The following is a 110,505-nucleotide window of genomic DNA, read 5'->3' as shown; positions in this document are numbered from 1 at the left end:
CCCGCGGAACCCACGCGCCCCTCTCGACCGACGGTGACGGCCTGGTGTTCCTGCGCAGGGACGGGGACGACGCGGTCGTGGTGGCGGTGAACCGGGGAAACGCGCCTCTCTCCCTGCGGATCCCGGTCCCCGCCGGCTGGGAGGGGCGGGACCTGGAGGACGCCCTGGAGGGCGGTGCGATATCGGTCGGCGACGGCAGGATGGCCCTGGAGCTCCCGGGTCGCGCGGCCCGGGTGGTGGTGGCGAAGCCCGCACCCGGCGCGGCGATTCGTCGCTAACTCCGCATAAATGGGGGTTTGCGTACATTGGCCGCATTGTCCGCAGGCCCCATCTGGCTGACCCTCACGCGGAGCGCGGCGGTCTAGACATGGGCGCCCATCGGACGGGCCTGGGCCGAGGCGGCCGAGAGGTGGGGCATGGCGGGGGTCGTCCTCAGGAATCTCGCGAAGCGGTTCGGCGAGACGCGGGTCATCGAGGGGCTCGATCTCGAGATCCACGACGGCGAGTTCATGGTGCTCGTCGGCCCGTCCGGCTGCGGCAAGTCCACCGCGCTCCGGATGATCGCGGGGCTGGAGGAGGTCTCCGGGGGCGAGATCCTCATCGGCGGCCGGGTGGTGAACGACGTCCCGCCCAAGGACCGCGACATCGCGATGGTCTTCCAGAGCTACGCGCTCTACCCGCACATGACCGTGCGGGAGAACCTCGAGTTCGGCCTGCGCATCCGCAAGACGCCGCAGGCCGAGGTGGACCGGCTGGTCACCGAGGCGGCGCAGGTGCTCGGCATCGACGCGCTGCTCCACCGCAAGCCCAAGGAGCTCTCCGGGGGGCAGCGGCAGCGCGTCGCGCTGGGCCGCGCCATCGTGCGCAAGCCCTCGGTGTTCCTGTTCGACGAGCCGCTCTCGAACCTCGACGCGAAGCTGCGCGTGCAGATGCGCGCGGAGATCAAGAAGCTCCAGGCGCGCCTCGGCGTCACCACGATCTACGTCACGCACGACCAGATCGAGGCGATGACCATGGGCAACCGCATCGCGGTGCTCAACGCCGGCAAGCTCCAGCAGGTGGGCGCGCCGCTCGAGCTGTACGAGCGCCCCGCCAACCTGTTCGTGGCCGCCTTCATCGGCAGCCCGCCCATGAACTTCTTCAAGGCGCGGCTGGAGCGCGGCGGCATCGCGGCGGCGGGCTTCTCCCTGCCGGTGCCGGCCGCCCTGCGCGCCGCGGCCGCGGCGCGCGGCGGCGCCGCGGTGACGGTGGGCATCCGCCCCGAGAACGTCGTCGAGCTGGGCCGGACGCCGCGCGGGGAGTCGGCGCGGATCCCGGTCACGGTGGACATCGCCGAGCCGCTCGGGGACGAGGTGATCGTGCACGCCCGCGCGGGCGAGGACCCGGTGGTGTTCCGCCAGGCGCCGCACGCCATCCCCGGCATCGGGGACCGGCTCGAGGTCCAGGTCGAGCTGGACCACCTGCACCTGTTCGACGCCGAGACCCAGCGCCGCCTGTGAGGGCGGCGCGAGGAGGAGAACCATGCGGAACCGCTCGCTGCTCGCCCTGCTCGCCGCCCTGCTGCTCCCCGGCGTCGCCTCCGCGGCGGAGGTGGTGGTGTGGCACGCCTACCGCGGCGCCGAGAAGGCCGCCTTCGAGAAGGTCGCCGCCGCGTACAACGCGCGCCCCGGCAACCCGAACAAGGTGACCACGCTCGCCGTCCCCTACGACGCGTTCGCCGACAAGATCTCCGCGGCGGTGCCGCGCGGCAAGGGGCCGGACGTCTTCATCTTCGCGCAGGACCGGCTGGGCGGGTGGATCGAGGCGGGCAACACCGTCGAGTCGATCGACTTCTTCATGGACGACGCGCTGAAGGCGCGCTTCATCCCCTCCACGCTCGAGGCGATGACCTACCGCGGCGGCGTGTGGGGGCTCCCGCTCAACTACAAGTGCATCGCGCTCGTCTACAACAAGAAGCTGGTGAAGGCGCCGCCGAGGACCAGCGCCGAGCTGGAGGCGCTCGCGAAGAAGCTCACCGCGCGCGGCGCGGGCCGGTTCGGCCTCGCGTACTCCTACTCCGACTACTACTACCACGCGGCCCTCCAGAACGCGTTCGGCGGCCGGGTGTTCGACGCCGGGAAGCCGGTGCTGGACGCCCCCGAGAACGTGAAGGCCGCGCAGCTCCTGCAGGCCTGGATCAAGGCCGGCTTCATGCCGACGGAGCCGTCCACCGCGCTCATCACCTCGCTGTTCAACGAGGGCAAGGCCGCGATGGTGTTCTCCGGCAACTGGTTCCTGGGCGAGATCGCCCCGGGCATCGACTGGGCCGTCACCACGCTGCCGTCGCTCACCGAGGCCGGCGGCAAGCCCATGCGCCCGTGGACCACGGTGGAGGGCGTCTACGTGGCCGCGCCCTCGAAGAACAAGGACGCCGCCTTCGACTTCGTGAAGTTCGCCACCGACGTGGACGCCGCGCGGATCATGGCGCTCGAGGGCCGGCAGAGCCCCGCCAACGCGAAGGTCTACGCGGACGCGAAGGTGGCCTCCGATCCGGTGCTGGCCGCGTTCAAGAAGCAGGTGGACGTGGCGGTGCCTATGCCGAACCTGCCCGAGATGACGATGGTCTGGTCCCCCGCCACCACCGCCATGGGCGCCATCACCCGCGGCGGCGACGCGAAGGCCGCGCTCGCCAAGGCGCAGGCCAAGGTCACCGAGGACGTCGCGAAGCTGCGCAAGAGCAAGTGACCCGGCCCGCCTCCCACTGGCCCCGCGCGCTCGCGGCCCTCGCCGCCGGCCTCGCCGTCGCGGTCGCGCTCTCCTGGGCGTGGCTCCGCGCGGCGTCGGCCGGCGGGTACGAGGAGCGGGCCAGGGCGGAGGCGGTGGGGGCGGTCACGCGGCTCGCGAAGGCGGTCGAGCAGGCCGGGGGCGAGGGCGACGGGGCCCGCGCCGCGCTCGCCGCCTGGCAGGCGGACCAGCCGGCCGGGACGGTGGCGCGCCTGGTGATCGTCTCCGGCGCGCGCCTGGAGGGCTCGACCGATCCGCGCGACGTGGGCGAGCGCGCGGCGCCGCGCCGGCTCCAGCGCGACGAGAAGTGGGCGTACGACCAGGCCCAGCGCCTCCGCGGCGTCGTGATGGAGAACGCGGAGCAGGGCTTCGCGCGCGCCGAGGTCGAGGTGGAGCGGCTGGAGGGCCGGTACGCGCTCGGGGCGCCGGTGCGGAAGGACGGCGCGGTGGTGGGCGCGGTGGAGGTGGACCGGCCCGCGAAGCCCCCGCCGGCCGCGCCCGGCGTGCCGGCCGCGCTCGCCGCGGTGGCGCTGCCGCTGCTCGCGCTCCTGCCGCTCCGGCGCGCCGCGGCCCGCCGCGGACCGGCGCTCGCGGCGGCGCTCGGGCTCTACGCGGCCGGCGTGGGCGGGTTCGCGGCCTGGGCGCTGCGGCTCGCGGGCGGGGGGGGCGAGGGCGTCCGGGCGCTCGGGCTGGCGGCGGCGGTCGGGCTCGCGCTGCTGCTGTTCGTGGCGCTCGGCGCGGCGAGCCGCACGGGGGCGGCGCTCCGCCGGCACCGGGTGGCCTACGCCTACGCCGTGCCGGCGATGATCGGGATGCTGGTGCTGGTGTTCTTCCCGTTCCTGTACGGGGTGGTGCTCTCGTTCACCGGGCAGACCATCTACAACACCAGCGCGCCGCTCACCGAGCTCTGGGTGGGCCTGCAGAACTACGTGGACATCCTGCGGACCTTCGCGTTCCGGATGCCCGACGGCAGCCCGTCCTTCTACTGGACGCTCGCGTTCAACGTCATCTGGACGGTCACGAACGTCGCCATCGGCGTCTCGCTGGGCCTGGTGCTGGCGCTCATCCTCAACACCCGGGGGCTCGCGTTCCGGCCGATCTACCGCGTGCTGCTCATCCTGCCCTGGGCCATGCCGAACTACATCACCGCGCTCATCTGGCGCGGCATGTTCCACCGGCAGTTCGGGGTCGTGAACTACGCGCGGATGCTGTTCGGGCTCGACCCGATCTCCTGGTTCGATCACCCGTTCACGTCCTACCTCACCGCGCTCGCCACGAACGGCTGGCTCTCCTTCCCGTTCATGATGGTGGTCTCGCTCGGCGCCCTGCAGTCGATCCCGGCCGATCTCTACGAGGCCGCGCGGGTGGACGGCGCCACGCGCTGGCAGCAGTTCAAGGCCATCACGCTCCCGTCGCTGAAGCCCGCGCTGGTCCCCGCCGTGATCCTCTCGGTGGTGTGGACCTTCAACATGTTCAACATCATCTTCCTCGTCACGGGCGGCGAGCCGAACGGCACCACCGAGATCCTCATCACCCAAGCGTACAAGTACGCGTTCCAGCAGTACCGCTACGGCTACGCCGCCGCGTACTCGACCGTCATCTTCCTCATCCTGCTCGCCTACGGCGTGTTCCAGAACCGGGTCACGCGCGCCACGGAGGGGATCTGATGGCGTCGCGCCGCGAGGAGCGGATCCCGCACTGGGTCCTGCACGCCGTGCTGGTGGGAATGGTGCTCGTCACCGTCTACCCGCTGCTCTGGGTGATCAGCATCGCGCTCTCCGGCGGGCAGAGCCTGGCGCTCGCGTCGCTGCCGGCGGAGCCCGGGAAGCTCGACCTGCTCCGCGCGGTGATGCCGTGGCCGGAGCGCTTCAGCGCGGCGAACTTCACCGCGGTGTTCCGCGACCAGCCGTTCGGGCGCTGGATGCTGAACAGCGTGATCGTGTCGGCGGCGACCACCGTGCTGGGCGTGTTCCTCGCGTCCACCGCCGCCTACGCGTTCTCGCGCTTCCGCTTCCCCGGGCGGCGCACCGGGATGATGTCGTTCCTCGTGTCGCAGATGTTCCCCGGCACGCTGATGCTCATCCCGCTCTACATCATCATCGTGAAGTGGCTGGGGCTCGGCTCGACGCGCATCGGGCTGGTGCTCACCTACGCCACCACCGCCATCCCGTTCTGCGTGTGGATGCTGAAGGGCTACTTCGACACCATCCCGCGCGAGCTGGAGGAGGCGGCCATCATCGAGGGCGCCGGCCCGGCGCGGGTCTTCTGGACGGTGGTGGTGCCGCTCGCGAAGCCGGCCATCGCCATCACCGCGCTGTTCTCGTTCATGACCGCGTGGAACGAGTTCATCCTCGCCGCCACGTTCATGGACAAGGAGGAGATGTACACGGCCCCCGTCGGCCTGCGCTTCTTCGTCGGCGGGTTCTCGCAGCAGTGGGGGTACTTCGCGGCCGGCTCGATCATCGTGTCGATCCCGGTCGTGGTGCTGTTCCTGTACCTCCAGAAGTACCTCGTGTCCGGCCTCACCGCCGGCAGCGTGAAGGGCTGAACCACGCCGCGTCCCGCGGCACTCGGAGGAGTCGAACCATGTTCCACCGTCTCGTGCTGGCAGCGCTCGCCGCCCTCGCGGCCACCACCGCCGCGGCGCAGGAGGTCGTGTTCAAGGATCCGGTCGGCGACGACAACGGGCCCGGCAAGTACGTCTACCCGACCGACCCCGTCTACAAGGCGGGCTCGTTCGACCTCACGCAGCTCAAGGTCACGGAGAAGGGCGACAAGGTCACCTTCGAGATCACGGTGAACTCCGACCTCGAGGATCCGTGGGGGATGCCGGCGCCGGCGAACTTCTCGGTGCAGATGGCCTTCATCCACGTCCAGACCGGCAAGGGCCCGAGCTTCACCAAGGGGCTGCCCGGCACCAACGTCGAGTTCGCCAAGGACTCCGCCTGGAACAAGGTGGTGATCCTCTCGCCGCAGCCGGCGGGCCGCGTGCGCTCGGAGGCGAAGCAGAAGGCGGCCGACCTGCTCGCCGCCATCGTGGTGCCCGACGAGACCGTCGGGAAGGGCCGCACCATCACCGGCACGGTGAGCAAGAAGGACCTGGGCGAGGGCTCCATCGCGAAGTGGGGCTACCAGGTCCTGATGCAGTCGAACGAGGGCTTCCCGGACAAGACCGACCTGCTCACCCGCAAGGTGAACGAGTACGAGGGCCAGCACCGCTTCGGCGGCGGCACCGACACCGACTGCGATCCGCACGTGATCGACGTGCTCGCGGGCAAGGCGGTGGGGGACAAGTCGGAGATCGCGGCGCAGCACGAGATGCTCGCCTACGAGTGCAACGCGGACGGCACGGTGAAGAAGCCGGCCACGCTGAAGCTGGTCCGCAAGTAGCGGGGGAGGGAAGGCGGCAGCGAGTGGGAGGAGGGCGGGGCCGGCACGGCCCGCTGGAGCAGCACGGGAGCATCACCAGGGAGATCACATGAACGCCAGAAAGACGTTGGTCGGCATCCTCGCGGCGGCGATCGCCTTCACGGCGGTCCCGGCGCAGGCGGTCGAGCTTCACGGGTACCTGCGCAGCGGCATCGGCGGGAACGACAAGAGCGGCAACCAGGTCTGCTTCGCGACTGCGCCGCTCAGCTACAAGTTCCGCCTCGGCAACGAGTGCGAGACCTACGGCGAGCTCGAGTTCTCGCAGGTGCTGTACAAGGATCGCAGCGGTGTGCAGTTCAGCTACGTCGGCATGCTCGCCTACAAGACCGGCGGCATGCGGGACGCCGAGTACCTGAACGGCGTCGACAAGTGGATCCCGGACAATGACGGCAACTGGTTCCCGGCGGCGCGCCGGATTTCCGGCACCGACTTCCTCCTCCGCCAGAACTATGTCGAGGCGAAGGGCATCCCGTTCCTGGGCGGCGCGAGCGTCTGGGCCGGCAGCCGGTACTACCACCGCAATGACGTGCACATCCTCGACTTCTACTACTGGGATCCCTCCGGCCCCGGCGTCGGCGTCGACGAGATCGACCTCGGCGGCTTCGGCAAGCTGGCCGTCGCCGTGTTCCAGAGCAAAGGCGGGTGGGGCACCGGCTACACCGGCAGCGACAAGCTCTCGGTGTGGCGCCCGGACATCCGCGTGTACGGCATCCCGTTCTTTGGTGGCGGCAGCCTCGAGGTCGGCGTCGATCTCAACATCCTGAGCGGCAAGAACAGCGCCGTCGGCACGGACACGAAGTCGCAGCAGGTCAGTCCGATGTTCACCGTGCAGCACGTGCAGTCCGGTCTGCTGGGCGGCTTCAACAAGCTCGCGTTCCAGTGGGGCCAGGGCACCATCGCGCCGCTGTCGCGCATGCCGGAGCCGCAGCTCACCGACTCTGCGAAGCACTGGCGCATCGTGGAGCAGCTCGTGGCGCAGCCGAACGACCGGTTCTCGGGCATGCTCGCCGTGGTCTACGAGGACTCGAGCCAGCAGTTCGGTGACAACAACACCGGCATCTACGAGAGCTTCCGATCGCTCTCCGCGGGCGTCCGTCCCGTCTGGAACGTGATGGACTACTTCAAGCTTCAGGCCGAGATCGGCTACCAGGGCTTCAAGCCGAAGAACGTGGACACGGGACGCGGCATCCCGAACAAGGATCGCGGCGACCTGTGGAAGTTCACCATCGCCCCGACCATCGCTCCGCTCCCCAGCCCCGGCGGTTCCTTCTTCACCCGCCCCGAGCTGCGCCTGTTCGCGACCTACGCCATGTGGAACAAGGCCGAGGCGAACTATCTGCAGAACTACAACAGCGTCGTGTTCTTCGCGGGCCCGAATGGCAACGGGCCGGCGTCGGTCTACGGCGACCAGCGGCACGGCCTCACCTTCGGCGCCCAGGTGGAAACCTGGTTCTAGCCGAGGCGCATCACCGGCGGGGCCGGGGGGCAGGTTCCCCCGGCCTCACCGGCATCGCGGATTACAGTGAGTGCAGGAGGGAACCGTCATGAAGCGTATCTTCGAGGTGCTCGCGGCCGGCCTGATCGCCGCCGTGATGGGGTTCGCGGGGCCGGCGGCGGCCGAGGAGAAGGCGGCGGCCGCGGGTGACAACGTCACGCTCCACTACCACCGCGCCGACGGCAGCTACGACGGCTGGGCGCTCCACAGCTGGGAGAGCTTCCAGGCCAAGTCCGAGGCGTCGGACGAGTGGGCGGCGAAGCAGATGTCCGACCGCCCGCTGAAGGGTGTGACCTGGTTCAAGCCCATGCAGCCGGCCGGCAAGGACGACTTCGGCGTCTTCTGGACCATCCCGGCGGCCGAGTTCGAGAACGGCCGGGTGAACTACATCATCCACAAGGGCGACAAGAAGGATCAGTGCAACAAGGACATGTTCTGGATGATCAAGGACTCCAAGGAGGCCTGGGTCGTCTCCGGCGACTGCAAGGTCTACCTGTCGAAGGCGGACGCCGAGAAGGCGATGAAGAAGTAGCCGCGCGACGGATCGACGCAGGGGAACGGCCGGGGCGACCCGGCCGTTTCTCTTTGGGTGTTCTCACGCTGCGTACGTTCGCACTATCATCGCCTTCGATGCGGGCACGCCCCGCCCTGAAAGGTGCCCACGATGCGCGCGCTCCCGGTCCTCGCTGTCGCCCTGCTCGCGGTCCTCCCGCCCGTCCTCTCCGGCTGCGGTGGCCAGGCCGCCTGCGAGGTCCCCGCCGGCTGCCTCCGCGCCGAGCGCACCGGCGGCTCTTGCGGCTGTGCCGAGTGGGAGGTCGTCGACACGCAGTCGGTGGCCGTACCGTACGTGGTCACCGACGTCCAGTACCAGCCGTTCGGGGCCGGCAGCACCTTCTACATCGGCCGCGCCTGGATCCCCGCGCTCGGGCGTTACTCCGACACCGCTCCCGGCGTGAACGTCCGCGCGGCGATCCGGACGTCGGACGGTGGCGAACGAGTGGCGCGCGTGGGCAGCGTGGACCCGCTGTACATGGAGCGCGTCACCGGCACGGTGCTGCGGACGCCCCCCACGGCCTCCGGCGCCTTCGAGCTCGACCCCGTGGACATCTCGGACCCGGCAACGGACGTCATCCAGCTCTGGGTGAACGCCGCCGTGACGATCGACACGACTGCCGCGGGTGAGAAGATCGTGCACTGGACCTCCAGGCCGGGGCCCGATCCGGCGCGGCCCGACGACGCGTACCAGGGACTCTCGGTTCCGGTGCGCACGCTGCAAGGAGGCACCACCGGTCTCGACTGGATCGACGCCTACTTCGCGGGCCTCGGGCCGGAGGGCCGGGCCGAGATCGTGGCCTTCGACGAGCGCGTGGCGGGGCCGCCGATGTCCGAGCGGTACCTGTGGCTCGAATCCTGGGTCCTGGGGGACCGCGAGCAGACCGCCACGCTGTACCAGTGGACCCCGTGCACGGATCCAGAGGCGTTCGAGGTGCTGGCCGAGACCGCGGTCCCGCTCCCGGGCGGAGAGACGTTCGTGCTGCAGTACGGCGTCCAGGCCGATGCGAGCTGCACGCCGCAGTCCCCCGGCATGTACCTCGAGATGACGCCTGGCTGCGAGACGGGGTACCAGATGTTCGTGGACCGGCTGTCCGGCAAGCTGATGATGCTCGCCGCGCCCTACGGCACGTGCACCGGGCGCTAGCCTCGCCAGCGCTCAGCGCCGCCGCGGCGCGAGCAGGAAGAAGGGGATCCCCGCCAGCACCAGCACCACCGCCAGCTCGCCCCATCCCACGCGGCGCGTGAGCAGCAACAGCCCCACCAGCACCCCCGCGGCGACGATGCCGATCCGCCCGCGCTTCCAGGCGCCAGTGCGCAGGAACCACGCCACGCCGACGACGGCGAGCGCGAGCAGGACGACGAGGAACAGCTCGGTGCGACCCATGCCACCCATGGCGCGCGCATGACAGCACGCGCGCCCGCGGGTGTCCACCCGGGCGGGCGGGCGCCTCAGGCCGAGCCACCGCAGCGTCTCCCCGCGTACGCGTCCATGAGCTGGTCACCGAACACGCGCCGCGCCTCCTCGAGGTTGTGGCCCCTGCAGCGGATGCGGAGGTTCTCGACCGTGGAGGCGCCGCCGCACGCCCGCGGCACGACGTGGTCGAGCTCGAGCTGGTGCGTGGAGCCACACGGCTCGCCGGAGGGAAGGAGGAAGGTGCACCGCCCGCCGTCCCGCTCCCAGACCTCGCGGCGGACGTGGGCCGGGACGTGGTCCGGATCGCGAGAGGGCCGGGCCGTAGCCAGCGGCCGGTCCGAGTGCCCGCTCTTGCGCTTCTCCGCCCTGGCGAGGAGGAGGTCCACCGCCGCCTCGAGGAGCGCGTCGTCCGAGAGGTCCGGACGGAGATCGCGGAGCCGCTCCAGCTTGCGCGCGAAACGTTCACTTACCGTGACGTGAAGCCGCTGAAGCGTCGCCGTGAGCGGCGTGAGCTCCGCGATCCGAGACGGGGGCGCCACAGGGACCGGTTCAACAGTTGAACCAGATGTCCCCCGCGGGAGCACGAGTTCAACAGTCGAACCAGGCGTCACAGCAGGGATGGTCAGTTCAACAGTTGAACCAGGCGGCGGCCGGGGGATGGCCGTGAGCACCGTCCGCACCGGCGGCGCCGGATGCGGCTGCAGCGCCGCGACCACCTCCGCCGCCTCATGGCGGGACAGCCCGTAGAACCTCGGCAGCACCTCCTGCCAGTTCACGGGGTTCACCACCCGCGCCACCTCGATGATCGTGGTGAAGCAGAGCCGCCCGTCCCGCAGCGGCTCGACCACGGCCGGCACCGCCTGGATGAGCTCCGCCGCCACCTTGCGGTACTGCGCGGAGCCCTTCGAGAGCCGAAGCTCCCGGTGCAGGTAGTGGAAGAGCGAGGCATACCCCAGCTCCGCCCAGGCTCGCCGCGCGTCGAAGTCTGCGAGCGCGACGAGGAACTCCGCGAGCGCACCGTGCTCGCGGCGGAGGAGGGTGGCGAGGCGGTCGGAGAGTTCACGCGCAGTGTCCATGCGGATACTCTCTCACGCGTTCTCGAGCCCTCTCCGATCGCACGCATTCGGCGTCGGACGCGAGAAGCACGGGCCACCGTCGCGAACGCGCCACCGACCTCCGCGTCCTCGCCACGCCGCCGCAGCTGCTCCAGGATGGTCTTCCCGAGCGACCGGCGCCGCGCCGGTCGCCTCACGGTGAAACGTCGTCAACGACGAACAGCGTTCCCGTTGGGTCGCAAGCAGGCAGTCACTCACCGTGACGAAGCCCGAGCGTTCTGCTCATGGCTCGACAGGGCTCACCATGAGCGGAGAAGCGCGGGCCGCGGCGAGCGGAAGCCAGCCACGCCTCCCCCTCAGGCCTCTCGCAAGCCGATCCGCGCGTCGCCGGTCCCGGTCAGCCGGGCCCGCCCCACGAGCCCCTGCCCGACCTCTAGCTCCTCTCGCCGCCCCCCCCTACTGCTCGTGGTTCGACGAGCTCACCACGAGCGACGCCAATGCACCTCCCGCTCGTGGTTCGACCAGCTCACCACGAGCGGTGCAAAGGCACCGCGGCCGCATCTCGGCAACGTCACAGGAGAGGGATCGCCAGCCCCCCTACCTCACCCTCCAAACCCCGCTCGCCCGCGCCGGCAGCGTCACCCGCCACCCGCCCGGCTCGCGCACCAGCGCCGCCCCAGGATCCACGAACACCGCCTCCGCAACCGCACCGGGCGCCTCCAGCCCCCCGACCTCGAGCGGCGCCGCCCCCATGTTGTGCACCACCAGCACGGTCTCCCCCTCGGCGCGCCGCAGGTACGCGAGCGCGGAACCCGGCGTGGACAGCGGCACCGCGTCCCCGCGCGCGAGCGCCGCCGACCCCTTCCGCGCCCGCACGAGCGCCCGGTACCTCGACAGCAGCGACGCCGGATCGCCCGACTCGACCGCCACGTTCGCGCTCTCGTGCCCCGGCCCGAGCGGCATCCACGGGTCACCCATCGTGAACCCGCCCTGCTCCGAGCGGTCCCAGGGCATGGGCGTCCGCTTCCACTCGTCCTCGCGGCCTGGGCCGTTCTGCATCCCCAGCTCCTCGCCGTAGTAGACGAACGGCGCGCCCGGGAGCGTGAGCAGGATCGCCGCCGCGAGCCGCAGCTTCCCGGCGTCGTTCGCGAGCTGCGTCGCCACCCGGAACTGGTCGTGGTTGGTGAGGAACGGCGCGTCCACCGCGCCGGGCGGGTACGCCGCGGCGACCTCGCGGAGCACGTGCGCGGTGAAGCCGCCGTCGCCCGCGTCCACGCCCTCCACGATCGCCTTCGCGAGCGGGAAGTCGAACAGGAGCTGCAGCTCGTCCTTCCCGTCCCCGTAGTACCGCGCGATGTCGTCGGTCTCCGACCAGACCTCGCCCACCAGCACCGCGTCCGGCTTCGCGGCCCGCACCGCCGCCGCGAGCTCGCGGAGGAAGACGTGGTTCTCCGGCGAGCCCGACTGGCCCGCGCCCGGCCCGGTCTCGATGAGGTGGCGGATGGCGTCGAGGCGGAACCCGTCCACGCCCTTCCCCAGCCAGTGCGCCGCGATCCGCTTCGCCTCCTCGCGCACGGCCGGGTTCCGGTAGTTCAGGTCCGGCATCCCGCTCCAGAAGATCGCGTAGTACCACTCGCCGCCGCGGCGGTACCAGGCGGCCTGCGATGGGTTCCACGGCTGCGTCCAGCCGGGATCGTCCGCGCGCCACACGTACCAGTCGCGGCGCGGCGAGGTGCGCGAGGAGGCCGACTCGCGGAACCACGGGTGCTGGTCGGAGGTGTGGTTGAGGACGAGGTCGAGGACCACCCGGACGCCGCGCCGGTGCGCCTCCGCGATGAACCGGTCGAGGTCGGCCTCGGTGCCGTAGTCGGGGTTGACCTTCAGGTAATCGGTGACGTCGTAGCCGTGGTAGCTGGGCGAGGCGAACACCGGCATGAGCCAGATCGCGTCCACGCCGAGGTCGGTGGCGGTGGCCGGATCGCCGTCGTTCAGGTAGTCGAGCCTCGCGGTGAGGCCGCGGAGATCGCCCTTCCCGTCGCCGTCGGAGTCCGCGAAGCTGCGCACGAACACCTCGTAGAAGACCGCGCCCTTCCACCACGGCGCGGCCGGGGCAGTGGTGGCCCGGGCCGGGCCGGCGCCGGAAGATCCGGCGGGCGCGTGCGCGCAGGCGAGCGCGGCGAGGGCGGCGGCGAGGAGCGCGGCGGGGCGGCGGGACGGGGTCATGCGGCCTCCGGGGGCGCGCCAGGGCGCCGGAGCCGAGACTCTAGCGCGCCGCGCGGCGATCACCTGCGGTCGAAATGGGCGCAGGCGTGCGGGCGCGACGGCGACGCCCCGCGCCCGGGGGATCGATCCCGGCGCACGCCCCAGGCGGCGGGCGGTGGCGCGCGAGGACGGCGCTATCCTGCGCGGCGCAAGGAGGCCGCATGGGCGCGAAGCTCACGCCGAAGATCATCCTCGAGGGCACCCGCCTCACGCACAAGACCGACCTCGCGTTCGCGCTGAACGAGCATCCGCGCATCGTGGGCCCGCGCAAGTACCGCTACCACTCGCCGCTCGTGTCGGCGGAGTGGTGCGCGTTCACCGACGTGCCCTGGGGGCGCGGGCCCATCAACTACGCGCCGGAGGAGGAGGCTCAGGCGATGGAGACGTATGCCACCTGGGCCCGGCTGTTCGAGCTGAACCGGTACTACTCGTGGATCGTGGACCGCTTCCACGTCTCCACCCGCGCGTACCAGCTCCAGGCCGGCCGCCGCGACCCGGACTTCTCCTGGCTCGATCCGCGCCTGCGGGTGCTCGGCTTCCGCCACGTGCTGTGCGTGCGCCGGCCGGACACCTTCGCGGCGGCGCGCGCCGAGCGGCTGAAGATCTCCGGCAAGCCCTCGCAGTACGACGACCTCGACGCGTTCGTGCGCGAGCAGGACCTGTTCCGCCGGCTGGTGCGCGAGTCGTCGCTGCCCTGGCTCGAGCTGGACGTCACCGACGGCGACGTGGCGGGCGCGGCCGACCGGGTGGCGGACTGGCTGGAGGCGACCGGCGGGCTCTCGGCGCCGTGGGGCGTCACCTGACGCGACGGTCCCTCTCGCGCCCACCGGCCGCCGTCAGGCGGCGCGCGGGGGCGGCGGCCGCGGGCCGGAGGACGGCGCCAGCGTGCGCCGCAGCGTGACGGCCCGCTCCAGCGGCCGCGAGGTGACCCCCTCCACCTCCCACGCGCCGCGCACCTTCCGCAGCCGCAGCACGTTCACGCCGCGCGTCGGCGCGGGAGCGTCCGGCTCGTGCGCCTCGAACGCGCTCAGCGCCACCGCGACGTCGCCGAGGAGGTGCAGCGTGCGCTCCACCTCGCGGAGCCACACCTCGCGCCCCTCCAGCCGCGCCAGCGCCACGTACCGGTCCACCGGCAGGCCCGGGTCGGACGGCCCGCCGCGCCCGGTCTCCACGAGCGCCCCGGGGGCGAACAGCGCGGTGAACCGGCCCCAGCGCTTCTCGGCGGGCGCGCCCGAGGCCGCCTCGTAGAACGTGCGCATCAGCCGCTCCAGGGCGATGAGGTCGGCCGGCGAGACCCGCCCCGCCGGTCCCGGCTCGTCGAGCAGCTCGTCGTCCGGCCCCGCCTCGAGCGCCGTGCGCGCCTCGGCCCGGCGCTCGCGGAGCTCGCCGGCGCGGCGCCGCTGCCCGTAGGCCCAGGCGCCCACCAGCGCCGCCAGCGGCAGCGGCGCGGTGGCGAGCGCCTGCGAGAGCGCGGTCGCGCCGGACGCGCCCAGGCTGGCCGCGCCCACCACGCCCGCGACGGCGAGCGCCACCGCCGCGGCCGCACCGAGCGCCGCGCGGGTGAGGAGCCTGCGCTCCTCCAGATCGAGCAGCTCGAGCCTGCGCTCGAGCCGCAGCTCCGTGAACATGTGCACCTCCTGTCCGGTCGGGGTCGGCGGGGGCGATCGGCTCAGCTCCAGAACACCGCGGCGATGGGGGAGTCGCTGGGCATGCGGCTCGGGTGCACCTCGACCACGTCGCCGCCGCGCAGCAGCGTGAGGTCGCAGAGCGCGTCGATGACGTCGGCCCCGGCGCGGGGCTCGCGACCGGGCGCGAGCGCGCAGGCGCCGCTGCGCGGGTCCACCCGGCCCGGCACGTGGGCGCCCTCGCGGTGGAGCAGCAGCCCCACCCGGCCGTCGGCGGCGGCCGCGGCGATCTCGTCGAGCCGGTCGCTCGCCTCGCCCCGGAGCGACGCGCTCACGAACTGCGAGGCGGCGAGCTGCTCCACCTCCTCGTGGTGCGCGCGCACCAGGCCCCACGCGCGCGCGTGCAGCGCCTCGAGGTCCGCCACCTCCTCCTCGATCCCGTCGTCGAGCAGGTGCGGGTAGGCGCTCACCGCGCGGAACGGCGCGTGGTGCTCCGCCACGCCGGCCAGCACCAGCGGCGTGCCGCGGTCGTCGAGGAACGCGCAGAGCGCGTCGTCGAGCGCGCGGAACCGCCGCCGCAGGCGCGCCTCCCCCTCGCGCCCGGCCACCAGCCGGAGCGGCCGCACGGCCACCTCGTCCTCGCGCACCTCGCCCGCGAGCGCGGCGCGCAGCGCGCGAGGCGTGCGGGAGGGCTCCACCTCGGCGAGCGCCTCCGGCGTGCCCTCCAGCAGCTCGGCCGTCCCGCCGCCGAGGAGCCGCAGCACGAAGAAGCGGCTGCGGTCCGCGTCGCGCAGGAGCGGCTTGGTGTGGAACGCGTCCGCCACGATCGCGAGCGCCGGCACCTCGAACGGCAGCTCGAACGCGAGGTTGACCTCGTGCGAGCGCAGCAGCGCCAGGGCGCGGGCGCGCGGGGGCCAGCCGCGCTCGAGCCCGCGGACCATCGGCTTCAGCAGCGCGTTCACCTCGTCGCGCGGGTGCGACGCCGACAGGCGCCGCGCCGCCTCCTCGAGCAGCGCGTTCAGGCGGCGGCAGTCCTCCGGCCCGCCCGGCCACTCGGCGTCGAGCGTGAGGTACACCGAGAGGCAAGGGGGCTCCTGCGGCCCGATGAGCCAGTGCAGATCCCGGATGGTCACGCGCTTCATGACGTGGAGCTCCTCTCTCCGGGCGGCGCGCGTGCGCGCGCGCCCCCGGCGCGGGTGGACGCTGGGGTGGTGCGGGGCCTGACGTGCGAGGCTGCGTCCCGGCGGCGCTACGCGCGCTGCGCCAGGACGCGGGAACCAAGACAGGCCGGCGCCGGGGCGCACGCGGTCGCCGCCGGCCGGAGGGCCGGTGACGCCGCGAGGCGGGCGGAGGAGCGCTGGGCGAGGGTTCCGATCACGAGGATCCCGTTGTCGGCCACGCGCGCGGGGAAGTCAACCGCACGCGGCGGGGCCGGTCGCCGCAGGCGCCGCGTTCGCCCGGCCCCACCGGCCGCGCCGGTCAGGCGGGGAGCGCCGCCACCTCCGCCGGTGCCGCGGCCGCGCGCCGCTCCTCGAGCGTGCGCGGCGGCGCGTGCGGGTCGTGGACCACGAGGGCCCGGCCCAGCAGCGCGTCCACCCGCGCCAGGTGCTCGCGCCAGTCGAGGTCCTCCACGAAGTGGAGCCCGCGGCGGCGGCCGAGCTGCGCCCAGCCCGCCGCCACGCCGGCGGCCACCGGGAGCTGGGTCGCGCTGGTGGCGAGGCGCCCGGCGGCGACCGCGTCCACGTCGTAGCCGAGCCAGAGCTCTCCGAACCGGAGGCTGCACAGGAGCACGCCCACGCGATCGCGGCCCCGGAGCGCGGTGCGGTGCGGCGGGTACATGCGGTGGAGCGGCCAGGCGGCAGGGCGAACCCGGTGCGGCGCCGCCGCGAGCGCCGCGCGGGCGGCGGGCGGGAGCCGGTACACGAACGCCAGCTCCTGCCCCGGCAGGCGCTCCGCCAGCGTGAGCACCTCCTCGTGCGGGACCACGAACCCCTCCACCACCCGGTCCCCGCAGCGGGCGCGGTACCACGCGTCGCAGGGCCGGTGGCCGAGGCGGACGAGCTCCCCGCGCCGCACGGCGATCGCGTCGTCGAGGAGCAGCTCCTCCAGGCAGTGCAGCGGGCTCCAGGTCATGGGGAACGCCCCCGCAGGCGGCCCGCCCATCGTCTCGACCGTGGTGTCCTCCTCGGTGAACAGCACCGCGTGCAGCCGCAGCGCCTCGGGCGTGGGCGCGACGCCGGCCCGGCGCGCGAACGCCTCGATCCCCGCGAACACGAGCGCGTTCACCACCCCCGGGTTCATGCCGCTGCCCACCAGGAAGCTCCCGCGCCGGAGCGCCGGGCGCGCCGGCGGCAGCGCGCGAAGCACGAGCGACTCCCAGGCGCGGGGCGCCTGCCCGGGCCAGTGCTCGAGGCTGGTGTCGAGGTAGCTCGCGCCCGCCGCGTCGCAGGCGCGGATCGCGTCGAGCGTGTCGAGCGAGGACAGGTCCACCACCTGGTCCACGCCGTGGTCGCGCACCAGGCGCGCCAGGTCGTCGGCGTGCCGGATCGCCGCGGGCGGGAGCGGCCGCGCGACCGGCGGCAGCGGGCCGGGCGGGAGCGGCCGGGCGTCCACGAGCAGCAGCGCGTCGAGGCGCGCGGCGAGCGCGCGCCCCAGCGGCGTAGACGCGAGCACCGAGAGCAGGGCGCGGGCGACGCCGCCGGCGGCGCCGACGAGCAGCGCGGTGCCGCGGGGACCGAGGGGACGGTTCAAGGGAGCACCTCCTTCCACGTGAGGAACGGACGACGGCGCGCGGCCGCGCTCGTCGGCACGCGGCCGCGGGCGCGGCCGGGCCGCGGGGACGGAGCTGGGATGGGGGAGCGCGCCGCGAGCCGCCCGCTAGCGCGCGGAGCGGGCCGCGGCGCGATGCGCCGGGCAGGCCGTGTCGGGCGCGCCGGGCGCGCGGTGGACGATCGGACGGATCACGGTCCCGCCACTCTATCGATCGTGGCGAGGGAAGCAACCGCCCGGGCCGTGCGCGCCCGTCCGGCCTATCGCGCCGCGCCGTTCGCCGCGCCGCCCAGCCGCGCGTCGGGCTCGGCCAGCCAGCGGCCGATGACCGAGAGGAGCCGCTGCGGGTCCACCGGCTTCGCCACGTAGTCGGTGGCGCCGGCGGCGAGCGCGTCGTCGCGGTCGCCCTTCATGGCCTTGGCGGTGAGCGAGACGATGGGGAGCGCCCGGTACCGCGCCTGCGCGCGGATGGCGCGGATGGCGGTGAGGCCGTCCATCTCCGGCATCATGGTGTCCATCAGCACCAGGTCCACCTGCGGGGACGCCTCCAGCACCTCCAGCGCCTCGCGGCCGTTCTGCGCGTGGATCACCTTCACGTGCGCGGTCTCGAGCACGCTGTGGATCGCGAACAGGTTGCGCATGTCGTCGTCGGCGAGCAGCACGGTGCGGCCGGAGAAGTCCACGCCGGCGGGCAGCTCCGGGTAGTCCTCCGGCCGCTCCGCCGCGAGCGCCATGGCCGGATCCCGGCCGGTCTCCGCCCCGGCCCAGCGCGCCGGCAGCACCAGCGTGAACACGCTGCCGCGCCCCGGCGCGCTCTTCACCTCGATCGACCCGCCCAGCAGCCGCGCGATCTCGCGGGAGATGGTGAGCCCGAGGCCGGTGCCGCCGTACTTGCGGCTGGTGGTCCCGTCCGCCTGCTGGAACGCCTCGAAGATGAGCTTCTGCTTGTCCGCCGGGATGCCGATGCCGGTGTCGCGCACCGCGAACGCGAGCGCGCCGCCGGCGGCCGGGCCGACGTCGAGCACGACCTCGCCGCGCTCGGTGAACTTGAACGCGTTCGAGATGAGGTTCTTCAGGATCTGCAGGAGGCGCGTGGGGTCGGTGTGGATCCGCTCCGGGAGGTCCGGCCCCATGCGCACCTGGAAGCCCAGCCCCTTGTGCTCCGCGACGTGGCGGAACGTCTGCTCCAGGTCGTCGCGCACCGACTCGAGGCGCGTGTCGCGCGGCTCGATGGGCATCTTGCCGGCCTCGATCTTGGAGAGGTCGAGGATCTCGTTGATGAGCCCGAGCAGCTCGTGGCCGGAGGTGTAGACGGTGCTCGCGAACTTCACCTGCTCCGGGGTGAGGTTCCCGTCGCGGTTCTCGGCCAGCATCTTCGAGAGGATGAGCAGGCTGTTCAGCGGCGTGCGCAGCTCGTGCGACATGTTGGCGAGGAACTCGGACTTGTAGCGCGAGATGAGCTGGAGCTGCTCCGCCTTCTCCTCCAGGCTGCGGCTCGCCAGCTCGACCTCGGAGTTCTTCTGCTCGAGCAGGCGCGCCTTCTCGTTCAGCTCGGCGGCCTGCGCCTCCAGCTCGGCGTTGGAGCGCTTCAGCTCGAGCAGCAGCCCCTCCATGCGCATGTTGGAGGAGATCATGTTCAGCACGAACCCGACCTTCTCCATGAGCTGGTCGAGGAAGGCGAGGTGGTTCGGGCTGAACTCGCGGAACGAGGCGAGCTCGATGACCGCCTTGATCTCGCCCTCGAACAGGACCGGCAGCACCAGCAGGTTGCGCGGCGGCGCCTCGCCCATGCCGCTCGCGATGTAGAGGAAGCCCTCCGGCACGTCGCTCACGATGATGCGCTTCTTCTCGAAGGCGCACTGGCCGATGAGCGTCTCCTTCATGCGGTAGGTGCTGGAGAGGCTACGCCGGCCGCCGAAGCCGTAGCTGCCGATGAGGCGCAGCACCGGCTCGTCCGGCACGCCGTCCTCCGGCTGCTCCAGCATGAAGAACGCGCCGTGCTGCGCGTCCACCAGCGGCGTCAGCTCGGAGATGATGGCCTGCGCCACCGAGACGATGTTCCGCTGGCCCTGCATCATGTTGGAGAAGTTGGCCAGGTTCGTCTTGAGCCAGTCCTGCGCGGTGTTCTTGTCGGTGGTGTCGCGCAGCGCCTCGATCATCTGGTTGATGTTGTCCTTCAGCGCGGCCACCTCGCCCTGCGCCTCCACCGCCACCTTGCGGGTGAGGTCGCCCTTCGTCACCGCGGTGGACACCTCGGCGATGGCGCGCACCTGCGCCGAGAGCGAGCCGGCGAGCTGGTTCACGTTGTCGGTGAGGTTCTTCCAGATGCCGGAGACGCCGGGCACCTTCGCCTGCCCGCCCAGCTTGCCCTCGATGCCCACCTCGCGGGCCACGCTCGACACCTCGTCGGCGAAGATGCCGAGCGTGCCGGTCAGGCCGTTGATGGTCTCGGCCAGCGCGGCCACCTCGCCCTTCGCCTCCAGGATGAACTTCTGGGAGAGGTCGCCGTTCGCGATGGCGGTCACGACCTTGACGATGCCGCGCACCTGCTTCGTCAGGTTCGCGGCCATGAAGTTCACGTTGTCGGTGAGGTCCTTCCAGATCCCCGACGCGCCCGGCACGTGCGCCTGCGCGCCCAGCTTGCCCTCGATGCCCACCTCGCGGGCCACGCTCGACACCTGGTCGCCGAACGTGCGCAGGGTGTCGGTCATGCCGTTGATGGTCTCGGCCAGCGCGGCCACCTCGCCCTTCGCCTCCAGCACGAACTTCTGCGACAGGTCGCCGTTCGCGATGGCGGTCACCACCCGGACGATGCCGCGCACCTGGGTGGTGAGGTTGGTCGCCATCAGGTTCACGCTGTCGGTGAGGTCCTTCCACACGCCCGACACGCCGCGGACGTCGGCCTGGCCGCCCAGCTTGCCGTCGGTGCCGACCTCCTTCGCGACGCGGGTCACCTCGGCCGCGAACGAGTTCAGCTGGTCCACCATCACGTTGATGGTGTCCTTCAGCTCGAGGATCTCGCCCTTCGCGTCCACGGTGATCTTCTGCGACAGGTCGCCGTTCGCGACCGCGGTGGTGACGAGCGCGATGTTGCGCACCTGGTTGGTCAGGTTCGCGGCGAGCGCGTTCACGTTGTCGGTGAGGTCCTTCCAGGTGCCGGACACGCCCTTCACCTCGGCCTGGCCGCCCAGCTTGCCGTCGGTGCCGACCTCCTTCGCGACGCGGGTCACCTCGGCGGCGAACGAGTTCAGCTGATCGACCATCACGTTGATGGTGTTCTTCAGCTCGAGGATCTCGCCGCGCGCCTCGACCGTGATCTTCTGCGTCAGGTCCCCGTGCGCGACCGCGGTGGTCACCTTGGCGATGTTGCGCACCTGGTTGGTGAGGTTCGCCGCGAGGCCGTTCACGTTCTCGGTGAGGTCCTTCCAGGTGCCGGAGACGCCCTTCACGTAGGCCTGGCCGCCCAGCTTGCCCTCGGTGCCGACCTCCTTCGCGACGCGGGTCACCTCGGCGGCGAAGGAGCGGAGCTGATCGACCATCACGTTGATGGTGTTCTTCAGCTCGTAGATCTCGCCCCGGGCCTCGACGGTGATCTTCTGCGAGAGGTCGCCGTTCGCGACCGCGGTGGTGACGAGCGCGATGTTGCGCACCTGGTTGGTGAGGTTGGCCGCGAGGCCGTTCACGTTCTCGGTGAGGTCCTTCCAGGTGCCGGAGACGCCCTTCACGTAGGCCTGGCCGCCCAGCTTGCCCTCGGTGCCGACCTCCTTCGCGACGCGCGTCACCTCGGCGGCGAAGGAGCGGAGCTGATCGACCATCACGTTGATGGTGTTCTTCAGCTCGAAGATCTCGCCGCGGGCCTCGACGGTGATCTTCTGCGACAGGTCGCCGTTCGCGACCGCGGTGGTGACGAGCGCGATGTTGCGCACCTGGTTCGTCAGGTTCGCGGCGAGGCCGTTCACGTTGTCGGTGAGGTCCTTCCAGGTGCCGGACACGCCGCGGACGTTGGCCTGCCCGCCCAGCTTGCCCTCCGTGCCCACCTCGCGCGCGACGCGCGTCACCTCGGCGGCGAAGGAGTTGAGCTGGTCCACCATCTTGTTGGTGGCGTCCTTGATCTGGGCGATCTCGCCCTTCACGTCCACGGTGATCTTCTGCGTCAGGTCGCCGTTCGCGATGGCGGTCGAGACCTTCGACACGTCGCGCAGCTGCACCGTCAGGTTGGAGGCCATGGCGTTGACGTTGTCGGTGAGGTCCTTCCAGGTCCCCGACACGCCGCGCACGTTGGCCTGGCCGCCCAGCTTGCCCTCGGTGCCGACCTCCTTCGCGACGCGGGTCACCTCGGCCGCGAAGGAGTTGAGCTGGTCCACCATCCGGTTGATGACGTCCTTGATCTGGAGGATCTCGCCGCGGACGTCGACGGTGATCTTCTGCGTCAGGTCGCCGTGCGCGATGGCGGTCGCGACCTTCGACACGTCGCGGAGCTGCACCGTCAGGTTCGCGGCGAGCCCGTTCACGTTGTCGGTGAGGTCCTTCCACGTGCCGGCGACGCCCTTCACGTCGGCCTGGCCGCCCAGCTTGCCCTCGGTGCCGACCTCCTTCGCGACGCGGGTCACCTCGGCCGCGAAGGACCGGAGCGTGTCCACCATCGTGTTGATGGTGTTCTTCAGCTCGTTGATCTCGCCCTTCGCGTCCACCGTGATCTTCTGCGACAGGTCGCCGTTCGCGACCGCGGTCGTGACCTTGGCGATGTTGCGGACCTGCGCGGTGAGGTTCGCGGCGAGCCCGTTCACGTTGTCGGTGAGGTCCTTCCACGTGCCGGAGACGCCGCGCACGTCGGCCTGGCCGCCCAGCTTCCCCTCGTTGCCGACCTCCTTCGCGACGCGCGTCACCTCGGCGGCGAACGAGGAGAGCTGGTCCACCATGGTGTTGATGGTGTCGCGCAGCTCGAGGATCTCGCCGCGCGCGTCCACCGTGATCTTCTGGGAGAGGTCGCCCTTCGCGACCGCGGTCGTGACCTTGGCGATGTTGCGGAGCTGCGCGGTGAGGTTGGAGGAGAGGCCGTTCACGTCGTCGGTGAGGTCCTTCCACGTGCCGGTCAGCCCCTTCAGCGCGGCCTGGCCGCCCAGCTTGCCCTCGCTGCCGACCTCGCGCACCACGCGCCGGACCTCGGCGGACACCGCGCTCAGCTGGTCCACGAGCGCGTTCACGCTGGTCGCGATCCGCAGGAACTCCCCGCGCACCGGCCGGCCGCCCAGGTCGAGCGCGACCTTCTGCGAGAGGTCGCCGGTGGCCACGGCGGTGAGGACGCGCGCCACCTCGTTCGTCGGCGCGACCAGGTCCGAGATGAGCTGGTTCACCGCGCCGACCCCCGCCGCCCAGCCGCCGCGCGCCGGGCCCACCGAGGCGCGCTCGGTCGAGCGCCCCTCCTGCCCCACCACCCGGCCCACGCGCACCAGCTCGTCGGTGGCGTGCTCGTTCAGCGCGAGCAGGTCGTTCAGCAGCTCGCCGGCCTGGCTCAGCAGGCCGTCGCGCCGGTACGGCAGCCGGACCGAGAAGTCGCCGGCCTTCGCCGCCTTCAGCACCTCGACCAGCTGCGCGAGCTCCTCGCGGTCCTCGGCGTCGAGGGCCTGCAGGCGCGCGTGCGCGGCCGGCGGGGGCGTCGCGGTGCGTCCGTCCACCCCCTCGGCGCCGTTGCCACGCCCCGGTCGGCCCGACGCGCGCGCGGCGCGAGCCGCCAGCGCGGGCGGGGGAGGGGGAGCACCAACGTGGGGCTTCACGCGCGCGCGGCTCGTCATGGGGGTTCCTCGGAGAGTAGGACGGGAAGAGGGGATCCATTTCTCCATCTGGAGCGCGTTTCTCCATTCCCCGCCGGGGGGCTCCATTGACTGTCAGTACGAACAGACCCTGGCGGGAAGGGGCCGCACCGGGGGCGTTACGCATGCGGGGGGTCGAACGGATCATGGACGCATTTCGGCGGAGCCTCCGGAGCGTTCATGGACGGTGTCGAGCCCGTGAAGATCTTGCTGGTCGACGACCGGCCGGCGAACCTGCTGGCGCTCGAATCGGCGCTCTCCGGGGCGGGGTACGAGCTGGTGAAGGCCGGATCCGGCGCGGAGGCGCTGCGGTTCCTGCTGCGCGACGAGTGCGCGCTCATCCTGCTCGACGTGAACATGCCGGAGCTGGACGGGTACGAGACCGCGCGCCTGGTCCGGCAGAACCCGCGCACCCGCAACATCCCCATCGTCTTCATCACCGCGTACGGCGCCGACGAGCGCCGCGTGCTGAGCGGCTACGAGGCGGGCGCGGTCGACTACCTGTTCAAGCCGGTGACCCCCGAGCTGCTGCGCTCCAAGGTGGCGGCGTTCGTGGCGCTCCACCGCGCGCAGCGGCAGATCCTGGCGCAGGCGGAGCAGCTCCGGGCGCACGAGCGGCGCGAGCACGCCCTGGCGCTGGCGCAGCTCGAGCTGCAGAGCCTGCGCCGGCAGGAGGCGGCGCAGAAGCGCTACCGCACGCTCGTCGAGGGGATCACCCACGCGCTGGTGTGGGTGATCGATCCCGACACGCTGGTGTGCCGCTTCGTGAGCCCGAGCGCCGAGGCGATCCTCGGCCACCCGACGGACCGCTGGACCGCGGACCCTGGCCTGTTCGCGGCGGCGCTGCACCCGGCCGACCGAGACCAGGTGCTGGCGTCGCTCCGCGCGATCACGGCCGGCAGCCACGGCGCCACGCTGCAGCACCGCTTCGTGCGCGCCGACGGGTCCGAGGCGTGGTTCGAGACGGCGGCGCGGCTCCTGCCCGGCGAGGACGGCGCCGGCCTCGAGCTGCGCGGCTTCTCGGTCGAGGTGACGGAGGTGGTGGAGGGGCGCGCCGCGCTGGAGCTCCTGGCGCGGGCGACCGCCGAGCTGTCCGGCTCGCTCGACTGCGAGGACACGGTCGCGCGGGCCGCGGCGGTGGCGGTGCCGGCGCTCGGCGAGGGCTGCGCGGTCGAGGTGGTGATCGATCCGCGGGCCCCGCCGGTGCGCGCGGTCGCCCACGTCCGCCCGGAGGCGCGCGAGGCGCTCGAGCGCGTGGCCCGTCACCCGGCGCTCGGCCGCGGGCCGGAGCGAGGCACGGAGGTCATCCAGGATCCCGCCGGCCTCCTGGACGCGGACGGCGAGGGGCTGGCGCGCGATCTCGACGCGCTCGCCGCCGCGGAGATCGTGCAGGTCGCGCTCACCGCGCACGACCAGCGCCTCGGCACCATGCGCCTCTTCACCTCGCGCCCGGCGCGCGCGCGCGACCTCGAGCTCGCCGCCGAGCTGGGCCGGCGCGTCGCGCAGGCGGTGGAGAACGCGCTCCTGTACCACCGCGCGAAGGAGGCGGTGGAGCTGCGCGAGCGCTTCCTCTCCATCGCCTCGCACGAGCTGCGCACGCCGCTGGCGGCGCTGCTGCTGCAGGCGCGCGTGCTGAACCAGCTCCTCGACACCGGGCGCATCCCGGTGCCGCCCGGCTCGCGCGAGGAGCTGCAGCGGCGCGTGCGCGGCGCGGTGAAGCAGGTGGAGCGGCTCGGCGGGCTCGTGAACAGCCTGTTCGACCTGGCCCGGATCCGGACCGGGCGCCTGGCACTGGAGCGCGCCCCCTGCGACCTCGTCGAGATCGCGCGCGACGTGGCCGGGCGCTTCGAGGACGTGCTCGCGCTGCAGGGGCGCGCGTTCACGGTGGAGACGCCGGAGGCGCTGCGCGGCGTGTGGGATCGCGGGCGCGTGGACCAGGTCATCACCAACCTGCTATCGAACGCGGTGAAGCACGGCGCGTCCGGGCCGGTGGCGCTGCGGGTCTCGCGGCGCGGGGCCGCGGTCGAGGTGGCGGTGAAGGACGCCGGGCGCGGCATCTCCGAGGCGGACCGGGCGCGCATCTTCGAGCTGTTCGAGCAGGGCGAGCGCAGCGCCGGGACGGGGGGGCTCGGCCTCGGGCTCTACATCACCCGCAGCATCGCCGAGGCGCACGGCGGCCGCGTGTCGGTGGAGGCGCCGGAGGGCGGCGGGGCGGTGTTCCGGCTGGAGCTGCCGGTCGGCGTGGAGGGGGCCGAGCGCGAGGCCGCGTCGCCACCGGCGCGGGAGCTCGACGACGGGCGCGCCCTCGCCGGCGGGTAGCTGTCGGGGCTCAGCGCCCGCCGACGCAGCGCGCCAGCGCGTCCGCGCGCTCGCGCAGGTCGGACGACCACGCCAGCGGGCGGAATGGGTCGGTCGCGAGCGCGAACCAGTAGTAGCCGGTGGCCGGCCCCGCGTCTCCCGCCTCCAGCCCGGTCAGCAGGGCGTCCGGGTCCCGCACGTCGATGCCGGAGGTCTTCCACAGCTCGCGCAGATAGGCCGCGCGCTCGGCGCGGCACGGCGGCCCAGGGCGCGGACCGGTCGGGAGGACGGCGGGCGCGGCCGGCGCCGCGGCGGGCGCGGCGTCGGAGGCCGTGCCTCGCCCGGCGCCGTCGCCCGCGGCCATCGCCAGCATCGCCACCGGCTGGAACGACTCCGCCGGGACCACGCTGAAGGAGCCCACCCGCGCGTCCTCGGTGCCCTTCTCCTCCACGATCAGGTAGCCCTCGGGGAGCTCGATGCGCTCGCCCACCCGGACCGGGCGGCCCAGGATCTCCACCTGCGCGGCGCCGGCTTCGAGCCGACCCTCCACCGGTGGCTCGGGGTCTTCGGCGCGGGCCTGCAGCGCGAGGGCGGCCGCGAGCGGGATCACGAGGGCGTGGCGGAGCATCCGTGGAACCTCCGCACCGGAAGCTTGGCGGCAGCGGCGGCGGGGGCAAGCCTCGCCGGTCGCATCCGGTGGGGCGGCGCCGCGGGGGGCCAGCGCCGCGCGGCGGGAGCCTCCGCCGCCGTCCGGCGCAGGTGAGGATCGCATCACCTGTCGAGGATCTCGACGCAGGGCCGAACCGCAGTGAAGGCGCGAGGTTCGCGCCGGTCGCACCCATCGTGTGGTGAGCTTCTCGACGCGGCAGCTTGCCGCGGAGGGACGCAGGGGCGCGAAACCGCTGGGGTCCGCGGATGGCCTGCCCCTTGCGATGAGTCCTCCCGGCGGAGCGGCTCCGCAGGCTCGGGGGACCCTTCCCGCCGGAAAGGCGGCAGCGGAGATGACGACCTTGATGGAGATCCTGGAAGCCGCCGGCTCGCTCCTGGTCGGCATGGGTGGGCGCCTCGCGCTCAGCATCGCGGGCGGGCTCGCGCTCGCGATCCCGGCGGTGCTCCTCGGCGTCGGGATCCACGCGCTGCGGCAGCGGCGCGCACGCGCGGTGCCCATGGAGGACGGGCTCGCCTGGCGGCCGGGGGCGTACTTCGCCCCCAACCACACCTGGCTCGCGCCGGGGCGCCGCACCGGCGAGTTCACGGTCGGTGTCGACGACCTGGCGCGCCACATCCTGCCGTCGGTGACCTCGGTCGAGCTGCCGCGGCCCGGCATGGACGTCCACCGCGGCGACCCCATCGTCGTGCTCCGCGCCGGCGGCCGGACCGTCCGCATGGGCGCGCCGGTGGACGGCAAGGTGATGCGGGTGAACCCGGCCGTGCGCCGGGACCCGGGGCTGGTGCACCGCGAGCCGTACGGCGGCGGCTGGCTGTTCACGCTCGCGCCCGCGGACGCGGCCTACATGCGCCTGCCGCAGGACCGCGAGGCGGGCGGCTGGCTCTCGGCCGAGCGCACGCGGCTGTCGCGCTTCGTCGAGTCCGAGCTGGGCCTCGCCGCGGCCGACGGCGGCGCGCTGGTCGAGCCGCTCCCCGCCGCGCTCGGCGAGGAGGGCTGGCGCAAGGTCGTGTTCGCCTTCCTGCACGCCGCGTAGCCCGGCGCGGCCGCGGGTCCCCTCGCCCGCGAACCGACGGCCCGCGCGCTCCACCGTCCCCGGGGAGCGCGCGGGCGCTTCGTTCCTGCGGCTACAGGTTGTCCCAGCCGTACCGGCCGGTCTCGAGCGCGTGCGCCGCGACGGCCTGGAGCGCGCCGTCCTCGTTCTGCTCGAGGCCGGCGAGCCCCGCCTCCACGCGCCGGCGGGCCTGGCGCGCGAACACCGTCAGGATGCGCCGCTCCTCCACCGCGGCCGCCTCGCCGTGGTCCTCGAGCCGCGTGGACACGCGCGCCAGCATGCAGGCGAGCGTGAACAGGTCGATCATCGCGTCGGCGAGCCGCTTGGTGAGGAGCTGCGCGCCCACGATCTTCTTGCCGTACCTGCGCAGCAGCTTGTCGGCGGCGATGGCGAGGTCGGTGGCGGCGGCCTCGAACACCGCCGCGTCCTCGGCCAGCGCCGGGTGGAGCATGGTCCACTTGCCCTTCTTGCGGCGCAGCCCGGTGGCGAGCGCGGCGCGGCGCTTCGCGTAGTCGGACATGACGCCGAAGCCCTTGATGGGATCGGCGAGCACGCCCTTCATCGACTCCGCCACGTCCGCCAGCTCCTGGCCCAGGTCGTTCACCGCGGTGAGCGCGATGAACAGCCGGAGGATCTCGTTCGTGCCCTCGAAGATGCGGTTGATGCGGGTGTCGCGGAGCGCCATCTCGTACGGCATCTCGCGCATGTACCCCGAGCCCGCCGCGATCTGCAGGGCCTCGTCGGCGGTGCGCCACACGCTCTCCGAGGCGAGCACCTTCGAGATGGCGGCCTCGACCTGCGTCTCCTCGAACCCGCGGTCCACCAGCCCCGCCACCATGTTCACGACGCTCTCGGCCGCGTAGCAGTCGATCACCATCTGGCCGATCTTCTGCTGGACCAGCCCGAAGCTCGCGATGGGCTGGCCGAACTGCTTGCGCTCCTTCGCCTGCGCCACCGACAGCTCGATGAGCCGCTTCATCCCGCCCACCGAGCCTCCGCCCAGGCCGGTGCGGCCGGCGTTCAGGATCTTCATCGCGACCTTGAAGCCCTTGCCCTCCTCGCCGAGCACGTTCGCCGCGGGCACGCGCACGTCCTCGAGCACCACCGTGGTGGTGGACGAGGCGCGGATGCCCATCTTGTCCTCGTGCGGGCCGGTGGTGACGCCCTTCATGTCGCGCGTGACGATGAAGGCGGTGATGTGGCCGCGACCCTCCAGCGAGGTCTTCGCGAAGACCGTGAAGAAGTCGGCGATGCCGCCGTTCGTGATCCAGAGCTTCTCGCCGTTCAGGATCCAGTCGTCGCCGTCGCGGACCGCGGTGGTCTTGATGCTGGCGGCGTCGGAGCCGGCGCCCGGCTCGGTGAGGCAGAACGCGGCGATGAGCTCGCCGGTGGCGAGCCGCGGCAGGTAGCGCGCCTTCTGCTCCTCGGTGCCGAACAGGAGCAGGCCGCGCATGCCGATGGAGCTGTGCGCGCCGACGGTGACCGCGACCGAGGCGTCGTAGCGCCCCAGCTCCTGGATGACGCGCGCGTACGCGGTGGCGCCGAGCCCCATGCCGCCGTGGTGCTCCGGCACCACCAGGCTGAACAGCCCGGCGTCCTTCAGCTCCTGCACGAAGCCGGGCGGCATCTCGCCGGCGCGGTCCCAGGCGCGGAAGTCGGCGCCGCGGCCGCCCAGCATCGACTTGAGGGTCTGCTGGATCGCCTCCAGGGTCTCCTTCTCGGCGCGGCGCGGCTCCGGGTAGGGGAGGAGGATCTCCTCCTCGATGTCACCCAGGGCGAGCGAGCGCATGAAGCTCGCGGTCTTCTTGTCCACCATGGCGGTCTCCGGGCTGGCGCCGGGGGGGGATGGCGCCGTCGCTGATTCCAGAATCATAACGCGTCGCAGCACGACCGGAGCGCAGTCCCCCGGACGGGGTGCAGAGCGTCCCACCAAACGACTCTGGGTCGGGAGGAAACGACTCCGGGTCGGGGGGTCGGCGGGGACGAGGCGCCCCCGCCGGGATCCCTCACCGCGCCGTGTACAGATCGATCACCCGGCCGATCGAGCGCTGGCAGACCGAGCAGAACGGCACCGGGTCACGGGTGAACATGACGCAGTCCATCTGCGGCCGGAAGTAGCCGGTTGCCTCGTAGTTCGCGCCCTCGAACGCGCCCACCGCCTTCGAGAACCGCGCCTGGCCGAGCAGCGCGGTCTCCTCCTTCTGCTGCGCCAGGAACAGCGCGTCCATCTCGGCCTCGGGCCGGTTCTGCGCGCGGATGCGCTTGCGGCGCTCCTGGAACTCGTTCGCGCGCTTCGTGAACACGTCCTTCGGCCACGGCGTGGGGAGCGGCGTGCCCGCCGCGACGAGGTCGGCCCACTTCGCGGCCTTCGGGTCGGCGGTGACGTTCGGCTCCCACGGCTCGGGCCGGCCCTCGGGCGAGAGGTAGGCGGTGTCCGAGGTGAAGTACTCGTCGGCGAGCGCGGCCAGGTGGTGCCCCAGCTCGTGCACGAAGATGTAGCCGGCCCAGCGGTTGTCGGCGGCGACGGTGGCGTAGAGGTTGAAGATGCCGCCGCCGCCGTAGGTCTCGCCGTTCGCCAGGATGGCGAGCGCGTCGTACGGCGCGAACGACGCCACGTCGCGCATGGAGCGGTTCTCGAACGTGAGCAGGTAGCGCTCCGAGCCGAACGCGTCGTAGGTGGCCCCGACGCGGGTGCGGCGGTGCACGCCGGTGAGCGGGCGGGAGACGCCCTTCTCCTCGGCGGGCGGGCAGATCCCCCACACGTTGAAGTCGGCCTTCCGCGAGCGGAACGGCTCGTGCTCGAACAGCTCCGCCACCAGCCGCCGCGCGTCCTTCTCGAACTTGCCGCGCTCGGCCTCGGTGTACCCGTCGCCGAGCAGCAGCAGGTCGAGCTTGTGGGCGGGGTCGCCGCTCTTCAGGATCTCGATCAGCGGGCCGGGCGAGGGCGGCCGCGACGGGTCCACGAAGCGGTCCTTCGGATCGACCACCGTGGACCAGACCTCCTGGAACGCGTTGCCGGCGCCGCGCTTCTTCACCACCACCTGCACGGGCGCGTCGGGCGCGGGGAAGCGGAGCGACTCGGAGAAGGTGCGGCCCACCTTGCGCGCGTCCTCGGTGGTCTCCCACTCTCCGTAGATGGAGGCGTAGCCGCGGGAGTAGACGACGCGGTTGGTGGCGAGGTCCCGGACCTCGAAGAAGTACTTGCCGAGGTTGGTGTCATCGACCGGGCGCGCCGGGTTGCCCGGGAACGGCAGCGGCTCGAGCACCACCCGGTCCACCGCGAAGCGCTCCTCGGTGGCGGTGCCGGTGTGGAACAGGTCGAGGCGGAGGGTCCGGGGCTGGGAGGGGGCCGCCGACACGGCGATCGCGACGAGCAGGGGGATCATGGGCCGGACAGTGTAGCCGCCCCGGCGGAGGTGGCGGGCCGGAGCTTCCCCACCCACCCGGGGGATCCCCTGAACGCCCGCTCGTCATCCCGAGCTAGGGGTTGCATCTCGCGAGAATCGCGGTCTACTTACGGGGCATGATGTGGCCGTGGGAAGACGAGAGCGGGGGGCGCCGTCCCGTGCAGCCCCGGGATCTGCTCGAGTTCCGGCCCTGGATGCTCGCGCTGGCCGTGTTCCTGGCCTGCGCCATCGGCATCGCCATCATGGAGCAGGCCCGCACGCCGCGGTCGATGTGGGCGCAGGCCGACGCCGCCGCCGACGTCACGCAGCAGCAGGGGCGCTGAGCACGCGTGGGCACCGCCGCCGTGCGCACCGGGAGGCGTTCTCTGATGGGGCGGCCTCGACAGGCGACGCCTGCCGGGCTGGTCCGCGTCAGGGTGCGCGCTTAGCCTTGGCGCGAGGTCCAACCATGGCGCCCATCCGGATCCTGGTGGTGGACGACAACCACCTCATCCGAAAGCTGATCGGCCTCATCCTCGAGGGGGCGGGCTACACGCCCATCGACGCCGACTCGGGCGAGGCGGCGCTGGCGCTCGTGCACGCCGATCCGCCGGACCTCGTGATCGTGGACGAGGTGATGCCGGGCATGCTCGGCTCCGAGCTGGTGCGCCTGCTGCGTCGCTCGCGCGAGCGCCGGCTGCGCAGCCTGGCGGTGGTGGGGATCTCCGGGCACGACGGCGCGGCCCGCGCGCTCCTGCAGGCCGGCGCCGACGCGTTCGTGGCGAAGCCGGTGGAGGAGCACCCGCTCCTCGACGCGATCGCGCGTGCGCTGGGGCGCCCGCTCCGGCCCGACGACCCGCACGGCCTGCCCGCCGCCTGAGGGGCGCGGCGCCCGCCGTCACGAGAACGACACGATCCCGCCACCGCGGCGCCACGCCGCAGGCGCTACCTTCGCCGCGGCGCCACCGGTCCGTCACCGGACCGTGCGCCCTCCGAACCGAGGATCGCATGAACGCCCACCGGGAGTCGTTCTACCGCTGCACCATCGCGTCGCCCGAGGGGAGGCGCGTGGCGCACGTCCGCGCCTGGGACGCGCGGGAGGCGGAGGAGCTGTTCCGCGCCGAGCTCCGCGCCGATGGCCTCGACGCCGCGGGGCCGGTCGAGGTCGCCGCGCTGGGCGACGCGCCCGGGCCACTCGCGCTCGCGAGCTGAACCGCTCGATCAGTCGAGGGGCCGCGAGGGATCGTCGCGCAGCGCGCAGGCGCGCTCGACGCCGCGGGCGCAGGCGCCGGCGAACAGCGCCCCGGCGCGCGCCTCGTCGCGCGGGACGCCGGCGCCGAACCGGTAGAGCACGCCCAGGTCCGAGCAGGCTCCGGCGCGGCCCGCCTCGCAGGCGCGGCGGTACAGCTCGGCGGCGCGCGGGCCGTCGGCCGGCACGCGCCGGCCCTCCTGCACCATCCGCCCCAGCCACGCGCAGGCGTCCGGGACCTTCCGCCGGCAGGCGAGGTCGAGCAGCGCCGGGTCCGATCCCTCGTCGATCACCGCCTGCGGGCCCTTCAGCCAGGCCTCGGCCGAGTCCAGGCACTCCTCGGCGCCGAGCGCCGGGCACCCCTCCACCAGCAGCCGCGCGCCGCGCGCCGCCTCGCCGCGCCGCCCCTCCGCGAGCAGCACCAGCCCAAGCCGCGCGCACGCCTCGGCGCCCCCCAGCTCGCAGCCGCGCTCGAGCCGCAGCCGCGCCGCGACCGGATCCTCCCGCCCCGCGTCGCCGCGGGCGAGCCCCGCCCCGGCGGCCGCGCAGCCGTCGGCCGAGCCGAGCCAGCAGGCGCGATCCCGCAGCGCCTGCGCGCGGGCGGGCGGCGCGCCGGCGACGATCGCGAGGCAGCCCTCCGCCTCGCCGAGATCGCAGGCGCGCTCGCGGAGCCGCGCCCCGCGCGCCAGATCCGGCTCCGCCGCGGCGCGCTCCAGGCAGGCGGCCCCGGAGCCGAGCGCGCAGCCCTCCTCCAGCGCCTCGGTGACCGCACGCGCCGGCTGCCCCGCCTCGCGGAGGTGCTGCGCGAGGCGCGCGCAGGCGGCCCCCACGCCGGCGTCGCAGGCGCGGCGGTGGAGCGCGGCGGCGCCGGCCGGATCCGCGGGCCCGGCGGTGCCCGCCTCGAGCACGCGCCCCAGCTCGGCGCAGGCGAGCCGCCGCCCCGCGTCGCACGCCTCGCGGAGCGCCGCGGCGCAGCCCGGCTCCCCGCCCGGCGGGCGGGGACCGTTCGGGAACAGGCTGGCGAGCCGCTCGCAGGCCATGGGCGGGCCCGAGGCGACGGCGGTGGCGAGCAGGGCGGCGGCGAGCGCGAGCACGGCCGGACGATAGCAGGGGTCCGGCGCGGCGACGACGATCGCGCGGGGCGATCAGCGGCGGCGCGGCATCGCCCGCTCGCACGCCTGCACCGCCCCGGCGAGCGCGCGGCCCGGCTCGCGGGCGGCCTGCGCCCGCACCGCGCCGCAGCCCTGGGCCGGCGCGCGCGCCGCGAGCGCCTCCGCCGCGGCGCGGCGCAGGCGTGGGTCGCGGTCGGAGAGGAGCGGGACGAGCGCCTCGCCGAGGCCGGCGGGCGCGAGGAGCGCGCCGAGCCCGCGGACCGCACCGGCGCGCACGATGCGCGGCGCGGCCGGGTCGGCGGCGAGCCGGCGGTGGAGCGCCTCGGCCCGCGCGCCCCCGCGGGCCGCGAGCCCCTCGAGCGCGCGGGCGCGGCGGCTCGGGAGCTCGGCGCCGCTCGCGGCCGCGGCCTCGAGCAGCGGCCCGGCCTCGGGGCCGAGCGCGCGCCACGCCTCCGCCGGGATGGGCCGGTCGATGGTGCCGAGCAGGGCCCGCACCTCGTCGGCGGTGGAGGGCGCGGCGGCCGCGGGCGCGGCGGCGAGGGCGAGGGCGAGGGCGGCGGCGAGGCGCGCGAGCACGGGAGGCTCCCTCAGCGGACCGCCGGGTTGAGCCGGACCACCTCACCCTGCTGCGGGGTGAGCGTGCCGCGCGCGACCGACGGATCGATCTGCCAGAACATCAGGTTGTCGCCGCCGCCGCAGCCCGAGCTGCCGGCGCACTGCGGGGCCGAGAGGAGGGCGCTGCCGCAGGGCAGCGGCGAGGACGCCGGGCGGCAGCTGCCGCAGGGACAGCCGGGCGTGTCGGCGAGCGGGTCGAGCGCGGTGCCGGTGGCCTCGGTGGTGTGGTAGAGGCCGAGCCAGTGGCCCGCCTCGTGCGCCGCGATGTACGAGACCACGTCGGTGCCGCAGGCCGCGACCGAGAACGGGCTCGCCGGCGAGCACGCGCCCGGCGCCGCCTCGGCGCCGAGGTCCGCGAGCACCACCGCGGCCCCGCTGTTCACGCCACCGGGCACGCCGGAGGGCCCCGGGATCGAGCCGTCGAGCCCCACCACCGTGCCGCCGCTGCCGCTCGCGGACGTGGTGAGCTCGTCCACCAGGAACAGGTGCACCGCGTTGCGGGGCACCGCCAGCCGGAACAGGCGCGCGAGCTCGCTGCACGGCCCGGAGTCGTCGATGCTCGGCGTGCTCAGCTCGGTGCGCGCCCAGTCCGGCACGTCGTGGAAGGTGACGGTGCCGAGGCACACGCCCGCGCGCGCGAACAGCGACTGGAGGCCGTCCACCAGCCGGCGGAACTGCGCCGCGGTCGCGTTGGTGGACGGGTCGGCGGCGGCGTTCGCGGCGGTGTACTCGGGGTGCGCTGGGTCCGAGGAGACGAGGTAGATCTCGAGGTCGAGCGTGCCGGTGGACAGGAGCGGTCCGGCGCGGGTGACCACCTTCACGTCGTAGCGCCCCGCGGTGCTCCCGCCGGTGCAGCCGGCGGTGGTGGTGCAGGCGGCCGCCAGGTCGTTCAGCGTGAAGCGCCACGCGCCGGGCGCGAGCTGGCCGTCGGAGCGGATGCGGTCGAGCGCGGTGGTGGTGTTCGGGATCGTGACGGCGCCGGCCGCGGGGATCACCCCCGCGTAGAACAGCAGCCACTGGCTGTAGTCGCGGCTGCCGTCCACGATCGGCGGCGAGGCGGCGTCGTCGTAGAAGCGCGCGCCGCCGGCGTCCAGCACGAGCTGCGGGAAGGGCGCGTTCGCGGCCGGGCCGGCGCCGGGCCAGTCCACCGCCTCGGGCGCCGTGCCGTCCACCTCCTGGAGGTAGAGCGTGAAGCCGGTGGTGCCCGGCGGCACGTCGAACGAGACCTCGTCGCCGGGCGCGTGCGTGCCGCGCTCCTGCACCGGCCCGATCACCGCGGTGTTCACCGGCAGCGCACAGGGTGGGTCGGGCACGTCGGCCGGCCGCTCCGCCGGGCCGGCCACCGCGCCGAGCGCGATCGCCGGCCGGCGACCCGACGGGCTGCACGCGCCGGCCGGGATCGACGCGGCGCACACGCGCGAGAGGCACAGGCCGGAGCGGCAGTCGGAGGCCCGCGTGCACGCCTCTCCCACGCCGCGCCCGCCCTGGTCGATGCGCCGGTCGAAGCTCGGGTTGCCGCAACCGCCCGCGAGCCCCGCGGCGGCGAGCGCGACGAGCAGGGCGGCGGGCGTGCGGCTCACGCCGGGATGGTAAGCCCGCCCATCCCCGCGCGCGACGGGCCCCCCCGACGCGGGTGCCGCCCGCCATCACCCCCGCGCGGCGAAGGCCCGATCGAGGAGATCCGCCAGGATGCGGGCCGTCAGCCCCCACACCACCCGCGCCTCGTCCGCGTGGAACGACCACACCCGCCAGTGTCCCGTCCCCGGGTCCACGTCCTCGAACGGCACCGCCGCGCGCGCCACCACCGCCGCGAGCCGCTCCGGGAGGCCGGCCGGATCCCACAGCGAGGCGCGCCGCAGCGCCGGATCGAGGAGCTGCGCCAGCGGCAGCTCGAAGTGCTCGTCCACCTCGCCGGCGGAGGCGGTGAACGCGGCCGGCGGCGCGCGCACCGAGGCGGCGACCGGCGTCACCACGTACCCGGCCACGCTGGGCAGGTCGTCGAGGAGGCCGAGCACCTCGGACGCGGCCGGCGCCAGGCCCACCTCCTCGTGCGCCTCGCGCAGCGCGGCGGCCCGGGCGTCCTCGCCCGGCTCGAGCCGCCCGCCGGGGAAGGAGATCTCCCCGCGGTGGTGCTCGAGCGCCTGTGAACGGCGGGTGAACAGGATCGAGGGGCCGCCGGCGCGGTCGAGCAGCGCGACCAGCACCGCCGCCGGCCGGAAGCCGGGCACCGCGAGCGCCCGGCGCGGCCGCGCGGCGAGCGCCCTCCGCACGCGCTCGGTCGCCTCGTCGAAGCCGGGGGCACGCATCGTCCTCCATCTAACGCGGCGCGCGCCGGCGCGCCGGGCAGCGAGGGGGACGCCCGTCCGTCCGCCGCGACGGCGCGCGCCGCGGCCGATTGCATTCCACGCGTGTTTCCGCGAAAACGGTGGGATGCGCAGCGACCGGATCAAGAAGGGCTTCGAGCGTGCGCCCCACCGCAGCCTCCTCCGCGCGACGGGCCTCAACGACGGCGACTTCGAGAAGCCGTTCATCGGCATCGCCAACAGCCACATCGACATCATCCCGGGCCACTACTACCTGCAGGAGTACGGCCGGATCGCGAAGGACGAGATCCGCAAGGCGGGCGGGGTGCCGTTCGAGTTCAACACCATCGGCGTGGACGACGGCATCGCCATGGGCCACGAGGGCATGAAGTACAGCCTGCCCTCGCGCGAGCTCATCGCCGACTCCATCGAGACGGTGATGAACGCGCACCAGCTCGACGCGCTCGTCTGCATCCCGAACTGCGACAAGATCGTCCCCGGCATGCTCATGGGCGCGCTCCGCGTGAACGTGCCGACGGTGTTCGTGTCCGGCGGGCCCATGAAGGCCGGCCACCTCCACGACGGCACCCCCATCGACCTCAACACCGCGTTCGAGGCGGTGGGCAAGCGCGCGCAGGGGCAGCTGACCGACGCCGAGCTGTACGAGATCGAGTGCCAGGCCTGCCCGTCCGGTGGGTCGTGCTCGGGCATGTTCACCGCGAACTCGATGAACGTGCTGTGCGAGGCCATGGGCGTGGCGCTGCCCGGGAACGGCACCGTGCTCGCGCTCACCCCCGAGCGCGAGGCGCTGGTGCGCCGCGCCGCGCGGCGGGCGGTGGAGATCGCCGCCGACGAGCGCTTCAAGCTGCGGAACATCGCGAACCGCGACGCCATCCACAACGCCATGGTGGTGGACATGGCCATGGGCGGCTCGTCCAACACCGTGCTGCACATGCTCGCCATCTCGCGCGAGGCCGGCGCGCCGCTGTCGCTGCGCGACATCGAGGAGATCGCCGGCAAGGTCGCGCACATCGCGAAGATCGCCCCTTCGCTCGCGACCGTGCACATGGAGGACATCCACCGCGCCGGCGGCGTCCCGGCGGTGCTGCGCGAGGCGGCCCGCCGCGGCGGCAGCGTCCGCGAGGGCGCGCTGACCGTGACCGGCGAGACGGTGGGCGAGCGGATCCGCGACGCGCGGACCGCCGACCCGGAGCTCATCCGGCCGCTGGAGAACGCCTACTCGCCGGTGGGCGGCCTGGCGGTGCTGTTCGGGAACCTCGCCGCCGAGGGCGCGGTGGTGAAGACCGCCGGCATCCAGCCCTCCATGCGCAGGTTCACCGGCGCGGCGATCTGCTTCGACTCGCAGGACGAGGCCATCGCCGGGATCATGGGCGGCAAGGTGAAGCCCGGGCACTTCGTGGTGATCCGCTACGAGGGGCCGAAGGGCGGGCCCGGCATGCAGGAGATGCTCTCCCCCACCTCGCTCATCATGGGCATGGGCCTCGGCGAGAGCGTGGCGCTCGTCACCGACGGCCGCTTCTCCGGCGCCACCCGCGGCGCCTGCGTCGGCCACGTCTCCCCCGAGGCCGCCGAGGGCGGCGTCATCGGCCTGGTGCAGGACGGCGACCGGATCACCATCGACGTGGAGGCGCGCGCGCTGACCGTGGACGTCCCCGACGCCGAGCTGGCGCGGCGCCGCGAGGGGTTCCGGCCGAAGCGCCGCGACCCCGGCTCGTCCTGGCTCCGCCGCTACGCGCACCTCGTCACGAACGCCGCGAACGGCGCGGTGCTGCGGAGCACGGACCTGTAGCCGCGGTGTAGCGGTCCATCAGCGCGTCCCCGAAGACCTGCCGTGCCGCGAGGAGGTTGTGCGGCCGGCAGACGAGCCGGACGTTGTCGATCGTCGAGGCGCCGCCCAGCGCGACGGGCCGGAGGTGGTCGTACTCGAGCCGGCGCCGGCAGCCACAGCGTTCGCCGGACCCGAGCGTCCACTCGCACCGCCCGCCCGCGCGCCGCCACACCTCCCGCTTCACCTCCGCCGGGATCGCATCGGGGCGGGACGGACCGCGGGTCCGCCGCGGCTTCTCGACCAGGCCGTGGCGCCTCGCCCGCTGGGCGAGGACGAGGTCCAGCCCGCGCTCGAGGATCTCCGCCGCGCTCCCGCCCGGGCACGCGTGCCCGAGCGCGTCGGTCGCGGCCTCGAGCTTCTCGAGGAATTTCCGCGAGACGGTGAGGTGCAAGCGCGCGACCTCCGCGTCGAGCGGCTTCACGGTCTCGCGCCGTGGCGGTGGCGCCGCCGGCAGCGTGGGCGACCCACCCGTGGTCACCAGGGAAGGCGGTTCACCCGGGTGAACCACGGGCCGCGGTGGTTCATCCGGATGAACCGAATCTCCGCGCGGCGCCGAGGGCGGCGAGGATGGCGCGACCAGGGCGAGCGCCCGCGGCGCGGGCCCGGTTGCGCGGACGACGGTGACGACCTCGCGCTCCGGCACCACCGCCGACGGCCGGAGCGCCGCCGCGACCGCCTCCGCGTCGCGACGTGAGAGCCCGAAGAACCGCGGCAGCACCTCGGCGCGGTTCTCAGGGGTGAGCACCTTGGCCAGCTCGTTCACCGTGGACAGGCACAGCTCACCGGAGCGAAGCGCCGACTCGACCTCCGGGAACGCCTGGATGAGCTCGGCCGCCGTCTTCCGGTTCTGGGCGGCGCCCTTCGAGAGCTTCAGCTCCCGGTGGAGGAAGTAGAACAGCGAGGTGTGGCCTAGCTCACGCCAGCGCTGCCGCGCGTCGAAGCGGGCGAGGGCGAGGAGGAAGTCGGCCATGGCGCCGTGCTCGTGGCGGAGCAGCCGGGCGAGGTCTTCGGCGAGTTGACGTGCGGTGTCCATGCCAGAAGCATCGCACGCGAATTTCGCGGTTCGTGAAACGCGCCAGGACCGCCCAGGGCGCACGATCGCCGTCGAGGTGTCGCGAACCCTCGCGACACGCGGCCGCATCGCCGTGGGGCGCTGGCAGCGCGCGAAGGCCTCTCTCTCGGACGCTCTCGAGCGCGCGGCGCCCGCCGCGCCCTGGATGCGTCAAGTGTTCACTCAGGGAAAAACGGGTGCCGCCGGTGCGCAACGCCGGGGCCCGCCTCCGACCTCGCACGCGGCCACCGCGTCCACGGTCCGTCCACTCGCCCCTCGTGAGCCGATCTCGCCCCCAGCGGTTCCGGTCACCCCGTACCGCCCCCGAACCCCGCTGCCCCCCTCTTGCCGTGCCCGCAGACCGCGCATCGCGTTGCATGCACATGCAAGGACTTGACGGCCTTGCCCGGCGTAACTACATGCATGCGCAAGCAATGAGGCTCGACGCGCCGCCCGGCGCCTTCCCGGACCGAACCGACCAGGAGAACCACCCATGAGCTGGATCCATCTCGGCATCGCCGTGATCTTCGAGATCGCGGTGGCCATCTCCGCAGGCAATGCACGAGGCTTCACCCGGCCGTGGTGGACCGCCGCCACGCTCGTCAGCGGGGCGATCGGCACCTTCTTCCTGAGCCTCGCGCTGCTCACGTTCGACGTCGGGGTGGGCTACGCGATCTGGACGTCGGTCGCGGGCGTCGGGGTCGTGATCTTGGGCGCCCTGTTCTTCGGGCAGCGCCTCGGCTGGCAGAAGCTCCTCGGCATCGCGCTGGTCATCGGCGGCGTCGTGGGCCTGCGGCTCAGCGGCGCCGCCTGACCGCAGGCGCCGTCATCCCTTCATCTTCCTGATCATCGACGAGGAGCGAGACGTGACGACGACGAACGAGACGAACAAGGGGAGTGGGCGCGCCTGGATCATGCTGCTGCTCGCGGGGGCCTTCGAGATCGGCTACGCCCTCAGCGTGGCCGGCAGCAGGGCGTTCACCGTGCCCGGCTGGTCCATCTCCGCCGGGGTGTTCTTCCTGCTGACGCTGTACGCGCTGAGCGTCGCCCTGCGCACCATCGACGTCGGGATCGGCTACGCGGTGTGGGCCGGCATCGGCTCGGTGGGCGCGGCGATCCTCGGCAGCGTCCTGCTCGACCAGTCCCTGACGCCGGTCCAGGCGTTCTGGCTGGCGGTCATCATCGCCGGCGTCGTCTGGCTGAAGCTGGCCGACGGCGCGAGGGCCCCGGGGGACGAGCGCCGCGTGCGGGCGTGATCCGGGCGGGCGCCTCCGCGCCCGCAGTTGCTTGCATGGGCATGCACGTGAGAGCATGCGCGCATGCCGTCCGAGAGGAGCGCGCGCCGGTGACGTCGAGGCGAGGCGATGCGTGGCTCGAGCTGGTCCAGCTCGTCGCCGAGGTCGAGGCCGAGCTGGGCAAGGTGCTGCAGGCCCGGCACGGGCTCGGGCTGACGGAGTTCCGCGCGCTGGAGCTGCTGGCGCGGGCTCCGGACTCCGAGCTGCGCATGCAGGAGCTGGCCGGCCAGCTGCGCCTGAACCAGAGCTCGGTCTCGCGCATGGTCGAGCGGCTGGAGCGCGGCGGCCTCACCGTCCGCGACCTGTGCCCGGACGACAAGCGCGGCGTGTACACGGTGCTGACCGAGCGAGGGCGCGCGCGCCTCGCGGGCGCGCGGCCCGACTACGCGCGGGCGCTGGACGTGGCGCTCGAGGCCCACGGGGGCGCGAAGCTGCTGGCGGCGCGCGCGGCGAAGGCCAGGTAGCGCGCCCGGCTATCCCCGCCGCACCCACGCCGCCGCGAAGAACGCGTCGGTGCCGTCGCGGTGCGGCCAGGTCCGCAGGAAGCCGTCCTTCGTGAGCGTGCTCGCCGGCGCGTCCGGGGCGACGCGCACGAACTCCGGGTGCGCCGTCTCGAACGCCTCGGCGACGTCCTCGTCCTCGGCGCGGCGGAACGTGCAGGTCGCGTAGACCAGCCGGCCGCCGGGACGCACGTGCGCCGCGGCGCGCTCGAGGATCCGCGCCTGAAGCGCGGGCAGCCCCTCGAACGCGGCGGGCTCGAGCCGCCAGCGCAGGTCCGGCCCGCGGCGGAGCGCGCCGAGCTCGGAGCAGGGCGCGTCCACCAGGGCGCGGTCCACCCGGAGCTCGGCCGGCGCGGCGGCGCCGTGCACCGCCACGATGCGGGCCGCGCCCGCGGCGATCGCGCGGGTCCGCAGGCGCACCAGCCGCTCCGCGTCGGGATCGACGGCGTGCACGCGGCCAGAAGGCCCCACCGCCGCGGCGAGCAGGAGCGTCTTCCCGCCGGCCCCGGCGCAGGCGTCGAGCACCGCCTCGCCGGCGCGCGCGCCCAGCGCCTCGCCGAGCAGCTGGCTCCCCTCGTCCTGCACCTCGAGCAGCCCCTCCTGCCAGGCGCGCAGCCCGTACACGTTCGGCCGCGGGCCCTCCACCACGAGGCACGCGCGCGCGAGCGCGCCGGGCCGGGTGCGCACGCCCTCGGCCCCGAGGCGCGCCGCGAGCGCCGCCGGCTCGATGCGGAGCCGGTTCGCCCGGAGCGCGACCGGGCCGGGCAGGCACAGTGCGGCGGCGAGCGCGTCCGCCTCCGGGCCGGCCGCCGCGTCGAGCTCGGCGTCGAGCCAGCCGGGCAGGGAGAACCGGTCGGCGGGCGCGGCCGGGGGCGGGCGCGGCGGCGGGAGCGCGCCCGCGGGGACGCCGGCGAGCGCCTCGGCGACGGCCGCCTCGCGCCCACCCAGGTCCCGCAGCAGCGCCGCGAGCAGCAGCGCCGGCGGCGCCAGCGGATCGCCGAGCTGCGCGCGCAGCCGGCGCCGCCAGAGCCCCACCCCGAAGATCGCCTCCGCCACCGCGACGCGCCCCGGGGCGTCGAGCGCCGGCCGGGCGCGCAGCGCGCGGGTCACGACCCGCTCCGCGGCGCCGCCGGCGAGCACCTCCGCGAGCTCGGGCTCGAGGCCCGGACCCGTGCCGTCGAGCGCCTCCCACGCGACGCTCGCCACCCGGCGCTCCGCGTCGGTCGTCGCGGACGGTGGGGGTGGGACGCGAACGGGCATGGGGTCGGCGGCGCCCGGGCCGGGGGCGCGGTCCGCGGCAGGATACCCCGCCGGGGCCCGATGGAGGGGGCCCTGGGTTCACGCGGGAATGCGTGACGCCGCGGGTTACACGTGACGCAGGCGGCGGGGCCGGTCCGTCGAAAACCGACGGGATTTCCGATTGATCAGGCTGCGGTCCGGCCGCCGCCGGGTGGCACGCGCGCTGCTTAAGGAGCTGCCCCGTATGAGACGACTCCGTCCCGCAATCCTGCTCCTCGTCGCCGCCGCGCCGGCCCTCTCCGCCGCGGAGGGGCGCGTCCCGCTCGCCGACGATCCGGCGCTCGCCCGGCTCGTCTCCGAGACGCTGGAGGCGCGGCCCGAGCTCCGCTCCGCGCACGCCATGGCCCGCGCCGAGCACGAGCGCGTCCCGCAGGCCGGCGCGCTGCCGGATCCGGTGCTGTCGCTGGGCCTGCAGAACGACGGCTTCGGCGGGATCCAGGTCGGCAAGATGGAGACGAGCTACTACTCCATCGGCCTCGCGCAGACGTTCCCGTTCCCGGGCAAGCGCGCGCTGCGCGCCGAGGCGGCGGCGGCCGGCGCGAGCGCGGCGATCGCGTCGCTGGATCGCGCGCGGCTCGGCGCCGAGGCGGACATGCGCCGCGCCTACGTGGACCTCGTGCTGGTCCGCGACCGGCTGGCGCTCCTCGGACGCCTGGAGGCGCTCTGGGCGCGGTCGGAGGGCACCGCCCGCTCCCGCTACGAGTCCGGCGTGGGCGCCCAGACCGACCTGCTCCGCGCGCAGCTCGAGCGGACGCGCCTGCGGCAGCGGCGCGTCGCGCTCGAGGCGGAGGAGCGCGCCCGCCGGGCGGTGGTGAACCGCCTGCGCGGCCAGCCCGCCGGCGAGCCCGTCGAGACCATCGCCAGCCTGGAGGCGCTCGCCGACCCCGCGCTGCCGGAGCGCGACGCGGCGCTCGCCGACGCGGAGGCGCGCAGCCCGGAGCTGGCCTCGGCGCGGGCGGCGGCGCAGCAGGCGGATCGCGAGGCGGCGCTGGCGCGCCGCGAGCGCTTCCCGGACGTCACCCTGAGCGCGGGCCTGATGCCGCGCGGCGCGCTCGAGCCGATGTGGCAGGTGGGCCTGTCGGTCCCGCTGCCGGTCTTCTCGGGCCGCAAGCAGTCGCGCGCGGTGGCCATGAGCGCGGCCCGGGCCGAGAACGGCGTCGCCGCCGCGGACGCGTTCGCGCAGGTGGTGCGCCTCCGGGCGCTGCAGCGCGAGGAGTCGCTGGCGGCGGCGCTCGAGACGCTCGCGCTCTACCGCGGCGGGCTCCTGGTGCAGTCGCGCGCGACCGCGGAGAGCGCGCTCGCGCAGTACGTCACCGGCCGGGTGCCGTTCGCGTCGGTGCTCGAGGCGCTGGCCGGCACGGTCTCCGACGAGGAGGGGTTCCTCGGCGTGGCGGCCGAGGCGCAGCGGCTGTGGGTCGCCTCGCGCGAGGTCAGCCTCGACGAGGCGCTCCCGGGCGGCGCCGCGGGCGGCGGCGGGGGCATGCCCGGCGCGGGCGGTGCGGCCTCCGCCGCCGCCCCGGCCCGTGCGGCGGGCGGCGGCGCGCAGGCGGCGGCCTCCGGCGGTTCCTCCTCTTCTTCCTCTTCCTCGATGGGCGGTGGCATGTGAGCGACGCGACGATCCCGACGAACCCGAACGTTCCCCCTCCGCCGCGGCGCGCGCGCGGGGCGCTGATCCTGCTCGCGGCGCTGCTCGCGGGCGCGGCCCTGGGCGGCGGCGCGGTGCTCCTCGCCGGCGGCCTGCGCGGCGGCGAGGCCGGCGACGGCCACGACCACGCGGCCCACGCCGAGAAGAAGCAGCTCTACACCTGCCCGATGCACCCGACGATCGTGCAGGACCACCCGGGCGACTGCCCGCTCTGCGGCATGAAGCTCGTGCCCATGGAGCAGCCGCAGGGCGCCGCCGGGAGCGGCGCGGCCGCGGGAGGCGGCGCCAGGACCGGCGCCGGCGAGCAGAAGCCGCAGTACCAGTGCCCGATGCACCCGAGCGTCGTGCAGGACCACCCCGGCGACTGCCCGATCTGCGGCATGAAGCTGGTGAAGGTGGACGGGGGCGGCGGCGCCGGCGCGAAGGGCGAGCGCAAGATCCTGTTCTACCGCTCGCCCATGGACCCGAAGCAGACCTCGCCCACGCCGCGCAAGGACGAGATGGGGATGGACTACCTGCCCGTCTACTCGGACGAGGGCGGCGGCGCGGCCGACGTCGAGGGGCTCGCCACGGTGAGCATCGACCCGTCGCGGCAGCAGCTCATCGGGCTCCGGACGGCCCAGGTCACGCGCGGCACGGTCGGCGGCGCCTGGCGCACGGTCGGCCGGGTCGCGGTGGACGAGACGCGCGTGAAGCACGTGAACGTGAAGATCCCGGTCTACGTGGAGCGCATCTACGTGGATTTCGTGGGCAAGCCGGTGAAGCGCGGCGAGCCGCTGTTCTCGGTCTACAGCCCCGACCTGCTCGCCGCGCAGGAGGAGCTCCTGCTCGCGCTGCGCACGCAGGGCACGCTGGCGGGCTCGCGCGCGGTCGGGGGCGACGCGCTCGTCGAGGCCGCGCGGCGCAAGCTGCAGCTCTGGGACGTCCCGCCGGCGGAGATCCGCAAGCTGGAGGAGACCGGGAAGCCGACGAAGACGCTCACCTTCTACTCGCCCATCTCCGGCGTGGTGGTGAAGAAGGACGTGGTCGAGGGGATGAAGCTCGACGCGGGCGCCATGCCCTACGAGATCGTGGACCTCTCGCAGGTCTGGGTGCTCGCCGACGTGTACGAGCGCGAGCTGCGCAACGTGAAGGTCGGCCTGCCGGCCACCCTCACGCTGAACGCGTTCCCGAACCACCCGTTCAAGGGGAAGGTGTCGTTCATCGACCCGCTGCTCGATCCCAAAACGCGCACCGTGAAGGTCCGGCTCGCGTTCGCGAACCCGACCGGCGAGCTCAGGCCGGAGATGTTCGGCGAGGTGGTCCTGCAGGGGAAGGCGCGGGAGGGGCTGCGCGTGCCGGCCGACGCGGTGATCGACTCGGGCACGCAGAGCGTGGTGTTCGTGGCGCTCGAGGAGGGCAAGTTCCAGCCGCGCGCGGTGAAGCTCGGCGCGTCCGACGGCACCTCCGTCGAGGTGGTCTCGGGCCTGCACGAGGGCGAGAAGGTCGTCACCCGGGCGAACTTCCTCATCGACTCGGAGTCGCGGCTCCGCGCCTCGCTCGCGGCGCTGGCGCCGTCCGGCGGCGCGCCGGCGGCTCCGGCCGCGGCGACGCCGGCCGACGCGGGCAAGGCGTCCGGCGGCGCGGACGCGGGCTCCGGCCACGCCGGGCACGAGGGTCGGTGAGCCATGATCAAGGCCATCATCCGCTTCTCCGCGCACAACAAGTACCTGGTCATCGCCGCCACGGTGGTGGCGCTGGTCGGCGCGTGGTGGACGATGCGGAACATCCCGCTCGACGCGCTGCCGGACCAGTCCGACACGCAGGTCATCGTCTACTCGCAGTGGGACCGCAGCCCGGACATCATCGAGGACCAGGTCACGTATCCGATCACCACGGCGCTGCTCGGCGCGCCGAAGGTGAAGGCGATCCGCGGCTTCTCCGACTTCGGCTTCAGCTACGTCTACGTCATCTTCGAGGACGGGACCGACCTCTACTGGGCGCGCACCCGCGTGCTCGAGTACCTCTCCAAGATCCAGCCGCAGCTCCCGGCCGGCGTGAAGACCGAGCTCGGTCCGGACGCGACCGGCGTCGGCTGGGTCTTCCAGTACGCGCTGGTGGACCGCTCCGGGCAGCACTCGTCGGACGAGCTCCGCTCGTACCAGGACTGGTTCCTGCGCTACTCCGTCCAGAGCGTGCCGGGCGTGTCGGAGGTCGCCACGGTGGGCGGCCAGGTCCGGCAGTACCAGGTGACCGTCAACCCGAACGCGCTCGCCGCCTACAAGCTGCCGCTCGACGCGGTGGTGCAGGCGGTCCGCGCCGGGAACAACGACGTGGGCGGCCGCCTGGTGGAGCTGGCGGGCCGGGAGTACATGGTCCGCGGCCGCGGCTACGTGAAGACCATCGCGGACCTCGAGAACATCGTGCTCAAGGCGGAGGGCGGCACGCCGGTCCTGGTGAAGGACGTGGCGACCGTGGCGCTCGGCCCGGAGATGCGGCGCGGGGTGGCCGACCTCGACGGCGAGGGCGACGTGGTGGGCGGCATCGTGGTGATGCGCCACGGCGAGAACGCCCTCAACGTGATCCACCGCGTGAAGGCCAAGCTCGAGGAGGTGAAGCCGTCGCTGCCGAAGGGCGTCGAGGTGGTCACCACCTACGACCGGTCCGAGCTCATCGACCACGCCATCGAGACGGTGACGCACAAGGTGATCGAGGAGGTGATCATCGTCTCGATCATCATCCTCATCTTCCTGTGGCACATCCCGTCGGCGATCATCCCCATCGTCACCATCCCGGTGTCGGTCGCGCTCTCGTTCATCCCCATGTACCTGATGGGCCTGAACGCGAACCTGATGTCGCTCTCCGGGATCGCGATCTCGATCGGCGTGCTGGTGGACGGCGCCATCGTCGAGGTCGAGAACGCCTACAACAAGATCTACCACTGGATACAGGACGGGAAGAAGGGCGACTTCCACGAGGTCCGCCTCGAGGCGCTCCTCGAGGTCGGGCCGGGGGTGTTCTTCTCGCTGCTCGTCATCGCGGTCGCGTTCATGCCGGTGTTCACCCTGGTGGACCAGGAGGGACGGCTGTTCCGGCCGCTCGCGTACTCGAAGAACCTCGCCATGGCGATCGCGGCGCTGCTCGCGATCACGCTCGACCCGGCCATGCGCATGCTGTTCGCGCGCATCGAGCCGTACACCTTCCGGCCCCGCTTCGCCTCGGCGATCGCCACCCGCGTGCTGGTGGGCAGGTACTACTCGGAGGAAGGCCACCCCATCTCGCGCGTCCTGCACCACCTGTACGAGCGCCCCTGCCGCTTCGTGGTCCGCCACGCCAAGGCCACCATCGCGGTGAGCGCGCTGCTCGTGCTCACCACCATCCCCGTGTTCCGGCACCTCGGCTCGGAGTACATGCCGCCGCTGCGCGAGGGGACCATCCTCTACATGCCGAGCGCGGTCGAGCCGGGCATGTCGGTGGCCGAGGCGCAGAAGGCGCTGCAGGTGCAGGACAAGATCCTGAAGACCTTCCCCGAGGTGGAGCGCGTCTTCGGGAAGGCGGGCCGCGCCAACACCTCCACCGACCCGGCGCCGTTCACCATGATGGAGACGACCATCATCCTGAAGCCGGAGCGGGAGTGGCGCGAGCACCCGCGCTGGTACTCGTCCTGGGCGCCGGAGTGGCTGAAGGCGGGCCTGCGCCCGTTCTGGCGCGACCGGATCTCGTACGAGGAGCTCGAGCACGAGATGGACCAGGCGCTGCAGCTCCCCGGCATCTCGAACGCCTGGACCATGCCGATCAAGGGGCGCAACGACATGCTCTCGACCGGCATCCGCACGCCCATCGGCATCAAGGTGGCGGGCGCGGACCTGGCCGAGATCGAGAAGATCGGCCTCGACGTCGAGGCGGCGCTCACCAAGGTGCCCGGCACCCGCAGCGTCTACGCGGAGCGCGTGGCCGGCGGCTACTTCCTCGACTTCGTGCTGAAGCGCGACCAGCTCGCCCGCTACGGGCTGAGCGTGGACGCCGCGAACATGATGGTCATGACCGCGGTGGGCGGCGACAACCAGTCCACCACGGTGATGGGCCGCGAGCGCTACGGCATCAACGTCCGCTACGCGCGCGACTACCGCGAGGACCTCCAGTCGCTCCGGCGCGTGCTGCTGCCGCTCCCCGGCGGCCAGGGCCAGATCCCCATGGAGGAGATCGCCGACGTGGAGCTGGCGCAGGGCCCGTCGATGATCCGCGACGAGAACGGCCTGCTGGCCGGCTACGTCTTCGTGGACTTCGACACCTCGAAGGTGGACGTGGGCAGCTACGTCGAGCAGGCCAAGAAGGCGGTCGCGGCGGGGGTGAAGACGCCCACCGGCTACTCGATGACCTGGAGCGGCCAGTACGAGAACATGATGCGCGTGAACGAGCGGCTGAAGCTCATCCTGCCCATCACGCTCGTGCTCATCTTCTTCCTGCTCTACATGAACACCCGCAGCACCTTCAAGGCGAGCGTCATCATGCTGGCGGTGCCGTTCTCCGCCATCGGCGCCATCTGGCTGCTGTGGATGCTCGACTACAACATGTCGATCGCGGTCTGGGTCGGGCTCATCGCGCTGATGGGGCTCGACGCGGAGACCGGCGTGTTCATGCTGCTGTTCCTCGACCTCTCCCACGACGAGTACAAGAAGAAGGGGCTGCTCCGCACCGAGAGCGACCTGGTGGAGGCGATCATCCACGGCGCGGTGAAGCGCGTGCGGCCGAAGGCGATGACCGTGCTCGCGGCCATGCTGGGCCTGCTGCCCATCATGTGGTCCACCGGCACCGGCGCCGACCTCATGAAGCGCATCGCCGCGCCCATGGTCGGCGGCCTGGTGACGAGCTTCCTCCTCGAGCTGACCGTGTACCCGGCCATCTACTTCCTCTGGAAGCGCAAGGAGGTCGTGAAGGACGGCCAGGCCACCCCGGCCATCGCCGCCTGACGCCCGGAGCCCGCGTGGAATCCCTGCTCTCCGCCGAAGGCAGCCTCACCCTCGCGATCTCCGCGCTCGCGATCGTGCTCGGGTACCGCTTCACGCTGCCGGAGCGCGGGCGCGACTTCGCGGGCATCCTGGTGTACGTCGCGGCGATCGCCGCGACGCTGGCGGCCGCGTACGGGTTCGTCCCGCGCGCGGGCGCCGTCGATCCCGGGCTGGCCGGCCGCATCCCGGGCGGCCTGCTGCTGGTCGCCGGCTTCCTCCTGGCGGGCGCCTCGTTCCGCGCCCGGCTGGAGGCGGGCCGGGGACGGCTCGCGACCGGCGGCCCGTACGCGCGCATCCGCCACCCGCTCTACCTCGGGCTCGGCATGGTGCTCGTGGGCCACCTCGTGCGCCTGCCCTCGAGCGCCGGGCTCGTCCCGACCGCGCTCGCGCTCGCGAGCTACGTCTTCGCCGCCGCCGCCGAGGAGCGCGAGGCGGCGGCGCGGTTCGGCGCCGAGTGGGAGGCGTACGCGCGGCGGACCGGCGCGGTGGTGCCGCGCCGCCGCCGCTGAGGTACCGCGCCTCCGCCGCCGCCGCGAGCAGCGCTTTCGGTCACAGCTGCGACAGCCCGCCGTCCACCGGGAGTTCCGCCCCGGTGGTGAACGTCGCGTCGAAGGCGAGGAACAGGGCCGCCCGCGCGACCTCCCCCGGCGAGCCGATCCGCCCCATGGGCGTGAGCTCGTTGCCCTCCTTCTCGAACGCCGCGACCTCCTCCTTCGACGCACCCGTCACGCCGAGCGTCGGGGTGGCCGTGAAGCCCGGGCTCACCGCGTTCACGCGGATCCCGCGCGGCAGCAGCTCCGTGGCGAGCGTCCGCACGAACGACCGGACCGCCGCCTTCGCGCCCGAGTAGGCGCTCAGGCTGGGCACGCCGAGCTCGTCGGCGACGGACGTCGTGAAGACGAACGCGCCGCCTTCGTGCACCAGGGGCGCGAGGCGCTGCGCCGTGAAGTAGGCGCCCTTCGTGTTGACGGCGAAGGTGCGGTCGTACTCCTCCTCGGTGACGCGATCGAACGGGGTCAGCTTCGAGAACCCGGCGTTGACGAAGGCGGCGTGGATCCGGCCGAGCTCGCGTTCGACGATCGCACCGAGCGCGGCGACGTCGGCGAGCTTCGAGGTGTCGGAGCGTACGACCCGCGCGCGCGGCCCGAGCTCGCGCCGCGCCACCTCCAGGCCCTGCTCGGAGCTTCCGGTGACCAGCACCTCGGCGCCGTTCTCGAGCAACACCCTGGCGATCGCCAGCCCGATGCCCGCGGTGCCGCCGGTGACCACGGCCTTCTTTCCAGTGAACCTCTCCATGAAGACGCTCCTGTTCGTGAATGAAGGGCTCGTTTACCGGGCGCTGCGCGGCGGCGCGCCCACGGTCGGATGAATCGAGAGCACGGACGGATTAGGACCACCTGCATGAGCGGACCATCCGAGGCGCCCGGAGCGGCGATCCGCGCCGCGGGCCACCGCGGCGTCCTCGGCGTCGAGCTGCGCGTCACGCCCGCGGGCGACCACGTGCACCCCCCCGTCGCGGACCATCACGTCAGCGTGCACGCCGGGCCGCCGGTGCGCGTCTCGTGCCCCGCCAGCGGCGCGCCGTCCACCCGGACGCGCGGCGAAGTAAACGTCTTCCCGGCCGGCGTCTCGGACGCCTGGACCGAGGACGACGAGAGCCGGACGGTGCACCTTCGCCTGCCCGACTCGCTCGTGCGGCGGGTCGCGGAGGAGATGGGCCTCGATCCCGGGCGGGCGACCATCGCCCCGCGGTATCACCTCCGCGACGCCCGAATCGAGCACATCGCCTGGGCGCTCGAGGCGGAGCGGCGCGCAGGCTTCCCGAGCGGGCTGCTCTTTCGCGAGGGCCTGGGCCTGGCGCTCTCGGCACACCTGCTCTCCGCGCACGCCGCGCCGGCCGTTCCGCGCAGCGGCCTCTCCGCGGAGCAGCTTCGCCGCGTGGTCGAGTTCGTCGAGGCGCATCTCGACGCGGAGCTCTCGATCGCGCGACTCGCGCGGGAGGCGAGGCTCAGCGCGCCGCACTTCAAGGTGCTGTTCAAGCGCGCCCTGGGGGTGCCCGTCCACGCGTACGTCGTGCAGCGCCGGGTGGAGCGGGCGAAGGCGCTGCTGCTGCGAGGCGGCGTGACGTCCGGAGAGGTCGCGCTGCAGGCCGGCTTCGCGCACCAGAGCCACATGGCGCGGTGCATGCGGCGCGTCCTGGGGGTGACGCCAGGGGCCATCGCGCGCGCTCGCGCATGACGCGGGCCCGCGCCCGCCGGGTCCCGGCGCCGGGCGGGCTAGGGTGCGTCCGCGGCCGCCGCGAGCAGCGCGTCGTTCTCGGCGCGCGTGCCGATGGTGATCCGGATGCAGCCCTCCAGCCCGGCGTAGTGGTCCTGCCGGCGGACCAGGATGCCGCGCGAGAGCAGGTGGTCCCAGGCCGCCTTCGCGTCCGGCGTGCGGACGAGGACGTAGTTCGCGGCGCTGGGGTAGGGGCGCCACGTCGGGTGCGCCGAGAGCGCCTCGAGCACGCGGGCGCGCTCGGCCTGGATCCGCTGCGCCAGCTCGCCCACGTAGCCGGGCGCCTCGAGCACCGTCTGCAGGATCGCGCCGGTGTGCACCGGGATGCAGAACGGCGGCAGGCAGGCGCGGACCACCGCCGCCACCTTCGGCGACGCGAGCAGGTAGCCGGCGCGGACGCCGCCCAGGCACCAGGACTTCGAGAACGTGCGCAGCACCGCCACGTGATCGTTCGCGCGCGCCAGCGGCCGGGCGTCGCTGCCCGCGAACGCGTGGTACGCCTCGTCCACGACCAGCACCCAGCCCTGCTGGCGGGCGCGCTCGGCGAGCCGCTCCACGTCGCCGGTCGCGAAGAGCTGCCCGGTGGGCGCGTGCGGGTTGGGCAGGAACAGCACGCCGCCCGCGCCGTCCATGGCGGCGAGCAGCGCGTCCATGGGGATCGCGAACCCGGGCGCGAGCGGGATGCCGCGCCACGGCGTGCCGGTCGCGAGGCTGCCGCCCTTGTAGTAGGGGAACGCCGGCACCGTGTCGACGACGGTGCGCGCGGCCTGCGTGAGCGCGAGCACGAGCAGGTTCGAGCCCGGCGCGAGCACCACGCCCTGCGGGTCCCAGCCCTCGTGTCGCGCCAGCGCCGCCCGCACGTCCTCGGCGTGCAGCTCCGGGTATCGGTTCCAGGCGGCGGCGGCGATGCGCTCCAGCGCGCGGGCCTTCAGGTCGGGCGGGAGGTCGTCGGGGCTCTCGTTCTGGTCGAGCTTCAGGCGCGCATCGACCTTCGCGTACGGGTAGTCGGCGACCGAGGCGAGGTGGGGCTTGAACGCGTTCACGCGCGAGAACCTACCACACGGGCGCGCAGACCTCCCCCAGTCGGGACCGGCGGAGCGCGGGTCGGGAAGTCCCGACACGACGGCGCGCAACCCCGCGAGATCCGGGGCGCAGAAGGCTGGCAGGGGCCGTGCACAACGAGGGGGCGGATGGCCGGACGGACGGCCCCAGCGAACAAGGAGAAGGTCATGGCGAACAAGAACAAGGTCCCCGCTCTCGTCGGCGCCGGCATCGGTCTCGCGGTCTTCCTCGCGGTCGCGCTCCTCCCCGCGCTCCTGTACGGCGGCTACGCGGGCGTGCTGCTCGCCGGCGGCATCTTCGGCACCCCGGTCACCGCCTCGATCGGCGTGAAGGCGCTCATCGTCTTCGGCATGGTCCTCGGCGTCACCGCGGTCGCCTCGCTGTTCGCGGTGGGCGGCGCGGCCGCCGGCGCGGCGGTGGGCGCGCTCCTCGGCGCCACCACCCCGGCCTCGAAGAAGGCGGAAGAGAAGGCCTAGCGGCGCGAGCCCCGAGGCAACGTCCGGCATCCGCAGGAGGGCCCCGGCTCCGAGAGGCGCCGGGGCCTCGCCGTCTCCGCGTCCTCCGCGGCGCTCACCGGGTCCGGCCCAGCGCCGCGTCGATGGTCTCGGCGAGGTAGCCCGCGGCGAGCCCCACCGTGCGCGGCCCCGCGCCCTCGCCGCCCGCGATCCCCGGCGCGACCTCCATCACGTCGCCGCCCGCGAGCCCCACCTCGCTGCCCAGCCGCCGGACGAGCGCCGAGACGAACGCCGGGGTGAGGCCGCCCGGCTCGGGCGTGCCGGTGGCGTCGGCCCACTGCTGATCGGTGCCGTCGATGTCGTTGCTGAAGTACACCGAGGACACGCCGGTCGCCTTCACGTGCGCCAGGATCGCGTCCAGCGCCGCGCGCGGATCGGCGAGCACGTCGGCCGCCCAGAACTGCCGCACGCCCAGCGTGGACTCCCAGTGCGCGCGGTCGCGCCCCGAGGCGCGCGTGCCCACCTGCACGAGCCGCCCGCCGCGGCCCACCAGCTCGTTCGCGTGGTACGACCAGGTGCCGAAGCAGTAGCGGATGCCGAGCCGGTCCTCGAGCAGGTCGGTGTGGGCGTCGATCTGCACGATGCCGAGGCCCGGCCAGCGCGCCGAGAGCGCCTTCACGACCGGCCACGCGGTGGAGTGATCGCCGCCGACCGCGAACACGCGGGCGCGCGGGTTCACCTCCAGCACCAGCGACAGCGCGTGCTCCGCGATGGACAGCGGCGACACCGGCAGGCGCGCCGCCTCGTCCGCCGGCAGGTCCGGGTAGAGCGCGCGGCGGCTGGCGGCGAGCTGCGCCTCGCCCAGCATGTCGTCGTGGAGGAGCTGCGGGACCACGAACACGTCGCCGAGGTCCACCACCCCGTCGGCGCGGTCGCGCGCGCTGCGCGACGGATCGTCGGCGAGCAGCCGCTCGCGGATGGCGGCCGGGCCCAGGTTCGCGCCGCGGCGGAAGCCCGCCCCCACGTCGGAGGGGATGCCCAGCACCACCGCGCGCGCGGTGGCGGCGCGCTCCAGGTCCTCGCGCCAGCGCGCGCGGATCTCGCGCTCGTCGTCGGCGCCGTAGAGCCGGCGCTGCAGCGCGAGCTGCTCGGCCTTGCCGCTGGAGACGAGGTGGATGCCGCCGCCGGCGGGGCGGAGGAGGAGCGCGAGCGTGTCGGTGAGGTTCACGCCCGGAGGTTAGCCCCGCGCGGGCGGCGGCGCACCTCCGCGGCGGGGGCGCGCCGCGGTGCCCTACTCGGACCGCGACAGCACGAACCTCGCGAACGCGACGTCGGTGCTGGTGACGTGGTCCTGCAGCCAGCGCTCCACGAACGTGGAGACGCGCGTCGCCTGCAACCCCGGCCCGCCGCGCTTCTCGTGCTCGTCGGACAGCGCCATCAGGCTCGCCACGAAGCCGTCGTGCTCCGCCTTGTGCTGCGCGTAGCCCGGGTACTCCACCTCCCGCATCCAGGACTCCTCGGCCCCGAAGTGCGTCACGCAATAGAGGCGCAGGTACGAGAGCAGGATGCCGACCTCCTGGCGCGAGGTCTGGCCCAGGCTGGACACGAAGCGCTCGGCGCGGCGGAACAGCTCCTGGTGCTGCGCGTCGATCTCCTCGATCCCGACCGCCAGGTCCGGCGTCCACGCGATCATGGCTCTCCTCGCTCGCTTCCGGGGCGCGGCGCGCCCGCCGGGTGAACGGCGAGATTACCGCAGGGGCCCGCCTCCGGCCCACCCCACCCGCGCGCGATCGGCCAGGGGACGGCCGCGGCTTGCGCTGGATCAGGAGCGGCGCCGGACCACGGCCGCGAGCGCGCGCGTGCAGCCGTCCACCAGGCGCTCGGCCTCCTCCGGCCCGCCCCAGCCCAGCAGCGCCGGGTTCTTCGGCTCGAAGAAGATCGCGGAGAGGAAGAACTGCGCGATCTCGTCGCGGACCCGCGCGGGCAGGTCGTCCGGCGAGCGGAGGTCGTCGCCCCGCGGATGCTTCACCGGGACCGCCAGGATGCGGTCGTTGCGCACGCGGCCGTTCGACTTCGAGTCCTGCTCCAGGCGCACCACGCCCACGGCCCGGCACGGCACCACCACCCCCGGGAAGCTCACCGCGTCCCAGTAGACGAGCGCGTCCACCGGGTCGCCGTCCGGCGCGCGCGTGCCCGGGATGAACCCCCAGTCGTACGGGTAGGCGAGCCCGAGCGGCAGCGGGCGCGACACCGTCACCACGCCCAGCTCCGCGTCGTACTTCAGCTTCAGGCTGGCGCCGCGCGGCGACTCCACCACCACGCGCAGCGCGCCGCGCTCGTCGCGCGGAGGGAGCCGGGCGAGGTCGGTCATCTCCTGCACATGGCGGGGCACGCCCCGCCGGGCAATTGCATGACCGGTAGGAACCCGACCGGTGTCCCCGCTCGGCGGGCGGGCGGGCGTGCGCCGCCGGACCCGCCTGCGCGCGGGCCCCGTCGGCGGTATCCTCCGGGCGAGGAGGCGCGCGATGCACGAGAACCAGGAGCTCGTCCCGGTGGCGTCGTTCGAGAGCCTCTCCGAGGCCGAGGTGGCGCTCGGGTTGCTCGAGGCGGAGGGGATCGAGGCGGTGGTGCAGGACCGGCCGCTCGCGTCGCTGCTCCCGCCGATCGCGCTCGCGAACGGCGGGCTGGTGCTGCTCGTGCTGCCCGACGAGCTGGAGAAGGCGCGCGAGGTGCTCGCGACGCCGGACGCGGCCGGCACCGAGGACGCGCCGCTCGCGGAGTGATCGCGGCGCGCCGGGCCGGGCCCGGGCGGCCGCGATCACGAAGGGTGAACGCTGCCGCTCAGGCCTTCCAGGCGCGCACGAACTCGACCAGCGTCCGGACCGCGAACCCGGTCGCGCCCTTCGCGACGTAGCCCTGCTCCTTGCCTGCGTGGGAAGGCCCGGCGATGTCGAGGTGCGCCCAGGGCGTCTCCTTCGCGAACGCGTGGAGGAAGTGCGCGGCGGTGATGGCGCCGCCCCAGCGATCGCCGGTGTTCTTCAGGTCGGCGCGGTCGCTCTTGAGCTGCTCCTTCAGCCCCTCGGTCATGGGCAGGCGCCAGACGTCCTCGCCGGCGGCGCGCGCCGCCGCGAGCACGCCGTCGGCGACCGGGCCCTCCGGGCCGAACAGGCCGGCGGTGCCGTTGCCGAGCGCCACCATGCACTGGCCGGTGAGCGTGGCGACGTCGATCATCGCCGCGGGCTTCAGGGTGTCCGCCGCCCAGGAGAGGACGTCCCCGAGCACCAGCCGCCCCTCCGCGTCGGTGTTGGTGATCTCGACGGTCTGCCCGTCGTGCGCCACCAGCACGTCCGACGGCTTGTAGGCGCGCCCGCCCGGCATGTTCTCGCAGGCGCCCAGCACCGCGTGCACCGGGAACGGCGGCTTCAGCGCGGCGATCACCTGCATCGCGCCGAGCACCGCGGCGCTGCCCGCCATGTCGGTGTTCATGGTGACCATGCTCTCGGTGGGCTTCAGCGAGAGCCCGCCCGAGTCGAAGGTGATGGCCTTGCCCACCAGCACCACCGGCGCCTTCCGGCCGGCGGCGCCGCGCGGGACCCAGCTCACCTTCACGAGGCGCGGCGGCTCCGCGGAGCCGCGGGTGACGCCCAGGAACATCCCCATCTTCAGCGCCTGGATCTCCTTCGGCCCGCGCACCTCCACCGCGAGGCCGGCGCGCCGCGCCACCTCGGCGGCCGCGCGGGCGAGCAGCTCCGGCGTGCAGTCGGCCGGGCCCAGGTTCACGAGGTCGCGCGCCCAGGCCACCGCGCCGGCGATCCGGCGGGCGACGTCGAGCGCGTCCTTCACCGCGCGGGCGCGCTCCAGCGACGGCGGCACCAGCACCGCCACCTCGGCGACGCCGGACGGCCGCGCCGGATCGTCCTTCTTGTAGCGGGTGAACTGGTAGGAGCCGAGGAGCGCGCCCTCGGCGAGCGCGCGGGCGGCGCCGGGGAGCGCGTCCCCGTCCAGCGCCGGCGCGGCGAGCGCGAGCTTGCGCGCGCCGGCCTTCCCCGCGCCGCGCGCCGCCTTGCCCGCGGCGGCCCGCAGCGCCTCGTACCCGTCGCGCGCCCAGGCCTCGAGCGCCTTCGCGCGCGGCCCCATCCCCATGAGCACCACGCGGCCTGCCCGGGCGCGTCCGAGCGTCGCGAGCGACAGCTCCTGGCCGGCCTTGCCGGCGAACCGCTCGGCGCGGGCGGCGGCGAGGAGGGCGCCGTCCAGCAGGCGGTCGAGGTCCTTCACCGCGCCGGCCCCGCCGCCGCGGACCTCGTCCTCGAACACCGGCAGCGCCAGCGCGTCGGCCTCCGCCTCCGCCGGCGCCGCCCCTGCCGCCTTCACCGCGATCCGCTCGATGCCTCGGGACATGCGTGCTCCTCCACGGGTGTGTGGAGGCGTCGTTTAGCACGGGGGACGCGGCTGCGCCGCCTCGATGCGGGCGGACGGCCCCACCGTCCCCGCGCCGCAGCGCGCGGCGCACGTCAGCGACCGCGGCGACGCGCGACGTTACTGCGCCGCCTCGATGCGGCGGACGGCCTCGGCCGCCTCCGCCGCGCCGCAGACCGGGACGCGGGTGCTGGTGAGGCCGAACAGGCCGCGCCGCTCGGTGCGGGCCGCGGCGGCCTCGCGGAGCCGGGGCAGCGCGGCGGGATCGGCCAGCTCGCCCAGCCGCCGGGCGGCGGCGCGGCGCACGTCGCACTCCGGGTCGGAGAGGAGCGCGCCATAGGCCGCCTGCCGCTCCACCTCCTCCTCGGCGCCCAGGTCGCGCAGCACCGCCAGCGCGCGCAGCCGCTGCACGCCCGTGCCCGCCGCCGCCGCGCCCGCGAGCACCGGGACGGCGCGCGCGCCCTCGTCGCGGAGCAGGCGCGCGGCGCGATCGGCGAGGCTGCGCTCGCCGCCGAGGTCCCGCGCCAGGTCGGAGCGGGCCTCCGCGTCGAGCACGCCGGCCTCGCGCGCCGCCTGGTAGGCCTCCACGCCGTCCGCGGCCCGGCCCGGCAGCCGGTGCAGGGCGCGCCCGTGCAGGAGGAGCAGCTCCGGATCGTCCGGGCGCCGGCGCAGCGCCGCCTCGAGCGCGCTCCTCGCCTCGGCGGGCCGGCCCGCCGCGAGGTGCGCGCGCGCCTCGGCGGCCGGGCGCGCCCGGGCCCAGGCGATGCCGCCCGCGAGCGCGAGCGCGAGCAGGCCGGCGCCGGCCACCGCGGCGGCGCGGCGGGGGTGGGCGCGCGCGAAGTCCGCGGCGCGGCGCCCGAGCGCCTCGAGCGCGGGGCGGGCGGCGGTCCGGGCCCGGGCGAGCGACCCGGCGGCGCGGGACAGCGCGCCGGCGACACCGGCGCGCATCCGGTCGAGCGGGCCGGGCACCGCGACCGCGGACGCGCCGGGCAGCGTGAGCGTGCGGGGCGGCGCGACCGGCGGGGTGAGGGCCTCGGGCGCGACCAGGTCGAACTCGGCGGAGGCGAGCGGGGGCGGGGAGGGCGCGGGCGTCGCGCCGGGCGGCAGGGCGAAGGCGGGGCCGAGCGCGGCGGCGAGCGCCTCGCCCAGCTCGGCCGCGCTGGCGGGCCGGGCGGCCGGCTCCTTCTCGCAGGCGCGGGCCACCACCGCCACCAGCTCCGGCCAGGCGGCCAGCTCCGGGCGCGCCCCGGCGAGCGGCGGCACCGGCGCGGTGGCCTGCTTCATGAGCAGGCCGCGCGCGTCGGGCGCGGTGAACGGGTGGTGACCCGCCAGCATCCGCCAGGCGATGAGCCCGACCGCGTAGAGGTCGGCGCGCGCGTCCACCGCGCCGCCGGTGGCCTGCTCCGGGGCGAGGTACTCGGGCGTGCCCACCACCATGCCGGCCTGCGTGGCGCAGCCGGAGCTCGGATCGGTCATCTTGGCGATGCCGAAGTCGAGGATCTTCGCCACCTCGCGGCCGCTCGCGGTCCGCGCCAGAAACACGTTCTCCGGCTTCAGGTCGCGGTGCACGACGCCCATGGCGTGGGCGGCGCCGAGGCCGGCGCAGATCTGCCACAGCACCGGCACCGCCGCCGCGGGCGCGAGCGCGCCCTCGCGCCGGAGCCGGTCGAACAGGCTCTCGCCGGTGAGCAGCTCCATGGCGAGGAACAGCCAGCCCTCCTCGGTCCGGCCGAAGTCGGTGACGTGCACGATGTGGTCGTGCTGGAGCGCGCTCGCGATCTCCGCCTCGCGCCGGAACCGCTCCACCAGGTCCGGCGAGGCCGACAGCTCCGGCCGGAGCACCTTCACCGCCAGGTCCTTGCGCAGGTGGACGTGCCGCGCCTGGAACACCGCGCCCATGCCGCCGGTGGCCAGGTGGCCGGTCAGCTCGTACCGACCGTCGAGGCAGGTGCCGACGAGCGTCGCCGGCTCGAAGGTGGCGGGGGCGGACATTCCGGATCCGGACAAGCGGACCTGGATTCTAACCGCGTTCGAGCGGCTGCCCAGGTTGCAGCGCCGCCCGCGCCCATGCGCGTACCGTGTACCACCCCACCCCGGGGCCGCCCCGGGCGGATCCCCGGGGCAGGGTGAGGCGGACCGTCAGTGCAGGGTGAGAACCGTCTCATGCGGTGCCGGCGGCCGCACCGCGCCGAGGGGAGGCACGCTCCGCGCCCGGCGAGGCGCACGCGGGCCGGGCGCGTCGCCGCCCGTGGCCCGGAGCAGCGCGCGCTCCAGCCGCGCCGCGACGCGGGCCCAGGTGAAGCGCTCCGCCACCCGCGCGCGCCCGCGCGCGCCCATGGCCCGCGCGCCCTGCGGGTCGTCGAGGAGCCGCTCCAGGGCGCCGGCCAGCGCGACGGCATCGCCGGGGGGCACGAGCACCCCGGTCTCGCCCTCGGCGACGATCTCCGGCACCGCCTCGATGCGCGTGCCGACGCACGGCACCCCGCACGCCATCGCGTCGAGGAACGCGATCCCGAACGGCTCGCGCAGCGTGGGCAGCACGAGCGCGGTGGCCTGGGCGAGCAGGGCGGGCAGCTCCTCGGTGGCGACCGGCCCGAGGTGGAAGGCGCCCTCGGGCAGCCCCGGCACCTCGCGCGGCCCGGCCACCAGCAGCCGCGCGCGCGGCCGGCGGCGGCGGAGGCGCGCGAACGCCTCGAGCAGGATGGGGCCGCCCTTGCGCCGGAAGTCCTTGCCCACGAACAGGAGCGTGCGGCCGTCGTCGCGCCGGGGCGCCTCGGCCGGGAACACGTTCGCGCCGGCGCCCACCACCGCGATGCGCGCGCGGTCCACGCCGTAGTCCCGCACCAGCGAGCGGGCCACGTTCGCCGAGAACGTCGCGATCACGCGCGCGCCCCGGTACACGGCCGTCTCGCGCGCCCGCCAGCCGGGCCCGTAGTCCACCGGCGCCGCCAGGCCGGCGGCCGGCCAGGGCGGGCTCGCCTGCGCCAGCGCGCGGGTGTGGTCGAGGAGCAGCGCGTAGGGGAGCGGCGGCGGCAGGCCGGGCGCGAACAGCGCGCCGTTCTGGAGCACCAGGTCCGGCGCCGGCGCGAGCGCGCGCAGGCGCTCGCCGGCGCGGGACGCGTGGCGATCCCAGGCGTAGGTCGTGTTCCACCGGTGCCGCAGCGCCAGCCGGCCGTAGCGCGCCGCGGCCAGGGCCAGGTGCGCGATCACCGGCGGCGCGGGGCGGAGCCTTCGCGTGCCCGGGTCGCGGGGCTCGAGGTCGCCGGTCGCCGCGACCAGCCGCAGCTCGTGCCCCCGCTCGCCGAGCGCCGCAGCGATGGCCGCCGTGACCCCGCTCTGGGCTCCGTAGTGGACGTACGCGATCGAGAGCCGACCTCTCCCCATCCTCCCTCCCCTCCCCGGACCTCAAGGTGAAGTGCGGGGGGGTGAAGGGGAAGCCTGACAGGGGCGCGCGCACGCCCGCTCGGGCGCTGTGTCGAGCGCGCTCAGACTCCGGCGGGGCGCTCGCCGTGGCGGGCGGTCACCACCGTGTGGATGCCGCCGCGAACGGCGAAGTCCCCCACGACCTCGATCCAGCGGGGCGCGAGGGCAGCCACGAGGTCGTCACAGATGCGGTTCGTCACCGCCTCGTGGAACGTGCCCTCGTTCCGGAAGCTCCACAGGTACAGCTTCAGGCTCTTCAGCTCCACGCAGCGCTCGGCCGGGACGTAGCGGAGGCGGATGGTGGCGAAGTCCGGCTGCCCGGTCATCGGGCACACGCAGGTGAACTCCGGGCACTCCATCGCGATCTCGAACGGGCGTCCGGGCTTCGGGTTCGGGAACGTCTGGAGGTCGCGGGAGGGCTGGGTCGGCATGAGGCGTCCTTCGGGCTTGGTGCGAACCGGTGGAAAACCGACAGCATGCTGTCGGGATTTCGCGGGCCGGGCTGAAATCCTTACCGGTCGGGGTGGGGTCTCCGGCGCCAAGCCCCTGTAACCTCGTCGCTCGGGGCAAGGCAAGCGGATTGCTATCGGTAGGAACCGCACGCTCGAGACACGGAGGGATCCATGAACCGCAAGGCCCGCCGCCGCATGAAGCACCTCGCGCCCCGTCGCATGGTCACCACGCTCGGAGACCTCATCTCCGCCGCGTACGAGGCGGTCCCCGGTATCGGCGACAAGAAGCTCGAACGGGCGCTTCGCCTGCTCACCGAGTCGCCGCTGGCTCGCCAGATGACCCCGCACGTCGAGTTCGTGCCGTAGTTCCCTCGCCTCGCGGGGCTCAGTCGAACCGGGCCCCGCAGCGCGCGCAGTGCTGCTCCCGCAACGGATCGGCCGGTCCCGGACGTCCCCCCGGGGCCGGCCGATCGTCTTCCTTCCCGAGCGCCTTCCCGAGCGGCGCCCCGCAGGCGGGGCAGCGCGCGACGGAGGCCGCCGCCGCGAACGCGGCGAACAGCAGCCCCACCCCCGCGATCGCCAGGCCGCCGCGCCAGCCCGCGCCGGCCGTGCCCACCAGCAGGCCGGCCGCGATCGCGCTGGCGACCGCCCACGGGAGGAGCCGCCGCGCGCCCCGGGCCCGGGAGCGCTCGCGCTCGAGGTCGGCGCGCCGCATCCGCTTCGCAGGGCCCGCCATCACAGCGCCAGGAGCGCCAGCACCAGCAGCACCAGCGCCTCCCCGGTGATGAAGCCGGAGGCGAGCGGGGTGTTGTAGATCCCCTCGGTCCGCGGCGAGAGCCGCTTCCAGAGATCCTGGATGAGGCCGCCCACCACCATGGGGAAGATCGCGAACCCGGGGATGAGCATCCCGAGGCCGACGGCGGTGGGGGAGGGCACGAAGCGCCCGAGGCGCGGGTGCGACTCGAGCAGGGTGAGCACCACGCCGACCACCAGCGCGATGCCGAGCGCGGCGACGGCGCTCGGCGCGAGCGCGCCGAAGCCCTGCGAGAGGAGCTCGGCGAACCCGGCCCACTTCACGCTGATCGGCGAGGTGAGGCCGCCCTCGCCGCCCACGCCGTACTTGGCCCGCACCGCCGGGTAGGCGACCGCCACCGCCAGCGCGCCCACCGGCACGCCGACCAGCTGCAGGATGGTGAGGTTCCGGTTGGTGGAGCCGACGATCTTGCCGGCCCGATAGTCCTGCATCAGGTGCTCGCCGTTCGCGGCCACCGAGCCGCTCATCCCGGAGCCCACCATGTTGATGGGCACGTGGCCCGGCGCGAGCACCGCGAACACCGCCTGCATCACGTTCGCCATGGCGCTGATGGGCGCCCAGTTCGTCTCGCCCAGCACGCGGATGCCGACCAGCATCAGGATGAGCGAGAGCCCCACCGACACGAGCGACAGCCAGATGGGGAAGCCGAGCGAGATCTTCTGCACCGCCACCAGCGCCACCGTGCAGGCGATCGCGCCCCACACCACCCAGCGCATGGGGAAGTCGCCGCCGTCGCCGGCGCCCTTGGCCGACATCCCGCGGAACGTCTTCGCGATCACCTTCCACTTCAGCACCAGCGCGGCGAGGCCGCCCGCCACCATCAGCCCGGTGGCGGGCCACATGATCCAGCGCTGCAGCACCGCGTTGAAGGTGAGCTCCGGCACCAGCCCGGCCCGGAACAGCGGCTCGGGCGCCACCAGCCAGGCGAGGACGAGGCCGAGGCCCATCGAGAGCGTGACCCGCAGGCCGATGAGGAGGCCGGCGCCGAGCGAGAGCACGCCCATCTCCGAGCCGACGCGGAGCGCCTCGGCGTGCGGGGTGAGGAAGCGGAACGCGATCGTCTCCGGGATCCAGCCCAGGCCCTGGCGCAGCGCCACGAAGCCGGCCGAGATGGCGCCGCCGATCCCGAGCGCCGCCACGCGCGGCCCCGCCTGCTTCCGCCCCTGGTCGAGCACGAGCAGCGTCTCGCCGGCGGCGGTGCCGTCGGCGAAGGTGAGGTTCTCCTGGTCGATGTAGTGCTTGCGCAGCGGCACCGCGAGCAGCACGCCGAGGAGGCCGGACGGCGCGAGCCACGCGAAGATCTGCAGCGGGCTGAGGTGCAGGTCGAGCAGGCCGCGCTGGTTCAGCATGTCGATGGCCGCGAGCACCACCGACATGAAGCCCACGCCCGAGCCGGCGGCGGTGCCGGCGGTCTGCACCAGGTTCGTCTCCCAGCGCGTGGCGCGCACGCGGGTGAAGACGCCGAGCAAGGAGAGCACGATGAAGCCGAGGAACGCGCTCACCACCGAGATGTTCGGGCCGTAGCCGATGCGGAGCACCACCGTCGGCTCGGCCGCGCCCATGATGGCGGCCACCACGATGGCGACTCCCACGGCGCGGACGGTCAGCTCGCGGTGCGGCGCGCCCGCCGCGCCGGGCGCCGGGGTGGAGGATTCCTGAGCGATCTTGCGCATGGGCCGGAGACTCTAGCGCGAGGGCGCCGACCGGCCAATCGACCCGGAGGCGACGGGTCCCGCGCGGACGGGACGCCGTCCTCACGTCACATCGCCGGCCCGCGCGCCTCGCCGCCCCGCGATGGCGCCTGGGACGTCGCCGGGCGGCGCGCGGCACGGCGTGCGGGGCTCCCGGCGGGCGGCGGCACCGCCGGTGCGCGGACGTCGGCGGGCACGGCCGGCAGCGCGGCGGGCGGCAGCGGCGCCGCCACCGGCCCGGCCAGCACCACGCGGTCGCCTTCGCCGGGGGCGCGCGGGGCGGGCGCGAGCGGCTGGTACACGTGGTACCGGCCGATCCAGAGCGCGCGCCGGTACGCACCGCGGATCTCCGCGATCGGGGCGGCGCCGAGGTTGCCGGCGGTGTACCAGCCGTCCGCCTCCGGGCCCGCGAGATCCTGCAGCAGGACCACCGCCGGGACGGCGCCGGCGCGGAGCGCCTCGAGCAGCGGGCGCGCCAGCCCGGGGTCGTGAGCGCCGGCCAGCCGCAGCATCCAGGCGTCGAGCAGCAGCGGGCGCTCGCCCGCGAGCAGGGGGACGAGCGGGTCCTCGGAGAGGACGGGGCCCGGCGGCAGGGCGGAGACGACCGCGCGCAGCTCGGCCAGGCGCGAGCTCGCGGTGTCGGCGCGCCAGGTGACGCCCGCGAGGAGCGCCCCGGCCACCGCCGCCGCCGGGGCGGCGAGCCCGGGCCAGGGCGAGGGCCGGGCCCGGGCGCGCGTCGCCGCGGCGGCCGCGAGCGCCGACGCGCCCGCCGCCTCCAGCTCGAGCAGGTGGTTCACGCCGGTGCCGGGCGAGGCGAGCACCGCGAGCACGCCCAGCCCCGCGAACGCCACCCAGAGCGCGGCCAGCAGGAGCCCGCCCGCGGCGGGCGCGCGCCAGCCGCCCAGGGTGCGCGGCGCGGCGGCGCGGAGCGCGACGGCGGCCGCGACGACCAGCACCAGCCCGGCGCGGTCCTCCACCAGGAACAGCCGCGCCAGCCGGAACGGCGCCCGCACCAGGTCGCCGGGCCCTGCGCCCCCGGCGGCGCAGGCGGCGAGGACCGACAGGAACCGGCCCCCGGAGAGCAGGTCGGTGGCGAGCGTCACCGCGGCCGCGCCGGCGGCGGTGGCCGCTGCGAGGGTGAGCGCGGCCCGCGGCGCGCGCCGCAGCGCCAGCCACGCGATCGCGGCCGCAGGGGCGGTGAGCGCGGTGGGCTTCGCCGCGAACGCGAGCACGAAGCAGAGCGCCGCGAGCGCCAGCCGGCCGCAGCGCGGGCGCGGCGGCGCGTCCGCGTCGGGATCCGAGCCGAGCGTGGCCGCGAGCCCGAGCGCCTGGAGCGCCACCGCGAGGAGGTCGCCGCGCACCGCGGAGAGCGCGTGCTGCCCGGCGAAGCCCGCCAGCGCGAGCGCGGCGAACGCCGCCGCGGGCGCGCGGGCCAGCCCCATGCGCCGCGCCAGGAGGAAGCCGCCCACCCCCAGCAGCGCGCCCGCGGCGAGGGAGAGCGCGTAGCCGGCGGGGAGCAGCGGCGCGCCCAGGCGCAGGAGCCCGGCGTGCAGCGCGAACGCGAGCGGGAAGAAGCGGGTGCCGCCGTAGCCCAGCTCCGCCGAGGCGAGCGGGCGGTAGAACGTGCCGTGCGCGAGGTCGTCGGCGAGCGCCATCCACGCGCCGGAGACGTGGTTGAGCGCGTTCCCGCTCTCCCAGGCGGCGGGCAGGCGGGCGAGCGTCAGCGCGGCGAGCACCGCGGCGGGGAGGACGAGGGCGAGGGCGCGAGGCCGCATGCGAGGGGACGTGGGCAGCGCCGGGCGGCGCGGCGACCCCGGGCGCGGGTCGGGACCCGGCCGGCCGGCCGTCACGCGCTCTCCGGGGGCGCCGCGGGCGTGCGTCCGGCCCGCCGCGCGCGGAACAGGCCCACCCAGCCGGCAGGCAGCCAGCCGAACGCCCACGAGACGCCCAGGTAGGCGGCGGCGAAGGCCAGGCCGCACGCGGCCAGCCGGAAGAACGGCGGCGCGGCGAGCGCGTTCAGCGCCACCCAGGCTGCGGGCGCGGCCACGGCGGTCGCGACCGCCTGGCGGGCCAGCGCCCGGACCGGCAGCGCCTGGCGGAGCGGCGCCTCGAACAGCCGGGCGGTGCGCACGAGCATGGCGGCGCGCGCGGCCGCCTCGGCCGCGGTCCAGCCGGCGAGCGCGCCGATGGGGCCGAGGAGCGCGAGGCCGGCCGAGACCAGCGCGGCGGTGGCGCCGAGCTTCCCGGCGGAGAGCGCGAGCATGAACCGGTTCTGCGCCCGGGCCCGCATCACGCCGTCGAGCGGCAGCGCCGCGAGCAGCACGGTGCCGGTGGCCAGCCGGAAGATGGGCACCGCCGCGGCGTACCGCGGCGAGAACAGGAACGGCACCAGCACCGGCGCCGCCACCGCCAGCAGGCCGGCCAGCGGCACGAACGCGAAGGAGAGCTGCAGCACCGCCTCGTGGAACAGCGCCAGCCCCGCCCGCGGCGGCCGGCCCGCGCCCTCGTGCTCGGCGAGCCCGATCTGCAGCAGCTCCGACACCGGCGTGTACAGCACGTCCACCACCGGGAGCTGGAACGTCCCCACGCTGTACACCGCGAACGCGGCCGCGCTCACCGCGGCGGCGACGGCGTACTGGTGCCACTGCTGCTGCGGCACGATGAGCACGAACGCGAGCCCGAACGGCAGCGCGTACGCCACCTGGCGCCGGAGCAGCGCGAGGTCGCCGCGCAGCCCGTGGCGCCGCGCCAGGAGCCACAGCGAGAGCGCGGCGCGCGCGGCGGTGGCGAGCGCGATCCCGGCGAACACGCCCTCCACCGAGCGCCACAGGAGCGCGCCCGCCACCATGGCGGCGCCGCGGCCGCCCTCGGTGGCGACGCGCGCCAGCGCCGCCGCGCCGATGCGCCCGGTGGCGTTCCAGGCGACGTCGAGCGGCGCGCCCGCCACCGTGAACGCGGTGAACGCGGCCACCCAGGGCAGGTTGCGGGTGAGCTCGGGGTTCTCGAAGTGCGCCGCCACCCAGGGGCGCGCGAGGATCAGCAGCAGCGCCGACGCGGCCCCCACCGCGAGGAGCGCCCAGGCGGTCTGCGCCACGTAGCGGTCGCGCCGGGCGGGGTCGCGCGGGACGAAGTAGTAGAGGCTCTGGGTGAGCCCGAGCGGCAGCACCAGCGCGAGCGTCTGGGAGAGCAGCCAGGCCTGCTTGAACGTCCCGTAGGAGGCGGGCACCAGCACGCGCGCCAGCACCAGCGGGACCGCGAAGGTGAGCGCGGCGCCGGCGAGGCGCGCGGCCATGAGCGGGCGCGCTCGGGCGAGGATCGAGTCGGGCAAACGTTCCCTCCGCACCGAACGATGCGCCTCGCGCCACGGCGCGGCGCGTGGGCGGCCCGGGCGGCACCGCCCGCGCGGGCAGTGGCGCCGCGCCTGGGCGCGGGCCGGGCCGAGCGGCGCCGACGGAGGGGTCCCGGTCCGGGGGGACTAGAGCGTGCCGGCGAGCGCCAGCCCCGCGCCGGACGGCAGCGGCAGCGGCACGAGGGCGAGGGACGACCCGCCGCGCGAGGGGGGCGCGTCCGGGTCGGAGCGCCGGTGCAGCACCACCCATCGCCCCACCGACCAGCCCAGCACCGAGCCGAGCAGCGAGTCGGAGAGGAAGTGGCGGTGGTCGATGACGTGGAACGCCACCAGCCCGCCCACCAGCGCGTGCAGCCCGAGCTGCGCCGCGAGCGGGGGCTCGAAGTACGCGGTGCCGGCGGAGAGCAGCGAGTACAGCGTGGCGGCGTGGCCGGAGGGGGTGCCGGAGGGGTAGAGCCGGAGCGAGGCGCGCGGGCCGAGCACGCGGCCCTCGCCCGCGCCGTCGTGCGGTCCCTCGCGCCCGACGAGCAGCTTCACCGACACGTGATACGCCTGCGCCACCGTGAGCGCCTCCGCCATGAGCGAGCACCCCTGCGCGAGGTGGGCGTCGCCGCGGGCGGTCGCGAGCCACCACGTCCCGAGCCCGCCCACCGCGATCCCTCCCCACAGCGCGGGCTGCACCACGTCGTTCCAGACCAGCGGCAGGTGCGGGTTCAGCTCGCGGGTGATCCAGCGGTCGAGCCGGACGTCGGCCGACGGGTGGGCGGGCCACATGAGCGCCAGCCCCGCGCCGAGCGCGAGCGCGAGCCCGCCCGCGTCCGGCGCGCTCCAGCGCGGCGCGTCGGCGGGGATCGCCACCACGTCGAGCAGGACGCGCCGGACCACGGGGAGGTCCGCCCAGCGGGTCCCCTCGCCCAGGAACGGCCCGGGCTCCTCCGCGGCCGCGGCGCCCGGCGCGAGCGCGAGGGCGAGCGCGGCGGCGAGCGCGACCAAGCGGCCTCAGTTGCAGGTCGGCGTGCCGTTGCAGACGGGCGGCGCCGGGTCGCACGCGTCGTAGGTGACGGCGCACTTCTGCGCGACGAACGGCCCCTTCAGCGTGCCGCCGTCGGTGAAGGTGAGATCGAGCGACCCGCGGATCTCGTTCGCCGAGATCGCGGTCAGGGTGGCGGTGCCGGTCGCGTCGATGGACGCCTTGTCCACGCAGGCGTCGTCGGTCTCGTTGGCCGAGAAGATGCCCACCCGCACCGCGCCGGTGGCGTCCGGGGTGAGGCTGCTCGGATCGGTCACGACGGTGTAGCCGGCGGCGTCGAGCGGCGGGGCGGTCACGGGGGTGCCCGGCTGGCCGATGCGCGCGTGGACCAGCAGCCCGCCCACCAGGCCGAAGCTCTTCTTCATGGCGCAGGGCGTGGTGAGCGTCTGGCACAGGCCGGGGCTCTTCGAGAAGCCGATCAGCACCGACGAGGGCGCGTACGGGAGCGGCGCCGGCAGGCCGACCTCGATGCTGCAGTCGTTCGAGGCCTCCGGCCCGGCGAACGCCGCCTCCACCACGGTGAAGGGCTGCCCGCGGATCGTGCCGGTGAGCTCGGTGGGACCGCCGCCGTCGTTGCTGCTGGAGCCGCAGCCGGCCGCGGCGAGCGCCGCGAGGGCGAGGGCGATTCGCGTGGTGCGCACGGTGGTTCCCCCTGTGAAGTGGACGGACGCAGCGCACCACCCGGGAGCGGACGCGTCAACGCACCGGGCGTGGCCCGCCGTCCCGGGTTCGCCCCTCCGGCCGCGTCCGTCCGGCGCGCCCCGTAGGACGGAGCGCAGCAGGGCCGGATCGCTGCGGGCCGCCGGCGCTACGCTGCCGGTGGAGGTCGCGATGCGCACCGTCCGCCGGCTCGCGCTCGCCGCCATCGTCGCGCTCGCCGGGTGCGGCCGCGGCTGCGGGAACACCGACAGCCCCTTCGATCCGGCCGCCGGCTACGAGCCGCTGGAGGACTGCAAGGCGAGCTTCCCCGCGCCGGTCGACGGCGATCCCCACCCCGAGACGCTGGTCACCGTGGACGGCGACGGGCCCGAGTGGTCGTGGGCGCACGGCGCGGCCTACGTGCACGCGCCGCTCCCCGTGGTCTGGGAGGCGCTGCAGGACCCGGCCACCAGCCACATCCACGGCGCGGACTGGCGCGTGACCGGCACGGTCGAGCCGGACTTCCCGCTCTCGTTCGAGATCCGCTACGAGGCCGGCCCGTCCGGCCTCCGGGTGCACTGGGTGATCGCCTACCGCGGCGGGCCGCTGGTGGGCACGGTCGAGGCGCCGGAGGTGATCGGCTTCCGCTACCAGCGCATCCACGGCACGGTGAACGTCGAGGTGCAGGACGGCTCGCTCGTCGCGACCGACGCCGGCGACGGCGTCACCGCGCTCCAGTTCGTCTGCCACCTGAACGCCTACCACCAGGACCACGACGACGTGCGCGGCACGGTCCAGGACTGGTTCAACGACCTCGTCGCGAAGGTCCGCACGCTTCAGCCGCCGTGACGCTCACGCCCCGCGTCCGGTGGCCAGGGCGGGCGCGGGCCGGAGCACCTCCAGCATGCGCGCGGCGGCGCGCGTCCAGCCGAAGCGGGCGGCGGCGCGCGCGCGGCCGGCGACGCCCATGGCACGGGCGCGGGCCGGGTCGGCGAGCAGCGCCGTCAGCGCGGCGGCGAGGGCGGCGGGATCGCGCGGCGGGACGAGCAGCCCGGTGTCGCCGTCGGCCACGATCTCCGGGATGGCCTCGATCCGGCTCGCCACCACCGGCAGCTCGAACGCCATGGCCTCGAGGAAGGACAGCCCGAACGCCTCGCGCAGCGTGGGGAGCGCGAACACCGCCGCGGTGGCGTAGAGGCGGGCGAGCGCCTCCTTGCCGAGCAGGCCGTGATCGGTGACGCCCTCCGGGAGCACGGCCGGCGCGCGCGAGGTGACCAGCGCGAGCCGGGCGCGCGGATGGGCGCGGCGCACCTCGCGGAACGCCTCGAGCAGCTCCGGCCCGCCCTTCGGCACGAAGTTCCGGCCCACGAACAGCACCAGCGGCTCGCGGGCCAGCCCCAGGTCGCGCGGCCCGGGCTCGACGTTCGGGCCGGCGCCCACCACGTGGACGCGGGCCGGGCTCACGCCGTAGTCGGAGAGGAGGGAGGTGCGCACCGCCTCGCTCATGGTGAAGATGCCCGCCGCGCCGCGGTACACCGCCTCCTCGCGGGCGCGCCACTCCGGCGCGTAGGGCACCGGCGGCGGGAGGCCCTCGAGCGGCGGGTAGCGCTCGGCGATGGCGCGGGTGTGGTCGAGGTACAGGTGGTACGGGACCTCGGGGGCGAGGCCGGGCGAGAACAGCACGCCGGCCTGGATCACCGCGTCGGCCCCGGCGCGCCGGATGGCCTCGCCGGCCCGGGCCGAGAGGTGATCGAACGCGAACGTGGTGTGCAGGTAGTACGGCTTCCAGCTCCGGCCGTGCGTGCGCAGCGCCTCGGCGACGGCGCGCACCACCGCGGGCCGGACGTTCGGGATCCGGCAGCCGGGGCGGAGCTGGTAGAGGAAGCCCTCGGCCGGGTTCGCGTCGACCACCTCCGCGCCGGCCTCCGCCAGGCTGCGGGTGACGGCGGCGGTGACGCCGGACTGGGGGCCGTAGTGCAGGTAGAGAACGCGCATCGGGGCGCAAGCTAGGTCCTCCGCCCGGCGGCGGCGCTTGCCGCCGCGGGGCGTGTTCACCGACGGGCAATTCACGAATAGTGACGAGTGGCGCCCGGCCGGGCGGGCGCGCGCCGGCACGGCCGCTGGCGGGCGCCTGCTTGCCCGTCTGTGGTGTCGGCCCCGACCCTCATGGCAGATCAGCACCTGAACGAGACGCCGGAGGGCAGGCTGTATGCTGATCGGGGCGGCGTCCCTACATGGAGAGCCTCCTTTGACGCTCCGACCGCTCGCGGCCCCCACCGCGTTCGCCGCCGTCCTCGCCCTGCTGCTCGCAGCGCTCCCCGCCCAGGCCGCCTCGGTCTGGACCGCCACCTCCACCGAGAAGATCCGCCCCGCCGCCACCGCGCGCGCGCCCGGCGGTGCCGCGCTCACCGCCGCGCGCAACGAGTTCGAGGCGTTCCAGGTGGTGATCACCGGCGCCGCCACCGGCGTCCGCGCCACCACCGCCGGGCTGACCGGCCCGGCCTCGCTCCCGGTCCGGCTGTACCGCGAGGCGATCATCAACCTCTCGAACCCCTCCGCGCTCGACGGGGGGACGGGGCCGTGGCCCGACGCCCTGGTGCCCGACGTGGACGAGCTCGCGGGCGAGCGGCGGAACGCCTTCCCGTTCACCGTGCCGGCGGGCGAGAGCCGGGCCGTCTGGGTGGAGGTCCACGTGCCCCCGGACGCGCCCGCGGGCGAGTACGCCGGCTCGGTGCAGGTGACCTGGGACGGGGGCGAGGCGACCGTCCCGGTGACGCTCACCGTCTGGCCGTTCACGCTGCCCTCCACCGCGTCGCTGAAGAGCGCGTTCGGGCTGTCCTGGGGCACGCTCAACACCGCGCACGGCGTCTCCGGCGACGCGCTCTCGACGCTCCGCGGGCGCTACGGCCAGCTCGCGCTCGATCACCGCGTCACGCTCTCGCGCATCGACGACGGCAACCGCGACCTCGCCCACTTCGCGAGCTTCTTCGGCCCGCTGTTCGACGGCGGCGCCGCGACGGCGCTGCCCGGCGCGCAGGCCACCTCGGTCGAGTACCTGGGCGGAAGCTCCGGCTACGCCTCCTGGGCGAGCTTCTTCCAGTCGCGCGGCTGGGACGACCGGCTGTTCCAGTACACCTGCGACGAGCCCCCGCTGCAGTGCGCCTGGAGCGACATCCCGGCGCGCGCCGCCTCGGCGCGCGCGGTCTCCCCGGCCCTGCGCACCCTCGTCACCACCACCGTCCAGCAGGCCGACGCGGCCGGCGTCACCTCGTCCATCGACGTGCTCGTGCCGGTGGTGAACTTCCTCGATGACCGCGCCGGCGAGCGGTTCGCCGGGCCGCAGCGCGCCGCCTACGACGCCTTCCTGGCCGGGTCGCCGCGCCGCGAGGTGTGGACCTACCAGAGCTGCATGAGCCACGGCTGCGGCGGGACCGTGGACATGGGCTCCCCGAGCGACTCGGATCGCTACTTCACCGGCTGGCCGAGCTACATGATCGACGCGTCCGCGGTGCGGAACCGCGCCATGGAGTGGATCTCGTTCAACCACCGGGTGACGGGCGAGCTCTACTACGAGACCACCATGGCGTACTCGCACGACCCCTGGAACAACCAGTGGGACTTCTCCGGGAACGGGGACGGGACGCTGTTCTACCCGGGCACGCCGGCGAAGGTGGGCGGCACCACGCAGATCCCGGTCGCCTCCATCCGCCTCAAGATGATCCGCGAGGGCATGGAGGACTACGAGTACCTGAAGCTGCTCACCGACCTCGGCGACGGCGCGCTGGCGCGGGAGATCTCCGGCGCGCTGTTCCCGCACCCCTACGACGCCGAGGTGAGCCCGGCCGACCTGCTCGCCGCGCGCGAGCGGATCGCCCGGCGCATCGTGGAGCTGGGGGGCGGCACGCCGGGGGCCCCGGGCAGCGGCACGGGGAGCGGCCCGGGCGGCGGCGATGCCGGCGGCGGGCTGCAGGCGGGCGTCATCGCGCCGAGCGGCTGCCGCAGCGGCGCGGGCGGGCTGCTGGCGCTGCTCGGCCTGGCCGGCGCGGTGCGCCGCCGCCGGCGGTAGCGCGGGGACGCGGACCACGGCCCGGCCTCGCGGCCGGCCGTGGTCCGGCCCCGATCGTCAGAACGCCAGCACGAGCTTGCCGAAGCTCTCATTCCGCTCCATCCGCTCGTGCGCCTCGCGCACCTGGGCGGCCGGGATCACCGCGTCCACCACCGGCTTCACCTTGCCCGCGGCGACGAGCGGCAGGACGTCCTTCGCGAACGCCTGCGTGGCCGCGATCTTCTCCTCGAGCGGCCGCGGCCGGAGCACGGTGCCGACGATGCTGCCCCGCGCGCGCATGAGCGCGCCGAGGTCCACGGTCGGCTTCCCGCCGCCCATCGTGCCGATCACCACGATGCGCCCCCCGGTGGCGAGCGCGGCCAGGTTCTCGGCGGTGTACGGCCCGCCCACGAAGTCGAGCACCAGCGGGCAGCGGCCGGCGACCTTCTTCACCTCGTCGGCGAAGCGCGGCTCGTCCTTGCCCACCAGGATCCCGTGGTCGAGGCCGAGCGCCCTCGCCCGCTCCAGCTTCTCGGCGGTGCGCGAGGTGCCGATCACGGTCGCCCCCGCCGCCTTCGCGATCTGCACCGCCGCGGTCGACACGCCCGAGCCGACCGCGTGGATCAGCACCGGCCAGCCGGGCCGCAGGCCACCCAGGGTGAACAGCGCGTCGTGCGAGGTCATCCCGGCCTCCGGGATGGCGCCGGCCTCCTCGAACGAGAGCCGGTCCGGGATCCGCACGAGCATCCGCTCGTGCACCAGGCACAGCTCGGCCTGCGCCTCGCCGGCGGCGATGGCCATGACCCGGTCGCCCTGCTTCCACGCGGTGACGCCCGCGCCGACCGCGGCCACCTCGCCGGCGAGCTCCAGGCCCGGCACGTCCTCGCGGTAGCCCGGGGGCGGCGGGTAGAGCCCGCGCCGCTGCAGCAGGTCGGCGCGGTTCAGCGCCGCGGCGCGCACGCGCACCAGCACCTCGCCCCGCGCCGGCGCCGGGTCCGGCAGCTCGCGCAGCGCGATGACCTCGGGACCGCCCTTGCCGCCGAACACGACCGCCTTCATGGGATCCTCCGCATGCCCGGCGCGCCGAAGTGGCCGGAGGCCGATCCGAACGGCGCCTCGTAGGTCGCGCCGTCCGGATCGCGCGCCACCGCGGCGCGCCCGGGCTCGACGCGGGCGAGAGGATACCGATCCGCGCGCGGGGGCGCGACCCTCTCGCCGTCGGGCGGGCACGCCGGCGACGGATCCAGGGCGGCGAGCGCCTCGGCCGGCTCGGCGGCCACCGCCAGCGCGTAGCCGTTGTACGTGCCCTCCCACCACATGGAGAGCTCGGCCGGCCCGGTGGCCGCGGCGGCCGCGAGGTCGAGCAGCGCGGCGCGGAAGCGCCGGAACGGCGCGGTGTCGTGGCGCGGGTCGGCGCCGGGCGGGAGCGCGCTCGCGTGGCGGGCGCGCAGGTCCTCGAGCGCGAACAGGACGATCCGGGCGGTCACGCCCGGATCGTAGCGTTCAGAGCGCGTGTATCAATCTCCGGACCGAGCCAGGCGGTCGAGACGCGAGCAGCGCGAGGCGCGACGACCGAGCATGCCCGTCGGCATGTGAGGGAGGAGCAACGACGCGATGCGACGCGGATCGGCCGCCGCGGCGACGGGAGGGGATTGGTTCACGTGCTCTCAGCCGTGCAGCGCGCCGTCCACGCCCACCACCACGTCGCGGAGCGGGATGGCCTTGCCGGAGGCGGCGATGGCCTGGCGGGCCGCCATGGAGATGCCGCCGCAGCAGGGGACCTCCATGCGCGCCACGGTCACGCTGCGGACGTCGGAGCGGGCGAGCATCTGCCCGAGCTTCTCGGCGTAGAAGCGGTTGTCGTCGAGCTTCGGGCACCCGACCACCAGCGCGTGGCCGGCGAGCAGGTCGTCGTGGAAGCGCGCGCAGGCGAACGGCACGCAGTCCGCCGCGACGAGCAGGTCGGCGCCGTCGAGCCAGGGCGCGCCGACGGGCACGAGGTGGAGCTGCACCGGCCAGTGCGTCAGCCGGCTCTCGCCGCTGGCCGGGGTGGCCGCGTCGCCGGACGCGGCGGCCGCGAGGGGGCGGCCGCGGGGCGGCAAGGTGCGGGCCCGCGAGCCGGGGCAGCCGCCGCCCTGGGGCGCGGGGTCGCCGGACGGCACCACCGAGAGCAGCGGGCGGGGGCGCGCCGGCGCAGCGGCGGGCGGCGCCGGCGCCTTCGCGGCGTGGTCCGCCGCGGGCGCGCGGCCCTGGCGCGCGAGGTGCGCGGCGACCACGGCCTCGTCGAACGCGTCGGCGTCGCGCTCGACCACGGTGATGGCGCCCTGCGGGCACTCGCCGAGGCAGGCGCCCAGCCCGTCGCAGAGCGCGTCACCCGAGAGCCGCGCCTTGCCGTTCACGAGCGCGATGGCGCCCTCGGCGCAGGAGGGGATGCACTGGCCGCAGCCATCGCACTTCGACTCGTCGATGTGGACGATCTTCCGGATCATTTTGCGCCCTTATCGCACGGGATCCGTCCCGGACGGTAGTCAGCGCGCGCTTACGGCGCGGGGGCGAAAACTGGCCGGGACGGCGGGTGCGGGGTAAGTCGGGACATCGCCCGATATCGCGGGGTTGGCGGGCCGGATCGGGCCCCTGGAGCGGGATGGCGAGGACGGTCGAGCTCAGCCTGGAGGAGGTGGTCGCGGCCGGCCGGGTGCTGTTCGGCCCCGGCTTCGCCGCCGACCAGGCCGGGTGGCGAGACGCGCTGAAGGCCGCCTACCGTCGGCGCGCCCTCGAGACCCACCCCGATCGCGCCCGCGCCACCGGCCGTCCCGAGCACGAGCTGGCGCGCGAGTTCCGGGCGGTGGCCGAGGCCTACCGCGTGCTCTCGGCGCTGCGCGGCCCCGCCGACCCCGGGCGCGCCCGCCGACCGCGCCCCGCCCCCGCCCCCGGCCCCGCGCGCCCGCCGCGCCGCGCCGCGGGCGCCGCGGGCACGGGCGCACGAAGCGAGGCGCCCCCGACGCCCCGGCCGCGCCCGGCGCCGTCCACCGAGGCGCGCCGCGCCGGGCCGACCGCGGGCGCGACCGCGATGCCGCAGCGCCGGCTCCGCCTCGCCGAGTTCCTCTTCCACGCCGGCGCCATCCCCTGGACCGCGTTCGTGGAGGCGGTCGCGTGGCAGCGCGCGCAGCGGCCGCCGCTGGGACGCCTCGCGGTGGACTGGGGCTTCCTGCGCCGCGAGGACGTGGCGCGGATCCTCGAGCTGCGCCGCGCGGAGGGGCGCGCCATCCCGTTCGGCGAGGTGGCGGTGCGCCACGGCTACCTCACCTCGTTCCAGCTCCTCGCGCTGCTCGGGCGCCAGCTCCGCCAGCAGCGCCGCATCGGCGAGTACTTCGTGGAGCGCGGCCTCGTCACCCCCGCCGCGCTCGACGAGCTGCGCCGCCGGATGGCGCTGCACAACGCCCGGTTCTCGGGCTAAACGGCGCGCCGGAACACGAGCAGCCGGTCGCCCTCGACCGAGGGCAGCTCCAGCTCGGCCTCGAGCCGGAGCCCGGCGTGCGCCGCCTCCCCGGCGAGCGCCTCCACCTCGCGCACGCCGAGCGCCGGATCGTGCGCGCGCAGCTCCGCGTCGAAGCGCGCCAGCCGCCCGGCGAGCGCCGCGCCGCGATGGAAGAACGGTCCGTACACGCACAGCGCGCCGCCGGCGGGCAGCACCTCGGCCGCGCCCTGGCACAGCGCCGCGGCGCAGGCCGGGGGCGTCACGTGCAGCACGTTCACGCAGAGCAGCGCGTCGGCGCGCCGGCGCCGCCAGGCCGGCGCGACGAGGTCGAGGTCGAGCGGCGGGCGCAGGTTCGCGAGCCCGGCCTCGGCCGCCCAGGCGCGGATGCTGGCGCGGGCCTCGGCATCCGGATCGGAGGGCTGCCAGGTGAGCCCGGGGAAGCGCGCCGCGAGGAACACCGCGTGCTCGCCGGTGCCGCTCCCCAGCTCGAGCACCGTGCCGGTCTCGGGCAGGAACTCGTCCAGCGCGGCGGCGAGCGCCTCGCGGTTCCGCAGCGCCAGCTTCGCGGTCCGCTTCACGGCGGGCCCTCCCCGGCGGCGTCGCCCGGCGCCTGCGGGAGCAGCCGCAGCCGGCCGGCCGGATCCGCCTGGAGGCGCCGCGCCCGGTCGGCGCGCCGGCGCGACAGCTCGACGCCGACGCCGTCCAGGCCGTGCGCGTTCGCGACCGCCAGCATGGTGCCGAGCCCGCAGAACGGATCCACCACCGTCCGGCAGCCGGTCTCGGCGAGGAGGAACCGCGCCACCGCCTGGCACGCGGCGGCGCCCATGGCGCGCGGCCACGGCATCTGCCCGAGCGCGGGGAGCACGTCGGGGGTGGCGCGGGCGGGGTCGAGGCGGAGCGCGCGCGAGCAGCAGAGGAGGTGCGCGTACGCCGGCCGGCCGAAGGTGGCGGTGCCGGCGGGCACGCGGCACACGATCTTGTGGAACAGCAGCCGCGCGCCGGCCCGCGCCGCGCCGAGCGCCACGAGGTGCGCCTTGTCCACCCAGGCGCCGTCCCGCTTCACGTCGGTCTGGTAGAAGATCGCCGGCGCGCCCGGCGCCACCGCGGCGCAGGCGAGCGCCGCGACGTCCACGAACCAGGCCTCCCAGCCCTCCGCGCCGAGGGCGGGCAGCTCGGAGGCGTCCGGCAGCGAGGTGACCAGGGCGTGGTCCGGGGGGAGCGGCGCCGCCTCGCGCAGGAACGCCACCCCGTCGCCGCAGCGGACCTCGCGCCGCGGCGCGCGCGCGCCCACCCCGCCGGCCTGCCGCCCGTCCGACATCGCGCCGGAGTTCAGCCCACGTGGCCGGTCGCGTCAAGCCGCGCACCGGCGCAGCGGCCCCGGTGGATCGTGCCGGCGGGCGCCGTTCACTTCCGCCCGGACATCGGGTAGAGAGCCGCGGCATGGAGACCTTCAAGGAGTCGTTCGCGGTCCACAGCTACGAGGTGGACGCGTTCGGGACGCTGGCGCCGCCCGCGCTCACCGGCTTCCTGATGGAGGCCGCCGGGCTGCACGCCGGCCGGCTGGGCGTCGGCATCGACGCGCTCATGGAGAAGGGGCTGACCTGGGTGCTGGTCCGGCAGCGGACCGAGACGCCGGTGCCCATCCGGCTCGGCGACGTGCTCGAGGTGGAGACCTGGCCGGTGGGCCTGGACCGGCTCGCCGCGCTCCGCGACTTCGTGGTGCGCCGCCGCGACGGCGCCGAGGTGGCGCGCGGCACGACGCAGTGGTTCGTGCTCGACGTGAAGACGCGCAAGCCGGTGCGCCCGGAGGCGGTGCTCGACGCGCGCTTCCCGCGCGAGCTCGGCAAGCCCATCGTCGAGGTCGCGCCGGGCAAGCTCCCGGAGCTGCGCACCTGGGAGTTCCAGAAGCGCTTCCACGTCCGCTACCAGGACATCGACCTGAACCTGCACGTCAACAACGGCAGCTACGTCGCCTGGGCGCTCGAGGCGATCCCGAAGGACGTGTACACGGGCTCGCGGGTGGCGGCGCTCGAGGTCCAGTACCTCGCCGAGTGCCACTACGGCAGCGCGGTCCTCTCGCGCCTGGCGCGCACCGGGCCGGGCGCGTTCGCGCACGCCATCGTGCGCGAGGAGGACGAGAAGGAGCTCGCGCGGATCACGACGACCTGGGCGCCGCGGTAGGGATCAGGGCCCGCCGAGCAGCAGCCGCACCGTCACGATGGCGGCGGCGAAGCCGGCCAGGTCGGCGAGCAGCGCGGCCGGGAGCGCCTGGCGGTAGCGCGTGATCCCCGCCGCGCCCATGTAGACCGCGAGCACGTAGAAGGTCGTCTCGGTCGAGCCGGCCATCACCGAGGCGAGCCGCCCGGCGTAGCCGTCCGGCCCCTCGCTCCGGAGCACGTCCCCGACCACGCCGAGCGCCGCCCCGCCGGAGAGCGGCCGGACGAGGACGAGCGGCAGGACGCTCGCGGGCAGCCCGAGCGCGGAGGTGACCGGCGCGAGCGCGGCCGCCGCGGCCTCCATCGCGCCCGAGGCGCGCAGCATCCCCAGCGCCACGAAGATGGCCACCAGCGCCGGGATGATCCGCACCGCGGTCGCGAAGCCCTCCTTCGCGCCCTCGACGAACACGGGATAGACCTTCACGCCGCGGGCGAGCGCCACCGCCGGGATGCCCGCCAGCAGCACGGGGATCGCCCAGGTCGAGAGGACGTCGAGCGCGCCGCGGATCACGGCGCCGCCTCGGGGCGCGCCGGCGCCGCCGCCGGGTAGAGCCGGCGGAGCGCCTTCGCGGCGAGGACCGCCACCACCACCCCGCAGGCCGAGGCGCAGAGGGTGGCGCCCAGGATCTCGGCCGGCGCGCGCGAGCCCGCCGCGGCGCGGAGCGCGATGACGCTCGCCGGGACGAGCTGCACCGAGGCGGTGTTGAGCGCGCACAGCAGGGCCTGGGCGTCGGAGGCGGTGCCCTTGCGCGGGTTGAGCTCCTCGAGCGCCTGCATGGCCTTCACGCCGAACGGGGTGGCGGCGTTGCCCAGGCCGAGCGCGTTCGCGGAGAGGTTCATGAGCATCGCGCCCATCGCCGGGTGGTCCGCCGGCACCTCCGGGAACAGCCGGACGAGCACCGGCCGCGCCGCCCGGGCGAGCGCCCGCACCAGGCCGGCCTCCTCGGCCACCTTCATGAGGCCCAGCCACAGCGCCATGGCGCCGGCCAGCCCGAGCGAGAGCGTCACCGCCTTCGCGGCCGAGTCCAGCGCCGCCGCGGTGAGCGCGCCCATCCGCCCGTTCACCGCCGCGACGACGAGGGAGGCCCCCAGGAGCACCGTCCAGATCGCGCCCATCGCCGCGATTCTGGCCGGGCCGATCCCGAAGGCGAGTTTTTGGTAGAACAGCGGCGTTCCTCGGAACGCCCTCATGACGACCCCGACCTCCGCGCGCCTCGCCCTCGTCGCCCTCTGCTGCTCGACCTCCCTCGCGCTCGCCGCCTGCCCCGAGCAGCGGCCGCAGCCGGTGAAGGCGCCGCCGCGCCCGCCGCAGGCGGCGCTGGCCGCCGGGTCCGGCGACCTCGCCGACGTGCTCACGGTGCCGCGGCCGGTGGGGCCGGAGTGGTTCGGCCTGTACCTGGTCGGCCAGAAGGCGGGCTGGAGCAAGGTCGAGCTGAGCCGCGAGCTGCGCGACGGGCGCGACGTGCTGGTCGGGCGGAGCGAGATGCTGCTGCGCGTGAACGTGGGCGGCAACACCGTGGAGCGGCGCCAGAGCGAGGAGCGCGTCTGGGAGGCGCGCGCGGCCGGCCGGCTGGTGGGGTTCAAGGCGGCGTTCTCCGGCGACGGCGGCGAGCGGACGCTCACCGGCACCTGCGCGAAGGACCGCTGCAAGCTCACCGTCACCGCCGCCGACGGCACGCGCGAGCAGGAGCTGGAGGGCGTGGCCGAGACCGCCGAGATGGCGGACGGCGTCCGGCTCGCGGCCGCGCGGCGCAGCACCGTCCGCGGCAAGCAGCTCGACCTGCTCAAGCTGCGGGTCCGCGAGGTGCAGCACGTGTTCGTCCGCCGGGAGCCGGTGGCCGGCGCGGGCGTGCAGGAGGAGGTCTCGGTCGTCGAGGAGTCGGAGATCGGCGACCGCGTGGCCATCCAGTACAAGGTGGCGGACGACGGACGGATCGTGGAGTGGCACCTCGGCGACGCGATCGTGGGCCGTCCCGAGCCGTCGGATCGCGCGCAGCGGCTCGACGAGGTGGACCTGTTCGCGCTCGGCCGCGTGCCGCTGCCGAAGCCGCTGCCGCGCACCGTGCCCGCCACCATCACCTACCGCCTGCGGGGGCTCCCGGCCGCGTTCCAGAAGGCGGACCAGCGCCAGCGGTACGAGCGCGGCCCGGAGGGCACCACGCTCCTCACCATCACCGCGAAGCCGCCCGCCGCGGCGGAGCCGGCCCGGGACACGCCGCTCGCGCGGGCGGGGGAGGGGGCGGGCCGCGACGACCTCGCCGCCACGCCGCAGGTGGACTCCGACGCGCCCGCCATCGCGGCGCTGGCGAAGCAGGTGGCGGGCGACGCGCGCGGCACGTACCAGGCCGCGCTCGCGCTGGCGCGCTGGGTGAACGAGCACCTCGAGAAGGCGTACGGGGCGAGCAACGACCGGGCGAGCGACGTGCTCGCGGCGCGGAAGGGCGACTGCACCGAGCACGCGGTGCTGACGGTGGCGCTGGCGCGCGCGCTGGGGATCCCCTCGCGGCAGGTCTACGGCCTCGTCTACGCGCGCTACGCCGACGGCAAGGACGCGCTCTACTGGCACGCCTGGGCGGAGGTGCGGAGCGCCGGCGAGTGGATCGCCATCGACCCGATCTTCGGGCAGCCGGTGGCGGACGCGACCCACGTGGCGCTCGGCACCGACAAGCAGGAGGACGCGGTGGGCCTGCTCGGCGCGCTCAAGGTGGAGAAGGTGGACGTGAAGGGCGCGAAGTAGCGCCCCCCCGCGTTGCGGCGGGCCGCCGGCTGCGGTTTACTCGCGCTCCCACCTTCCCGAGGGAGCGCGCATGACCGGTCTCGATCACGTCGCCATCCTGGTGTCCGACCTCGACGCGGCGGTGAAGCTCTACCGCGACGTCTACGGGCTGCCCGAGCCCGAGATCGAGGAGGTCCCGACCGAGAAGGTCCGGGTCGCCATCTTCGGGCACGGCGCCGGGCGCATCGAGCTCGTCTCGCCGGCCGGGCCCGACAGCCCGATGGCGAGGACCATCGAGAAGCGCGGCGAGGGCCTGCACCACGTCTGCCTGGAGGTGCCGGACATCGCCAGGGCGATGGCCGCGCTGAAGGCGCAGGGCGCGCCGCTGCTCGACGAGGTGCCGCGCCCGGGCGCGGGAGGATCCAGGGTGGCCTTCGTGCACCCCAAGGGCAGCCGGGGCGTGCTGGTGGAGCTGAAGGAGGGCGGCGGGCACTGACCCCCCAGCCCTCGTTCCAACAGTTGACCGCTCCCGAAGCGCGTGTTTTATCCAGCCGTTCCTCTTCGGAAGGGGTCGCACACATGTCCCGCCTCCTCGCGGCCGCGATCGCGGCGCTCCTCCTGCTCCCCGGCGCGGCGCGCGCGCAGGCGGCCGAATCCGGCGCGCCGGCCCCGGCCCCGGCCCCGGACGCGGCCAAGCCCGCCGCGGAGGCGCCCAAGGACGCCGAGCTGGACGCGAAGACGCGTGCCGCCATCCAGCGCGCGGTCGAGAAGGCGAAGGAGGAGCTGCGCGACGAGGTCCGCGCCGAGATCCAGGGCGCGCAGTCGGCCGCCGAGTTCATGGGCGCCGTCGCCGAGGGGCCCAAGCTCGAGTTCCTGCAGCTGGACGGCTACCTCCGGCTCCGCGGCGACCTCTACGACAACCTCGACCTGGGCGGCACCGACGCCGCCGGCCACAGCTACTTCCCGCGGCCGCTGCAGGGCACGAACCGCGGCTCGCTCGCCTCGACCAACATGCGCCTGCGCGCCGAGCCCACGCTGAACATCTCCGAGCGCGTCCGGGTGAAGGCCCAGATCGACGTCCTCGACAACTACGTGCTCGGCTCCTCGAACAGCGACCTGTTCGACTCGTACCACTCCCCCTACACCGCCTCGTTCTACGGCTCGTCGCGCGCGCTCTCGAAGCGCGACGCCAGCGCCGACCGCGACGCGATCCAGCCGAAGCGCGCCTGGGCCGAGGTGCAGACGCCGGTCGGCCTGCTCAGCTTCGGCCGCATGCCCTCGGAGTGGGGCCTCGGCATCCTGACCAGCGCCGGCAGCAAGATCGACGACGATTACGGCGACACGGTGGATCGCATCCAGTTCGCGCTCCCGCCGGTCGCGACGCCCATCGGCAAGCTCAGCTTCGTGCCGATGCTGGACTTCGACTCCGAGGGCGTGCTCCACCCCGATCCGCACTTCGGCCCCGGGCTGGGCCAGCCGTTCGACGCCGAGTCCGGCGACGACGCCCGCACGTTCGCGCTCAAGATCGCGCGCCTCGACACCGAGGACGAGATCCGCCGGAAGGTCGAGCGCGGCGCCAGCTCCTTCAACTACGGCGTCTACTACCTGTACCGGACGCAGCGCTGGACCTACCCGACGTGGCGCACGCAGGGCTACGACGGCTCCTACGGCGACACCGGGGACTCCGCCACCGAGCCGGACAAGGTGAAGCGGAACGCGTACACGCACGTGGCGGACTTCTGGGCCCGCCTCGTCACCCAGCGCTGGCACCTCGAGCTGGAGACGGTCGGAGTGTACGGGCACATCGGCGAGGCGTTCGAGTACGTGCCGGACGCGACCGACCCGACGCGCCAGGTGATCTCGTCGCTCGGCCGCGTCCTGCTGCGCCAGTGGGCGGCCACGCTGACCACGCGCTACAAGGCCATCCCGAACAAGGTGACGCTCGGCGCCGAGCTGGGCGTCGCGAGCGGCGACTCGGCCCCCGGCTTCGGCGTGGACACCGAGCGCAAGGCGACCGACGCGAGCGGCAACACCATGCTCCCGCCGTACGGCTCCATCGACGGTCCGCAGTTCGGCCAGCCCGGCGACGGCGCCATCCGCAACTTCCGCTTCAACCCCGCCTACCGCGTGGACCTGATCCTGTGGCGGCACATCATCGGCCAGGTGACCGACGCCTGGTACCTGAAGCCGTCGATCCGCTGGGACATCCTGCCGGGCCTCGCGCTCGACGGCGCGCTCGTCTACTCGCAGGCGCTGTCCGGCGGCTCGGTCCCGAGCGCGGTGGCGGAGGACGCCACCAGCACCACCGGCGCCTACGTGCTGCAGAAGCAGGGCAAGAAGCCGCTCGCCGTCGAGGCCGACGGGCGCCTCTCGCTCGACTCCGGCAACGGCTTCATGACCTGGGTCGAGGGCGGCGTGCTCCAGCCGTTCGGCGGCCTCGGCAACTCGCTCTCCCGCGGCTGGGTGCTGAGCTTCGGGATGGCTGCCAAATTCTAACGAGGGCTGCGCCCTCGCCCCGCCGGCGGAGCCGTCGGGGCCCCACTCCTGCTCCGCGGGGCCCGTGACCGCTCGCGCCCGCATTCGCGGGCGCGCGAGCGGTCCCCGCGGGGAGGGGTTGCACCCCTCCCCAGCCGGCGGCTGGGGCCCCTCCCTGCTGGACGTTGCCGGCTGTGCCACGGGTCGCTCGCCCCGAGCCGGTCGAGGGGCGAGCGGAACCGCGTGAGCGGCGGACGGGCCTCAGCCCCCCGCCACCACCGTCCTAACCTCGAACACCGGCTGCGCCTGGATCGCCTTCTTCACCGCGCACTGGTCCGCCACGCGGACCAGCGCCTCGCGGTACTTCTCCGGGAACGTCGGCGGGACCTCGATGTCGAGCTCGACGCGCGCGAGCACGCCGGTCTCCGGGTCGAAGTGCGCGCGCTGGCGGAGGCGGATGCCGTCGGTGGGCAGCTCCCGCTTCTGGCAGAAGCCGAGCACGTAGATGCCGGCGCAGGTGCCGATCGCGGCCATGAACAGGTTGAAGGGCGAGGGGGCGGAGTCCTCGCCGCCGCTCGCGACCGGCTGGTCGGTGCGGATGACGTGGTTGCCGATGGTGGTGTCCACCCGCTTGCCGCCGGGGAACGTGACGAACGTCTCGCTGGCCATCTGACGCCTCTCTCCTGGAAGGTTCGCGCCCGGATCCCGGCGCTCGCGAGGTGAGAGCCGGCGCGGCGCGCGGAGGTTCCTGGGTGGCGCCCGGGTGTGATAGCGTCCTCCGCCCCGCATGAGAGCGAATTCGAAGGCGAAACCCGTGTCCCGGGCCGCGCTCGCCGGCGAGGCCGATCCTCGCCTCGTGGCCCTTTCGGTGTCCATCCAGGACGACGGCGCGCTGTACGCGGAGGACATCCGTGGCAGCCAGGCGCACGTGTCCATGCTGGCGGCGCAGGGCATCGTGCCGAAGGCGGCGGCCCGCCGCATCGTGGCCGCGCTCGACCAGGTCCGGGCCGAGTTCGCCGCCGGCAAGATCCGCTTCGACCCGGCGCTCGAGGACGTGCACACGCACGTGGAGCGGCGCCTGGGCGAGCTGGTGGGGAAGGACGCGGGCTACCTGCACGCCGGCCGCAGCCGCAACGACCAGGTCGCGCTCGACGAGCGGCTGTTCATCGTGGGCGCCTGCGATCGCTGCGACGCCGCGCTGGAGCGGCTGCAGCGCGCGTTCCTCGGCCAGGCCCGCGCGCACGAGCGGACCATCCTGCCCGGCTACACGCACCTGCAGCGCGCGCAGCCGGTCTCGCTCGCGCACCACCTGCTCGCCTACGTGGAGATGTTCGGGCGCGACCGCGAGCGGTTCGCCGAGGTGCGCCGCCGCGCCGCCATCTCGCCGCTCGGCTCGGGCGCGCTCGCCGGCACCACCCTGCCGCTCGACCGCGAGGCGGTGGCCGCGCGCCTCGGCCTCGCCGGCGTGACGCACAACTCGCTCGACGCGGTCTCCGACCGCGACAGCGCCGCCGAGCTGCTGTTCGCGTGCGCGCTCGCCGCCGTGCACCTCTCGCGCATCGGCGAGGAGCTGGTGCTCTGGACCACGAAGGAGTTCGGCTTCGCGACGCTCTCGGACGCGTTCGCCACCGGCTCCTCGCTCATGCCGCAGAAGAAGAACCCGGACGTGGGCGAGCTGGCCCGCGGCCGCGCCGGGCGCGCGCTGGGCGACCTCGTGGCGCTGCTCGCGATCCTGAAGGGCCTGCCGCTGTCGTACAACCGCGACCTGCAGGAGGACAAGCGGCCGCTGCTGGGCGGGCCGGAGGCGCTGGTGCTCACCGCCGACGCGGTGGCCGGCGCGGTCGAGACGGCCACGTTCCACGCCGCGCGGATGGAGGAGGCGCTCGGCTCCGGCGAGGCGCTCGCCACCGACGCGGCCGAGTACCTGGTGGATCGCGGCGTCCCGTTCCGCGAGGCGCACGAGGCGGTGGGCAAGGCGGCCGCGTTCTCGGCGCGCGAGGGGCGGCCCATGGCGCGCCTGACCGCGGCGGAGTGGGCGACGTTCCACCGGCGGTTCGAGAAGGACGTGCTCCGCTGCTTCGACGCCCGCCGCAGCCTGAGGCGGCGCGAGCTCCCGGGCGCGCCCGGACCGCGGGCGGTCCGCGCCGAGCTGCGCCGATGGGAGAAGGCGCTCGGGAAGGCGCGGGGATGAGCGGCGCGCGCTCGGTGCTGGCCGCGCTCCTCGCGGCGGCCGCGCTCGCCGGCTGCGGCGTGAAGGGCCCGCCGCGCCCGCCCGCGCGGCCCGCCCCGGCGCACCCGGTGGCCGCGCCCGCCTCGCCGCCCGCGGCGCCGCCGGCCACCCCAACCGAAGCCCCGGCGCCGGCCGCACCGGCCGCGCCCGCGGGGACCCCATGAACCACTTCCAGCGCAAGCGCGGCGTCCTGCACGCCGAGGCCGTCCCGGTGGAGGAGCTGGCCCGGGCCTACGGCACGCCGCTCTACGTCTACTCGACCGCCACGCTCACCCGGCACTGGAAGGTGCTGCACCGCTCGCTCGCCGGGCTCGACCACCTGGTGTGCTACGCGGTGAAGGCGAACTCCAACCTGGCGGTGCTGTCGCTGTTCGCGCGCCTCGGCTCCGGGTTCGACATCGTCTCCGGCGGCGAGCTGTACCGCGTGCTCAAGGCGGGCGGCCACCCGGGCAAGGTGGTGTTCAGCGGGGTGGGCAAGCGCGACGACGAGATCGCGTTCGCGCTCGAGTCCGGGGTGAAGGTGCTGAACGTGGAGAGCGCGCCGGAGCTGGCGCGCGTCTCCATCGTGGCGCGGCGCATGGGCCTCCGCGCGCCGGTCGCGCTGCGGGTGAACCCGGACGTGGACCCGAAGACGCACCCGTACATCTCCACCGGCCTCAGCGAGAACAAGTTCGGCGTGTCGGTGGACGAGGCGCGCCGGCTCTACGCGCTCGCCGCGCAGGACCCGGCGCTCGAGGTCCGCGGCGTCGCCTGCCACATCGGCTCGCAGATCACCACCGTGCGCCCGTTCCTCGACGCCATCGCGCGCGTCCTCTCGCTCGTGAAGGATCTCGGCAAGCAGGGGATCCGGCTCGGCCACGTGGACGTGGGCGGCGGCCTCGGCATCACCTACGCAGACGAGGAGCCGCCTCACCCCGACGAGTACGGCCGGGCCATCAAGAAGGCGCTCTCGCGCTTCGACGGCGAGGTGATGCTCGAGCCGGGGCGCGTGCTGGTGGGCAACGCCGGCGTGCTCGTCACCCGCGTGCTCCACGTGAAGGAGAGCGGCCGCAAGGTGTTCGTGGTGGTGGACGCGGCCATGAACGACCTGGTGCGCCCGAGCTACTACGACGCGCACCACGAGATCGAGGCGGCCGGCGCGCCGCGGAAGGACGCGGACGAGATCGTCTGCGACGTGGTGGGCCCGGTCTGCGAGTCCTCCGACTTCCTGGCGCGCAAGCGGCGCATGCCGCGGCCGGTCCGGGGTGACCTGCTGGTGGTCCGCTCGGCGGGCGCCTACGGGTTCGCCATGTCCTCCAACTACAACTCCCGCCCGCGCGCGGCCGAGGTCCTGGTGGACGGCGACGGCGCCCGGCTGGCGCGCCGGCGCGAGACCTACGCCGACCTCGTCCGCGGGGAGACCCCCGAGCCCGAGGCCGAGCGGTTCCGCACCCCGCGGCGATGAGCTACGATCCAGCACCTTCCCCCGGCCGGGAGAACGCCATGCGACGACTCGAAGGTTCGATGGTGGCCATCGTCACCCCGATGAAGGACGGCGCGGTGGACCTGCGCGCCCTCCGGGAGCTGGCCGAGTGGCAGCTCGCCGAGGGGACGGACGGCATCGTGCCGTGCGGCACCACCGGCGAGGGCGTGACGCTCACGCCGGCCGAGCGGGCCGACGTGATCCGGACCGTCATCGAGACGGTGCGCGGCCGGGCGCTGGTCATCGCCGGCGCCGGCTCGAACGCGACGCACGAGGCCATCGAGTCGGTGAAGCTGGCGAAGACGCTCGGCGCCGACGCCGCGCTGGTGGTGACGCCCTACTACAACAAGCCCACGCAGGAGGGGCTGTTCCGGCACTACCAGGCGATCTGGGAGGCGACGCGCTTCCCGGTGGTCGCCTACAACGTGCCGTCGCGCACCTCGGTGGACCTGCTCCCCGAGACCGTGGCGCGGCTCGCGAAGGCCGGCGCCATCGCCGGCATCAAGGAGGCGACCGCGAACATGGACCGGCAGGTCCAGCTCGTCGAGAAGGTCGGCAAGGACGCGATCGCCTACCTCTCCGGCGACGACTTCACGGTGCTGCCCTACGTCGCCTGCGGCGGTCACGGCGTCATCTCGGTGATCGCCAACATCGCGCCGCGCGCCATGAAGGAGCTGGTGGTGGCGGCCCGCTCGGGCGACCTCGCGGGCGCGCTCGCGAAGCAGGCGGCCATGGCCGAGCTGAACCGGATGATGTTCGTCGAGACGAATCCCGGGCCGGTGAAGGCCGCGGTGGCGCTGCTCGGCCGCTCGGGCGGCGAGCTGCGCCTGCCGCTCGCGCCGGTGTCGGAGGCGAGCCTCGCCAAGGTGCGCGACGCCATGGTGCGCTTCGGGCTGAAGCTCGCCTGAGCAGGGGTGACTGACATGACCAAGGTGGTGGTGACCGGGGCCGCGGGGCGGATGGGCACGCAGATCGTCCGGCTGGTGCGGGCGACGCCCGGCCTGGCGGTCTCGGGCGCGGTGGAGCGCGCCGGGAGCCCGGCGATCGGCAAGGACGCGGGGACGCTCGCGGGCGGCGAGCCGCTCGGCGTGGCGGTGATGGACGACCTCGCGAGGGCGCTCGCCGGCGCCGACGTGGTGATCGACTTCACCAGCCACGAGGCGTCGGTGCGCCACGCGCAGGCGTGCGCCGCGGCCGGCGTCGCCCTCGTGATCGGCTCGACCGGCTTCACGCCCGACGCGAAGGCCAAGGTGGCCGAGGCGGCGCGGAAGGTGCCGGTGGTGCTCTCGCCGAACATGAGCGTGGGCGTGAACGTGGTGTTCGAGCTGGTGCGCCAGGCCGCCCGGGTCCTCGGCGACGGCTACGACGTCGAGATCGTCGAGATCCACCACAAGCACAAGCGCGACGCGCCCTCCGGCACCGCGGTGCGGCTGGGCGAGGTGGCGGCCGAGGCGCTCGGGCGCGCGCCCGCCGACGCGCTCGCGTACACCCGGCACGGCATCCTGGGCGAGCGCCCGCCCTGGCAGATCGGGATCCAGACGCTGCGCGGCGGCGACGTCGTCGGCGAGCACACCGTGTTCTTCTGCGGCGAGGGCGAGCGGGTGGAGATCACCCACCGCGCCACCAGCCGCGAGCAGTTCGCGCGGGGCGCGGCGCGCGCCGCGGCGTGGCTCCCGGGCAAGCCCCCGGGCGTCTACGACATGGCCGACGTGCTGGGCCTGCGGGGCGGGAAGTGAGGGTCTGCCGCTTCCGGCGCGCCGGCGTGGACCGGTACGCGCTGGTGGAGGGCGAGGTCCTGCGCCCGCTCACCGCCGCGCCCTGGGCCGGCGGCCTGCCCGAGGGGCCGGCGGTGCCGCTCGCCGAGGCGACGCTGCTCGCGCCGGTGGAGCCGTCCAAGGTCGTCTGCGTGGGGCGCAACTACGTGGCGCACGCCCGCGAGCTCGGCAACGAGGTGCCCACCACCCCGCTCATCTTCCTGAAGCCCTCCACCTCGGTGATCGGGCCGCAGGACGCGATCCGCTGCCCGGAGCAGTCGCGCGAGGTCCACCACGAGGGCGAGCTCGGCGTGGTGATGGGCCGGACGCTCACGAACGCGAGCGCCGCCGAGGCGCGCGGCGCGGTGTTCGGCTACACCTGCCTGAACGACGTCACCGCCCGCGACATCCAGCGCGAGGAGAAGCAGTTCACGCGCGCGAAGGGCTTCGACACGTTCTGCCCGGTGGGCCCGGTGGTGGAGACCGCGTTCGACCCGCTGGACGCGTCGGTGGCGTGCCGGGTGAACGGCAGCGAGCGGCAGCGCGGCTACACCCGCGACATGGCGTTCGACGTCTTCGCGCTGGTGGCGTTCATCTCCGGCGTCATGACGCTGCTCCCCGGCGACCTCATCGCCACCGGCACGCCCGAGGGCGTCGGGCCCATCCGGCGCGGCGACTGGGTCGAGGTGGAGGTGCCGGGCATCGGCGTGCTGCGGAACCCGGTGACCTGAGCGGCGCGGCCGGGGCGGGGGCGCGATCGTGCGCGCGTACGTGGGCGTGGGCAGCAACCTCGGCGATCGCTGGGCCAACCTGGCCGTCGCCGCCCGCGTGCTGCGCGCCTCGCCCCGCGTGGCGGTGCTGCGGGCCTCGCACGTGTTCGACACGCCGCCCATGGGCCCGCCGCAGCCCCGCTACCTGAACGCCGTGCTGGAGCTGGAGGTCGGGCTCACGCCGGGGGCGCTGCACGCGGTGCTCGCCTCCGCGGAGCGCGCCGCCGGCCGCCGCCGCGGCCTGCGCTGGGGCCCGCGCACGCTCGACCTCGACCTGCTGGTGCACGGCGATCGCGTGGTGCGCACGCCGACGCTCACCGTTCCGCACCCCGGGATCGCGGCGCGCCGCTTCGTGCTCGAGCCGCTCGCCGAGCTGGCGCCGGACCTGGTGGTGCCGGGGCTGGGCCGCACCGTGGCCGCGCTCCTGGCGAGCGCGCCGGGCGCGCCGCTGGACGTGGTCGGGCTGTATCCGCTGTGACGGTGGCTAGCGCTTCCGCGCCGGCCTGCCGGCCGCGAGGAGCACCCGGTCCACCGCGTCCGCGGGCAGCGGCGTGCAGCGGCCCGCGAGCCGGGCGGCGAGCGCGATCCGCGCCACCCGCTCCAGCGTCTCCATCCGGTCGAGCGCCTCGACGAGCGTGCGGCCCAGCGCGAGCGCCCCGTGCCGCTCGAGGAGCAGCACGTCGTGGCGGGCCAGGTACGGCGCCAGCGAGGCGGGCACCTCGCCGGTGCCCGGGGTCGCGAACGGCGCGAGCGCGATCTCGCCGAGCGTCACCGCCGCCTCGGGCACGAGGTCGTTCGGCGGCGGCACGCCGGCCACGGTGAGCGCCACCGCGGTGATGGGGTGCGCGTGGACGATCGCCTCCACGTCGGGGCGCGCCGCGTAGGCGGCGAGGTGCATGCGCAGCTCGGTCGAGGGGCGCCCCGCGCCGCGGGTCACCGCGCCGCCGCCGTCGATGCGCAGCACGTGCCCCGGCCGGAGCAGCCCCTTGTTCACGCCCGAGGCGGTGACCAGGAACGCGTCCGGCCCGAGCCGCACCGAGACGTTGCCCTCGCCCGCGCCGATGAGGTCGAGCGCGGCCAGCCGGTGGCAGGTCTCCACCACCGCCGAGACGAGCGCGCGTTCCCGCGGGAGGCTTCGCGCGCGGTGCGCGGGGCGGGGAGGGACGGCGCGCGGGCGGGGGGCGCGGGCCACGGCGGCCTCACAGGATCTTGGCGGCGAGGAGATCCTGCACGTCGAGCAGGCCGACCGGACGGCCGGCCTCGTCGACCACCGGCACCTGGTCGATGCGCGCCTGCCGGAGCACCCGCGCCGCGTCCACCACCAGCGCGTCCGGTCGCACCGTCTTCGGGCCGCGGCACATGGCCGAGCCGACCGGGCGGCTGAAGTCGGCCTCGCCGTGCTCCACCAGGCGGCGCAGATCACCGTCCGTGAAGATGCCCACCAGCGTGCCGTCGGCGGCGACCACCGAGGTCGCGCCGGGGCGGCCGGGGGTCTCGGTCATCACCGCCACCGCGGCGGCGAGCGGCGCGTCCTCGCGGACCACCGGGTTCGAGGCCTCGCCGCGCATCAGCTCGTGCACCTTCATCAGCCCGCGGCCGAGCTTGCCGCCCGGGTGGAACAGCGCGTACTCCTCGCGGTCGAACGGCCGGTTCGCGAGCACCGTCATCGAGATCGCGTCGCCCACCGCCAGCAGCACCGCGGTGGAGGCGGTCGGGGCGAGGCCCATCGGGCACGCCTCCTCCACGTTCCCGATGGCGATCACCAGGTCCGCCGCCCGCGCCAGCCGGTTGGCGCGATCGGCGGTGATGGCGACGATCTTCGCGCCGATCTTCTTCAGCGACGGGAGCAGCCGGAGGATCTCCTCGGTCTCGCCCGAGTTCGAGAGCGCGAAGACCAGGTCGTCGCGCGCGATCCGGCCCAGGTCGCCGTGCGCCGCCTCGGCCGGGTGGACGTAGAGCGAAGGGGTGCCGGTGGAGGCCAGCGTGGCGGAGATCTTCTGGGCCACGAACCCAGGCTTGCCCATCCCCGTCACCACCACCCGGCCCTTGCAGCCGAGGATCCAGCGGACGGCGGTGGCGAAGGCGTCGTCGAGGGGGACCGCGCCGATGGCGCGCGCCTCGGCCTCGACGACGGTGCGGCCGTAGGCGACGAGATCCTGGGTGCGGGGGCGCGGGCGGGCGCTCGCCCGCGAACGACGCGCGGGGAGCTTCACCACACGGGCCCGGCTGCTGCGGCTGGAGGCCATGGTCGGCCGCCGATATAGCACTTCCGCGGCGCTTGCGGCAGGGCGCGCGGGTGCGCTATGTGACGCCGGCCCCCTGGAGGAAGACCATGAAGTTCTTCATCGATACTGCGGACGTCGGCGAGATCAAGAAGGCCCTGGCCCTCGGCCTGTGCGACGGCGTGACCACGAACCCGTCGCTGGTCGCGAAGACCGGCCGCGGCTTCGAGGACGTGCTGAAGGAGATCGTCCAGCTCGTCCCCGGCCCGATCTCGGCCGAGGTGACCGCCACTGACTACGAGGGGATGCTGCGCGAGGGGCGCCACTACGCCAAGTTCGGCTCGCAGGTGGTCATCAAGGTCCCGCTCACCGTCGATGGCCTGCGCGCGGTGAAGACGCTCACCGACGAGGGCACCAAGGTGAACGTCACCCTGTGCTTCTCGCCGGTGCAGGCGCTCCTCGCCGCCAAGGCCGGCGCCACGTACATCTCGCCGTTCGTCGGCCGCCTCGACGACATCTCGCAGGACGGCATGGCGATGGTGGCCGACATCGTCCAGATCTACCGGAACTACGGGTTCAAGACCCAGGTGCTGGTCGCGAGCGTGCGCCACCCGGTCCACGTCCTCGAGGCCGCCAAGCTCGGCGCCGACGTGGCGACCATCCCGTACTCGGTGATCGAGCAGCTCGCGAAGCACCCGCTCACCGACGCCGGCCTGAAGAAGTTCCTGGCCGACTGGGAGAAGGTGCCGAAGGCGCCGAAGTAGCGGGCGCGAGCGCGCCCCGGGACGTGGCGCTCGCTACGGGATCCGGGTCGAGGTCCACTGGACTCCGAAGACGCTGGCCAGCACGATCGCCATGCCCGCGAGCGCGCTGCCCGACATCGCCTGGGACAGCAGCGCCCAGCCGAGCACGACGGCGGTGAGCGGGCTCAGCAGCCCGAGCGACGAGACGGCCACCGTGGGCAGCCGCGCGACGCCGCGGAACCAGAGCGCGTAGGACAGCAGGGCTCCGGCCAGGCTCAGGTAGGCGTAGGCCAGGACCTGCGACCGCGAGAGCGGGGGCAGCGGCGCGTCGGCCACCCAGGCCAGCGGGACGAGCATCAGCCCGCCGACGACGAGCTGCCAGCCCGTGAGCGCGAGGACCGGCAGGTCCAGGCGCCAGCGCCGCGTGAGCCACACCCCCGTCGCCATGCAGGCCGCGCCGCCGAGCGCGGCCGCGATGCCCACGGGCTCGAACACCGTCCTCGGCGACACCAGCAAGACGGCCATGCCACCGACGCCGGCGACCGCCGATGTCAGCGTCGCCCGCGCCGGCGCCCTGCCGTCCACCGCCCAGGCGAGCGCCATGATCAGCAGCGGCTGGACGGCGCCGAGCACCGCCGCGAGCCCGCCCGGCAGGCGGTACGCCGCCACGAACAGCAGGGCCTGGAACACGCCGATGTTGAGCGCGCCCAGCACCAGCAGGCGCGGCCAGTCCCGTCCGGCGGGCATCCGTCGCGCCATGAGCACCAGCAACGCGCCCGCCGGCAGCGAGCGGATGAGCGCGGCCGTGAACGGCCGGTGGGGTGGCAGGAGCTCCGTCGTGACGATGTAGGTGGAGCCCCAGATGGCAGGGGCCAGGGCGGTGATCAGGACGTCGCGCCAGCGGGACGGCGATGGAAGGGAGGTCGGCATGTGCGGTAGCTTGAAGTCGAGACATCTGCCGGGGAGGTAGCTTGAAGTCAAGACAATCGACGCCCGGCGCCCCGCGAGACGCCGTGGACCGCGTGCTCGAGCAGTGGGCCCGGGAGCGCCCGGACCTCGACGCGAGCCCGATGGGCCCCATCGGGCGCATCAAGCGCTGCGCGGCCCTGCTGGAGCAGCGGCTGGAGGCAGGCTTCTCCCGGTTCGGCCTGAGCCTCTGGGAGTTCGACATGCTCGCCACGCTGCGGCGGGCAGGGGCGCCCTACCGGCTGAGCCCGACCGAGCTCTTCTCGGCGCTGATGGTGACGTCGGGGACGATGACCCATCGCCTCAAGCGCCTGGAGGGCAGCGGGCTCGTCCAGCGCGTCCCCAACGAGCAGGATGCGCGCAGCACGCTCGTGCAGCTGACGCGCAAGGGCCTCGCGCTGATCGACCGCGCCGTCGAGGCGCACGTCGAGAACGAGCGGCGGCTCCTGTCCGCGCTCCCGCCTGCCGCGCTGGCGGCACTGGATGCGCACCTGTCCGCGCTGCTGGGGACGCTGGAGGGGCGGGAGTGACGGCAGCTCCGGCGCGGTGAGACGGGCCCCGCTTGACGCGCACGTCGGGTATGGGTCACGTTCGACCGGAACGGCCCCTCCATCAATGGGCATGAGGCAGGAGATCGCCGGCGCCGAGGCCGCCCTTCATGAGCAGGCTTCGGCCGCGACGCGTACGCCGGCCTCTACTGGAACGATCCCGCGACGCTTCGGCGGCTGGAGTGACGAGATGCACGATCGGACGAACGTGTCGCTGGGAATGTCCTCGGAGAACCTCGAGCCGGACGTCGTGACCGCGATCGTGGGGCTCCCGCCCACTCGATCCTTTCGCAAGGGCGACTTGCCGGCCGGTCGCCGATTCCCGGTGCCGAGGATCCGCGGTTCGTGGGCGCTCGAGGTCGAGGGCGACGACGTCGGCACGGCCGCGCGGGAGCTCCTGGATCTCGTGTCGGGACGAGAGGGGCGGTGGCGTGAAGCCGTGGCGCGGTTCTCGGCCGTGGCGACGCTGTCGATCTGGTGGGAGCCGGAGGGCCGCTACGGGGGGTTCTCGGTCGACTCGACGACGCTCGCGAGGCTGGCCGCGCTGGGAGAGCGCATCGACGTGTACTTCCCGGGCACGACCGACAGGCGGTTCACCTGCTCGGCACGCGGCGAGGCGCGAGGGGCCGCCTATCGTGCGCTGCTCCGGGTGCTGGCCACCTTCTCCGGCGAGGCGCTGCTCGTCGTGCGCGACGGGCCGGGTCTCGACGAGCGTGGCCAGCGGATCCTGGCGGAGCTGGAGCGGCTGGGCGCCCGGTCGGAACGGGCATCGGAGTGGCCGGGGACGAAGCTGACCGACGCGCAGGCGACGCTCTGGCGCGTTCCGGTCGGTGACGCCGTCGTCGACGTGCTCTCCAGCGCCGCCGAGAGCCTCTTCGACTGGGTCCAGCCCGCGCTCCCGGAGGACCTCTGCTTCCAGCGGGACGACGGGACCACCATCCTCGGGACCATCGCGCACGAGCAGGACGCGTTCCTCGACCTCGGGCCTGCCGAGTACGAGGCGCTCCTGGCCAAGGTCCCGTCGATGGAGCTGAAGCGCGACGTGAGCGATCCGGCCCCGCCCGCGGAGCGCGCCCCGTGACCAGGCGCTGGACATGGCCCGTGATCGTCTGCGTGGCCTTCGCGCTGGGATGCGATCGGCGGCGCGCCGTGGTCGTCGATGACTCCGCATATCTCTATGCGACCGAGACCGACTGCCTCGAATCGCTGAGCGGTGGCCCGAACGACCCTCGCATCAGCGGGCCCGCGGTGCGCGGGGTCGTCGCCGAGCTGCCGCCCGGAACGGCGCTCCAGATTCGCGGCGAGGCGTACGGGAAGGATTTCCGCTGCTTTCGCGTCTCGACGGACTCCGGGAAGGGCTACGTCATGGACTCGGAGCGGCTGAGGTTGCTCGATCCGCCCCCTCGGCCCGGGGCGTGAGAGCGGCCGCTTCATGGAGGCACCACCCAGATGATCAGGCACACACGCCACCTCGCGACTGCCCTTGGCCTCGGAGCCGTACTGCTGATCGGCGCGCCGGCGCTGGCCGAAGCGCCTGCGACACGTGGAGCCGGGGCGGAGATGGCGATCCGAGCGCAATCACCCACCGTACAATGGCGGACGCCCCCGCTCGTCGCCGACGTCACCTTCGACGGGCGCGCCGATCACGTGTACGTGGGCTCCTCGGGGAACGCCTCCAGCGTCGGCATCGTGGATGACGCCGGAGCGAAGGACGCCCGCGTGTGGGTGCTGGAGTTCGCCCACGATCCGGCCCGCGCCTCGGGGCTGTGCGGCGCGCCCGGCGAGGCGACGATCGCGCTCGAGGAACCCGGAATCGACCTGGCCGAGCTCGGCTGCGAGGACGCCTCGGACGCGTCCTGCGAGGCCGTGCGCAAGACCGCCGCGTACCTCCGGAGCGCCGCCGACCGCGGTGGCAAGGGGATCGCGCTCTCCGCCGGCGACTGCGACGCCTTCCACGTCTACTTCGACGGCACCTCGTTCCGGTGGTGGCGCCGATAGAAGCGCGCACGACCCTGATCGCGAAGCGAGCGGCCGCCCGAACGCCGGCGCGGGGCACTCCCCGCGCCGCTTCCCCCTGGCGTGCACGGTCCGCATCTTCCTGTCGCGCCTCGTCCATCCTTCGGCAGGCGCGGGGGATCCATGCCGCTCGCTCGCTTCACCACCGCCCTCTGGGCCGCGCTCCTGCCGCTCGCCGCGCTCGCGCAGCCGGTCCGGGACGCCGCGCCGGCCCCGCGCAGCGGCTACGGGTGGCTGTGGATGCTGGTCGCGGCGCTCGTCCTCGTGGCGCTGTTCCGGATGTTCTTCTCCCGGCCGCGCCGGACGCCGGGGGCGAGGGGGCCCGGTCCGTGAACCCCATCGCGCGTACCGCCGGTCACGTCCTTGCGCTCACCGCGCTGGTGCTGGCCTTTGCCGCGGCCGCGCAGGGGCCGGTCTACCAGCCGCACGCTCCGGCCGACGGGATCCTCCCGTGGGTGTTCGCGATCTTCGTGGCCGGCGCGCTCGTGGCGCTGTTCGTCTTCGTGCTCTGGATGGTCAACCCGCCGACCTTCCACCGGCCGGGCGATCGTCCGCACGGCGTGCTGGCGCCGAAGGTGCGCCGCCGCTGAGCGGGCGCCCGGCCGCTAGAGCGTCACGCGGAAGAGCCTGCGCTCCAGCAGGTCCGGCACGGTCGCGAGGTCGGCGCGCGTGAGGTGGGCGCCCTCGGCGCGCTCCTTCAGCTCCAGGCAGGCCTCGGTGATCAGGCGCACGAGCAGGTGGAGCGCCGCCTGCTCGGCGGGCGTCTGGAGCCGGTGCGCCCCCCGCTCATGCCGCCGCTCCACCTCGTCGTACTCGCGGACCAGATCGAGCCGCGCCAGCTCCAGCGCGAAGCGCACGACGTCGTCGCGGGGCCGCTCCGCCGCGCCGTGACCCCAGCGCGCGCGCTCCGCCTCGCTCTCCCACTGGAGGTCCGGCGGCGGCCACTCCGCCAGCGTGCGCGCCAGCTCCTCGGCGAACCGCTGGAGGAGGTACGCCTTCACCGGCTGCCGCTGCCGGTCGTACAGGAAGTCCCAGCGCCGATCGCGCACGGCGGCAGGATAGCCGGACGCGGCCCGGGCCGCGACCTCCGGCGCCGCCTCGCCGGGCGGGCCGGCTCAGGCGGCGTCGGTCCCCGCGGCGTCCCCGGGCCGTGCCGCCGCCGGCGCGCCCGCCGCCGCGGAGCGCGAGGCGGGGCGCCCGCCCTCCATGGCGGTCAGCGGGCCGCGCCGCGCCGGCGCCGCCTCGGCGGCGGCGAGGAGCTCGTGGAGCAGCACCTGGTAGACGCGCTTGCTGGTGAGGAACGCGGCGTGGTGCGCCTGCACCTCGACGTTCGCGAGGTGCGGCAGGCCGTGGGTCTCGATCACGGCGGAGGGGTAGGGCGAGGCGCCGTCCTCGCGCGACCAGATCGACACGAGCCGCACCTGGCCCGGCCAAGGGCCGTCGTGGAGCCGGCGCAGGAAGACGCTGCCCGGGAAGAGCTGCCAGAGCGAGCGCGCCAGGAAGCCCACCGGCAGCCCGAGCAGCGCGACCGGCGTGCCGTGGTGCGGGGTGCCGAGCGTCACCACCGCGCGCGTGCGCCGCCAGCCGCCCAGCTTCTTCACGTAGTACGCGGCGATGAGCCCGCCCTTGGAGTGGCCGACGATGGTGAGCGGGCCGAGCCCGGGGTGGCGCGCGTAGAGCCGCTCGATCTTGGCGCGGACCAGGTCGGCGACGTCGTCGATGCCGCGGGTGTTGAGCGTACCGCCGAGGCCGCCGAGGTCGAGCGTGAAGACGCCCATCCCGTCGCGGCGCAGCCGGCGCTCGAGCACGGCGCAGGTGCGCCGCGAGCTGAAGAAGCCGTGGAGGATGAGCACCGGGTGCTCGCAGCGCGAGAAGTCGGTGCGCCGCTCCACCGGGCGCCGGCGGACGCTCCCGTCGTATGCCGCCGCCAGCTCCTCGACCACCCGCGCCGCCTGCCGGACCCACCGCGCCACCCGCATGGTCGCGCCTCCGAAGACCAATCTAGCGAGCTTGCGGGCGGCGGGCAGCGCCCGTCGGCGGGCTTGCCGTCCCGTGATCCGGGCATGCGAGGCCCGCCCGGCGGGTCCAGCCCGGACGCGAGGTGAAAAGGCGACCCTCGGCCCGGGGACGCGGGGCAGGCGGCGGGCCGACCGTCCCCGTCCTTGTTCGCCCCGTCCCCGCGCAGTACAACGGGCTCCCCGGAGGCGGACCCATGCTCGTCGTCATGCAGCCCCACGCCGGCCAGCCGGAGATCGACGCGGTGATCGAGAAGATCCGCAGCCTCGGCCTCACCGCACACCCGATCCCCGGCGCGCAGCGCGTGGCCATCGGCATCACCGGCAACAAGGGCGGCCTCGAGCCGGAGCTGTTCACCACGCTGCCGGGCGTCGCCGACGCGATCCGAGTGTCGCAGCCGTTCAAGCTCGTGTCCCGCGAGGTGAAGGAGGAGGACACGGTCATCGACGTCGGCGGCGTGCCGCTCGGCGGCAAGGCGCTGGCGGTGATGGCGGGGCCGTGCTCGGTCGAGTCGCGCGGTCAGCTGCTCGAGGCGGCGCACGCGGTGAAGGCGGCCGGCGCCCGGTTCCTGCGCGGCGGCGCCTTCAAGCCGCGCACCAGCCCCTACGAGTTCCAGGGGCTCGGCGAGGAGGGCCTGAAGCTGCTCGCGGCCGCGCGCGAGGAGACCGGGCTGAAGGTCGTCACCGAGGTGATGGACGTCGAGCACCTCGACATGGTGGCCGACTACGCCGACGTGCTGCAGATCGGCGCCCGCAACATGCAGAACTACTCGCTGCTCCGGCAGCTGGGGCGCGTGCGCCGGCCCATCCTGCTGAAGCGCGGCCCGTCCGCCACCATCAAGGAGTGGCTGATGGCGGCGGAGTACGTGGTCTCGGAGGGCAACTACCAGGTGGCGCTGTGCGAGCGCGGCATCCGCACCTTCGAGACCATGACGCGCAACACGCTCGACCTGAACGCGGTCCCGATCCTGAAGGCGCTCACGCACCTGCCGGTGATCGTGGACCCGTCGCACGGCATCGGCCTGCGCGCCCACGTGCCCGCCATGGCGCGGGCCGGCATCGCCGCCGGCGCGGACGGCATCATCGTCGAGGTCCACCCGCGGCCGGAGAAGGCGCTCTCCGACGGCCAGCAGTCGCTCACGCCGGCCGAGTTCGACGAGCTGATGCGTCAGGTGCGGGTGATCGCCGGGGCCGTGGGCCGCGGGGTGTAGCCCGCCTCCGCGAAGCGACCGCCCGGACGACCGTCCGCCCTGGCCCCGCCGCGGGAGACGCACCCGAACCGAGCACGCTCCTGGCCGTCCGCGCGGGCCGTCCGGCGCTCGCCCGGGACGCGGCCGCTTGCCATGCGCGCGGGAAGCGTTACCTGATCCACATGAAGGCCGAGCGCGAGCCCATGGAAGCAGCCGGCGCCGGGGAGCGCCGCGACATCGTCCTGCCGGGCGGCTGCCTGCTGTGCGACGGCGACCTGGAGGTGCGCCTCGGCGAGCGGGGCCACGCCGCGAGCTTCTGCCCGCGCTGCCGCTGGATCTCCCACCCGCACATGCGCCGGGCGGACGGCGCCGTGCAGGTCATCCACCCGGCGGGCGGGCTGGCGTAGCGCCCGATCAGCGCCGCAGCGCGCGCCCCAGCGATCGCACGAACCGCGTCACCCGCTCGGCGCGGGCGCGTCGCGAGCCGCCCTCCGCGATCCGCTGCACGATCGCGCTCCCGACCACCACGCCGTCCGCGAGCGGGCCGAGCGCGCGCGCCTGCTCGGGCGAGGCCACGCCGAAGCCGATGACCACCGGCAGCTCGGTCCGGGCCCGCACCGCCGACACGAGCGGCGCGATCTCCTCCGCCACCGCGTGGCGCGCGCCGGTCACGCCGGTCACCGACACGAAGTAGAGGAAGCCGGTGGCGGCCCGGGCCGCGGCCTCGACGCGCGCCGCGTTCGAGGTGGGCGCGAGCAGGTAGACCAGCTTCACGCCGGCCGCCTCCGCCGCGGGGGCGAGCACCTCGGCCTCCTCGGGCAGCAGGTCTGGGATGATGAGCGCGTCCACGCCGGCGTCGGCGCAGCCGCGCACCAGCTTCTCGACGCCGCCGGCCAGCATGGGGTTGAGGTAGCCCATGAGCGCGATCGGGACCTGCGAGCGCGCGCGGACCGCGGCCGCGATCCCGAGCACGTCCTCGAGCGTGGTGCCGGCGCCGAGCGCGCGCTGCGCGGCGGCCTGGATGGTGGGGCCGTCGGCGATGGGATCCGAGAACGGCACCCCCAGCTCGACGAGGTCGGCGCCGCCCTCGACGCAGGCGAGCGCCATCTGGCGGGCGGTGGCGAGGTCGGGATCGCCGCCCATCACGTAGGTGACGAGCGCGGCGCGGCGCTCGGCGCGGCAGCGCTCGAACGCGGCCGAGATGCGGTCGGGGCGCTCGGCCGCGGCGGGCGCGGCGGCGGCGCGAGGCTTGCGGGCGGGGCGCGGGCTCACCGGCGGCCTCCCTTCCGCGCCGCGGCGCGCGGCCTCGCCTTCGCCTTCCCCTCCGGCCGGGCCGGCCGCGCCGGGCGGCCGCGGGTGCGCCGCGGCGGCGGCGAGGCCTCGAGCATCTTGCGCACCTGCTCCACGTCCTTGTCGCCGCGCCCGGAGACGTTCACCAGCACCAGCCCTCCCGGCCCGGCGTCGCGGGCCACCTTGCGCGCGGCGGAGATCGCGTGCGCGCTCTCCAGCGCCGGGATGATCCCCTCCATGCGCGCGAGGTACTGGAACGACTCCAGCGCCTCGGCGTCGGTCTGGGGCAGCAGCGTGAGCCGGCCCTGGTCCTTCAGGTACGCGAGCTCCGGCCCGACGCCCGGGTAGTCGAGGCCGGCGCTGATCGAGTGCGCCTCCTGGATCTGCCCGTGCCCGTCCTGCAGCACGTAGCTCCGCGAGCCGTGCAGCACGCCCGGCGTGCCCTTCGCGAGCGAGGCGCCGTGCTTCGGCGTCGAGAGCCCGAGGCCGGCGGCCTCGGCGGCCACCAGGTCCACGTGCGCGTCGTCCACGAACGCGGAGAAGATGCCCATGGCGTTCGAGCCGCCGCCCACGCAGGCCACCACCGCGTCGGGCAGCCGGCCGGCCAGCTCCAGCACCTGCCGGCGCGCCTCGCGCCCGATCACCGACTGGAACGTGCGGACCAGGGCCGGGTACGGGTGCGGGCCGGCCACCGAGCCGATGATGTAGTGCGTGTCGCGGACGTTCGTGACCCAGTCCCGCAGCGCCTCGTTCATCGCGTCCTTCAGCGTGGCCGAGCCGGCCGTCACCGGGATCACGCGCGCGCCGAGGAGCTGCATCCGGAACACGTTGAGCGCCTGCCGCTCCACGTCCACCGCCCCCTGGTAGACCTCGCAGGGCAGGCCGAACAGCGCCGCCGCGGTGGCGGTCGCGACGCCGTGCTGGCCGGCGCCGGTCTCGGCGATGATGCGCTTCTTGCCCATGCGCCGGGCGAGCAGGATCTGGCCGAGCGTGTTGTTGAGCTTGTGCGAGCCGGTGTGGCACAGGTCCTCGCGCTTCAGCAGCACGCGGCACCCGCCCACGTCGGCGCTCATGCGCGGCGCCTCGGACACCGGGGTCTCGCGCCCGGCGTAGCGCCGGAGCAGCTCGTCCAGCTCGGCCTGGAAGGCCGGGTCCGCCCGCGCCTCGCGCCAGGCCTGCTCGAGCTCGTCCAGCGCCGGGACCAGCGTCTCGGGCACGAAGCGCCCGCCGAAGGCGCCGAAGCGCCCCCGCTCGTCGGGGAGGGCTGCGGTCTTCACGTCGTCTCCTTCGCCGCGCGGATGAACCGCGCCATGAGCTCCTGATCCTTCACGCCCGGCGCCGACTCGACGCCGCTCGCCACGTCCACCGCCCAGGGGTGCACCGCGCGGACCGCGTCGGCCACGTTGGCCGGGGTGAGCCCGCCCGCGAGGACGACCGAGGTCCGCTGCGCGGCGCGCCCCGCGAGCGCCCAGTCGAACGCGACCCCGCTGCCGCCGTAGCCCGGCGAGGCGGAGTCGAGCAGGAACCCGGCGGCGGCGGGGTAGCGCGCGAGCTGGTCGAGCGCCTCCGGCCCGGCCACGCGGATGGCCTTCACCACGGGGAAGGGCAGCCCCTCGAGCAGCTCGGGCGGCTCGTCGCCGTGGAGCTGCGCGACCTGCACCCCGGACGCCGCCACCGCGGCGAGCAGCTCCTCGCGCGTGGGGTCCACGAACACGCCCACCGCCGTCACGAACGGCGGGAGCCGGGCCACCAGCGCCCGCGCCGCCGCCGGCGGCAGGTGGCGCTTCGAGCGCGGCCAGAAGTTGAAGCCGATCGCGTCCGCGCCCAGCCGGGCCGCGGCGAGCGCGTCCTCGAGCCGGGTCACCCCGCAGATCTTCACCCTGGGCAGGAGCGCCATCACGCCTCGCCCAGCGCGCGCAGCAGCGCGGCCGGGTCCTCGGCGCGCACCAGCGCCTCGCCCACCAGCAGGTTCGCGGCCCCGGCGCGGCGCAGCCGGGCCGCGTCCTCCGGCCCGCGCACGCCGCTCTCCGCCACGCCCTTCACCGCCGCGGGGAGCGACGGCAGGATGCGCTCGGAGGTGGCGAGGTCCACGTGGAAGGTGTGCAGGTTGCGGTTGTTGACGCCCACGATGCGCGCGCCGGCCGCGAGCGCGCGCTCGGCCTCGGCGTCGTCGTGGACCTCGACCAGCGCCGCGAGCCCCAGCTCGCCGCAGCCGTCCAGCAGCCGCCGCAGGTCGTCCTGCGCGAGCCCGGCCACGATGAGCAGCGCCGCGTCCGCCCCGGCGGCGCGGGCCTCGAGGAGCTGGTAGCGGTCCACCACGAAGTCCTTGCGGAGCAGCGGCACGTCCACCGCGGCGCGCACCGCCACCAGGTCGTCGAGCGAGCCGCCGAACCCGGGGCCGTCGGTGAGCACCGAGATGGCGGCGGCGCCCGCGGCGGCGTAGCGGCGCGCCTGGGCCACCGCGTCGAGGCCGGCGCGGATGGCGCCGGCGGACGGGCTGGCGCGCTTCACCTCGGCGATGACGCGCAGCGGGCCGCCGCGGGGGGAGAGCGCGGCCTCGAACGCGCGCGGCGGCGGGGCGGCGGCGGCGCGGGCGGCCAGCGCGGCGTCCGGCACGGCCGCGCGGCGGGCGGCCACCTCGTCCACCTTCCGGGCCAGGATGCCGTCGAGGACGGTCACGCCGGCACCGTGGTGGCGGCGACGAGCTGCCGCAGCTTCTCGCGGGCGGCGCCCGAGTCGATGGACCGGGCGGCGCGCGCCACGCCGTCGCGCAGGTCCTTGGCGGCGCCGGCGCACACCAGCGCGGCGGCGGCGTTCGCCAGCACCGCGTCGCGTGGCCCGCCCGCCTGCCCCTCGAGCACGTCGGTGACGATGCGGGCGTTCGCCGCCGCGTCGCCGCCGACGAGCTCGGCGGCGTCGCGCCGCGGCAGCCCCAGGTCCTCGGGCCGGATGGTGTAGCGCTCCACTTGGCCGTCCCTCACCTCGCAGACGTGCGTCATGCCGGTCACGGCGATCTCGTCCAGCCCCTCGCCGTGCACCACGAACGCGTGCGCGGCCCCGAGCGCCGCCAGCACGCCGCCCAGCACCGGCACCCAGCGCGCCTCGTACACGCCCAGCACCTGGTGGCGCGCGCCGGCCGGGTTCGCGAGCGGGCCGAGCAGGTTGAAGATGGTGCGCACGCCCAGCTCGCGGCGCACGCCGGCGATGGCCTTGAACGCGGGGTGGAGCCGCACCGCGAACAGGAAGCCGATGCCGACCTCCTCGATGCAGCGCTCCACCGTCTCCTTGTCCGCGTCCACGTTCACGCCCAGCGCGGCGAGCACGTCGGCGGAGCCGGAGCGCGACGACACGGCGCGGTTGCCGTGCTTCGCCACGCACACCCCGGCGCCGGCCGCCACGAACGCGGCGGTGGTCGAGATGTTGAAGGTGTGGCGCCCGTCGCCGCCCGTGCCGCAGGTGTCGATGAACACGTCGCGGTCGACCCGCACCCGGTCCGCCCGCTGGCGCATCACGTCGGCGGCGCCGGCGATCTCGTCCACCGTCTCGCCCTTCATGCGCAGCGCCGCCAGGAACGCGCCCGACTGCGCCGGGGTCGCGCCGCCGTCGGCGATCTCGGTCATCACCGACGCCGCCTCGGCGCGGGTGAGGTCCTCGCCCTCCAGGACCTTCGCGATGGCCTGCTGGATCACGGCCGTGCCTCCTCGCCGCGCGGCGCGACGTGCGCGAGCCAGTTCCCGAGCAGGCGCTTGCCGTCCAGCGTCAGGATCGACTCCGGGTGGAACTGCACCCCTTCCACGTCCAGCGCCCGGTGGCGCAGGCCCATGATCTCTCCCTCCTCGGTCCACGAGGTGATCTCGAGCGCGTCGGGCAGGCTCTCGCGCTCGACGACGAGCGAGTGGTAGCGCCCGGCCTGGAACGGCGCGGGCAGCCCGGCGTAGAGGCCCTCGCCGCGGTGGTGCACCGGGCTCGCCTTGCCGTGCACGATGCGGACGTTCCGCACCACCTTGCCCCCGAACGCCTGCCCGATGGCCTGGTGCCCGAGGCACACGCCGAGGATGGGCAGCGCGCCGGACAGCGTCCGGAGCACCTCCAGCGTCACGCCGGCCTGGTCCGGCGTGCACGGGCCGGGCGAGAGCACCAGCGCGTCGGGCCGGCGCGCCCGGATGCCGGGCACGTCGATCTCGTCGTTGCGGAACACCTCGACCTCGGCGCCCAGCTCGCCCAGGTACTGCACCAGGTTGAAGGTGAAGCTGTCGTAGTTGTCCACCAGCAGCAGCCGGACCGGGCGCGCGCCGCTCATCGCCGCGCCCCCTTCCCGCGCGGCGCCGCGCGGCGGCCGCGCGACCCCGCCGCGCGCCGCTGCCGCGCCGGCCCGGCCTGCGCCGGGCGTGCGCCGCCCGCGCGGCGCCGGGGCGCGGCGGCCGGGGGGGCGTCCAGCCCGCGCGCCTCGGCCTGCGCCACCGCGGTGAACACCGCGCGCGCCTTGTTGACGGTCTCCTGGTACTCGGCGGCGGGATCGGAGTCGTAGACGATGCCGGCCCCGGACTGCACCGAGACGCGGCGGCCGTTCGCGAGCAGGGTCCGGATGGCGATGCACATCTCCATGTCGCCGCCGCGGTCGAAGTAGCCCACCGCGCCGCCGTAGGGGCCGCGCCGGGCCGGCTCGAGCGCGTCGATGATCTCCATGGCCCGCACCTTGGGCGAGCCGGAGAGCGTGCCGGCGGGGAAGCCGGCCCGGAGCACGTCCACCGCGGTGCGGCCCGGGGCGAGCCGTCCGCGCACCTCCGAGACGAGGTGCATCACGTGCGAGTAGCGCTCCACCGTCTTCAGCGCGACGACCTTCACCGTGCCGGTGGCCGACACCCGGCCCACGTCGTTGCGCCCGAGGTCCACCAGCATGACGTGCTCGGCGTTCTCCTTCGGGTCGGCGCGCAGCTCGGCCTCGAGCGCCTGGTCCTCGGCCGCGTCGCCGCCGCGCCGGCGGGTGCCGGCGATGGGCCGCAGCGTCACCTCGCCGTCCTCGAGCTTCACCAGCGTCTCCGGCGACGAGCCGACCAGCGCGCGGGGCCCGTCCTTCACGAAGAACAGGTACGGCGACGGGTTCACGCGGCGGAGCGCCCGGTAGATCTCGAACGGCGGGAGCGAGGTCTCGGCGTCGAAGCGCTGCGAGAGCACGATCTGCTGGCAGTCGCCGGCGGTGACGAGCTCCTTGGCGCGGCGCACCGCCGCCTCGAACGCCGCGCGGCGGACCCGCGGCGCGAGCACCGCCGGCGGCCCGGCCCGGCGCGGGCGGCGGTCGGAGAGCGGCCGCGCCAGCACCGCCAGCCGGCGGCGGATGCGGCGGACCGCGTCGGCGTAGAGCGCGCGCGGGTCGTCGCCCTCGTCGCAGCGCACCTCGCAGATGACGTGGAGCGAGTGGCGCCGGTTGTCGAACGCCACCAGCTCGTCGAAGTCCATGAGCAGGACGTCGGGGAAGCCCAGCTCGTCGGCCTTCGCGATGGGGACGCGCGGCTCGAACAGGCGGACCGCGTCGTAGGAGACGTGGCCCATGAAGCCGCCCGAGAAGCGCGGCACGCCGGGCACCCGCACCGCCCGGTGCGTGGCGAGCGCGGCGCGCAGCTCCGCGATGGGATCGCCGGGGTCGCCCAGCTTCCAGCGGAGCACCGCCCGCGGCGCGGCGCCCAGGAACGTGAAGCGCGCGCTGCGCTCGCCGCCCTCCACCGACTCGAGGAGGAACGCGTGCCGCTCGCCGCGCGACAGCTTCAGGAACGCCGAGACCGGCGTCTCGGTGTCGGCGTCGATCTCGACGCGCACCGGGACCGCGCGGCCGGGGCTGCAGAGGGAGAGGAAGGTCTGGAGATCGGGGGTGGTCCGCAGCTCAGCGGACTTGCCAAAGACGCACCGTCATGCCGTCACCCTGCGTGCCGGGCCGGGCACCTCGACGGCGTCCTTGGCCACGATCTTGTTCTGGCGGTCGACGAGGACCACGGTGGGCTTGAAGTCGCGGGCCTCGGCCTCTTCCAGCTCGGCGAACGTGGCGAGGATCACCATGTCGCCGGGGCGGTTGAGGTGCGCGGCCGCGCCGTTGATGCAGATGATGCCGGAGCCGCGCTCACCCTTGATCGCGTACGTCTGCAACCGGGTGCCGCGGGTGATGTTCCAGATGTGGACGGCCTCGTACTCCCAGATGCCCGCGGCCTCGAGCAGGTCCTCGTCGATGGAGACCGAGCCCTCGTACTCGAGATCCGCGTGCGTCACGGTCGCACGATGGATCTTCGCCTTGAAGAAGGTCCGACGCATGGCAGGACTCGTTTACTTACATGGTCGGGTCGGTTCGCGCAACACCCGCGCCCGCCGCCCGGCCCCCCGCACGGCGGGGGCCGGCGATCAGTCGTGGAAGATGAACGAGTAGTCGGCCGCCTTGCCGGACCCGGCCTCCTGGTCGAAGAACTTCGGCTCGGTGACGAACGCGCGCAGCTTGCCGCTCAGCACCATGTGGACGAACAGCTGGTCGGCGTTGCGCGCCAGCGGGGTCTGCGCGGCGACCAGCTTGCGGGCCGCCGCCTGGGTGAACGCGTACGCGTGGGCGCAGTGGTGCAGGCCGGCCACCTTGAGGTTCTCGCTGAAGCGCCGCGGGTGGAAGCGGCGGATCTCCGCCGGCGTCCACTTCATGAGCCCGAGCGCGGCGGCGACGAGGTACGTCGCCTGCTTGGCGCGGTGGTAGGGCGTCACCTTCTCGAAGTTGGTGTAGCCCAGGTAGGCGAGCTCCCAGTCGTCGGGGAGCTGCTCCAGCGTCGCCGGCAGGAGCGCCAGGTCCTGGTACCGGGGCAGCACGTCGTCCTCGAACACCAGCACGCGCTCCCAGCCGTGCTCCACCGCGGCGCGGTAGATCTGCAGGTGCGAGATGGCGCAGGCCAGCTCGCCCGGCGTCATGGTCCGCGAGCGGCGCGCGGCGGCGCGGTCCGCCGCCTCGTCGTAGCCCTCGGCGGCCCGGCGCGCCGGATCGAGCAGCCGCTTGTCCATCCCGAGATGGAAGCGGTAGTCGAGCCCGGTCAACCGCGCGCGGACGCGCTCCTGCCGCTCGGTGGCGCGCTCGATCGTGATCACGAAGATCCGGTCGAACGCGCGGTGGAGCGCATCCCAGGCGGCCGCGACGGCGGGCGCGAGCGGGGCGGGCGCCGGCGCGCCCACCCCCGACGCCACGGGACCTGCGGGCCCGCTAGCGGCGCGCGAGCTCGGCATCGACGACCGCGCGGATCTGCTCGAACGGCACCGCGCCTTCCACCTTCACGCCGTTCACGAACATGGTGGGCGTGGCCTGCGCGCCGATGCGGGCGGCCAGCGCCTGGTCCTCGGCGATGCGGGTGCGGGCGCGGCCGGAGCGGCGGGCCGCGTCGAAGCGGGCCACGTCGAGGCCGATCTCGCGGGCGGCCCGCTCGTACAGCGCGTCGGACAGCTCACGCTGGCTCGCGAACAGCTTCTCGTGCATCTGCCAGAACTTGCCCTGCTCGCGGGCCGCCTCGGCGGCCTCGGCCGCGGGCAGCGCGTTCGGGTGCATGCCGAGCGGCTGGTGCTTCCAGACCACGCGGACCTTGTCGCCGTAGGTCTTCTGCACCTGCGCGAGCGTCGGCTCGACGCGGGCGCAGAACGGGCACTGGAAGTCCGAGAACAGCACGATCGTGACCGGCGCCTTCGGGTTGCCGCGGATCGGGTCGTCGGCGCGGACCGCGAGGCCCTGCACCGGCTGGCCGGCCGGCAGCGCCGCCGGGACCACCGCGCCCTGCTGCGGCGCGGCCGGCTTCAGCGCCAGGTTCGCCTGGCAGGCCTGCTCGTAGAATCCGGCGCCGGCCTTCCCGCCCTTCAGCAGCGCGTCGGCCTTCTTCAGCTCCTCCTCGACCACCGGGCGCATCCGCTCGAGCGGGAGCGCGCCCACCACCTGGCGGCAGTTGAAGAACATCGTCGGCGTGCCGTTCGCGCCCACCGACCCGGCGAGCTGCTGATCGGCCGCGATCCGGTCGGCGCCCTTGCGCGCCGCCACCGCCGCCTGGAACTTGCGCAGGTCGAGGCCGAGCTCCTTCGCGTACTGCTCGTAGGTCGCGGGGGAGAGCGCCTGCTGGTTCGCGAACAGCTTCTCGTGCATGGGCCAGAACTTGCCCTGCTCGCGGGCCGCCTCGGCGGCGATGGCCGCCGGCATGGCGTTCGGGTGGAAGGAGAGCGGCTGGTGCTTCCACACGATCCGCACCTGGCCCGGGTACGCCTGCTCGAGCTGCTTCAGGGTGGGCTCGACCCGGGAGCAGAACGGGCACTGGAAGTCGGAGAACAGCACCACCGTCAGCTTCGCGTCCGCCGGGCCGCGCGCCGGGTCGTCGGCGCGGAGCGGGACCTTCGCGTAGGTGGCGGGCGGCGGGGCCGCGGGGGCCGCCGGCGCCGGGGCGGCCGGCGAGGGCGCGGCGGCGGTCGGGGGCGGCACGGTGCCGGGCAGGAACACCGGGGCGGTCGCGCCGCGCTCGATGGCCTTCGCGTAGACCTGCGACGCCGGCGTGCCGGACCGGACGAGCTGCTCGGCCCTGGCGAGCTCCTCGTCGATCACCGCGCGGAACGCCTCGATCGGCTGCGCGCCGGCGATCTTCCGCCCGTTCACGAAGAACGTCGGGGTGGCCGGGGCGCCCAGGCCGACCACCAGCTTCTGGTCGCGCTCGATGCGGGCGCGGTGGGTGCCGGCCTGCATCGCCTCGCGGACCTTGGCGACGTCGAGGCCGAGCTCGCCGGCCGCCTTCTCGATGGCGGCCTGGTCGAGCGCGGGGGCCGAGTCGAACAGCTTGTCGTGCAGCGCCCAGAACTTCTCGTCGCCGCCCTGCGCCCGCGCCTCCTCGGCGGCGAGCGCGGCCGGCATGGCCTGCGGGTGGAACGAGAGCGGGTTGTGCTTGAAGACGAAGCGCACCTTGCCGCGGTACGCCTCCTCGACCTGCTTCATGGTGGCCGCGCCGCGCTTGCAGTACGGGCACTGGAAGTCGGACGACTCGACGATGGTGACGAGCGCGTCGGCCGGGCCGCGCACCGGCGAGTCGTCGGCGGGGACCTTGTAGACGGCCTTCGGATCCTCCACCGGACGCGCGCGCGTGGGCGCGCCCACGGGCGCGCGGGACGGCCGGCCGCCCGCATCCCACGAGCCGCGCCCGACGAATCCGATCGCGAACCCGATGACGAGCGCGACCACCCAGCTCACGTGCTTCATGTGTCCCGTCTCCCTTCCAGCCAAGTCAGAGCCACCGCAGATATCAGGATCGCCCGGGGTGGACAACGCGCCGGCTCCCCGCCGCGCCGCCAGGCCGAACACCGGGCCCTCCCGCCAATTCCCCGCCCCGGGGGTAGGCGCCCCCTACAGGCCGATCCGCGCCACCGCCAGGAGCTGCACCTCGCCGTCGGTCCGCCGATCGTCCGGCGCCGGCGCGCGCCGCGTGAAGCCCTGCCAGCGCGCCACCGCCTCGAACACGACCGCCCTCCCGAACGCCGCCCAGCCGACCGAACCCTCGGCGGCCGCCAGCAGATCCGGCTTCTCCCACAGCTTCAGCGCCTCGGCCTGGACCGAGAGGATGGGGCCGGCCGGGTATTCCACCGTGTAGCGGAGCCGGGCGGCGCTCGCCGCGTGCACCTGCTCCGACTCGGTGGTCCCACCGGCGCCGGGGAGGTGCGCGCGCCCACGGTAGCGCACGTGCACCATCTCCACCGGTGCGGCCAGGTAATCGAGGCGCGCCTGGTAGCCCACCGTCACGTTCCCCTCCACCGACGGGAGCGTGCCGAGCTGGACGAGCGACTGGAGCGCGAGCCCGGGGGCGCGCGCGGCCTCGACGCGCCCGAGCACGAAGCGGAACTCGGGGTAGCCGATCGCCCAGGCCGCCTCCAGCTCGCCGTCGGACGGCACGAAGATCCGGTCCTCGCCGCCCGCGAGCACGCGCGCCCGCAGCCGCACCGCCTGCGAGAGGCGGCCCGGGAACCAGCCCTCGGCCCGCGCGCCGACCAGGATCAGGAACGGCGGGTTGTGCTCCCCCGGATCGATCTCGAACCCGCCGAAGCGCCCCGCCACGCCGGTCGAGAGGCCGGCGGTCCAGCCGTCCACGTCCCCGGGCGCGGGCAGGGGCTGGGCGGCGGCGGGGGTCGAGACCAGGGCGGCCAGGGCGGCGAAGAGCGCCGCGGAGGCGAGGGCTCGCATGGGCTAGAAGCGGAAGCTGGCGCCGCCGCGCACGAGCAGCGGCAGGCCGTAGCGCCCGGCGAG

Annotated in this window: 107 protein-coding genes (2 of these 107 running past the window's edge); 50 read left to right on the top strand and 57 right to left on the bottom strand. The window is 74.7% G+C overall.

What is annotated here, in order from left to right; genetic code table 11:
* The 9 genes from ANAEK_RS21430 to ANAEK_RS21390 form a co-directional block, all read left to right on the top strand.
* Positions 1-278, top strand: the final stretch of a protein-coding gene (locus ANAEK_RS21430) for an alpha-amylase family glycosyl hydrolase (protein WP_012528224.1). The gene continues 1,309 nt to the left of window position 1, outside the view; the window shows 278 of its 1,587 coding nt (coding positions 1,310-1,587); its start codon lies off the left edge, out of view; it ends in the stop codon at positions 276-278.
* A 138-nt stretch (positions 279-416) separates the two neighbouring features.
* Entirely contained in the window at positions 417-1,499 is a 1,083-nt protein-coding gene (locus ANAEK_RS21425) for an ABC transporter ATP-binding protein (RefSeq protein ID WP_012528223.1), read from the top strand.
* 22 nt (positions 1,500-1,521) lie between these two features.
* On the top strand, positions 1,522-2,724 hold the full coding sequence (locus ANAEK_RS21420; RefSeq protein WP_012528222.1) for an extracellular solute-binding protein: 1,203 nt from the start codon (positions 1,522-1,524) through the stop codon (positions 2,722-2,724).
* Positions 2,721-4,430 carry a carbohydrate ABC transporter permease gene (locus ANAEK_RS21415; protein ID WP_012528221.1) on the top strand — a complete coding sequence of 570 codons (1,710 nt, stop codon included), beginning with the start codon at positions 2,721-2,723 and terminating at the stop codon, positions 4,428-4,430. The genes ANAEK_RS21420 and ANAEK_RS21415 overlap by 4 nt, the downstream gene beginning before the upstream one ends.
* Positions 4,430-5,311 (top strand): sugar ABC transporter permease, encoded by an 882-nt coding sequence (locus ANAEK_RS21410; RefSeq protein WP_012528220.1) that lies wholly within the window; start codon positions 4,430-4,432, stop codon positions 5,309-5,311. Before ANAEK_RS21415 ends, ANAEK_RS21410 begins: the two co-directional genes overlap by 1 nt.
* A gap of 38 nt (positions 5,312-5,349) precedes the next feature.
* On the top strand, positions 5,350-6,153 hold the full coding sequence (locus ANAEK_RS21405) for a glucodextranase DOMON-like domain-containing protein (protein WP_012528219.1): 804 nt from the start codon (positions 5,350-5,352) through the stop codon (positions 6,151-6,153).
* Between the two features lie 88 nt (positions 6,154-6,241).
* Positions 6,242-7,648, top strand: a complete 1,407-nt coding sequence (locus ANAEK_RS21400; protein ID WP_012528218.1) for a carbohydrate porin — start codon at positions 6,242-6,244, stop codon at positions 7,646-7,648.
* An 88-nt stretch (positions 7,649-7,736) separates the two neighbouring features.
* Positions 7,737-8,219, top strand: coding sequence for a pullulanase-associated domain-containing protein (locus tag ANAEK_RS21395; RefSeq protein ID WP_012528217.1), 483 nt, complete (start codon positions 7,737-7,739; stop codon positions 8,217-8,219).
* 132 nt (positions 8,220-8,351) lie between these two features.
* Complete coding sequence (locus ANAEK_RS21390; RefSeq protein WP_012528216.1) at positions 8,352-9,386, top strand: hypothetical protein; 1,035 nt, start codon at positions 8,352-8,354, stop codon at positions 9,384-9,386.
* A gap of 12 nt (positions 9,387-9,398) precedes the next feature.
* On the opposite strand, the gene ANAEK_RS21385 is transcribed toward ANAEK_RS21390, so the two are convergent.
* The 3 genes from ANAEK_RS21385 to ANAEK_RS21375 form a co-directional block, all read right to left on the bottom strand.
* Positions 9,399-9,635, bottom strand: coding sequence for a hypothetical protein (locus tag ANAEK_RS21385; RefSeq protein ID WP_012528215.1), 237 nt, complete (start codon positions 9,633-9,635; stop codon positions 9,399-9,401).
* Positions 9,636-9,691: 56 nt separating this feature from the next.
* On the bottom strand, positions 9,692-10,732 hold the full coding sequence (locus ANAEK_RS21380) for an HNH endonuclease (protein ID WP_012528214.1): 1,041 nt from the start codon (positions 10,730-10,732) through the stop codon (positions 9,692-9,694).
* Between the two features lie 576 nt (positions 10,733-11,308).
* Positions 11,309-12,934, bottom strand: a complete 1,626-nt coding sequence (locus ANAEK_RS21375; RefSeq protein ID WP_012528213.1) for an alpha-amylase family glycosyl hydrolase — start codon at positions 12,932-12,934, stop codon at positions 11,309-11,311.
* 200 nt (positions 12,935-13,134) lie between these two features.
* On the opposite strand from ANAEK_RS21375, the gene ANAEK_RS21370 reads away from it, so the two are divergent.
* Positions 13,135-13,776, top strand: a complete 642-nt coding sequence (locus ANAEK_RS21370) for a hypothetical protein (RefSeq protein ID WP_012528212.1) — start codon at positions 13,135-13,137, stop codon at positions 13,774-13,776.
* Positions 13,777-13,809: 33 nt separating this feature from the next.
* On the opposite strand, the gene ANAEK_RS21365 is transcribed toward ANAEK_RS21370, so the two are convergent.
* The 4 genes from ANAEK_RS21365 to ANAEK_RS21350 form a co-directional block, all read right to left on the bottom strand.
* A complete protein-coding gene (locus ANAEK_RS21365) occupies positions 13,810-14,601 on the bottom strand; it encodes a hypothetical protein (RefSeq protein ID WP_012528211.1) in 792 nt (263 codons plus the stop codon).
* 41 nt (positions 14,602-14,642) lie between these two features.
* Positions 14,643-15,740 (bottom strand): hypothetical protein, encoded by a 1,098-nt coding sequence (locus ANAEK_RS21360; protein ID WP_012528210.1) that lies wholly within the window; start codon positions 15,738-15,740, stop codon positions 14,643-14,645.
* 337 nt (positions 15,741-16,077) lie between these two features.
* Complete coding sequence (locus tag ANAEK_RS21355; protein WP_012528209.1) at positions 16,078-17,349, bottom strand: homospermidine synthase; 1,272 nt, start codon at positions 17,347-17,349, stop codon at positions 16,078-16,080.
* 278 nt (positions 17,350-17,627) lie between these two features.
* Positions 17,628-23,159, bottom strand: a complete 5,532-nt coding sequence (locus ANAEK_RS21350) for a HAMP domain-containing protein (RefSeq protein ID WP_012528208.1) — start codon at positions 23,157-23,159, stop codon at positions 17,628-17,630.
* Between the two features lie 198 nt (positions 23,160-23,357).
* Between ANAEK_RS21350 and ANAEK_RS21345 the strand changes: the two genes are divergently transcribed.
* Positions 23,358-25,496 carry an ATP-binding protein gene (locus ANAEK_RS21345; protein ID WP_012528207.1) on the top strand — a complete coding sequence of 713 codons (2,139 nt, stop codon included), beginning with the start codon at positions 23,358-23,360 and terminating at the stop codon, positions 25,494-25,496.
* 10 nt (positions 25,497-25,506) lie between these two features.
* On the opposite strand, the gene ANAEK_RS21340 is transcribed toward ANAEK_RS21345, so the two are convergent.
* Positions 25,507-26,103 carry a hypothetical protein gene (locus ANAEK_RS21340; RefSeq protein WP_012528206.1) on the bottom strand — a complete coding sequence of 199 codons (597 nt, stop codon included), beginning with the start codon at positions 26,101-26,103 and terminating at the stop codon, positions 25,507-25,509.
* 373 nt (positions 26,104-26,476) lie between these two features.
* Here ANAEK_RS21340 and ANAEK_RS21335 point away from each other — a divergent pair, with 373 nt between their 5' ends.
* The gene (locus ANAEK_RS21335) at positions 26,477-27,178 is read left to right on the top strand and encodes a glycine cleavage system protein H (RefSeq protein ID WP_012528205.1); all 702 of its coding nucleotides are present in this window, start codon (positions 26,477-26,479) and stop codon (positions 27,176-27,178) included.
* Positions 27,179-27,269: 91 nt separating this feature from the next.
* Here ANAEK_RS21335 and ANAEK_RS21330 read toward each other — a convergent pair whose 3' ends face one another.
* Both ANAEK_RS21330 and ANAEK_RS21325 read right to left on the bottom strand, forming a co-directional pair.
* A complete protein-coding gene (locus tag ANAEK_RS21330) occupies positions 27,270-29,012 on the bottom strand; it encodes an acyl-CoA dehydrogenase family protein (protein ID WP_012528204.1) in 1,743 nt (580 codons plus the stop codon).
* A gap of 190 nt (positions 29,013-29,202) precedes the next feature.
* Positions 29,203-30,582 (bottom strand): IgA Peptidase M64, encoded by a 1,380-nt coding sequence (locus tag ANAEK_RS21325; RefSeq protein ID WP_012528203.1) that lies wholly within the window; start codon positions 30,580-30,582, stop codon positions 29,203-29,205.
* A gap of 179 nt (positions 30,583-30,761) precedes the next feature.
* Between ANAEK_RS21325 and ANAEK_RS21320 the strand changes: the two genes are divergently transcribed.
* The 3 genes from ANAEK_RS21320 (at position 30,762) to ANAEK_RS21310 (ending at position 31,794) form a co-directional block, all read left to right on the top strand.
* Positions 30,762-30,926: a hypothetical protein gene (locus ANAEK_RS21320; protein WP_232288304.1), complete on the top strand. Its 165-nt coding sequence runs from the start codon at positions 30,762-30,764 to the stop codon at positions 30,924-30,926.
* A 125-nt stretch (positions 30,927-31,051) separates the two neighbouring features.
* Positions 31,052-31,462, top strand: coding sequence for a response regulator (locus ANAEK_RS21315; RefSeq protein ID WP_012528201.1), 411 nt, complete (start codon positions 31,052-31,054; stop codon positions 31,460-31,462).
* Between the two features lie 128 nt (positions 31,463-31,590).
* Entirely contained in the window at positions 31,591-31,794 is a 204-nt protein-coding gene (locus ANAEK_RS21310; RefSeq protein ID WP_012528200.1) for a hypothetical protein, read from the top strand.
* A gap of 9 nt (positions 31,795-31,803) precedes the next feature.
* On the opposite strand, the gene ANAEK_RS21305 is transcribed toward ANAEK_RS21310, so the two are convergent.
* From ANAEK_RS21305 to ANAEK_RS21290, 4 genes are all read right to left on the bottom strand, one after another.
* The gene (locus ANAEK_RS21305) at positions 31,804-32,925 is read right to left on the bottom strand and encodes an SEL1-like repeat protein (RefSeq protein ID WP_012528199.1); all 1,122 of its coding nucleotides are present in this window, start codon (positions 32,923-32,925) and stop codon (positions 31,804-31,806) included.
* A gap of 51 nt (positions 32,926-32,976) precedes the next feature.
* The gene (locus ANAEK_RS21300) at positions 32,977-33,519 is read right to left on the bottom strand and encodes a HEAT repeat domain-containing protein (RefSeq protein ID WP_012528198.1); all 543 of its coding nucleotides are present in this window, start codon (positions 33,517-33,519) and stop codon (positions 32,977-32,979) included.
* Between the two features lie 11 nt (positions 33,520-33,530).
* Complete coding sequence (locus ANAEK_RS21295) at positions 33,531-35,138, bottom strand: hypothetical protein (protein ID WP_012528197.1); 1,608 nt, start codon at positions 35,136-35,138, stop codon at positions 33,531-33,533.
* 66 nt (positions 35,139-35,204) lie between these two features.
* Complete coding sequence (locus tag ANAEK_RS21290; protein WP_012528196.1) at positions 35,205-35,864, bottom strand: CoA pyrophosphatase; 660 nt, start codon at positions 35,862-35,864, stop codon at positions 35,205-35,207.
* Positions 35,865-35,988: 124 nt separating this feature from the next.
* Here ANAEK_RS21290 and ilvD point away from each other — a divergent pair, with 124 nt between their 5' ends.
* Positions 35,989-37,671 (top strand): dihydroxy-acid dehydratase, encoded by a 1,683-nt coding sequence (gene ilvD, locus ANAEK_RS21285; protein ID WP_012528195.1) that lies wholly within the window; start codon positions 35,989-35,991, stop codon positions 37,669-37,671.
* Here the strand turns inward: ilvD and ANAEK_RS21280 are convergent.
* Positions 37,625-38,743 (bottom strand): HNH endonuclease signature motif containing protein, encoded by a 1,119-nt coding sequence (locus ANAEK_RS21280; protein WP_012528194.1) that lies wholly within the window; start codon positions 38,741-38,743, stop codon positions 37,625-37,627. The two genes, ilvD and ANAEK_RS21280, sit on opposite strands and share 47 nt — an antisense overlap.
* Before the next feature lie 511 nt (positions 38,744-39,254).
* On the opposite strand from ANAEK_RS21280, the gene ANAEK_RS21275 reads away from it, so the two are divergent.
* The 3 genes from ANAEK_RS21275 (at position 39,255) to ANAEK_RS21265 (ending at position 40,520) form a co-directional block, all read left to right on the top strand.
* Entirely contained in the window at positions 39,255-39,575 is a 321-nt protein-coding gene (locus ANAEK_RS21275; RefSeq protein WP_012528193.1) for a multidrug efflux SMR transporter, read from the top strand.
* A gap of 52 nt (positions 39,576-39,627) precedes the next feature.
* Entirely contained in the window at positions 39,628-40,017 is a 390-nt protein-coding gene (locus tag ANAEK_RS21270) for a multidrug efflux SMR transporter (protein ID WP_012528192.1), read from the top strand.
* 89 nt (positions 40,018-40,106) lie between these two features.
* Entirely contained in the window at positions 40,107-40,520 is a 414-nt protein-coding gene (locus ANAEK_RS21265; protein WP_012528191.1) for a MarR family winged helix-turn-helix transcriptional regulator, read from the top strand.
* A gap of 9 nt (positions 40,521-40,529) precedes the next feature.
* On the opposite strand, the gene ANAEK_RS21260 is transcribed toward ANAEK_RS21265, so the two are convergent.
* Positions 40,530-41,762 carry an RsmB/NOP family class I SAM-dependent RNA methyltransferase gene (locus ANAEK_RS21260; protein ID WP_012528190.1) on the bottom strand — a complete coding sequence of 411 codons (1,233 nt, stop codon included), beginning with the start codon at positions 41,760-41,762 and terminating at the stop codon, positions 40,530-40,532.
* A 277-nt stretch (positions 41,763-42,039) separates the two neighbouring features.
* On the opposite strand from ANAEK_RS21260, the gene ANAEK_RS21255 reads away from it, so the two are divergent.
* From ANAEK_RS21255 to ANAEK_RS21240, 4 genes are read left to right on the top strand one after another with little or no spacing between them, the layout of a single operon-like run.
* The gene (locus ANAEK_RS21255; RefSeq protein ID WP_012528189.1) at positions 42,040-43,461 is read left to right on the top strand and encodes a TolC family protein; all 1,422 of its coding nucleotides are present in this window, start codon (positions 42,040-42,042) and stop codon (positions 43,459-43,461) included.
* Entirely contained in the window at positions 43,458-45,164 is a 1,707-nt protein-coding gene (locus ANAEK_RS21250) for an efflux RND transporter periplasmic adaptor subunit (protein ID WP_012528188.1), read from the top strand. The genes ANAEK_RS21255 and ANAEK_RS21250 overlap by 4 nt, the downstream gene beginning before the upstream one ends.
* Before the next feature lie 3 nt (positions 45,165-45,167).
* Complete coding sequence (locus ANAEK_RS21245) at positions 45,168-48,449, top strand: efflux RND transporter permease subunit (RefSeq protein ID WP_012528187.1); 3,282 nt, start codon at positions 45,168-45,170, stop codon at positions 48,447-48,449.
* 14 nt (positions 48,450-48,463) lie between these two features.
* Positions 48,464-48,997 (top strand): isoprenylcysteine carboxylmethyltransferase family protein, encoded by a 534-nt coding sequence (locus tag ANAEK_RS21240; RefSeq protein ID WP_012528186.1) that lies wholly within the window; start codon positions 48,464-48,466, stop codon positions 48,995-48,997.
* 40 nt (positions 48,998-49,037) lie between these two features.
* Here ANAEK_RS21240 and ANAEK_RS21235 read toward each other — a convergent pair whose 3' ends face one another.
* Positions 49,038-49,784 (bottom strand): SDR family oxidoreductase, encoded by a 747-nt coding sequence (locus ANAEK_RS21235; protein ID WP_012528185.1) that lies wholly within the window; start codon positions 49,782-49,784, stop codon positions 49,038-49,040.
* 105 nt (positions 49,785-49,889) lie between these two features.
* Here ANAEK_RS21235 and ANAEK_RS21230 point away from each other — a divergent pair, with 105 nt between their 5' ends.
* Complete coding sequence (locus ANAEK_RS21230) at positions 49,890-50,726, top strand: helix-turn-helix domain-containing protein (protein ID WP_012528184.1); 837 nt, start codon at positions 49,890-49,892, stop codon at positions 50,724-50,726.
* Between the two features lie 38 nt (positions 50,727-50,764).
* On the opposite strand, the gene ANAEK_RS21225 is transcribed toward ANAEK_RS21230, so the two are convergent.
* Complete coding sequence (locus ANAEK_RS21225) at positions 50,765-51,808, bottom strand: histidinol-phosphate transaminase (protein ID WP_012528183.1); 1,044 nt, start codon at positions 51,806-51,808, stop codon at positions 50,765-50,767.
* A 186-nt stretch (positions 51,809-51,994) separates the two neighbouring features.
* Between ANAEK_RS21225 and ANAEK_RS21220 the strand changes: the two genes are divergently transcribed.
* Positions 51,995-52,303 carry a hypothetical protein gene (locus tag ANAEK_RS21220; protein WP_011423148.1) on the top strand — a complete coding sequence of 103 codons (309 nt, stop codon included), beginning with the start codon at positions 51,995-51,997 and terminating at the stop codon, positions 52,301-52,303.
* Between the two features lie 94 nt (positions 52,304-52,397).
* On the opposite strand, the gene ANAEK_RS21215 is transcribed toward ANAEK_RS21220, so the two are convergent.
* The 3 genes from ANAEK_RS21215 to ANAEK_RS21205 form a co-directional block, all read right to left on the bottom strand.
* Positions 52,398-53,510, bottom strand: coding sequence for an arginase family protein (locus tag ANAEK_RS21215; RefSeq protein WP_012528182.1), 1,113 nt, complete (start codon positions 53,508-53,510; stop codon positions 52,398-52,400).
* Positions 53,511-53,573: 63 nt separating this feature from the next.
* Positions 53,574-53,975 (bottom strand): bacteriohemerythrin, encoded by a 402-nt coding sequence (locus ANAEK_RS21210; protein WP_012528181.1) that lies wholly within the window; start codon positions 53,973-53,975, stop codon positions 53,574-53,576.
* A gap of 129 nt (positions 53,976-54,104) precedes the next feature.
* Positions 54,105-54,653 carry an inorganic diphosphatase gene (locus ANAEK_RS21205; protein WP_012528180.1) on the bottom strand — a complete coding sequence of 183 codons (549 nt, stop codon included), beginning with the start codon at positions 54,651-54,653 and terminating at the stop codon, positions 54,105-54,107.
* Between the two features lie 154 nt (positions 54,654-54,807).
* On the opposite strand from ANAEK_RS21205, the gene ANAEK_RS21200 reads away from it, so the two are divergent.
* Complete coding sequence (locus ANAEK_RS21200) at positions 54,808-55,065, top strand: putative signal transducing protein (protein ID WP_012528179.1); 258 nt, start codon at positions 54,808-54,810, stop codon at positions 55,063-55,065.
* Between the two features lie 58 nt (positions 55,066-55,123).
* Here ANAEK_RS21200 and ANAEK_RS21195 read toward each other — a convergent pair whose 3' ends face one another.
* From ANAEK_RS21195 to queF, 4 genes are all read right to left on the bottom strand, one after another.
* Positions 55,124-56,680, bottom strand: a complete 1,557-nt coding sequence (locus ANAEK_RS21195; RefSeq protein WP_012528178.1) for a leucyl aminopeptidase — start codon at positions 56,678-56,680, stop codon at positions 55,124-55,126.
* A 138-nt stretch (positions 56,681-56,818) separates the two neighbouring features.
* Positions 56,819-58,705, bottom strand: a complete 1,887-nt coding sequence (locus tag ANAEK_RS21190; RefSeq protein ID WP_232288303.1) for a serine/threonine-protein kinase — start codon at positions 58,703-58,705, stop codon at positions 56,819-56,821.
* Between the two features lie 132 nt (positions 58,706-58,837).
* Positions 58,838-60,082, bottom strand: coding sequence for a glycosyltransferase family 4 protein (locus ANAEK_RS21185; protein ID WP_012528176.1), 1,245 nt, complete (start codon positions 60,080-60,082; stop codon positions 58,838-58,840).
* Positions 60,083-60,183: 101 nt separating this feature from the next.
* A complete protein-coding gene (gene queF, locus ANAEK_RS21180) occupies positions 60,184-60,552 on the bottom strand; it encodes a preQ(1) synthase (protein WP_012528175.1) in 369 nt (122 codons plus the stop codon).
* A gap of 192 nt (positions 60,553-60,744) precedes the next feature.
* Here queF and ANAEK_RS21175 point away from each other — a divergent pair, with 192 nt between their 5' ends.
* Positions 60,745-60,939, top strand: a complete 195-nt coding sequence (locus ANAEK_RS21175) for a hypothetical protein (protein ID WP_012528174.1) — start codon at positions 60,745-60,747, stop codon at positions 60,937-60,939.
* Positions 60,940-60,958: 19 nt separating this feature from the next.
* Here the strand turns inward: ANAEK_RS21175 and ANAEK_RS21170 are convergent, their stop codons facing one another.
* From ANAEK_RS21170 to ANAEK_RS21145, 6 genes are all read right to left on the bottom strand, one after another.
* Complete coding sequence (locus ANAEK_RS21170) at positions 60,959-61,309, bottom strand: hypothetical protein (protein WP_012528173.1); 351 nt, start codon at positions 61,307-61,309, stop codon at positions 60,959-60,961.
* A complete protein-coding gene (locus tag ANAEK_RS21165; protein ID WP_012528172.1) occupies positions 61,309-63,060 on the bottom strand; it encodes an OPT/YSL family transporter in 1,752 nt (583 codons plus the stop codon). The genes ANAEK_RS21170 and ANAEK_RS21165 overlap by 1 nt, the downstream gene beginning before the upstream one ends.
* An 86-nt stretch (positions 63,061-63,146) precedes the next feature.
* The gene (locus ANAEK_RS21160) at positions 63,147-64,853 is read right to left on the bottom strand and encodes a hypothetical protein (RefSeq protein ID WP_012528171.1); all 1,707 of its coding nucleotides are present in this window, start codon (positions 64,851-64,853) and stop codon (positions 63,147-63,149) included.
* 71 nt (positions 64,854-64,924) lie between these two features.
* Complete coding sequence (locus tag ANAEK_RS21155; protein ID WP_012528170.1) at positions 64,925-66,406, bottom strand: lipopolysaccharide biosynthesis protein; 1,482 nt, start codon at positions 66,404-66,406, stop codon at positions 64,925-64,927.
* Positions 66,407-66,553: 147 nt separating this feature from the next.
* A complete protein-coding gene (locus tag ANAEK_RS21150) occupies positions 66,554-67,420 on the bottom strand; it encodes a phosphatase PAP2 family protein (RefSeq protein ID WP_012528169.1) in 867 nt (288 codons plus the stop codon).
* Between the two features lie 6 nt (positions 67,421-67,426).
* On the bottom strand, positions 67,427-68,098 hold the full coding sequence (locus ANAEK_RS21145; protein ID WP_012528168.1) for a hypothetical protein: 672 nt from the start codon (positions 68,096-68,098) through the stop codon (positions 67,427-67,429).
* 190 nt (positions 68,099-68,288) lie between these two features.
* On the opposite strand from ANAEK_RS21145, the gene ANAEK_RS21140 reads away from it, so the two are divergent.
* Positions 68,289-68,945, top strand: a complete 657-nt coding sequence (locus tag ANAEK_RS21140; protein WP_012528167.1) for a hypothetical protein — start codon at positions 68,289-68,291, stop codon at positions 68,943-68,945.
* Positions 68,946-68,948: 3 nt separating this feature from the next.
* Here ANAEK_RS21140 and ANAEK_RS21135 read toward each other — a convergent pair whose 3' ends face one another.
* A complete protein-coding gene (locus tag ANAEK_RS21135; RefSeq protein WP_012528166.1) occupies positions 68,949-70,091 on the bottom strand; it encodes a glycosyltransferase family 4 protein in 1,143 nt (380 codons plus the stop codon).
* 214 nt (positions 70,092-70,305) lie between these two features.
* On the opposite strand from ANAEK_RS21135, the gene ANAEK_RS21130 reads away from it, so the two are divergent.
* Positions 70,306-72,162, top strand: a complete 1,857-nt coding sequence (locus tag ANAEK_RS21130) for a DUF4091 domain-containing protein (RefSeq protein WP_012528165.1) — start codon at positions 70,306-70,308, stop codon at positions 72,160-72,162.
* A gap of 57 nt (positions 72,163-72,219) precedes the next feature.
* Here the strand turns inward: ANAEK_RS21130 and ANAEK_RS21125 are convergent, their stop codons facing one another.
* From ANAEK_RS21125 to ANAEK_RS21115, 3 genes are all read right to left on the bottom strand, one after another.
* A complete protein-coding gene (locus tag ANAEK_RS21125; RefSeq protein WP_012528164.1) occupies positions 72,220-73,200 on the bottom strand; it encodes an NAD(P)H-quinone oxidoreductase in 981 nt (326 codons plus the stop codon).
* The gene (locus ANAEK_RS21120; protein ID WP_012528163.1) at positions 73,197-73,628 is read right to left on the bottom strand and encodes a hypothetical protein; all 432 of its coding nucleotides are present in this window, start codon (positions 73,626-73,628) and stop codon (positions 73,197-73,199) included. The genes ANAEK_RS21125 and ANAEK_RS21120 overlap by 4 nt, the downstream gene beginning before the upstream one ends.
* Before the next feature lie 180 nt (positions 73,629-73,808).
* Entirely contained in the window at positions 73,809-74,630 is an 822-nt protein-coding gene (locus ANAEK_RS21115; protein ID WP_012528162.1) for an ATP-binding protein, read from the bottom strand.
* A gap of 155 nt (positions 74,631-74,785) precedes the next feature.
* On the opposite strand from ANAEK_RS21115, the gene ANAEK_RS21110 reads away from it, so the two are divergent.
* Positions 74,786-75,598: a DnaJ domain-containing protein gene (locus tag ANAEK_RS21110; protein WP_012528161.1), complete on the top strand. Its 813-nt coding sequence runs from the start codon at positions 74,786-74,788 to the stop codon at positions 75,596-75,598.
* Here ANAEK_RS21110 and ANAEK_RS21105 read toward each other — a convergent pair.
* The gene (locus ANAEK_RS21105; RefSeq protein WP_012528160.1) at positions 75,595-76,197 is read right to left on the bottom strand and encodes a DUF938 domain-containing protein; all 603 of its coding nucleotides are present in this window, start codon (positions 76,195-76,197) and stop codon (positions 75,595-75,597) included. The genes ANAEK_RS21110 and ANAEK_RS21105 overlap by 4 nt on opposite strands.
* Positions 76,194-76,937, bottom strand: a complete 744-nt coding sequence (locus ANAEK_RS21100) for a hypothetical protein (RefSeq protein WP_012528159.1) — start codon at positions 76,935-76,937, stop codon at positions 76,194-76,196. Before ANAEK_RS21100 ends, ANAEK_RS21105 begins: the two co-directional genes overlap by 4 nt.
* Positions 76,938-77,059: 122 nt before the next feature.
* Between ANAEK_RS21100 and ANAEK_RS21095 the strand changes: the two genes are divergently transcribed.
* Entirely contained in the window at positions 77,060-77,800 is a 741-nt protein-coding gene (locus ANAEK_RS21095) for an acyl-[acyl-carrier-protein] thioesterase (protein WP_012528158.1), read from the top strand.
* Between the two features lie 3 nt (positions 77,801-77,803).
* Here the strand turns inward: ANAEK_RS21095 and ANAEK_RS23215 are convergent, their stop codons facing one another.
* Together ANAEK_RS23215 and ANAEK_RS23210 are read right to left on the bottom strand one after the other, a co-directional pair.
* Complete coding sequence (locus ANAEK_RS23215) at positions 77,804-78,346, bottom strand: spore maturation protein (RefSeq protein WP_012528157.1); 543 nt, start codon at positions 78,344-78,346, stop codon at positions 77,804-77,806.
* Positions 78,343-78,951 carry a nucleoside recognition domain-containing protein gene (locus ANAEK_RS23210; protein WP_012528156.1) on the bottom strand — a complete coding sequence of 203 codons (609 nt, stop codon included), beginning with the start codon at positions 78,949-78,951 and terminating at the stop codon, positions 78,343-78,345. Before ANAEK_RS23210 ends, ANAEK_RS23215 begins: the two co-directional genes overlap by 4 nt.
* A gap of 73 nt (positions 78,952-79,024) precedes the next feature.
* Here ANAEK_RS23210 and ANAEK_RS21080 point away from each other — a divergent pair, with 73 nt between their 5' ends.
* From ANAEK_RS21080 to ANAEK_RS21070, 3 genes are all read left to right on the top strand, one after another.
* The gene (locus ANAEK_RS21080) at positions 79,025-80,572 is read left to right on the top strand and encodes a transglutaminase family protein (protein WP_012528155.1); all 1,548 of its coding nucleotides are present in this window, start codon (positions 79,025-79,027) and stop codon (positions 80,570-80,572) included.
* A 70-nt stretch (positions 80,573-80,642) separates the two neighbouring features.
* On the top strand, positions 80,643-81,047 hold the full coding sequence (mce, locus tag ANAEK_RS21075) for a methylmalonyl-CoA epimerase (protein ID WP_012528154.1): 405 nt from the start codon (positions 80,643-80,645) through the stop codon (positions 81,045-81,047).
* Between the two features lie 83 nt (positions 81,048-81,130).
* Positions 81,131-83,047, top strand: coding sequence for a TIGR04551 family protein (locus tag ANAEK_RS21070; protein WP_012528153.1), 1,917 nt, complete (start codon positions 81,131-81,133; stop codon positions 83,045-83,047).
* A gap of 240 nt (positions 83,048-83,287) precedes the next feature.
* Here ANAEK_RS21070 and ANAEK_RS21065 read toward each other — a convergent pair whose 3' ends face one another.
* Positions 83,288-83,695: an OsmC family protein gene (locus ANAEK_RS21065; protein WP_012528152.1), complete on the bottom strand. Its 408-nt coding sequence runs from the start codon at positions 83,693-83,695 to the stop codon at positions 83,288-83,290.
* Positions 83,696-83,813: 118 nt separating this feature from the next.
* Here ANAEK_RS21065 and argH point away from each other — a divergent pair, with 118 nt between their 5' ends.
* From argH to folK, 7 genes are read left to right on the top strand one after another with little or no spacing between them, the layout of a single operon-like run.
* Complete coding sequence (gene argH / locus ANAEK_RS21060; RefSeq protein ID WP_012528151.1) at positions 83,814-85,217, top strand: argininosuccinate lyase; 1,404 nt, start codon at positions 83,814-83,816, stop codon at positions 85,215-85,217.
* Positions 85,214-85,420: a lipoprotein gene (locus tag ANAEK_RS21055; protein ID WP_012528150.1), complete on the top strand. Its 207-nt coding sequence runs from the start codon at positions 85,214-85,216 to the stop codon at positions 85,418-85,420. The genes argH and ANAEK_RS21055 overlap by 4 nt, the downstream gene beginning before the upstream one ends.
* The gene (gene lysA, locus ANAEK_RS21050; protein ID WP_012528149.1) at positions 85,417-86,700 is read left to right on the top strand and encodes a diaminopimelate decarboxylase; all 1,284 of its coding nucleotides are present in this window, start codon (positions 85,417-85,419) and stop codon (positions 86,698-86,700) included. The genes ANAEK_RS21055 and lysA overlap by 4 nt, the downstream gene beginning before the upstream one ends.
* 38 nt (positions 86,701-86,738) lie before the next feature.
* Positions 86,739-87,626, top strand: coding sequence for a 4-hydroxy-tetrahydrodipicolinate synthase (gene dapA / locus ANAEK_RS21045; protein ID WP_012528148.1), 888 nt, complete (start codon positions 86,739-86,741; stop codon positions 87,624-87,626).
* A gap of 15 nt (positions 87,627-87,641) precedes the next feature.
* Positions 87,642-88,454 carry a 4-hydroxy-tetrahydrodipicolinate reductase gene (gene dapB, locus ANAEK_RS21040; protein WP_012528147.1) on the top strand — a complete coding sequence of 271 codons (813 nt, stop codon included), beginning with the start codon at positions 87,642-87,644 and terminating at the stop codon, positions 88,452-88,454.
* Positions 88,451-89,203: a fumarylacetoacetate hydrolase family protein gene (locus tag ANAEK_RS21035; RefSeq protein ID WP_012528146.1), complete on the top strand. Its 753-nt coding sequence runs from the start codon at positions 88,451-88,453 to the stop codon at positions 89,201-89,203. The genes dapB and ANAEK_RS21035 overlap by 4 nt, the downstream gene beginning before the upstream one ends.
* A gap of 28 nt (positions 89,204-89,231) precedes the next feature.
* Positions 89,232-89,720: a 2-amino-4-hydroxy-6-hydroxymethyldihydropteridine diphosphokinase gene (gene folK, locus ANAEK_RS21030; RefSeq protein WP_012528145.1), complete on the top strand. Its 489-nt coding sequence runs from the start codon at positions 89,232-89,234 to the stop codon at positions 89,718-89,720.
* Between the two features lie 6 nt (positions 89,721-89,726).
* On the opposite strand, the gene ANAEK_RS21025 is transcribed toward folK, so the two are convergent.
* Both ANAEK_RS21025 and ANAEK_RS21020 read right to left on the bottom strand, forming a co-directional pair.
* Positions 89,727-90,434: a class II aldolase/adducin family protein gene (locus ANAEK_RS21025; RefSeq protein WP_012528144.1), complete on the bottom strand. Its 708-nt coding sequence runs from the start codon at positions 90,432-90,434 to the stop codon at positions 89,727-89,729.
* A gap of 7 nt (positions 90,435-90,441) precedes the next feature.
* On the bottom strand, positions 90,442-91,488 hold the full coding sequence (locus ANAEK_RS21020) for an SIS domain-containing protein (RefSeq protein WP_012528143.1): 1,047 nt from the start codon (positions 91,486-91,488) through the stop codon (positions 90,442-90,444).
* An 86-nt stretch (positions 91,489-91,574) separates the two neighbouring features.
* On the opposite strand from ANAEK_RS21020, the gene fsa reads away from it, so the two are divergent.
* The gene (fsa, locus tag ANAEK_RS21015) at positions 91,575-92,228 is read left to right on the top strand and encodes a fructose-6-phosphate aldolase (protein WP_012528142.1); all 654 of its coding nucleotides are present in this window, start codon (positions 91,575-91,577) and stop codon (positions 92,226-92,228) included.
* A 33-nt stretch (positions 92,229-92,261) separates the two neighbouring features.
* Here the strand turns inward: fsa and ANAEK_RS21010 are convergent, their stop codons facing one another.
* Entirely contained in the window at positions 92,262-93,137 is an 876-nt protein-coding gene (locus ANAEK_RS21010) for an EamA family transporter (RefSeq protein WP_012528141.1), read from the bottom strand.
* A gap of 83 nt (positions 93,138-93,220) precedes the next feature.
* Between ANAEK_RS21010 and ANAEK_RS21005 the strand changes: the two genes are divergently transcribed.
* The 6 genes from ANAEK_RS21005 to ANAEK_RS20980 all read left to right on the top strand — a co-directional run bounded on the left by ANAEK_RS21005 (position 93,221) and on the right by ANAEK_RS20980 (position 96,327).
* A complete protein-coding gene (locus ANAEK_RS21005) occupies positions 93,221-93,703 on the top strand; it encodes a MarR family winged helix-turn-helix transcriptional regulator (protein WP_232288302.1) in 483 nt (160 codons plus the stop codon).
* Positions 93,657-94,802, top strand: coding sequence for a DUF4279 domain-containing protein (locus ANAEK_RS21000; protein WP_083779863.1), 1,146 nt, complete (start codon positions 93,657-93,659; stop codon positions 94,800-94,802). Before ANAEK_RS21005 ends, ANAEK_RS21000 begins: the two co-directional genes overlap by 47 nt.
* Positions 94,799-95,140 carry a hypothetical protein gene (locus ANAEK_RS20995; protein WP_012528138.1) on the top strand — a complete coding sequence of 114 codons (342 nt, stop codon included), beginning with the start codon at positions 94,799-94,801 and terminating at the stop codon, positions 95,138-95,140. Before ANAEK_RS21000 ends, ANAEK_RS20995 begins: the two co-directional genes overlap by 4 nt.
* A gap of 141 nt (positions 95,141-95,281) precedes the next feature.
* Positions 95,282-95,719, top strand: coding sequence for a hypothetical protein (locus ANAEK_RS20990; protein WP_012528137.1), 438 nt, complete (start codon positions 95,282-95,284; stop codon positions 95,717-95,719).
* 141 nt (positions 95,720-95,860) lie between these two features.
* Positions 95,861-96,070: a hypothetical protein gene (locus ANAEK_RS20985; RefSeq protein ID WP_012528136.1), complete on the top strand. Its 210-nt coding sequence runs from the start codon at positions 95,861-95,863 to the stop codon at positions 96,068-96,070.
* Positions 96,067-96,327 carry a hypothetical protein gene (locus tag ANAEK_RS20980; RefSeq protein ID WP_012528135.1) on the top strand — a complete coding sequence of 87 codons (261 nt, stop codon included), beginning with the start codon at positions 96,067-96,069 and terminating at the stop codon, positions 96,325-96,327. The genes ANAEK_RS20985 and ANAEK_RS20980 overlap by 4 nt, the downstream gene beginning before the upstream one ends.
* Positions 96,328-96,342: 15 nt before the next feature.
* Here ANAEK_RS20980 and ANAEK_RS20975 read toward each other — a convergent pair whose 3' ends face one another.
* Both ANAEK_RS20975 and ANAEK_RS20970 read right to left on the bottom strand, forming a co-directional pair.
* A complete protein-coding gene (locus ANAEK_RS20975) occupies positions 96,343-96,786 on the bottom strand; it encodes a hypothetical protein (protein WP_012528134.1) in 444 nt (147 codons plus the stop codon).
* A gap of 66 nt (positions 96,787-96,852) precedes the next feature.
* Positions 96,853-97,716, bottom strand: coding sequence for a triacylglycerol lipase (locus ANAEK_RS20970; protein ID WP_012528133.1), 864 nt, complete (start codon positions 97,714-97,716; stop codon positions 96,853-96,855).
* Between the two features lie 233 nt (positions 97,717-97,949).
* Here ANAEK_RS20970 and aroF point away from each other — a divergent pair, with 233 nt between their 5' ends.
* On the top strand, positions 97,950-98,963 hold the full coding sequence (aroF, locus tag ANAEK_RS20965) for a 3-deoxy-7-phosphoheptulonate synthase (RefSeq protein ID WP_012528132.1): 1,014 nt from the start codon (positions 97,950-97,952) through the stop codon (positions 98,961-98,963).
* A gap of 161 nt (positions 98,964-99,124) precedes the next feature.
* Positions 99,125-99,349 (top strand): hypothetical protein, encoded by a 225-nt coding sequence (locus tag ANAEK_RS20960; protein ID WP_012528131.1) that lies wholly within the window; start codon positions 99,125-99,127, stop codon positions 99,347-99,349.
* Positions 99,350-99,356: 7 nt separating this feature from the next.
* Here ANAEK_RS20960 and trpA read toward each other — a convergent pair whose 3' ends face one another.
* From trpA to ANAEK_RS20900, 12 genes are all read right to left on the bottom strand, one after another.
* The gene (trpA, locus tag ANAEK_RS20955; RefSeq protein ID WP_012528130.1) at positions 99,357-100,214 is read right to left on the bottom strand and encodes a tryptophan synthase subunit alpha; all 858 of its coding nucleotides are present in this window, start codon (positions 100,212-100,214) and stop codon (positions 99,357-99,359) included.
* Complete coding sequence (trpB, locus tag ANAEK_RS20950) at positions 100,211-101,509, bottom strand: tryptophan synthase subunit beta (RefSeq protein WP_012528129.1); 1,299 nt, start codon at positions 101,507-101,509, stop codon at positions 100,211-100,213. The genes trpA and trpB overlap by 4 nt, the downstream gene beginning before the upstream one ends.
* Positions 101,506-102,129, bottom strand: a complete 624-nt coding sequence (locus ANAEK_RS20945) for a phosphoribosylanthranilate isomerase (RefSeq protein ID WP_012528128.1) — start codon at positions 102,127-102,129, stop codon at positions 101,506-101,508. The genes trpB and ANAEK_RS20945 overlap by 4 nt, the downstream gene beginning before the upstream one ends.
* A complete protein-coding gene (gene trpC / locus ANAEK_RS20940) occupies positions 102,129-102,911 on the bottom strand; it encodes an indole-3-glycerol phosphate synthase TrpC (protein WP_012528127.1) in 783 nt (260 codons plus the stop codon). Before trpC ends, ANAEK_RS20945 begins: the two co-directional genes overlap by 1 nt.
* On the bottom strand, positions 102,908-103,921 hold the full coding sequence (trpD, locus tag ANAEK_RS20935; RefSeq protein ID WP_012528126.1) for an anthranilate phosphoribosyltransferase: 1,014 nt from the start codon (positions 103,919-103,921) through the stop codon (positions 102,908-102,910). Before trpD ends, trpC begins: the two co-directional genes overlap by 4 nt.
* A complete protein-coding gene (locus tag ANAEK_RS20930) occupies positions 103,918-104,532 on the bottom strand; it encodes an aminodeoxychorismate/anthranilate synthase component II (protein ID WP_012528125.1) in 615 nt (204 codons plus the stop codon). The genes trpD and ANAEK_RS20930 overlap by 4 nt, the downstream gene beginning before the upstream one ends.
* The gene (locus tag ANAEK_RS20925; RefSeq protein WP_012528124.1) at positions 104,529-106,046 is read right to left on the bottom strand and encodes an anthranilate synthase component I family protein; all 1,518 of its coding nucleotides are present in this window, start codon (positions 106,044-106,046) and stop codon (positions 104,529-104,531) included. The genes ANAEK_RS20930 and ANAEK_RS20925 overlap by 4 nt, the downstream gene beginning before the upstream one ends.
* Positions 106,047-106,136: 90 nt before the next feature.
* Positions 106,137-106,532, bottom strand: a complete 396-nt coding sequence (gene panD, locus ANAEK_RS20920; RefSeq protein WP_012528123.1) for an aspartate 1-decarboxylase — start codon at positions 106,530-106,532, stop codon at positions 106,137-106,139.
* A gap of 87 nt (positions 106,533-106,619) precedes the next feature.
* Positions 106,620-107,435 carry a glycosyltransferase family 25 protein gene (locus ANAEK_RS20915; RefSeq protein ID WP_012528122.1) on the bottom strand — a complete coding sequence of 272 codons (816 nt, stop codon included), beginning with the start codon at positions 107,433-107,435 and terminating at the stop codon, positions 106,620-106,622.
* Between the two features lie 16 nt (positions 107,436-107,451).
* Complete coding sequence (locus ANAEK_RS20910) at positions 107,452-109,467, bottom strand: thioredoxin (RefSeq protein ID WP_012528121.1); 2,016 nt, start codon at positions 109,465-109,467, stop codon at positions 107,452-107,454.
* 144 nt (positions 109,468-109,611) lie between these two features.
* On the bottom strand, positions 109,612-110,442 hold the full coding sequence (locus ANAEK_RS20905) for a hypothetical protein (protein ID WP_012528120.1): 831 nt from the start codon (positions 110,440-110,442) through the stop codon (positions 109,612-109,614).
* 3 nt (positions 110,443-110,445) lie between these two features.
* A protein-coding gene (locus ANAEK_RS20900) for a hypothetical protein (RefSeq protein WP_012528119.1) crosses the window boundary here: on the bottom strand, positions 110,446-110,505 show its 3' end. 474 nt of this gene lie beyond the right edge of the window; only the last 60 of its 534 coding nucleotides appear in the window; its start codon lies beyond the right edge, outside the window — the gene reads right to left on this strand; the stop codon is at positions 110,446-110,448.

Source organism: Anaeromyxobacter sp. K (genome assembly GCF_000020805.1).
GTDB classification, from domain to species: domain Bacteria; phylum Myxococcota; class Myxococcia; order Myxococcales; family Anaeromyxobacteraceae; genus Anaeromyxobacter; species Anaeromyxobacter dehalogenans.
This window is presented reverse-complemented; position numbering and strand designations above follow the sequence as displayed.

Excerpts from the sequence above, each read along its gene's own strand:
- ANAEK_RS21425 (WP_012528223.1), top strand. The coding sequence starts at position 417 with ATGGCGGGGGTCGTCCTCAGGAATCTCGCGAAGCGGTTCGGCGAGACG.
- ANAEK_RS21420 (WP_012528222.1), top strand. The coding sequence starts at position 1,522 with ATGCGGAACCGCTCGCTGCTCGCCCTGCTCGCCGCCCTGCTGCTCCCC.
- ANAEK_RS21410 (WP_012528220.1), top strand. The coding sequence starts at position 4,430 with ATGGCGTCGCGCCGCGAGGAGCGGATCCCGCACTGGGTCCTGCACGCC.
- ANAEK_RS21405 (WP_012528219.1), top strand. The coding sequence starts at position 5,350 with ATGTTCCACCGTCTCGTGCTGGCAGCGCTCGCCGCCCTCGCGGCCACC.
- ANAEK_RS21400 (WP_012528218.1), top strand. The coding sequence starts at position 6,242 with ATGAACGCCAGAAAGACGTTGGTCGGCATCCTCGCGGCGGCGATCGCC.
- ANAEK_RS21395 (WP_012528217.1), top strand. The coding sequence starts at position 7,737 with ATGAAGCGTATCTTCGAGGTGCTCGCGGCCGGCCTGATCGCCGCCGTG.
- ANAEK_RS21390 (WP_012528216.1), top strand. The coding sequence starts at position 8,352 with ATGCGCGCGCTCCCGGTCCTCGCTGTCGCCCTGCTCGCGGTCCTCCCG.
- ANAEK_RS21385 (WP_012528215.1), bottom strand. The coding sequence starts at position 9,635 with ATGGGTGGCATGGGTCGCACCGAGCTGTTCCTCGTCGTCCTGCTCGCG.
- ANAEK_RS21380 (WP_012528214.1), bottom strand. The coding sequence starts at position 10,732 with ATGGACACTGCGCGTGAACTCTCCGACCGCCTCGCCACCCTCCTCCGC.
- ANAEK_RS21375 (WP_012528213.1), bottom strand. The coding sequence starts at position 12,934 with ATGACCCCGTCCCGCCGCCCCGCCGCGCTCCTCGCCGCCGCCCTCGCC.
- ANAEK_RS21370 (WP_012528212.1), top strand. The coding sequence starts at position 13,135 with ATGGGCGCGAAGCTCACGCCGAAGATCATCCTCGAGGGCACCCGCCTC.
- ANAEK_RS21365 (WP_012528211.1), bottom strand. The coding sequence starts at position 14,601 with ATGTTCACGGAGCTGCGGCTCGAGCGCAGGCTCGAGCTGCTCGATCTG.
- ANAEK_RS21360 (WP_012528210.1), bottom strand. The coding sequence starts at position 15,740 with ATGAAGCGCGTGACCATCCGGGATCTGCACTGGCTCATCGGGCCGCAG.
- ANAEK_RS21350 (WP_012528208.1), bottom strand. The coding sequence starts at position 23,159 with ATGACGAGCCGCGCGCGCGTGAAGCCCCACGTTGGTGCTCCCCCTCCC.
- ANAEK_RS21345 (WP_012528207.1), top strand. The coding sequence starts at position 23,358 with ATGGACGGTGTCGAGCCCGTGAAGATCTTGCTGGTCGACGACCGGCCG.
- ANAEK_RS21340 (WP_012528206.1), bottom strand. The coding sequence starts at position 26,103 with ATGCTCCGCCACGCCCTCGTGATCCCGCTCGCGGCCGCCCTCGCGCTG.
- ANAEK_RS21335 (WP_012528205.1), top strand. The coding sequence starts at position 26,477 with ATGACGACCTTGATGGAGATCCTGGAAGCCGCCGGCTCGCTCCTGGTC.
- ANAEK_RS21330 (WP_012528204.1), bottom strand. The coding sequence starts at position 29,012 with ATGGTGGACAAGAAGACCGCGAGCTTCATGCGCTCGCTCGCCCTGGGT.
- ANAEK_RS21325 (WP_012528203.1), bottom strand. The coding sequence starts at position 30,582 with ATGATCCCCCTGCTCGTCGCGATCGCCGTGTCGGCGGCCCCCTCCCAG.
- ANAEK_RS21315 (WP_012528201.1), top strand. The coding sequence starts at position 31,052 with ATGGCGCCCATCCGGATCCTGGTGGTGGACGACAACCACCTCATCCGA.
- ANAEK_RS21310 (WP_012528200.1), top strand. The coding sequence starts at position 31,591 with ATGAACGCCCACCGGGAGTCGTTCTACCGCTGCACCATCGCGTCGCCC.
- ANAEK_RS21290 (WP_012528196.1), bottom strand. The coding sequence starts at position 35,864 with ATGCGTGCCCCCGGCTTCGACGAGGCGACCGAGCGCGTGCGGAGGGCG.
- ilvD (WP_012528195.1), top strand. The coding sequence starts at position 35,989 with ATGCGCAGCGACCGGATCAAGAAGGGCTTCGAGCGTGCGCCCCACCGC.
- ANAEK_RS21280 (WP_012528194.1), bottom strand. The coding sequence starts at position 38,743 with ATGGACACCGCACGTCAACTCGCCGAAGACCTCGCCCGGCTGCTCCGC.
- ANAEK_RS21275 (WP_012528193.1), top strand. The coding sequence starts at position 39,255 with ATGAGCTGGATCCATCTCGGCATCGCCGTGATCTTCGAGATCGCGGTG.
- ANAEK_RS21255 (WP_012528189.1), top strand. The coding sequence starts at position 42,040 with ATGAGACGACTCCGTCCCGCAATCCTGCTCCTCGTCGCCGCCGCGCCG.
- ANAEK_RS21245 (WP_012528187.1), top strand. The coding sequence starts at position 45,168 with ATGATCAAGGCCATCATCCGCTTCTCCGCGCACAACAAGTACCTGGTC.
- ANAEK_RS21235 (WP_012528185.1), bottom strand. The coding sequence starts at position 49,784 with ATGGAGAGGTTCACTGGAAAGAAGGCCGTGGTCACCGGCGGCACCGCG.
- ANAEK_RS21230 (WP_012528184.1), top strand. The coding sequence starts at position 49,890 with ATGAGCGGACCATCCGAGGCGCCCGGAGCGGCGATCCGCGCCGCGGGC.
- ANAEK_RS21220 (WP_011423148.1), top strand. The coding sequence starts at position 51,995 with ATGGCGAACAAGAACAAGGTCCCCGCTCTCGTCGGCGCCGGCATCGGT.
- ANAEK_RS21210 (WP_012528181.1), bottom strand. The coding sequence starts at position 53,975 with ATGATCGCGTGGACGCCGGACCTGGCGGTCGGGATCGAGGAGATCGAC.
- ANAEK_RS21205 (WP_012528180.1), bottom strand. The coding sequence starts at position 54,653 with ATGACCGACCTCGCCCGGCTCCCTCCGCGCGACGAGCGCGGCGCGCTG.
- ANAEK_RS21200 (WP_012528179.1), top strand. The coding sequence starts at position 54,808 with ATGCACGAGAACCAGGAGCTCGTCCCGGTGGCGTCGTTCGAGAGCCTC.
- ANAEK_RS21195 (WP_012528178.1), bottom strand. The coding sequence starts at position 56,680 with ATGTCCCGAGGCATCGAGCGGATCGCGGTGAAGGCGGCAGGGGCGGCG.
- ANAEK_RS21185 (WP_012528176.1), bottom strand. The coding sequence starts at position 60,082 with ATGGGGAGAGGTCGGCTCTCGATCGCGTACGTCCACTACGGAGCCCAG.
- queF (WP_012528175.1), bottom strand. The coding sequence starts at position 60,552 with ATGCCGACCCAGCCCTCCCGCGACCTCCAGACGTTCCCGAACCCGAAG.
- ANAEK_RS21175 (WP_012528174.1), top strand. The coding sequence starts at position 60,745 with ATGAACCGCAAGGCCCGCCGCCGCATGAAGCACCTCGCGCCCCGTCGC.
- ANAEK_RS21170 (WP_012528173.1), bottom strand. The coding sequence starts at position 61,309 with ATGGCGGGCCCTGCGAAGCGGATGCGGCGCGCCGACCTCGAGCGCGAG.
- ANAEK_RS21165 (WP_012528172.1), bottom strand. The coding sequence starts at position 63,060 with ATGCGCAAGATCGCTCAGGAATCCTCCACCCCGGCGCCCGGCGCGGCG.
- ANAEK_RS21160 (WP_012528171.1), bottom strand. The coding sequence starts at position 64,853 with ATGCGGCCTCGCGCCCTCGCCCTCGTCCTCCCCGCCGCGGTGCTCGCC.
- ANAEK_RS21140 (WP_012528167.1), top strand. The coding sequence starts at position 68,289 with ATGCGCACCGTCCGCCGGCTCGCGCTCGCCGCCATCGTCGCGCTCGCC.
- ANAEK_RS21135 (WP_012528166.1), bottom strand. The coding sequence starts at position 70,091 with ATGCGCGTTCTCTACCTGCACTACGGCCCCCAGTCCGGCGTCACCGCC.
- ANAEK_RS21130 (WP_012528165.1), top strand. The coding sequence starts at position 70,306 with ATGCTGATCGGGGCGGCGTCCCTACATGGAGAGCCTCCTTTGACGCTC.
- ANAEK_RS21125 (WP_012528164.1), bottom strand. The coding sequence starts at position 73,200 with ATGAAGGCGGTCGTGTTCGGCGGCAAGGGCGGTCCCGAGGTCATCGCG.
- ANAEK_RS21115 (WP_012528162.1), bottom strand. The coding sequence starts at position 74,630 with ATGATCCGGAAGATCGTCCACATCGACGAGTCGAAGTGCGATGGCTGC.
- ANAEK_RS21110 (WP_012528161.1), top strand. The coding sequence starts at position 74,786 with ATGGCGAGGACGGTCGAGCTCAGCCTGGAGGAGGTGGTCGCGGCCGGC.
- ANAEK_RS21100 (WP_012528159.1), bottom strand. The coding sequence starts at position 76,937 with ATGTCGGACGGGCGGCAGGCCGGCGGGGTGGGCGCGCGCGCGCCGCGG.
- ANAEK_RS21095 (WP_012528158.1), top strand. The coding sequence starts at position 77,060 with ATGGAGACCTTCAAGGAGTCGTTCGCGGTCCACAGCTACGAGGTGGAC.
- ANAEK_RS23210 (WP_012528156.1), bottom strand. The coding sequence starts at position 78,951 with ATGGGCGCGATCTGGACGGTGCTCCTGGGGGCCTCCCTCGTCGTCGCG.
- ANAEK_RS21080 (WP_012528155.1), top strand. The coding sequence starts at position 79,025 with ATGACGACCCCGACCTCCGCGCGCCTCGCCCTCGTCGCCCTCTGCTGC.
- mce (WP_012528154.1), top strand. The coding sequence starts at position 80,643 with ATGACCGGTCTCGATCACGTCGCCATCCTGGTGTCCGACCTCGACGCG.
- ANAEK_RS21070 (WP_012528153.1), top strand. The coding sequence starts at position 81,131 with ATGTCCCGCCTCCTCGCGGCCGCGATCGCGGCGCTCCTCCTGCTCCCC.
- ANAEK_RS21065 (WP_012528152.1), bottom strand. The coding sequence starts at position 83,695 with ATGGCCAGCGAGACGTTCGTCACGTTCCCCGGCGGCAAGCGGGTGGAC.
- argH (WP_012528151.1), top strand. The coding sequence starts at position 83,814 with ATGAGAGCGAATTCGAAGGCGAAACCCGTGTCCCGGGCCGCGCTCGCC.
- ANAEK_RS21055 (WP_012528150.1), top strand. The coding sequence starts at position 85,214 with ATGAGCGGCGCGCGCTCGGTGCTGGCCGCGCTCCTCGCGGCGGCCGCG.
- lysA (WP_012528149.1), top strand. The coding sequence starts at position 85,417 with ATGAACCACTTCCAGCGCAAGCGCGGCGTCCTGCACGCCGAGGCCGTC.
- dapA (WP_012528148.1), top strand. The coding sequence starts at position 86,739 with ATGCGACGACTCGAAGGTTCGATGGTGGCCATCGTCACCCCGATGAAG.
- dapB (WP_012528147.1), top strand. The coding sequence starts at position 87,642 with ATGACCAAGGTGGTGGTGACCGGGGCCGCGGGGCGGATGGGCACGCAG.
- ANAEK_RS21020 (WP_012528143.1), bottom strand. The coding sequence starts at position 91,488 with ATGGCCTCCAGCCGCAGCAGCCGGGCCCGTGTGGTGAAGCTCCCCGCG.
- fsa (WP_012528142.1), top strand. The coding sequence starts at position 91,575 with ATGAAGTTCTTCATCGATACTGCGGACGTCGGCGAGATCAAGAAGGCC.
- ANAEK_RS21010 (WP_012528141.1), bottom strand. The coding sequence starts at position 93,137 with ATGCCGACCTCCCTTCCATCGCCGTCCCGCTGGCGCGACGTCCTGATC.
- ANAEK_RS21000 (WP_083779863.1), top strand. The coding sequence starts at position 93,657 with ATGCGCACCTGTCCGCGCTGCTGGGGACGCTGGAGGGGCGGGAGTGAC.
- ANAEK_RS20990 (WP_012528137.1), top strand. The coding sequence starts at position 95,282 with ATGGCGATCCGAGCGCAATCACCCACCGTACAATGGCGGACGCCCCCG.
- ANAEK_RS20985 (WP_012528136.1), top strand. The coding sequence starts at position 95,861 with ATGCCGCTCGCTCGCTTCACCACCGCCCTCTGGGCCGCGCTCCTGCCG.
- ANAEK_RS20970 (WP_012528133.1), bottom strand. The coding sequence starts at position 97,716 with ATGCGGGTGGCGCGGTGGGTCCGGCAGGCGGCGCGGGTGGTCGAGGAG.
- aroF (WP_012528132.1), top strand. The coding sequence starts at position 97,950 with ATGCTCGTCGTCATGCAGCCCCACGCCGGCCAGCCGGAGATCGACGCG.
- ANAEK_RS20960 (WP_012528131.1), top strand. The coding sequence starts at position 99,125 with ATGAAGGCCGAGCGCGAGCCCATGGAAGCAGCCGGCGCCGGGGAGCGC.
- ANAEK_RS20945 (WP_012528128.1), bottom strand. The coding sequence starts at position 102,129 with ATGGCGCTCCTGCCCAGGGTGAAGATCTGCGGGGTGACCCGGCTCGAG.
- ANAEK_RS20930 (WP_012528125.1), bottom strand. The coding sequence starts at position 104,532 with ATGAGCGGCGCGCGCCCGGTCCGGCTGCTGCTGGTGGACAACTACGAC.
- panD (WP_012528123.1), bottom strand. The coding sequence starts at position 106,532 with ATGCGTCGGACCTTCTTCAAGGCGAAGATCCATCGTGCGACCGTGACG.
- ANAEK_RS20910 (WP_012528121.1), bottom strand. The coding sequence starts at position 109,467 with ATGAAGCACGTGAGCTGGGTGGTCGCGCTCGTCATCGGGTTCGCGATC.
- ANAEK_RS20905 (WP_012528120.1), bottom strand. The coding sequence starts at position 110,442 with ATGCGAGCCCTCGCCTCCGCGGCGCTCTTCGCCGCCCTGGCCGCCCTG.